Genomic DNA, 115343 nt, shown 5'->3' on the forward strand with positions numbered 1-115343 from the left:
CCCCCTGGTTCCTTCGGGAGCCGGGTGAGGGTGAACGCCTGGCCTGATCTGGTAGTAGGTAAGCGATGGGGTGACGCAGGAGGGTAGCCCATCCCAGGCGATGGTTGTTCCTGGGGTAAGCATGTAGGGAGGAGCGTAGGCAAATCCGCGCTCTATTATCCTGAGATGTGATGCCGAGCCGATTGTGGTGAAGTGGGTGATCCCATGCTGCCGAGAAAAGCCTCTAGTGAGTGTGCCGGCGGCCCGTACCCTAAACCGACTCAGGTGGTCAGGTAGAGAATACCGAGGCGATCGGGTGAACTGTGGTTAAGGAACTCGGCAAATTGCCCCCGTAACTTCGGGAGAAGGGGGGCCTTCGCTGGTGATGGACCGTGCGTCCGGAGCTGGTGGGGGTCGCAGTGGCCAGGGGGAAGCGACTGTTTACTAAAAACACAGGTCCGTGCGAAGTCGTAAGACGATGTATACGGACTGACGCCTGCCCGGTGCCGGAACGTTAAGGGGACCGCTTAGCTTGTGGTAACGCAGGCGAAGGTGAGAACTTAAGCGCCGGTAAACGGCGGTGGTAACTATAACCATCCTAAGGTAGCGAAATTCCTTGTCGGGTAAGTTCCGACCTGCACGAATGGCGTAACGACTTCCCCGCTGTCTCAACCGCAGACCCGGCGAAATTGCACTACGAGTAAAGATGCTCGTTACGCGCAGCAGGACGGAAAGACCCCGGGACCTTCACTACAGCTTGACATTGGTGTTTGGGACGGCTTGTGTAGGATAGGTGGGAGACGGTGAAGCTCGGACGCTAGTTCGGGTGGAGTCATTGGTGAAATACCACTCTGGTCGTTTTGGATGTCTAACCCGCGCCCGTGGATCCGGGTGGGGGACAGTGTCTGGTGGGTAGTTTAACTGGGGCGGTTGCCTCCTAAAGGGTAACGGAGGCGCCCAAAGGTTCCCTCAGCCTGGTTGGCAATCAGGTGGCGAGTGTAAGTGCACAAGGGAGCTTGACTGTGAGACCGACGGGTCGAGCAGGAGCGAAAGCTGGGACTAGTGATCCGGCGGTGGCTTGTGGAAGCGCCGTCGCTCAACGGCTAAAAGGTACCCCGGGGATAACAGGCTGATCTTCCCCAAGAGTCCATATCGACGGGATGGTTTGGCACCTCGATGTCGGCTCGTCGCATCCTGGGGCTGGAGTAGGTCCCAAGGGTTGGGCTGTTCGCCCATTAAAGCGGTACGCGAGCTGGGTTTAGAACGTCGCGAGACAGTTCGGTCCCTATCCGCTGCGCGCGCAGGAGACTTGAAGGGGGCTGTCCCTAGTACGAGAGGACCGGGACGGACGAACCTCTGGTGTGCCAGTTGTTCTGCCAAGGGCATGGCTGGTTGGCTACGTTCGGGAGGGATAACCGCTGAAGGCATCTAAGCGGGAAGCCTGCCTTGAGATGAGGTCTCCCACCCCTGTGAGGGGGGTAAGGCTCCCAGGTGACGACTGGGTTGATAGGCCGGGTGTGGAAGCATCGTAAGGTGTGGAGCTGACCGGTACTAATAGGCCGAGGACTTGACCACAAAGCAACAACACCCGCTGCGCGGGTGGTGCTCGCGTCCACTGTGTGATCTCAGAGACATCAAACCTGAGACCCACACCGATACCAATGTCCTATCGCGAGGTGGGTGTGTTGGTGGGTGGTGTGCTCGGTTGGTTGTTTCACGGGGTTACGGCGGTTTTAGCGGAAGGGAAACACCCGGTTACATTCCGAACCCGGAAGTTAAGCTTTCCAGCGCCGATGGTACTGCACCGGGGACGGTGTGGGAGAGTAGGACACCGCCGGACAATTTTTCGAATAGCAGGAAGGGCCATCCAGGAGCCGCAGGGCTTCCAGGGTGGCCCTTCCTGCATTTCCAGGACTTATTTCTCCCCGGTTCCCACTGTCTGTCGCGTCCCGGTGGGTGGCATTAGGGCCGGCGCAGGGCAACAGACGGGCCCCGCAAGTGACCGCTAGGACGTGCGAAGCCGTGCCGGCACGCCGGGATGGCGGCAGGGCCGTATGGCGGCAGGGCCGTGTCGAGATAGTGCCTGGCCTCACTCAGAAAGAGCGACCACGGGACTGCGCCGGGATACGGGCCTCGCCTCCGGCTCGGGCTGTGTTTTCCAGGCGCTGACGCGCGTCTTCTCGCACCGCGTACTGCAAGAGGTCCGGCTGGCCGCCGTTGCAGGCGCCGAGCTCCGCCGACCTGCGTCTCGCCGACGCGGCGCCGTATTGAAGGACACGCGGGAGGGCGGCGGGAGCACAGGGTCTCTACTGCGGGAGCACAGGGCCTCTACTTGCGACGGTGAGGAGGCCGACAGGGGGTCTGCTTGCGACGGTGAGCAGGTTGGGCCGGGGGTCTTCTTGCGATGGCGGGGAGGCCGATCTGGGCGAGGGGGGCGGCGTTGTGTTGGCGTCTGGGCTTGTGGGGGTTAGGGCGGTGGGGGTGGGGCTTGCGGTGATGGGGCGGGAGGTTGGGGGGGAGGGGTGAAGAGGGTTTCGGTGGGGGCGTTGATGGTGTCCAGGACTTTGCCTGTGAAGTAGACCGTGCCGATGGCTAGGACATGTGGGCCGAGTTCGGTGAGGAGTCTGCGGGTGAGTTGAGACTCGTCGATGGCGGTCCAGGTCGCGGGGAGGGGGGCGGTGAAGCGCAGGTGTGGGAGCGCCAGGCGTACGAACGTGACCGGGAGGCCGGCGAGTTCGGTGACGGCTCCTTCGATGTCCTTGTGGTCGGGGAGGCACAGGAGGACATGGTCCACGCGGGGCCAGTGCCGTAGGGCCATCGTGAGGGCCGTGGCGACGCCGGCTCGGTTGATGGCCGAGTCGACGCACAGCTTGGTTCCGCTCTCGGGAAGGGTGTGGAACGACAGGCGGCCGGGGAGCCGTACGGACGCGAGCACGTCCGTCAGCGTCTTCGGGGGCGGGAGGGGCAGGTTCAGCAGGGAAAGCATGCGCGCGGCGGCGGCGCAGCCCAGTACGGCGTTGCGTCGGCCGTAGGAGGGGGGAAGGAGATCAGGGGGCAGCGTGCCGCCCTCGGCACTGACCGTCTCCAGATCCACCGTCTCCAGATCCACCGTCTCCAGATCCACCGTCTCCAGATCCACCGTCTCCAGATCCACCGTCTCCAGATCCACCCTCCCTGCTTCCACCTCAGCCGCCTTCGCTGCTTCCGCCTCGGGTACCTCCATGGGTTCGGTCTTTGAGGGGGAGCTCGCTTCGGTGTCCGTGGAGTCGTTGGTCGGCTCGGTGTCGCGTCGGAGTGCTGTGCCGGTGCTGAGGCGTGTGGTCTTTCCAGGTCGTGTGGTGCGGTCGCGGAGCACGGTGGTGATCGCTTGGTGGACGGCCGGCTGTTGGGGGAGGGAGAGGACGGCCTGGGTGCGGGCGGATGTCACCGCGGCCTTTTCGCGGGCTATCTCGGCGGGGGTGTCGCCGAGGACGCCGACGTGCTCGGCGAAGATCTCGGTGATGGCCACGGTGTGCGGGGGGAACAGGGAGACCTCGTCGGAGGCTCCGCCCATGCCGGCTTCGAGCACGATGACGTCGGCCTCGATGTCTCGCGCGTGCAGGATGCCCGCGATCGTGAAAAGGCCGACAGGGGAGAGGTATCCGGGAGATTCGCGGCGGTCCGGCATGGACCCCAGGGCCTTGGAGATCCGGGCGGCCAGAGCGCTCAGCGACGCATCCGAGATGGCGGTGCCGTTCACTCTGACGCGTTCACGGTTGGCGCGCAGCGCCGGGCTGGTGACGGAGACGACCCTCAGGCCCGCGGCGGCGAGGTAGGCGGACGCGTAGGTGGCGGTCGTGCCCTTGCCCTTGGAGCCGACGACGGTGAGGACGGGGGCGCTCGCCGTGGGGGCGCCGAGCAGGTCCAGGAGCCGGCGGGCTCGGGCGAGGCTGCGGCGCTCTCCCTGGCCGCGGGCGCGCCATTCGGCGAAGAAGACGTCGTCCGGGCTCACCGCACAAGTCTATTGCCGGGCGCGGTTCCCGGTTTCCACAGGCCGCGGGACGGTCGGCCGGGCGGTGATGCAGGCCGATAAGCTGACGGAGTGATGGCAGGGCAGGAAATTCGAGTCGTCGAGGCCGCGATCCGCGAGCGTGGAGTCGAGTGGGACATCGATCCCACGCTCGACCGCATCGCCGGGCTGGCGGACATCCTCGGGCATCCGGAGCGCATGTACCCGGTCATCCACATCGCCGGCACCAACGGCAAGTCCAGCACGGCCCGCATGGTCGACGCGCTGCTGCGCGCCCGGAACCTGCGGACCGGCCGGTACACCAGCCCGGAGTTCTCCGAGATGCGCGAGCGCATCTGCGTGGACGGCGTCCCCCTCCCCGAGGATCGCTTCATCGAGGTCTACCGCGAGATCGAGCCTTACCTGGAGATCATCGACGGGAAGCTCGGCCGGGTGAGCTTCTTCGAGGTGCTCACCGCGATGGCGTTCGCGGCGTTCGCGGACGCTCCGGTCGACTTCGCGGTCGTCGAGACCGGCATGGGCGGCACCTGGGACGCGACGAACATCGCGGACGGCACGGTCGCCGTGATCACGCCGATCTCCCTCGACCACACCGAGTATCTGGGGCCGGACGTCGAGACGATCGCCGGGGAGAAGGCGGGCATCATCAAGCCGGGCGCGACGGCGGTCCTGGCGCAGCAGCCGCTGGCCGCCGCCGAGGTGCTGGTCAGGCATGCGGCGGAGGTCGGGGCCACCGTGGCGCGCGAGGGGCTGGAGTTCGGCGTGCTGCACCGCGAGCTGGCCATGGGCGGCCAGATGCTCCGGCTGCAGGGCCTCAAGGGCGTCTACCAGGACATCTTTCTTCCGCTGTACGGCGCGCACCAGGCGGGCAACGCGGCCTTGGCTCTCGCGGCCGTGGAGGCTCTCACCGCAGGCGATGATCCGCTCGACGAGGAGCTGGTGCGGCAGGCGTTCGCGGAGGTCTCCAGCCCCGGGCGGCTGGAGGTCATACGGCGCGGGCCGACGGTACTGGTGGACGCCGCGCACAACCCGGGCGGCATGGAGGCGAGCGTCGAGGCGGTCAGCGAGTCGTTCGGGTTCACCCGTCTCATCGCCGTCGTCGCGGTCATGGGGGACAAGGACGTGGACACGATCCTGGAGCTTCTGGAGCCGATCGTCGAAGAGATCGTGGTGACGCGCAACTCGTCCCCGCGCTCCATGGACGTGGCCGAGCTGGCCGAGCGCGCCGAGGGCATGTTCGGCCCCGAGCGGGTGCACCGCGCCGACCGGCTCGACGGGGCCATCGACACGGCCATGGGGCTCGCCGACCAGGGCGACGAGTTCGGCTCCGGCGTACTCATCACCGGCTCCGTCGTGACCGCGGGCGACGCCCGCATCCTCCTGAAGGCGACCCGATGACCTCCCCAGAGCCGGACGCCCCCGAGCGCGCGCGGGTGACCTCCTCACAAGCCCCGGGCGATCTCGCCCCTGGCCCTGCACCCTCCCGAAAGCCGCGACCCGCTGAACGCGGACGGACGGTCGCGGAGGAGCGCTATTCCGCTGGGGGTGAGCCGGGAAGTTCGAGTGGACCGGCTCCCGCCGGGGTGGTTCGGCGGCGACCCGGAAGCCGTCATCTGGTGACGGCGCGGCGGCTTCGGAGGGGCTGCGGCGTGCTGAGGGCGGGCGGACGGCCGCGGAAGGTGAGTCGGTGATGGCGGGGGAGTCCAGCATGTCAGGGGAGAAGACGGTTGCCGGTGGGGGCGGGCGGTTCAAGGTCACGCCTGGGATGCGGCGGCTCGGGGCGAGCGTGTTGGGGATGGAGGCGATCGTCCTCGGGCTGGTGACGCCGGTGGCGATCGTGATCAACAAGGTGTCGCCAGGGGTGGCCGTGACGGTCGGGCTGGGGCTCGCGGTGGCGTGCGTCGTGGTGGCGGGCATGCTGAAGCGGCCCTTCGCCTACATCGCGGGCAGCGTGGTGCAGGTCCTGGCCATCGCGACCGGGTTCCTCGTCCCGATCATGTTCTTCCTCGGCGTGGTGTTCGCCGCGCTGTGGATCACGGCGATATTCGTCGCTCGGCGTGTCGAGGGCGTGACTTAACGCTAAAGTCGGCCGGTATGGCCGTCCCCCCAATCCAGGCCACGGGCCTCACGGCTCTCGGCCGGGTCAATCGCATACCGCTCGTGCTCGACGTGATCGTCGGGCTGCTGACCGCCGTCGCCCTTCCGCTGGCGATGGTGGCCGTCCCGAACACCATCTCGGTGGTCTCCGCCCTGCTGCCTCCGGACATCGCCGGGGTCGGCGTCCTGCGCGCCCACGGGCTCGCCCTGCCGGTGATGCTCTGCGTGGTGCCGCTCACCGCCGCGGCGCTCGGGCGGTTCTCACCCGCCCCCGTCCTGCTCGCGGGACTGGTGCTGCTGGGCGTGGCCGACGTGGCCGGAGGCTACGCCGGCTCGGCCGTGGCGGTCGGGGTCCTCAGGGCCCTGCACGGCGCGGCCGCGGGCATGCTCGTCCCCGCCACTCTCGCCGCCTGCCGGGGACGGTCCGCCTCCTCGCGCGGGGTGCTGGTCTCCGTCTGGGCGGCGGCCCTGGCGGGGGCCCTACTGACCGCTCAGGCGCTGGCGCTGTGGCCGCTGGACCAGGTGACGTCGTGGCGGGTCACGCTGCAGCCGTACCCGATGCTGACGGGGGTGGCGCTCGCGCTGGCCGCGGCCTACTTCGCGATCAGCCGTCTCACCGGAGAGGACGCCCGGACCGCGGAGGACGGTCGGTCGGTGCGGGTGCTGTTCACGCTGGGCCCTTCCGCCGGCGTCGCGCTGCTCGCTCTCGGCACCACGTTCGGGTGGCCGCCGTGGTCGATCGTCGTGGCCGCCGCGGTGGCGGTGGCGGTGCTGCTGACGCCGGCGTGCGCGGGGCGGGCCGGAGGGCCGGCAGGGCGGGCGCTCGCGTTCGTGATGGTCGCCGTCGGCCTGGTGGTGCTGCCGACGGCCGCGCAGGTCACCTACGTGGAGCTGGGCGGCCTCGGCGGGCCGGGGCTGTCGGGCCTGTGGGCGCCGTTCGGGCTGGCCGTGCTGCTCGTGCTGGCCACCTGCTTCGTCCCGCGGGTCGCGGGCCGGTTCGGTGAGGTTCCGGCGTCCAAGCTCGCCGCCGGAGGGCTGGTGGCCATGGTGGCCGGGCTGTGCGCGATCCGGCTGCTGGTGCCGGCGCCTTCGGGCATGCCGCTGCTCGTGCCGTTCGTGCTGCTCGCGGGCGGCGCGGCGGTGGCGGTCGCGTCGGCCGTCCGCGCGGTGCCCTTGTCCACGGCGTTGTCCGCCCTGTCCCTCTGCCTGCCGGCCGTTCTCAGCGGCTTCCTGCTCGGAACGGGTATCCAAGTGGAACGATTGCATGCGCTCAGCACGTCGGGTGAGGTCACCTCGCAGGCGATGGCCGACGGGTTCGTCGAGGCGCTGCACGTCTGGGCGCTGGTCGCCGGGTTCGCCGTGGTCGTCATCCTGGTACTGGGGGCGGTGCTGGCGACCCGCTCGGCCGATCGGGCCCTGGGGGACGTCCCGGCCGACGCCGTGACCGACGTCCCGCCGCGGGGAATGGAGGACGGCGCGGACGAGGGCGGTCACGACCGGGCGGCGGCCGGCGCGGCGACCGACGCGGCGACCGGCGCGGCCGGCGGGTCCGCGGGCCCGGAGGAGGCGGGCCGGGCGGCGGGCGAGGAGGACGCCGGCGGCGGCCCGGAGACGTCGATGATCCCGGTGGTGCCCGCGCCCACCCGGTCCCCCGAGGCGGGCGGCGGCGAGGACGGCCGGGAAGGGGACGGCGAGGGGTCCGCGGGCCGGTAAGCTGCGCACACGCTTCCCCTCTCGCCGGCCGTCTCGCGTGGCGCCTGGCGTTGACAATGAAGGAGATTCCCGTGTCCGAGCGCACGCTTGTCCTGATCAAGCCCGACGGTGTCCGCCGCGGCCTCATCGGTGACGTGATCGCCCGCGTGGAGCGCAAGGGCCTCAAGGTCGTGGCCTTGGAACTTCGCACGCTCGACGTGGAGACGGCCAAGGCGCACTACGCCGAGCACGCGGAGAAGCCCTTCTTCGGCGAGCTCGTCGAGTTCATCACCTCCGGGCCGCTGGTGGCCCTGGTGCTGGAGGGGCCGCGCGCGATCGAGGCGTTCCGCTCGCTGGCCGGCGCCACCGACCCGGTGAAGTCGGCGCCGGGCACGATCCGCGGCGACCACGCGCTGGAGATCGGCGAGAACGTCGTGCACGGCTCCGACTCGCCGGAGTCGGCCGCCCGCGAGGTCAAGCTCTTCTTCCCCGACCGTTTCTGAGCGATGGACGTTCCCGGCTCCCGCGAGGGCCGGGTGGGACGGGCCCCGGCGCGCACGGCGCGCCGGGGCCCGTTCGTTGGAGGGTGTTTCCGCAGGTCCCCGCCGTGTGATCAGGTGAGTGCGACAAGATTTTCCCCGGCGGGGCGGCTCGTTGCCCGCGCGAGTGGGTACGTTCCGTTACGATTCGAATGCGAATCGTAATCTCTCGCGAACGACCTGTAGGAAGGTTTCCTTCCCCATGGGCAGCAAGCTGGCATTCCTCGGCCGTGACATGGCCGTCGACCTCGGCACCGCCAACACGTTGGTGTACGTGCGGGGGCGCGGCATCGTGCTCAACGAGCCGTCGGTGGTGGCGATCAACACGACCACCGGCAAGATCGTGGCAGTGGGCATCGAGGCCAAGAGGATGATTGGCCGGACGCCCGGGAACATCGTGGCGATACGCCCGCTGAAGGACGGCGTGATCGCCGACTTCGACGTCACGGAGCGCATGCTCCGCTATTTCATCCAGCGCGTGCACAAACGGCGGCACTTCGCCAAGCCGCGCATCATCGTCGCCGTCCCGAGCGGGATCACCGGCGTCGAGCAGCGGGCCGTCAAGGAGGCCGGCTACCAGGCCGGGGCGCGCCGGGTGTACATCATCGAGGAGCCGATGGCCGCCGCGATCGGCGCGCGGCTGCCCGTCCACGAGCCGACCGGCAACATGGTGGTCGACATCGGCGGCGGCACCACCGAGGTCGCGATCATCTCCATGGGCGGCATCGTGACCAGCCAGTCGATCCGCGTGGGCGGCGACGAGCTGGACCAGGCCATCATCGCGTTCGCCAAGAAGGAGTACTCCCTGATGCTCGGGGAGCGCACCGCCGAGGAGATCAAGATCGCGATCGGCTCCGCCTGCCCGATGGGGGACGACTGTCACGCCGAGATCCGCGGCCGTGACCTGGTCACCGGCCTGCCGAAGACGATCGTGGTGTCGGCGGACGAGATCCGCAAGGCGACCGAGGAGCCGCTGAAGTCCATCATCGACGCGGTGAAGTCGACGCTGGACAAGTGCCCGCCCGAGCTGTCCGGCGACCTGATGGACCGGGGTGTGGCCCTCACCGGCGGCGGGGCGCTGCTGAAGGGCATGGACGACCGTCTGCGCGACGAGACCGGCATGCCGATCCATCTCGTGGAGAACGCCCTGGACTCGGTGGCGCTCGGCTCGGGCAAGTGCGTCGAGGAGTTCGAGGTCCTGCAACAGGTCCTGGTGCCCGAACCGAGACACTGACCACATCGATGGAGCCGAGAGACCGATGAGGGATACGCGCCGTGCGCGGTTGATCCTTGGCCTGCTGCTGGCCGCGGCGCTCGTCCTGATCACCGTCGACCACCGCCAGCGCGACGACTCCCTGTTCGAGCCGGTGCGCTCGCTGGCGTCATCGCTGTTCGGCGTGGCCGAGCGTGCCGGGACGAACGTGGTGGGGCCGATGGGCGACCTCGTCGACACCTACGCCTCCGCCGGCGAGTACAAGCGGCAGATCGCGGCGGTGCGCGCGGAGAACTCCCGCCTGCGGCGCGAGCTGACCGCGCGCACGCTCGACCGGCAGCGGTCCGAGCAGCTCACGCGCATGCTCGGGCTGTCGGGCCTCGGCGGGTACCGCGTGGTCGCGGCCCAGGTGATCGCGAGGCGCGGCGTCCCGGGGTTCGAGGAGGCGGTCGAGATCGACGCGGGGTCGGGCGACGGCGTGCGGCCGGACATGACCGTGCTGAACGGGGACGGCCTGGTGGGGCGGATCGCCCACACCGGGCCCGGCACCTCCACGGTGGTCCTGCTGACCGATCCGGCCTCGACGGCGGGGGCGCGCATGGAGGGCGGCAACCAGGTGGGCGTGGTGACGGGCCTCGGCCCGGCCGCGGAGAGCCGTCTGATCCGCTTCCGGTTGCTGGACTCGGCGGCGTCGCTGTCGGCGGGGCGCCGCATCGTGAGCTTCGGGTCGGAGAACGGCGTGCCGTACGCGCCGGGCCTGCCGGTGGGGGTGATCGAACGCGTGGAGCCGACGCCGGGCGAGCTGACCCGGGTGGCCTACGCCAGGCCGTTCGTCGACTTCGCGGCGCTGGACGTGGTCGGGGTGGTCGTGAAGGCGCCGCGCCGCGATCCACGGGACGCCATGCTCCCGCCCGCGCCTCCGCCGCCCAAGAAGCAGGCCCGCGCGCCCGCTCCTCCCGCCGCGCCGCCCCCCTCGGCGCCGGCCCCCGCGCCCTCGCCGTCCGCGACGACGCGCGAGGACCGCCGGGAGGAGCGCCGGGGTGAGCCCCGGGACGAACGACGGGACGGGCGGCAGGAGGAGCGCCGCGAGGAGAGGCGGGAAGAGCGGCGCGGCGAGCGGCGGGAGGACCCCGGCGAGCGACCACGGCGCGAGGAGGACGGCGAGGCGAGGCGGCGCGGCGCGCACGCCCGGCACGCCCCGCCGGCCCGCCGGGCGCCACGGGCCCACCGGCCCGCGCGCGAGAAGCGTGACGGACATGACGGCCGTGCGGGGCACGGGCGGGACCGAGCGGGCGGGAGGACGTGACACAGTGCTCCGAGCGATCACGGCGGTGCTGCTCGCCGGCCTCATCATGATCGTGCAGGTGAGCATCGTGAACCGCCTCCCCCTTCCCGGGGGTGGAGCCCCTGACCTGGTGCTCCTCGGCGTGGTGATGTTCGCCCTGGCACGCGGGCCGGTGCCCGGGGCCGCCGCGGGCTTCGCCATGGGCCTGGCCGCCGACGTGCTGCCGCCCTCGGCGCACGTCATGGGCCAGTACGCGCTGGTGTTCTGCCTGGTGGGCTACGCGGTGGGGCGTGCCGCCGAGCGGGCGCCGGGGGCGTCGGCGGTCACGGTGATCGTCGCGGTCATGGTCGCGCCGCTCCTGGCGGCCGGGGTCGGCGGGCTGCTCGGCGACCCGCGGGCCGACTGGCACACGCTGCCGCGCGTGTGGCCGGTCCTGGTCATGTACAACCTGGCGGTCGCGGCGGCGGTGTTCTGGGGGGTCTCGCGGTTCTCCGCGCGCCGCCACCGGCGCGAGGCCGTCCCCACGGGGGCCTACCCGGTTCGGAGGCACGTGTGACCCGTGTCCGCGCCCGGCTGGTCGTGCTGCAGTTCCTGGTCCTGACGCTGCTGGCGGTGCTGACCGTGCGGCTGTGGCAGGTGCAGGTCGTGCACGGGTCGCAGTTCGTGGTCGCGGCGACCGAGACCCGCACCCGCGACGTCATCGTCCCGGCCGTGCGCGGGCAGATCCTGGACGCCTCGGGGCGTCCCTTGGTGCGCAACCGCGCCTCGCTGGTGGTCTCGGTGGACCGCGCCGAGTTCGAGCGCATGCGAGACGGCGGCGCCGCGGTGCTGAAACGCCTCGGGGCGGTGCTGGGCCGTCCGCTGAAGGAGCTGCGCCAGCGCATCCGCCCGTGCGGGCCGAAGGTGCACCGTCCGTGCTGGCCCGGCTCCCTCTACTCGCAGATCCCCATCGACGACGACGTCTCCACCCGGCAGGCCCTGCAGATCCTGGAGCGCCAGGAGGACTTCCCAGGGGTCGTCGCCGAGGTGCAGGCCGTCCGCGACTATCCCCTCGGGACGGGCGCGTCCCAGACGCTCGGCTACCTGCAGCCGGTCACCGAGGAGGAGCTGAAGAAGCGCTCCAAGCTCAAGGCGAACTTCTCCGGCGTCGACCTGGTCGGCAGGGACGGCCTGGAGTACGTCTACGACGAGGCGTTGCGCGGCCAGTCCGGCCTGCGCCGGGTCCAGGTCGACCGCATGGGCAAGGTGCTCGGCGTCGAGCGGCAGACCTCGCCCGTGCCCGGCGACGTGCTGATCACGAACATGGACGTCAACGTGCAGAAGGCCGTGGACGCGGCGCTGGCCAAGGCCATGAAGAGCGCGCCGAGCGCGGACGGCGCCGCCGCGGTGGTGCTGGACGTGCGGACCGGCGGGGTGGTCGCGATCGGCAGCATGCCGACCTACGATCCCTCGGTCTGGGCGGGCGGCATCTCCGAGAAGGACTACCAGCACCTGCTGTCGGAGAAGGCGGGCCTGCCGCTGATCTCCCGCGCGACCCACGGCCAGTACGCGCCCGGCTCGACGTTCAAGGTCTCCTCGGTGTCGGCGATGGTCAGGGACGGCTACCCCTTGCACGGCAAGTACGACTGCCCGGGGGTGTTCGACGTCGCGGGCACGGCGTTCCACAACTTCCACGGCATCCCCCTCGGCGTGCTCGATCTTCACACGGCCCTGGTGAAGTCCTGCGACACGATCTTCTACAAGGCGGCCTACGAGATGTGGCAGCGGGACGGCGGCCTCACCCCCGTCCGCCGCCCCAAGGAGCCGATGACCAACACCGCCAAGGCGTTCGGGTTCGGCAGGAGGACCGGCATCGACCTTCCCGGCGAGGTGCCCGGGCGCATCCCGGGCCGGGCCTGGAAGAAGCAGATGTGGGACGCCACCCACCACCTGAGCTGCCAGCGCGCCAAGACCGGCTATCCCGAGGTGGAGAAGAAGAACCCCGGCCGGGCGGCCTACCTCAAGAGGCTCGCCCACGAGAACTGCGTGGAGGGCATGCAGTGGAAGGCCGCCGAGGCCGCCAACCTCTCCATCGGGCAGGGGGACGTACTGGTGACGCCGCTGCAGCTGGCCGCCGCCTACGCCGCCCTGGTCGGGGACGGCAAGCTGCGCAGCCCGCGCATCGCCAAGGCGATCGTGCGGCCGGACGGCAGCCACGTCGAGGAGATCAAGGCCCCGGTGACGGGACGGCTTCCGGTCGACAAGGGCACCCGTGACTACATCCGCAAAGCGCTGAGCGAGGTGACCTCGGACGGCACGGCGGCGGGCGCGTTCGGCGGCTTCCCGATGGACGTGGTGAAGATCGGCGGCAAGACCGGCACGGCGGAGGTGTACGGCAAGGAGGACACCTCCTGGTTCGCCTCCTTCGCGCCCGCCGCCGATCCGCGCCTGGTGGTCGTCGTCACGGTGTCGCAGGGCGGCCAGGGCGCCATGGCCGCGGCCCCGGCGGCGCGCGAGATCTGGGAGGCCATCTACGGCATCAAGGGCCCGCCGGCCCTGCCCGGCGGCAAGCCGGTCGCGCGCCTGCCGAAGATCAGGAGCGACGGGACGGTGGCGGAGTGAACCAGGCCCTGGTCCCGCGGAACCGCTCCCTGATGCGCAGGGCCGTCGGCGCGCAGTCGGCGGTGTGGCGGGCCGACGGCGTGCTGCTGGTCGCGGCGATGGCGCTGTCGGTCATCGGCACGCTGCTGGTGTGGTCCTCCACCCGTACCTGGGCGGCGGGCGCGCCGACGGGCATGGTCATGAAGCACGTGCTCAACCTGGTCATCGGCTGGGTGCTGTGCGGCATCGCGGCCCTGGCCGACCAGCGGACGCTGCGCATCTACGCCCCGGCGGTGTACGGGGTGGCGCTGCTCGGGCTGCTCGCGGTGATCACCCCGCTGGGGTCCACGATCAACGGGTCGCACTCGTGGATCCTGCTCGGCGGCGGGTTCGCCGTCCAGCCGTCGGAGCTGGCCAAGCCCGCGCTGATCCTCATGCTGTGCGCGCTGCTGGCCGAGCCCGCGCCCGGCACCGACCGGCCGCGCCCGCTGGACCTGCTGCTCGCCATGGCCGCCGCCGCGATCGCCATGGGGCTGGTCATGCTCCAGCCCGACTTCGGCACCACGATGGTGCTCGCCGTGATCACCGCCGCGTCCCTGATCTTCGCGGGCCTGCGCAAGCGCTACATCGTGGCGCTGGCCGCGGTGGCGGGGGCGGGCGCCGCGGCCGTGTGGCTGTTCGGCCTGCTCAAGCCGTATCAGATCGCCCGGTTCACCGCGTTCATCGACCCCGCCAACGACCCGCGCGGCGCCGGGTACAACAGCACCCAGTCGCTGATCGCCATCGGCTCGGGCGAGCTGTTCGGCAAGGGCCTGTTCCACGGCGGGCAGACCACCGGCAGGTTCGTCCCCGAGCAGCACACCGATTTCATCTTCACCGTCGTGGGGGAGGAGTTCGGGTTCCTCGGCTCGGTCGCCGTCGTCGCGCTGCTGGGCGTGATCCTCCTGCGGGGGCTGCGCATCGCCCGGCAGTGCGAGGACCGCTTCGGGGCGCTGGTCGTGGGCGGGATCGTCTGCTGGTTCGCCTTCCAGACCTTCGTCAACGTGGGCATGACGATCGGCATCATGCCGATCACCGGCGTCCCGCTGCCGTTCGTGTCCTACGGCGGGACGGCGACGTTCGCCAACATGATCGCCCTGGGCCTGCTGCAGGCCGTCCACATCCGCGAGCGGGCGTTCTGACCACCCTGGGACGCGCTGGCGCGAGGCGTGGCGCACAGGAACTACCCTTGGTGTCATGTCTGTCGAGTCGCTGTTTCCCCGTCTGGAACCGCTTCTGCCCAGGGTGCAGAAGCCGATCCAGTACGTAGGGGGTGAGCTGAATTCGACCGTCAAGGACTGGGACGAGGCGAGCGTCCGCTGGGCGCTCATGTACCCCGACGCCTACGAGGTGGGCCTGCCCAACCAGGGCGTCCAGATCCTCTACGAGATCCTCAACGAGCTCCCCGGCACCCTCGCCGAGCGCACCTACGCCGTCTGGCCCGATCTCGAGGCCCTCATGCGCGAGCACGGGGTGCCGCAGTTCACGGTCGACGGCCACCGGCCGGTGCGCGCCTTCGACGTGCTCGGCGTGTCCTTCTCCACCGAGCTCGGCTACACCAACCTGCTGACCGCGCTCGACCTGGCCGGCATCCCGCTGGTCGCCGCCGACCGCGGTGAGGACGATCCGGTCGTCCTGGCGGGCGGGCACGCCGCGTTCAACCCCGAGCCCATCGCCGACTTCCTGGACGCCGCCGTGCTCGGCGACGGCGAGCAGATCTGCATCGCCATCTCCGAGGTCGTCCGCGAGTGGAAGGACGAGGGCCGCCCCGGCGGGCGCGACGAGCTGCTCCTGCGCCTCGCCTCCACCGGCGGCGTCTACGTGCCGAAGTTCTACGACGTCGAGTACCACGCGGACGGCCGCATCAAGCGCGTCGCGCCGAACCGCTCGGGCGTGCCGTGGCGGGTGCAGAAGCACACGGTGATGGATCTCGACGAGTGGCCCTACCCCAAGAAGCCGCTGGTCCCGCTGGCCGAGACGGTCCACGAGCGCTTCAGCGTCGAGATCTTCCGCGGGTGCACGCGCGGCTGCCGGTTCTGCCAGGCCGGCATGATCACCCGCCCGGTGCGCGAGCGGTCGATCACGACGATCGGCGACATGGTCGAGGTCGGGCTGAAGGAGTCCGGCTTCAACGAGGTCGGCCTGCTGTCGCTGTCCAGCGCCGACCACTCCGAGATCGCCGACGTCGCCAAGGGCCTGGCCGACCGCTACGAGGGGAGCGACGTCGGCCTCTCGCTGCCGTCCACCCGCGTCGACGCCTTCAACATCGACCTGGCCAACGAGTTCTCGCGCAACGGCCGCAGGTCCGGCCTGACCTTCGCGCCCGAGGGCGGGTCCGAGCGCATGCGCAAGGTGATCAACAAGATGGTCACCGAGGAAGACCTGATCCGCACCGTCACCGCCGCCTACGGCCAGGGCTGGCGTCAGGTCAAGCTGTACTTCATGTGCGGCCTGCCCACCGAGACCGACGAGGACGTCCTCGGCATCGCCGACCTGGCCAAGAAGGTCATCAAGGCCGGTCGCGAGGCCACCGGCACGCGCGACATCCGCTGCACGGTCTCCATCGGCGGGTTCGTGCCGAAGCCGCACACCCCGTTCCAATGGGCCGCCCAGTGCGACCACGAGACCGTCGACGCCCGGCTGCGCAAGCTCAGGGACGCCCTGCGCTCCGACAAGGAGTACGGCAGGGCCATCGGCTTCCGCTACCACGACGGCCAGCCCTCGATCGTCGAGGGCCTGCTGTCGCGGGGCGACCGGCGGGTCGGCGCGGTCGTGCGGGCCGTCTGGGAGGACGGCGGCCGGTTCGACGGCTGGAGCGAGCACTTCTCCTACGACCGGTGGATGTCCTGCGCCGAGCGGGCGTTCGCCGGGCAGCCCGTGGACGTCGGCTGGTACACCACCCGCGAGCGCGAGGAGGTCGAGGTCCTCCCGTGGGACCACCTGGACGCCGGCCTCGACCGCGAGTGGCTCTGGCAGGACTGGCAGGAGGCCGTCGGCGGCGCCGAGGTCGAGGACTGCCGGTGGACTCCCTGCTACGACTGCGGGGTCTGTCCCACCATGGGCACCGAGATCCAGATCGGCCCGACGGGGAGAAAGCTGCTCCCGCTGACGGTCGTCTGACCCGCCGAACGGAAGCAAACACCGCCCGTAACCGTTGCACCCTGTAGGCCGTCGCGCCACCCCGGCCCCCGGGCCGGGACAGGGAGGGCCACCAGGCTCATATCCTGGGACGACGGCCACGGCAGCGACACAGGAAAGGATCACTTAGCTGAAGAACCCCGTTCCTGATGGGCCCCCGCCCGCGCCGGTGGTGCAACGCCTTCGGGTGCGTTACGCCAAGCGTGGCCGCCTGCGGTTCACCAGCCACCGAGACGTCACGCGCGCCATCGAGCGCGCGGTGCGCAGGGCCGGCATCCCCGTCGGCTTCAGCGCGGGATTCACCCCCCATCCGAAGATCTCATACGCCGGCGCAGCCCCCACCGGGGTGGCCAGCGAAGCCGAATATCTGGAGATCGGCGTCGTCACGACCTGCGCGCCGGACCGGTTGCGCGGCGAGCTCGACGCCTCACTGCCGCCCGGCCTTGACGTGCTGGACGTCGTGGAGTCGGCCGGCGGAAGCCTGGCCGAGCGGCTGCAGGGTTCGATCTGGGAGGCCCGCCTTCCCGGGACCGAGGCGGCCGAGGCCGCCGAGGCCGCCGCGCGGTTCATGGCGGCGGACCGCGTCGAGGTCGAACGCCTGACCAAGAAGGGCCCGCGCCGTTTCGACGCGCGCGAGGCGGTCGTCTCGCTGACGGCCGAGGACGCCGCGGCTCAGGCGGCTCGCCAGGGAACGGGTGAAACGGCGGACCGGGAGCCCGGCCCGCCATGTGCGATACTTCGTATGGTTGTTCGGCACGTTACGCCCGCCGTTCGACCCGACGACGTGCTCACGGGGCTGCGTCTCGTGGCCGCCTTCGCGCCGCCGTCACCACCACTGGTGACCAGGCTGGCGCAGGGTCCGCTGGAGGCGCGCACCGGTGCAATGGCCGACCCGCTCGACCCGGACCGCGACGCTCGCGGCGGCGAGCCGGGACCGGCCGTGCGGCATGTCGAAGACCACCGATAGGACTTGGCGCCGGGCCCCGCGGCCTGGCGCACAGCGAGAGACGAGAGCTCCCGCGCGGCGCGGAGACGCGCCCGGGAGCTGACGGGAGAACGCCCGCATGCTCGACAACGAGCCCATCGTCGGGGCCCTCGGCCCCGACGGGGATACAACATCACACCAAGAGACCAAGCCGGTCCGGCGCCGCCGCGCGGCGAGCCGTCCGGCCGGCCCGCCGCCGGAGGAGTCCGAGATCGGCGCCGGTCCGACGGACCGGTCCGCGGCGGAGACGCCCGCCGCGGAGACCGCGCAGGCCCCGGCGGAGGTGACCGCACAGGATCCGGGGCAGCCCGCCGGGGACGCCCCCGCGGAGGCGGCGCCGGTCAAGCGCACCCGGGCCCGCACCACCAGGAAGGCCGCCGAGGCCGCCGAGGGCGAGGCTCCCGCCGCCAAGCCCGCGAGGACGTCCCGGGCCAAGGCCGCCAAGGACGCCGCCGAGGGCGAGGACGAGGCCGCGCCCGTCAAGCGCACCCGCACACGTACCACGAGGAAGGCCGCGGAGGCCGCCTCCGCCGAGCCGCAGGCCGTCGCCGAGACGCCCGCCGCCGTGGCCGAGCCCGCCGCGACCACCGGGGGCGAGGAGCCCGCCGAGGCCACGCCGGCCCGCCGCAGGCGCACCCGCAAGACCGCCGAGACGGCGGCCCCGGACGTCCTCCAGGCCCCCGAGCCCGGTGCGGCGCCGGCGGAACGATCCAGCGTCCAGGCCGCGGCCAGGGCGGAGGTCGCCGCCGCGATCGCCGAGTCGATGCCGGTGAACGAGCCTCTGGACGACGAGCCGGTCGGCGAGGACGTCGACGACATCGCGGACGCCGAAGGGGCCGGGACCGGCGAGGACCAGGGCCAGCGGCCGCTGTTCACCGACCCGTTCGGGCTCGGCGCGCTCGCCGAGGCCCGCGCCGCCGCGCCCGCCGTCACCTTCCAGGCCCCCGCGGCGGTCTTCCAGCCGGTCTTCCAGGCGCCCGAGCCGCGCGCGGCCGTGCCGCCCGTCGTGCTCCCGCCGCAGCAGCGCGCCGAGCCCGCCGACGAGCAGGCCGAGGAGCCGGAGGACTCCGCCGAGAGCACCCAGGACGAGGACGACCAGGACGACGAGCAGGGCGGCCGTCGCCGTCGCCGTCGCCGTGGCGGCCGCGGCCGGGGCAGGACCCGCGAGCACGACGAGGGCGAGGACGGCGAGGACTTCGACGAGGACGCCCGGCCCGCCGCGGCCGAGGCCGCCGAGGGGTCCGCCGACGCCGACGCCCAGCGCCGCGACAAGGACGACCAGGAGGACGACGACGACGCCGGCTCCTCCTCGCGCCGTCGCCGCCGCCGTCGCCGCAGGGGTGGGGACGAGGCCGAGGCGGCCTCCGACGATCCGCCGAACACCGTCACCCGCATCCGCGCCCCGCGCGCCGGCCGCCCCACCTCGGTGGACGAGGTGCAGGGCTTCCGCGGCTCCACCCGCCTTGAGGCCAAGAAGCAGCGCCGCCGCGAGGGCCGCGAGCAGGGCCGCCGCCGCCCGCCGGTGATCACCGAGTCGGAGTTCCTGGCCCGCCGCGAGTCGGTCGAGCGCGTCATGGTCGTGCGCCGCCAGGGCGGGCGCACCCAGATCGCGGTGCTGGAGGACGGCGTGCTCGTCGAGCACTACGTCGACCGCGAGGCGTCGCAGTCCTACGTCGGCAACGTCTACCTGGGCAAGGTCCAGAACGTCCTGCCGTCCATGGAGGCGGCGTTCATCGACATCGGCAAGGGCCGCAACGCCGTGCTGTACGCCGGTGAGGTCAACTTCGACACCGCCGGGCTGGAGGGCCAGCCCAAGCGCATCGAGGCGGCGCTGAAGTCGGGCCAGTCGGTGCTCGTCCAGGTCACCAAGGACCCGATGGGGCACAAGGGCGCCCGCCTGACCAGCCAGATCAGCCTGCCGGGCCGCTACCTCGTGTACGTGCCCGACGGTTCGATGACCGGCATCAGCCGCAAGCTCCCCGACAAGGAGCGCACGCGTCTGAAGACGATCCTGAAGAAGGTCATGCCGGAGAACGCCGGGGTGATCGTCAGGACCGCCGCGGAGGGCGCCTCCGAGGACGAGCTCGACCGGGACGTGGCCCGCCTGTCGGCGCAGTGGGAGAACATCCAGCGCAAGGCCAAGTCGGCCAGCCCGCCCGAGCTGCTGTACTCCGAGCCGGACCTGACGATCCGCGTGGTCCGCGACGTCTTCAACGAGGACTTCTCCTCGCTGGTGGTGTCCGGCGACGAGGCGTGGGGCACGGTGGACGAGTACGTCCACTACGTCGCGCCGCACCTGGCCGACCGGCTCACCAAGTGGGAGGACGGCGACGTGTTCGCCGCCTACCGCATCGACGAGCAGATCGCCAAGGCCATGGAGCGCAAGGTGTGGCTGCCGAGCGGCGGCTCGCTGGTGATCGACCGCACCGAGGCCATGACGGTCGTGGACGTCAACACCGGCAAGTTCACCGGCCAGGGCGGCAACCTGGAGGAGACGGTCACCAAGAACAACCTGGAGGCGGCCGAGGAGATCGTCCGCCAGCTCAGGTTGCGCGACATCGGCGGCATCATCGTCGTCGACTTCATCGACATGGTGCTGGAGAGCAACCGCGACCTGGTGCTCCGGCGCATGCTGGAGTGCCTGGCCCGCGACCGCACCAAGCACCAGGTGGCCGAGGTCACCTCGCTGGGCCTGGTGCAGATGACGCGCAAGCGGGTCGGCCAGGGCCTGCTGGAGGCCTTCTCCACGCCGTGCGAGTGCTGCAACGGGCGCGGGCTGATCGTCTCGACCGAGCCGGTCGACGGCAAGCCCGAGCCACGGGGCACGCAGGGCAAGATGGCGATCGAGAAGGCGGTGGCCGAGAAGCTGGAGAAGGCCAAGTCCGACGCCGACAAGATCCTCAAGGAGGGGGCGGCCGGTGTGGCGGTCGCGGCCAACGGCGAGGGCGGCCGGGACAGCGTGACCGGCGCGCTCGGCGGCTCAGAGGACGGCGCCGTCCAGGCGTCCGCCCGGGGGCGCCGCCGCTCGCGGAAGGTCACCAGGCCTGCCGGGCCGGCCGAATAGGCCGGCCCTCCGGCGTAACCGTCCGGTTCGACCAAGAGACCCGCGATCCGGTATCCTGGTCAATCGGTGCGTCCGGTGGCGCGCTCAGCTACGCGCGCCTGCTCGGTTCGCCGGTCGTGTTATATCGACGGGAGCTGGACGCAAGAGGCGCAGCGTTCAGCAGCAATCAGCCAGGAGAAGGGTTCCGCGGTGTACGCGATCGTTCGTTGCGGCGGCAGGCAGCAGAAGGTCTCCGTCGGTGACGTCCTCGAGGTGGACAAGGTCGCCGGTGAGGTCGGCTCCACGGTGTCGCTGTCGCCGGTGCTCGTCGTCAACGACGGCGATGTCACCACAGACGCAGCCACGCTTGGCAAGTACGAGGTGACCGCCGAGATCCTCGGCGAGACCAAGGGTCCCAAGATCCACATCCTCAAGTACAAGAACAAGACCGGTTACAAGAAGCGCCAGGGTCACCGCCAGCGGTACACCCAGGTGAAGGTGACCGCCATCAACCCCGGGAAGTAGTGGTAGCGAACCATGGCACACAAGAAGGGCGCCTCGTCCACCCGGAACGGCCGTGACTCCAACGCCCAGCGGCTCGGCGTCAAGCGTTTCGGCGGGCAGCTCGTCAACGCCGGAGAGATCATCATCCGGCAGCGCGGCACCCACTTCCACCCGGGTGACAACGTCGGCCGTGGCGGCGACGACACGCTGTTCGCGCTCGTGGCGGGCCACGTGCAGTTCGGCAACAAGCGCGGTCGCCGCGCTGTGAGCATCGTCCCGGCCGCGGAGTAGTTTCCGCCGGACCGGTAATCAGCCCCCGCCGCGGGCGGGGGCCGGCAGTCGCGTTGATGAGGCGGATCGGCTTTCTCGATCCGCCTCATCGTCGTGATGGCGCAGGTCGTACGGCGTCGCAAGAGGTCGTGAGGAGGCGCCCGCGAGCGTGCGGACAGACCGCGGCGTGCCCCGTGAGGGGACGCCGGCGAAGAGGGAGTGACGGTGGCGGAGTTCGTCGACCAAGTGGTCCTGCACATCAAGGCCGGTGACGGGGGCAACGGCTGCGCGTCCGTCCACCGGGAGAAGTTCAAGCCGCTCGGCGGCCCCGACGGGGGCAACGGCGGGCGCGGGGGCGATGTGACCCTCGAGGTGGACCCGAACACCTCCACGCTGCTCGACTACCATCACCGTCCGCACCGCAAGGCCGGCAACGGCAAGCAGGGCATGGGCTCCAACCGCGACGGCGCCACGGGCGAGGACGTCGTGCTCAAGGTCCCGAACGGCACGGTCGTCAAGAACGCCACGACGGGCGAGGTGCTGATCGACCTGGTCGGCGCGGGCACCCGCTACGTCGTCGCCCAGGGCGGCTTCGGCGGCCTCGGCAACGCCGCGCTGGCGTCCACCAAGCGCAAGGCGCCGGGGTTCGCGCTGCTCGGCGAGCCCGGCGACGAGCTGGACGTGGTGCTGGAGCTGAAGACCGTCGCCGACGTGGCGCTGGTCGGGTACCCGAACGCCGGGAAGTCCTCGCTGATCGCGGCGCTGAGCGCCGCCCGGCCCAAGATCGCCGACTATCCGTTCACGACGCTGGTGCCGAACCTCGGCGTCGTCACGGCGGGCGAGACCGTGTTCACCGTCGCCGACGTGCCGGGGCTGATCCCGGGCGCCTCGCAGGGCCGCGGCCTCGGGCACGAGTTCCTGCGCCACGTCGAGCGGTGCTCGACGATCGTCCACGTCCTGGACTGCGCCACCCTGGAGCCCGGCCGGGACCCGCTGAGCGACTTCGAGGTCATCGAGGGCGAGCTGGCCGCCTACGGCGAGCTGCACGACCGCCCGCGCCTGGCCGTGCTGAACAAGGCGGACGTGCCCGAGGCCCGCGAGCTGGCCGAGATGGTGCGCCCCATGCTGGAGGAGCGCGGGCTGCGCGTCTTCACGATCTCCGCGGCCACCCACGAGGGCCTGCGCGAGCTGTCGTTCGCCATGGCCGAGATGGTGGCGGCGGCGCGGGCGGCCAAGCCGATCGAGGAGCCCACGCGGCTGGTCATCCGGCCCCGGCAGTACGGCGACGTCCAGTTCGAGATCCGGCGGATCGACGAGCACACCTTCCAGGTCACCGGCGAGAAGCCCGAGCGGTGGATCCGCCAGACCGACTTCTCCAACGACGAGGCGGTCGGCTATCTGGCCGACCGGCTGGAGCGGCTCGGCATCGAGAAGGCGCTCGGCGAGGCCGGGGCCACCGACGGCGCGGAGGTCGTGATCGGCCCGATGGAGGGCGGCTACGTCTTCGACTGGCATCCCACCCTCGACGCGGCGGCCGTCCCCGGGCCACGGGGCACCGACAACCGCATCGGCTGAGCCCGGCGGGAACGGGGACGACGGACGGGATCGGGGAGCGGTCCCGAGGCGAGTGAAAGGTACGAAGGTGGATAACACCGGCCGGGAGCGGGTCGCGGCGGGGGCACGTCTGGTCGTCAAGGTCGGGTCGTCGTCGCTGACGACGCCGCAGGGCATGATCGACGTGGACCGCGTGGACGCCCTCGTCGACGTCCTCGCCGTCCGGGCCCGCACCGGCACGCAGATCATCCTGGTGTCCTCCGGCGCGATCGCGGCCGGGCTCGGCCCGCTCGGCCTGAGCGCCCGCCCGCGCGACCTGGCGACCCAGCAGGCCGCCGCGTCGGTCGGGCAGGGGGTGCTGGTCGCCCGCTACACCTCCTCCTTCGCCCGCTACGGCCTGCGCGTGGGCCAGGTGCTGCTCACCGCCGACGACATGATGCGCCGCTCCCACCACCGCAACGCCCAGCGCACGCTGGCGCGGCTGCTGGAGCTCGGCATCGTCCCGGTGGTCAACGAGAACGACACCGTCGCCACCGACGAGATCCGCTTCGGCGACAACGACCGCCTGGCCGCGCTCGTCGCCCACCTGCTGCACGCCGACGCGCTCGTGCTGCTGTCGGACGTGGACGCCCTGTACGACGGCGACCCGCGCCAGCCGGGGTCGCGTCGTATCCCCCTGGTCCGCGGGCCCGAGGACCTCGAAGGCGTGGAGCTCGGCAGGTCGGGCCGCGTCGGCACCGGCGGCATGATCACCAAGGTGGAGGCGGCCCGCATCGCCACCGGCGCGGGCGTCCCGGTCGTGCTCACGGCCGCCGCCCACGCCGCCCAGGCCCTGGCCGGGGCGGACGTCGGCACCTGCTTCCAGCCGGACGGCCGCCACCCCGGCACCCGCCTGCTCTGGCTCGCCCACGCCACCACCGGCCGGGGCCGCCTGCACCTGGACGCCGGGGCCGTGGCGGCCGTGGTGGGCCGGCGCATGTCCCTGCTGCCCGCCGGGGTGACGCTCGTGGAGGGCGACTTCGCCGCCGGCGACCCCGTCGACCTGTACAGCCCGCACGGCACGCCGGTGGCCAGGGGGCTGGTCAACTTCGACGCCGCGGAGATCCCCGACCTGCTCGGCCGCTCGACCCGCGAGCTGGCCGCGAGCCTGGGCCCGGAGTACGAGCGCGAGCTGATCCACCGCGACGACATCGTCATACTGGACCCCGTCACCGAGAGCAGGAGCGCGAGGCATGTCTGAGGCCGAGGACTTCGTGAAGGTCGCCCACGCCGCGAGGGAGGCCGCCGCCGCGCTCGCGCCGCTGCCCCGCGCTCCGAAGGACGCCGCGCTGTACGCCGTCGCCGACGCCCTGGTGGCCCGGGCCAAGGAGATCGTCGAGGCCAACGCGCTCGACATCGAGGCCGCGCGGCAGGGCGGCACCGCCGAGGCCATGATCGACCGGCTGCGCCTGGACGAGCGGCGCGTCGAGGCCATCGCCGCCGCCGTCCGCGAGGTCGCCGACCTGCCCGACCCGGTCGGTGAGGTCGTGCGGGGGAGCACGCTGCCGAACGGTCTCGAGCTGCGGCAGGTCCGCGTGCCGCTCGGCGTGGTCGGCATCATCTACGAGGGCCGGCCCAACGTCACCGTCGACGCCGCCGCGCTGTGCCTCAAGAGCGGCAACGCGGTGCTGCTGCGCGGCTCCTCCAGCGCCTACCGCTCCAACTCGGTGCTGGTCACCGTCATGCAGGAGGCCCTCGCCGGCACCGAGGTGCCCGCCGACGCCGTCCAGCTCGTGCCCGGCACCACCCGCGAGTCGGTCAAGCACCTCATGCGCGCCCGCGGCCTGGTCGACGTGCTCATCCCGCGCGGCGGCGCCTCCCTGATCAACACGGTGGTGGAGGAGTCCACGGTGCCGGTCATCGAGACCGGCGTGGGCAACTGCCACGTCTACGTCGACGCCGACGCCGACCTCGGCCTGGCCATGGAGATCCTGGTCAACGCCAAGACCCAGCGTCCGTCGGTGTGCAACGCGGCCGAGACGGTGCTCGTGCACGCGGACGTCGCCGACGCCTTCGTCCCGGCGGCCCTGGCCCGGCTCGCCGCCGAGGGCGTGACCGTCCACGGCGACGAGCGCGTCGCGTCCTACGGCGCCTCCTCGGGGATCGACGTGCGGCCCGCCACCGACGAGGACTTCCAGAAGGAGTACCTCTCGCTGGACATCGCCGCCGCCGTCGTCGACTCGCTGGAGGGCGCCGTCGCGCACATCCGGCGGTACGGCTCGGCGCACACCGACGCCATCGTCACCCGCTCCCAGCGGGCCGCCCGCCGGTTCGTGGCGCGGGTGGACTCGGCGGCGGTGGCGGTCAACGCCTCCACCCGGTTCACCGACGGCGGCGAGTTCGGGTTCGGCGCCGAGATCGGCATCTCCACGCAGAAGCTGCACGCCCGCGGCCCCATGGGCCTGCCCGAGCTCACCTCGACCAAGTGGGTCTACACGGGCGAGGGCCACCTGCGCACCTCCGCCGGCACGGTCATCGCCGTCGAACGCGGCGAGTGACCGGTGTGTCGCTGACGGTGATCGGCGTGCCCCGGTGCTTGACTGGTCCGTCATGGGACTCGTCTTCGCCTTCGGGTACGCCATCGCCGTCGTGGTGGCCGCCGACCGGCTGATGCTGTGGCTGGAGCGCCGCGGACACGTGAACTGGCGGCGCAGGGGGCGCAAGTCCCTGGCGGCGAGCCCCAGCGTCCGTCTGGACAGCCTCTTCGAGGACCGTCCCGGCGGCCGCTAGCCGTCCGGACCCGCGAGCGTGGGCGGGATGCGGCACCTGTCCGGGCATGTCCGGAAGAACCCGCGGCAAGACATCCGGCGCGCCGCCGCAGATTACGGGCGGATCGGCGCTATGGTGGCGTCTCCTATGGGTGGACGGCGAGTGGGCGGCCTTGGAAGGGTCGGCCCGTACTCCATGGTCGAGCGCCTCGGTCGCGGTGGCATGGGCGAGGTCTATCTCGCCGTCGGCAAGCGCGGGGAGAAGGTCGCCGTCAAGATCCTTCGCGACCCGATCGGAGACGATCCCGAGGCGCGATTACGGCTGGACCGCGAGGTGCGGGCGCTGCGGCGGGTGGAGAGCCCGTACGTGGCCAGGGTCCTGGACTGCGACCTGTCCGGCCACCGTCCCTACCTCGTCATGGAACACATCGAGGGGGAGACCCTCCTCGATGCCGTACGGCGTGGCGGGCCGCTGCCGGGCGCCCAGCTGATCGACCTCGCCCGGGGCCTGGCCGCCGCGATCGCCATCATCCACGCGTGCGGGGTGATCCACCGCGACGTCAAACCGGCCAACGTGGTGCTCGGCCCGGACGGCCCCGTGCTGATCGACTTCGGCATCGCGCAGGTGTCGGACGCGACCCGGCTCACGATGACCGGCATGTTCCTCGGCACGCCGGGCTACTCAGCGCCGGAGGTCTTCGCCGAGGAGGAGGTCGGCGAGCCGTCGGACGTCCATTCGTGGGCGGCGACGGTCGCGTTCGCCGCCACCGGGCGCCCGACGTTCGGCGGCGGCACGGTCGAGGCGCAGATGTACGCGGTGCTCGACGGGCGTGCGGACCTGGCCGGCGTCCCCGGCTCGCTGCTGCCGTTGGTGCGGGCCGCGCTGAACCGCCAGCCCGCCAAGCGGCCCACCGCCGCGCTGCTCGCCGACCGGCTGTCCCGCCTGGCCCGCGCCACGGCCTCCTCCCGGCCGCGCGCCGGCACGCGCGACGGCGACACCCTGCGCACCGGCACGCGTGGGGCCGACACGCCGCGCCCTGGCACGCGTGGGGCCGACACGCCGCGCCCTGGGACGCGTGGGGCCGACGCGCCGCGCGCCGACACACCGCGCCCCGGTGCGCGTGCCCGGGGCGAGGAGGCGGCCGTGCGCGCGGAGGAGCCGCCCGCGCGGGAGGACGGGACGGCCGACACGCCGTCCGGCGCGCGCAGGAAGCCTCCGCAGCCGCGCCGCCAGGGCCGCCCGCCGGCGTCCGCGGAGCGCGCCCGGCGCACGCCCGCCGAGGCGGCCGGGGCCACGGCCGCGGAACGCGTCCGCCGCGCGCCCGCCGACCAGGCGGCCGGAGCGACCGGCTCCCGGGAGCGGGCGCGGCGGACGGCCGCGAACGTCAAGGAGCGGGCCAAGGCAGGGGTCCGTCAGTCGGTGCTCGGCGCCGGGGCGGCCCCGGCGACCTCGGCGCCCCCCGGCGGCGCGGTGCTGATCATGCTGGCGATGGTGGCCGTGCCGTGCGTCGTGGCCTCGGTGATCTGGCCGCTGGCGACGTTCGCGATCACCGGGGCGTTCTGCGTGCTGGCCCGCGCCTGGTGGGGCGGGCACTGGCTCGTCCGGCGCCGCCGGTCGGCACGGGTGCGCGGCACGCTGCGGGTGGTGTCGTTCCCCGTGACGCTGCTGGGGGCGGCGCTGACCGCCGCCGTATGGCCCGGGGTGCCCGCCGCCGCCATCGCCGCGTCGGCGTTCTGGGTGGCGGCCGGCGGGCACATGGACGACGAATGGTGGACCTGGGCCGGCCCCATGACGGTGGCGGGGGTGGTCTTCGGCGTCGTGTGCGGCGGGATCGTCGGCCGTGAGGTGGAGCGTGTGGGCGGCCACCTGCCGGACCTGCGCCGGGAGGGACTGCGCGCGCTGTCGGTGCTCGGCGGCTTCGTCGCGCTGTGCGCCGCCGCCGTCCGCGCGCTGGCCTGGGTGCTTCCGCACGCGTTCTGAGAAGGCCGGCCTTTCAGGGCCGGCGGCGTCGCCGGGCGGCGCGCCGCCGGACCCGGCCGGGGGCGGCGCGCCCGGTCAGTTGCTGCCGTCCCGGCGGGCGAACCTGTTGAAGATGCGCTCCCCGGCGTTGACGGCGCCCTCCGCGACGTCGCGCAGCACGCCGATGAACGGGTCCTGGGACTGCGCCCACGACTCGCGGTAGGAGCGCGCGGCGGCCTTGACCTCTTCGGAGATGCTGGCGTTGGCGTCGTCCTCGCGGCGCGGGTAGTTGCCGGAGAGGATCGCCTCGTACTCGCCGCCGCGCCGCCAGCGGTCCAGCTCGGCCACGCGGATCACCGCGAACGGGTGGGTGGTGCCGAGCAGGTTGAGCACCTTGAGCAGGCCGTCGCGCACGTCACCGGCGGTGTCGTACTCGCGGGCCTGGTCGAGGAACGCCTCGATGTTCATCTCGTGCAGGCGCGAGCCGCCGGCCAGCTTCATCAGGGCGCGCATGCCCGCCTCGGGGTCCTGGCCGCAGAGCAGACCGCCACGGTCGGCGGAGAGCTCGGCCTTGCGGTGCCATTCCTCCAGGGCGGTGACGATGATGCGCAGCCCGATGTAGCCGAGCGGGATCCACGCCACGCGGGTGGCGAGCCGCGTGAGGATCGCCAGCATCGTGCCGTAGACGGCGTGCCCGGACAGGATGTGCGAGGTCTCGTGCCCGACGACGAAGCGCAGCTCCTCTTCGTCCATGAGGTCGAGCAGGCCCGTGTTGATCACGATGAACGGGTCGTCGAAGCCGATCGCCATCGCGTTCGGCTTGGGGTCCTGCTGGACGTAGATCTCCGGGATCCGGTGCAGGTCCAGGAGGTAGGCGCTGTCGCGTCCCATGTCGTACAGGGCGCGGAACTGGGTCTCGCTGGCGCGCACGGAGGAGGCGAGGAACATCAGCCGCAGGCGACGCTCGCTGAACAGGCCGGACATGCGCTTGAGCACGGAGTCGAAGCCGGACAGGGAGCGCATCGCGACCAGGGCCGAACGGTCGGCCGGATGTTCGTATGCCCGCGAACTGATGCCGGGCAGTTGTACGCGGTTGCGATCCGGGGTGGTGGTGGTCATGGTCGGCATGCTACGTCCGGCCGCCTGCCCGCGCGCGGCGTTGACGAACGCCTTTCGCCCGCGCGGATCGGCGGATCGCGACGCGGGCGTCAGGGCCGGGGGCGGCCTCATGGGCCCGCCGGCGCGCGCGTTAGGGTCCCTCGCATGAGAAACGGGGCTCCCATCAGGCGGCTCGGCGTCATGGGCGGGACGTTCGACCCGATCCATCACGGCCACCTGGTCGCGGCCAGCGAGGTCGCCCACCACTTCGACCTCGACGAGGTGGTGTTCGTGCCCACCGGGCAGCCGTGGCAGAAGGCGGACAAGACCGTCTCCGCCGTGGAGGACCGCTACCTGATGACGGTGATCGCCACCGCCTCCAACCCGAGGTTCTCGGTCAGCCGGGTGGACGTCGACCGCCCGGGACCGACCTACACGATCGACACCCTGCGCGAGATCGCCGCCATCTACGGGCCGGACGTCGAGCTGTACTTCATCACCGGCGCGGACGCCCTGGCGCAGATCCTGAGCTGGCGCGACGTCGACGAGCTCTTCACCATGGCCCATTTCGTCGGCTGCACCCGCCCGGGACACGTCCTGCACGACCCCGGCCTCCCCAAGGGAAAGGTCAGCCTCATCGAGATCCCCGCGCTTGCGATCTCCTCCTCGGAGTGCCGTCAGCGCGTCGCCGCCGGCGAGCCCATCTGGTACCTCGTCCCCGACGGAATCGTCCAGTACATCAACAAACGCGGCCTCTACCGCGACCCGGAGCACTGACCCTTGATGGGGAAACGCAGCGATAAGTCTCCTCAGTACAGGTTCGGGGGATTGCCCTTGGTCTCGATGACCCGCCGGGTCTGGCCCTCCCACTTCGAGATGAGATCGCGCCATTCGGGGGAGTGTAAATAGTCGTCCACCGGCGTGGACGCGTCGAACTCCGGCATATAGGTACCGATCACGCCCTTGTCCAGCACGCCGTCGACGATCACGCCCGACTCCCGCAGGATCAGGATGGGCAGGCCGAGCTGGAAGGCCATCGCCGGCTCGATGTGGGACCACGGGCTCGTGAGCCATTGGCCGGTGATGGGGCGGGGCGGACGGTCCGGCAGGTCCGTCAGGTGGTTCACGACGGCCCGCTCGATGTAGGTGCGGCGGAACGCTACGGTGATCATGCCGTTCGACTCCAGCATCAAACGGCGGATCGCTTTCAGGGGAGCGTCCATGTCGTAATCGGTCACGCCCAAAGTGCGCGGCGCGAAACCCCGGTCGTCGAGATACGCGCGGAGCGCCTCGATGAACTCTTCCTGCCGGGAGTTGCAAGGGTTCGGATGGCTCAGAAAGACGGAGATCTTGAACCTGGGCCGGGAGGCTGACCACCTGCTGGGCACGGGGGCAGGCTACCGCGATCCGCCGCGATAAACCTGCTGACATGACGATGCCATTCTCCTATCGTCGCCCCATGACGACGGTCTTAAGCGTGCCGCAATGGCAGGGATCCGGGGCCGAGGGGGCGCCGCGGCTGGCAGAGGGCGCGCGGCGCGCCGCGGAGCTGCTTCCGGACGGGGCGCGGGTGACGGTGCCGGTGCTGGAGGCGGCCGGGGAGCACCGGGACGGGGTGCGGGCGCTCGACGTGCTCGTGGAGAACCTGCGGCTGACCCGGAAGGCCCTGGACGGGATCGACGACGTGGTGGTCACCGTCGGCGGCGACTGCGGCGTGGACCTGGCGCCGATCGCCGCCGCGCGCGCCCGGTACGGCGACGAGCTCACGGTGCTGTGGATCGACGCCCACCCCGATCTCTACCTGCCGCACACCGTCCCGACCGGCGCCTTCCACGGGATGATCCTGCGCACCCTGCTCGGGGAGGGGCCCGCCGAACTGGTCCCCGCGCGCCCGCTGGCGCCCGAGCAGGTGATCATCGCGGGCCTGCGGGCGGGAGACCCCGTCGAGCGCGAGTACCTCGGCAGAGCGCCCGTCCGGACCTACGGCGTGGCCGAGCTGGACAAGGCGGTCGACGGACTCAGCGGGCCGGTGTACGTGCACATCGACCTGGACGTGCTGGACCCGCAGTCGTTCCGCTCCGTCTGCTACCCCGAACCGGACGGGATCGTCCCCGAGGCGCTGGCCGAGGCGGTGGCGCGGCTCGATCACGTCGTCGGGGCCGCCATCACCGAGCACGCGCCGCCCGACGGGCCGGCCGACCCCGGCGAGGCCGAGGTGATCCGCCGGATCGCGGCGGCGCTGCCGGTGTGGAACGGCGGCCGGTGAACGTCGAAGTGGTAAATGCCAGCGGGCCGTTGGGCCAAGCCACGCGGGAATCGCTAGATTGGATTGTACCGTCGAGGCCAGAATCCGCACCGGAGGAACAACCCACATCGTGACAGCATCTGAGAGATCGCTCCAGCTCGTGGCCCTCGCGGCCGAGGCCGCGGCCGAGAAGCTGGCCGACGACATCATCGCCTACGACGTGAGCGAGCAGCTGGTCATCACCGACGCCTTCCTGCTCTGCTCCGCCTCCAACGACCGGCAGGTCCGCGCCATCGTCGACGAGATCGAGGAAAGGCTGCGAATCGAGGCCCACGCCAAGCCGGTGCGGCGCGAGGGGGAGCGGGAGGGACGCTGGGTGCTGCTGGACTTCCTCGACATCGTGGTCCACGTCCAGCACGAGGAAGACCGCACCTTCTACGCCCTGGAGCGCCTCTGGAAGGATTGCCCCGCCATCGCCCTCCCGGACAGCGTCACGCGGGTGGCTGCCCAGCGGTCACGCGGGACGGCAGGTGAGTGACCGGCGGGGCGCAGGCCGCCGCGTCGTCTTCTGGCGTCATGGGCAGACGCTCTGGAACGTCGAGCACCGGTTCCAGGGCCACACCGACATCCCCCTGGACGAGACCGGCCTGGCGCAGGCCGGCCGGGCCGCCGCGCTGCTCGCCGCCCTGCGCCCCTCGCTGATCGTCTCCTCCCACCTGCGGCGCGCCCAGGACACCGCGTCCGCGCTCGGCACCCTCGCCGGGCTGGACGTCAAGGTCGACAAGGATCTGCGCGAGCGCGGCGGCGGCGAATGGGAGGGCCTGACCCGCACCGAGATCGCCGCCGGGTGGCCCGCCGAGTACGCCGCCTGGGAGGCCCCGGGCGGCGAGGCGGTGAGCGAGGTCGCCGACCGGGTCGTGGGCGCCACCCGCCGCTGGCTCGCGCACCTGGAGGACGGCGGCCTCATGGTCGTCGCCTCGCACGGCGCCGCGATCCGCCTCGGCCTCGCCCGCCTGCTCGGCCTGCCCGAGGGGCTCTGGTCGATCCTCGGCGGCCTCGGCAACTGCGCCTGGTCGGTCGTCCACGAGGGCAACAGCGGCTGGCGCCTCCTCGAGCACAACGCCGGAACGCTTCCGGAGCCGGTCAACAGCGACGACCGCCCCGAATCCGCCCCCATCGCGACCTGACCCCCGCACGTCGACAGGCCCGGCGCGGACTCCGCGCCGGGCCTTCGTCATGCGCCCGCCGGGGTTCGCACCGGCCCCGGGTCGGCGACCGGCCGTGACGGACGGGGGCATGGCGCGGATTACGATGACAATGTGTGGCCGGCCACATGTTCCATCGGGCCGGCAGGCACCCAGGGGGTGCGAAATGACCATCTTCTATGTGATCCTCGTGGTCCTGATTCTGGGCACGGCGTTGCTGGCGACGGGCGTGCGCGTGGTCCGGCAGTTCGAACGGGGCATCGTCTTCCGCTTCGGTCGCGTGCGACCGGCGATCCGCGGACCCGGGCTCGCGCTGCTCGTGCCGGTCGCCGACCGCCTGGAGAAGGTCAACCTGCAGATCATCACGCTGCCGGTGCCCGGCCAGGACGGCATCACGCGCGACAACGTGACGGTTCGCGTGGACGCCGTCGTCTACTTCAACGTCGTCGACCCGATGCGGGTGACCATCGACGTGCAGGACTACATGTCCGCCATCGGCCAGGTCGCGCAGACCTCGCTGCGGTCGATCATCGGCAAGAGCGACCTGGACGACCTCCTGTCCAACCGGGAGCAGCTCAACCAGGGCCTGGAACTGATGATCGACAGTCCGGCGCTGGGCTGGGGGGTGCACATCGACCGCGTGGAGATCAAGGACGTGGCGCTGCCGGAGTCGATGAAACGGTCGATCGCCCGCCAGGCCGAGGCCGAGCGGGAGCGGCGGGCCCGCGTCATCACCGCCGACGGCGAACTGCAGGCCTCCACCAAGCTGAGCCAGGCCGCGGAGGCGATGACACGGCACCCGGCCGCGCTGGAGCTTCGCCTGCTCCAGACCGTGGTCGAGGTCGCCGCGGAGAAGAACTCGACGCTCGTGCTGCCCTTCCCGGTGGAGTTGCTCAGGTTCCTGGAGAGAGCCGCGCCCGCTGACGAGGCCGGCCGGTCCGCCGGAGCCCGGCCCTCCGACACCGCGCCCGCCCCGGACGACGGGCCCTCGATCTCGATCACGCCGAGCATCCCGGACGCCCGCCGATCCGAGGAGTCCACGCCCGTCACCGGACACCCCGCCGCTAGGTCACCAGGCCCGTGTTCGTGAACCGGCCCCAGAACCACTGCGTGCCGCCGCGGCGCACTAGCAGTCCTCGGCACTTGGGATACGGCCGCCGTCCTGGAATCGGGCCTCGCTGCGCTCGGGCTGTGTTCATGAGAGGCTGCCGCGCCGGGGTTCCTCGTGCTCCCGTCGCACTTCCCGAGCACGCGGGGCCAAGCGTTGAGACTGGAGGTCGTGTAGGGGGTGGTGCCGAGGGGATGGTCACCTCCAGCGGGTGCTGTGCTTGTGGTTTGGATGTGTCCCCCGTCTGGATGTGTGCCCCGTCTCGGGGGGCGCGCTGTTGATGGGTGGGATCGCGGCGCTCGGCCACGACGGGGCGGCACGGGCGGGGTCCACACACCTGAGCCGACACGACCTTGTCCATGAGAGCGCTCGCGGTCTGGGGGTGAGCCGTGAGTTACGGCGCCCGTGGTGAAGGGCCTCGCTGCGCTCGGGCTGTGTTCATGAGAGGCCGCCGGGCTTCACTCTCGCTTGCGGGTCCTGAGCTGATCGGGGGAGGGGGATCACGGGCAACGCCCACCGCGCCCACACGACCTTGCCAGGCCGATCGGCGAGGAAGACGACCCCGGACTCCGTCGCCAGAGCGGCCACGATGGAGAGTCCACGGCCGTGGACCGCTCGCGGTCCTGGGGTGAGACGGCGAGGCCGGCCGTCCCCGTGATCGGTGACACGGACCCAGAGCTCATCGGCCGTTCGCCACAGCGCGAGCTGTACCGGGGGCGCGCCATGGGAGATCGCGTCGGCGAGCGTCTCCGCCACCACCAGCACGACGTCGTCAGCTATGTCCGCGAGACTCCAGGAGGTGAGGGTCGCCCGCACCTGGTGCCGTGTTTCGCCTATCTCCGCAGGGTCGTACGGCACCTCCCACGTGGCCACTTCCACCCTGCCAGGGATGGTGATCACGGCACCTCCTCCGAGGCCGCCGCGCTCTTCGCGGCCGTTCACGCCACTCTCCGCTGCCGGGGGGCCTCCGGGGGCATGATCTTCGCCTCCACCGCCCGCATCCGCTCGCGCAGTTCTTCGACTCTCCGGGCTTCCTCGATCCACGGCTCCGCGTGCGAGACCGCGATGGCGTAGAACCGGCGGCTCCAGCCCGTACATCACGTGCCATGCGGGCTCCATCTGGTCGAGCAGGTCGGCCGCCGCCTTCTTGTCCTGGTCCCAGAGCCGGAGGCGGACCTCGGTGACGAGAGCACCTGGTGCGTGCCCAGGTTGCTTCTGCACCTCATCCGTGCCGCGGACCTCGTACGGCACCGCGAGATCGACGAGGGGATAGGTCACGCCTTGAAGACGCTCCAGCGGATGCCCGTGACCACTCCGAGGGGACGGCGCATGGCGGGTGAAGTGTTCGCCGCTCTGCCGGACAAGGCCAGGGGTCTGCCAGCCGCCCGGGAGTTGCGCAAGCTCACGGCATAGGCGCTCCGAACCGAGCCGAGACTTGTCTACGCCGTCGGCCGCCTCCCCGGGTCTACCAGCGCACCTGGGCGGCAGGCGTCCGCCGAGTGGGGGTGAACTCCCTAATGAACACAGCCCGAGCGAAGCGAGGACCGTTTCCCGGGCGGCGGTGGCGGGGCGCTGTCAAAGGTCGTGGGGGTTGACCAAGACGGACCCCTATGTAAAAGTTTTACGTATGCCTCCGCAGATGACAGTGGCCGTGGTGACGTTGCTCAGGGTGTTTCTCGAGGACCCGGGTGAGGAGCGTTACGGCTATGACCTCATGAAAGAGACCGGGTTTCCGAGTGGGAAGATCTATCCGCTGCTGGCCAGGTTGCGCGGGGCCGGGTGGCTGGTGGTGGTCGAAGAGGACATCGATCCGGCCGTGGCGGGGCGGCCGGCGCGGCGCGGGTATCGGCTGACCGACGAGGGGATCCAGGTCGCGCGGCTGGAGCTCGCGAAGCTCAGCGAGCGGCTGCGGCCGTCCTCGTCCCTCGGTGCCCTGCGACCGGAGCAGGGGCTGCGGTGAGCGGCTTCCTGTCCGGACTGGGCGCCGTGATGGCGTTCGCCGGGCTGCTCGGGGTCGCCGTCGTCGTCAACCTGGTCAGCGAGGAGGTACGGATGCGCCTCGAAAGACTGCCCTTCGTGATCTTACGTCTGGCCGCGCGCCGGATCCCTCCGGAGTTACGTGACGAGATCTACGGGAGCACGTTGCTGCCGGAGCTGCACTTCCTGCTCAGCGAAGAGACCGGATCCGGGCCGATAACCCGGCTGGTCGCCGCGAACCGGTGGGCCTTGTCCATGTTCGTGCGCCAGGGCGGCTCGCGCACGGCGAAGGGCCTGAACGCGTGCGCCCCTCCGGTCATGGACGGGTTCGAGGACATCCGCCAGCTTCCCCGGAGCCGGCGCAAGCGCTTCGACGCGCTGACCACGCGGCTGGGCGAGCTGTGCGACCGCCCCGCGGAGAACTTCGAGGACGACGCCCTGGCCCGCCTCGTGTCGGGCGTCGCCGTCGCCTGCGAGGCCCTCGTCAACGACCGGGCCGAGCGGCGGGCCCTGGCCCTGGCCATGCCGCTCATCGCCGGCTCGCACCCGCTGACCCGGCGTCTGGGCCTCCATCACCCCGCCGTCCTCAACCTGCGCCGCGCCCACGCGCACGCGCGGCTCCAACTCGGCCACGCGGACGCCGAACGGCTGCTGCGCGAGCTGTGCCAGGACGAGACCCGTGCGTACGGCCACGACGACCCGCGAAGCTTCCGCACGTTGCACCTCCTCATGTGGGCGGTGGCGAACGCGGGCCGCCTCGAGGAGGCCGAGGCGGGGCTGCTCCTCCTGGAAGCGCGCATGGGACGTCAGACGGACCTCGATCTTCCCTTGCTCCTGCACGTCCGATGCAAGCGGAGCTGGATCCAGAGCGAACTCGGCAAGCGGGACGCGGCGGTGCTGGGCTACAGCGGCGTCATCGCGGGCCGGTCGGGCGAACTGGGCGCCACGCACGGCGACACCCTCGACGCCATGCACAGCCTCGGCAAGCTGCGCGTCCGGGCGGGTGAGGGCGCGTGGGCCGTGGCCACCCTGACCCAGGCGTACGCCGAGCGCAGGCGCCGGCAGGGGCGTCGCCATCCCGACACCCTGGAGACAGAGAAGTACCTGGCCCTGGCCCGCTTCCAGTCCGCCGGAGACGAGGGCGCGCTCGCGCGCCGCCGGCTGCTGTGGCGCCTGCGCCGGATCCGCGGGGCGCAGATCCGCTCGCGCGACGCCGCCCACCCCGACACGCTCGACACCCAGCGCTGGATCACTTCGCTCACCAAGCCCTTGGAGACGAGATGAAGCTCGGCCTGCTCACCGCGTGCCTGGGCGCGCAGTCACTGGAAGAGGTGGCCGCGTGGGCCTCCCAGGCCGGCTACGAGGCCCTGGAGATCGCGACCTGGCCGAAGGGCACCGGGCACGTCCACCAGGCCGCCCACCTCGACGTGGCGCACTTCTCCGCGGCCGACGCCGAGCGGGTCCGCGAGCTGCTGGACCGGTACTCGCTCACCGTCCCCGCGCTGACGTACTGCGACAACAACCTGCACCCCGACGACCGGCGGCGCGAGGCGATCCACCGGCACCTGCGGTCGGTCGTCGACGCCGCGGCGGCGCTGCGGGTGCCGTACGTGTGCACGTTCGTCGGCAGGGACGTCACCCTGCCGGTGGCCGACAACCTCAAGCTCGCCGAACGGCACCTGCGCCCGCTCGCGGAGTACGCGGCCGGACGCGGCGTGGGCCTGCTCGCCGAGAACTGCCCGATGGAGGGCTGGCACCCCGACGGCTACCCCGGCAACCTCGCCTACTCGCCCGAGCTGTGGGACTGGATGTCCGGCCTCGGCTTCCGCCTCACCTACGACCCCTCCCACCTGCCCTGGCTCGGCATCGACCCGATCGACGCCCTGCGGTACGCCCTGCGGCGCGGCATGGTCGCCCACGTCCAGGCCAAGGACGTCGAGATCGACGAGCGCGCCCGCACCCGCCACGGCGTCTTCGGCAAGACCGCGGAACGCTCCTCGCCGACCGACGTCGGCTGGTGGCGCTACCGCGTCCCCGGCCGCGGCGTCATCGACTGGAACCGCGTCATCGACACCCTCTACGACCACGGCTACGACGGCACCGTCGCCGTCGAGCACGAAGACCCCGTCTGGGGCGGCCCCCTGCCCCGAATCCACCAGGGCCTGCGGATCGCCGCCGCCACCCTGCGCCCGTTCATCACCCCCGAGACCGGCGACGCCTCCTCGCCGTGACGCGGCGGCCCCGAGGGGCCGCCGGGGCGGATGGTGTCAATTAGGTGAACGACGGGCTGTGGCTATATGCTCTCCGAGCACCGTGACGAGAGTGCTCGTAACGGTGACAAGGGGCTATAGCGCAGTTGGTAGCGCGCCTCCATGGCATGGAGGAGGTCTGGGGTTCGAATCCCCATAGCTCCACTTCCGATGAAAGCCCAGGCTGGGAATCGTCTCCTCGCCTGGGCTCGCTCGTTTCCCAGGCTTTCGCCATCGTCCGGAGGGGCGGTGGGTCGGCCGTCTCACGCCTCTGTTGGGCGTGCTCGCGTGGCAGATGCGCCCTTGACCGTGCCGAGCGCCCGTGTTCTGCTGATGTAACTAGTTTCTGCAACTAGTTACATCGAGAGGTGCGGCATGGTCGAGCACGTGGTCGTGATCGGTGCCGGCGTCTACGGCGCGGCGGTGGCCGCCGCGCTGACGCGGCGGGGTGCCCGGGTCACCGTCGTGGACGCCGGTGCGCTGGCGGGCGGAACCTCCGGGGCGACGTTCTCATGGGTCAACTCCTGCGGTAAGCGGCCGCGGTCGTACCACGATCTCAACGTCGCGGGCATGGCGGCCCACCGGAGGCTGGCGGCCGACGTGCCGCACGGCGACTGGTACCACGAGGGCGGCAACCTCGAATGGGCCGCCGACGACGCCGGGCGCGCGGAACTGCGCGGCAAGGTCGCCGGCGTCCTCGACTACGGATACGACGCGCGGTGGCTGAGCCGGGCCGAGGCGCTGCGCCTGGAACCGGACATGGATCCGGCCGGGCTCCCGGACGACGAGATCGCCTACTTCCCCCGCGAAGGCTGGATCGATCCGGTTCGGCTGATCGGCCACCTACTGTCCAGCGCGGTGGCCGGGGGTGCGGAATCGGTGGCGCACGACGGCGTCACCGGGCTGGAGGTGACCGCGGGCATGGTGCGCGCCGTGGGGCTCGCCTCCGGACGACGGCTCCTCGCGGACGCGGTCGTGAACTGCGCGGGACCACAGGCCGCCGCGATCGCCGAGCTCGCCGGGCTCGTGCTGCCCATGCGCAACACCCGCGGCGTGCTCGTCTCCACCTCACCGGCCGCGGTCTCGCCGTCGCGCGTGATCCATTCCCCGCACGTCCACCTACGCCCGGACGGCGGCGGGCGCGTCCTGCTGCACACCCATGAGATCGACGGCGCGGCGCGCGTGTCCGGCACCGGGGAGATCAGCGTCGATCCGTCGGCCGTCGGCAAGGTCGTCGAGGCCGGTCGTGCGCTGTACCCGGGACTCCGCGCGGCGACCGTGGAGGGAGTCCGGGTCGGTGAACGGCCCATCCCCGGCGATGGCCTGCCGGTGCTCGGCCGGGTCGTCGCGCTGCCCAACTTCCACTTCGCGGTCTCGCACAGCGGCGCGACGCTGAGCGTGCACGCCGGTGACCTGGTCGCAGGCGAAGTGCTCGGCGAGGACCACGACGAGGCGCTGGCGGCGTTCCGGTTCGAGCGGCCCGCGCTGGCGGCCCGGTGAGGAGGAATCGTGCGGACGATCGTCCTGCATGACGGTGACCTGGTCGACGGCACCGGCACGGACCCGCGGCACGCGGTCGACATCGTCGTCGCGGGGGACACCGTCCGCGAGATCGTTCCCTCGCGACCGGCCGACGCCTACGGCACGGTGGACGAGATCGTCGACGTGGCCGGGATGCTGGTGATCCCCGGACTGGTCAACAACCACACGCACGGCACCGCGTACGGGCCGCTGTTCCCCAGCGGCCACGAGGCCCTGCCGCACGAGCGGGTGCTCGCCAACCTCGACCGGCACCTGCTGGAGGGGACGACCACGGTGCTCTGCGTGGACGGCTTCGTCACCGCCGAGGCGCTCGCGCGCACCGACGAGGCGCACCCGGTCAACGTCAGGCTCGCCTCGTGCAACACCCCGGCCTGCCTGGCGGCGGCGACCACCGCCGACGGCGGCGGTCTCACCGCGGCGAACCGCGCGTTCACCGCGCGGGACGCGGTGCGCGCCGGGGCGGTCGCGCTCGGCGAGATCGGAGCGGGGCACACCCTCGGCGGGGGCGGGGCGAGTTACATGTACATCCCTGACGAGGTCGAGAGACGTACCGGCGTCCGGATCACGCCTCGGCAGGCGAACGGGCTGAAGACCGCGGTGCTGGGGCGGCACATCTCGGCGAGCGCCTTCGACCGGGACGCCGTGGAGGAGGCGCTGGCGGGCGCGGGCCTGACCGGCTCGCTCTCGGCCGAGGACGTCCGCGAGATCGTCTCCGGCATCGTGCTGCCGGCCTTCGACATCGCCCTGCGCGGGCTCGCCGAGGCGGCCGGGCAGGCCCGCGAGGCGGGCGTCCCGGTGCTGGTGCACAACGCGGCGGCGTCGATGACCCAGGTCGCCGCGATCGCGCGGACGGACGTGACCCTGATCGCCGGGCACTCCAACCACTCCAGCTTCGAGCTCCGCGAGGCCGTCGAGCACGCCGGACGGCTGAAGGAGATGGGCGCGATCGTGGACGTGTCCACTCTGGACACCTTCGGGGCGCGACGGCTGACGACGGGGCCAGAATTGCTCTATGCGATGTTCTCCGCGGGAGTGGTGGACACGATCTCCACCGACTACGCGGGCGGTCATCACGACCCGATCCTGCTGGCGATCGACCGATCCGTCAGGGCCGGAGTGGTGAGCCTGCCGGCCGCGGTGGCGATGGCGACCGCCAACGTCGCGGACGCCGTTCCCGGCGTGGCGCCGCGGCGTGGCCGTGTCGCGCCGGGCATGATCGCCGACCTCGTGGTGACGGACCCCGCGCGACTCCACCACGTGGCGACCGTCATGGTGGGCGGCGAGATCGTCGTGCGAGCCGGGCGGCGCGTCAAGGCGTGACCGGCACAGGAACCGTCCGACCGAGGGGATCATGGTGAAGCGAGCGACCATCGGCGACGTCGCCGCGGACGCCGGCGTGTCCACGGCCACGGTCTCCCGCGTCCTCAACGGCGGCGCCGTCACCGAGGCGACCGCCAGCCGGGTGTGGGAGGCGGTGGCTCGCCTGGAGTACACCCCCAACGCGCTCACCAAGGGCGTCTTCGCCGGGCGCTCCAGCACGATCGGAGTCGTCATACGCGACCTGAGCAGCCCGTTCTACCTCGACCTGATCCGCGGTGCCGACGAGGTGGCGGCCGCCAACGACAGCCTGGTCATGCTCGCCAACACGTTCCGCCGCGTCGACCGCGAGGTCGCCCAGGTGCGGACCATGGACGAGCAGAGGGTGCGCGGGCTGATCGTGACCACCGGTGAGGCGACCGACGGCCGGACACGCCGGATGGCCGGGAACGGCACCCCGTGCGTGATCGTCGCGCGGTCCGTGCGGGACGCGCCGCCCGGCCTGCACTCGATCACCTTGGACGATGCCGAGGCCGGGCGGCTGATGGCCGCCCATCTGGCCGAGTGCGGGCGGTCCTCCATCGGCGTCGTCTCCTCGGGACGCCGCCCCTCCCAGATCAGGCGCACGGCGGGACTGCGGCGGGCTCTGGCGGACCTGGGGTCGCCCTTGCCCGAGGACGCGGTGACGGTCGCGGAGAGCGAAGAGGAGGTGAGCGGCGCCGTCGGCGCGCTGCTCGCCCGGGGCCATGATCGCGGCGCGCCTTTGGACGCGATCGTCTGCACCACCGGCCGGCTGACCGTCGCGGTCCACTCGGCCCTCACCACGCGCGGCATCGCGATCCCCGGCGACATCGCGTTCGTGACGATGGACGACTTCCCGTGGGCCGCCGCGCTCGGGATCACCGTGGTCGCCCAGCCTTCCTACCAGATGGGCCTGAAGGCGGCCGAACTCATCGTGGACCGCCCCGGCGGGCCGGTCGCGCTCGTCTTCGCGCCGACGTTGGTCGCCCGTGCCTCGTGCGGCGAGCGCCGGACGGCGTGACCCCGCGCGATCACGTGCGGCCGCGTAGCGCGCTGAGCAGGTCGAGGACGCGGGCGCGGTGGGCGTGGTCGCCGAAGGGGCTGACGAGGAGTTCGGTGGCGCCGGCGTCGGCGTAGGAGCGCAGGGCGCGTTCGACGGTGGTCTCGTCGCCGGCGACGACGGTCTCGTGGACGCCGGTCAGGCCCTGGCGGTCGAGCAGGGCGCGGTAGCTGGGGAGGTTCCCGGCCATGCCGTAGACGTCGGCGACCCGGCGGACGGCGGCCTCGGGGTCGGTGGTGAGGGCCACGATGACCGTGGTGACGACGCGCGGGGCGGGGCGGCCGGCCCGGGAGGCGGCGCGGGTGACGGCGGGGACGATGTACTCGCCGGTCGTGCGGGGCGTCGTCCAGGTGGTGACGACGCCGTCGGTCAGCTCGCCCGCGATGCCGAGCATGACGGGGCCGAGCGCCGACAGCAGGACGGGCGGGGGCGTGGCGCCGGGCACCTCGACCCGGCCCGCGGCCGTGAGGGTCTCGCCGCGGTAGTCCACCTGCTCGCCGCGCAGCAGCGGGCCGAGCGCCGTCAGGTACTCGCGGACGTGCCGGGCGGGGCGGGCGTAGGAGTAGCCGAACCAGCCTTCGATGATCGGCTGGTGGCTCGGCCCGACGCCGAGGACGAACCGGCCGCGGCCCGCGGCCTGGGCGGTGAGCGCCTGTCCGGCGAGCGCCAGCGGATGCCGGGGGTAGGTCTGGGTCACCGCCGTCCCCACGTCGATGCCGGGGACCTCACGGGCGGCGAGCGCGGCGAGCGTGACCGCGTCCCACGAGGTGAGCTGGTTGGCGTACACGCTGTCCAGCCCGGCCTCGGCCGCCGTGCGCACCTGCCCGATCAGCCCGTCGAGGCTCAGCCCTTCTTCTCCGACGTGGACGCCGAACTTCATGATCACTCCAAGGTGAATCGGACGTTCATCTTCCGGTATCAGCGTACAGTAACCTGAATCCCGGATTCCGATCGCAGAGCGAGCCGAGGAGGACCCGGACGTGCGAGCCGACGCGCGCCGCAACCGCGACCTGATCGTCGCGACCGCGGTCGAGCTGTTCACCGGGCGCGGCCCCGGCGTCTCCATGGAGGAGATCGCGCGGGCGGCCGGCCTCGGCGTCGGCACGCTCTACCGGCACTTCCCCGACCGGCAGGCCCTGCTGGAGGAGATCGCCGTCGACAGCCTGCGCCGGCTCCTGACCACGGGCCGCGAGCTCGCCGCCCAGGGGCTGCCCGGCTGGCAGGTGCTGCGGCTGATGACGGAGCACTGTGTCGAGCTGCCGCTCTCTCTCACCAAGTCGCTCAGCGGCGCGCCCACCGCCCACCCCGAGCTGCCCGGCCTGGTCGGCGACGTGGACGCCCTGCTGACGCGGATCGCCGAGCAGGCCCAGCGGGAAGGGGCCATGCGCCCCGACATCCCGCCGCGCGAGGTCGTCGGCCTGCTCAACGTGGCCGTCTGCCGCCCCGGCGCCCGCGCCGACGACGCCCTCACCACCGTCATCCTCGACGGCCTCCGGGCGTCCCCGGCCTGAGCGTGCCGGGCCTAGGCCCCCATGTGGACGTGGGAGGCCCACAGGGTCGGCCTGTCCGGATGGCGGTCGCGCAGGGCGCGCGTCGCCCGGTGCAGGCAGCGCGCCGCATGCGCCGGGTCGGAGCCCGCCGCGACCAGGCCCTCGTACACGGTGCCGGCGAACTGCGCGGCGACGGCGTCGCCGATCTCCCACAGCGTGCCGACGACGTGCGAGAACCCGGCGAGCTGGAAGGCCGTGACGACGTGGACGCACTCGTCGGCCAGCTCCGGCGCGGTGACGGCGGTGTTGCAGGCCGACAGGTAGGCGAGCTCGGCGTCCCGTAGCCGGAGCCGGGACACCTCGACCACGTCGAGCGGCCGGCCGGCGTGGTCGTGCACCAGCAGGTGGCTGCCGGACGGGTCGGCGGGGTCGGCGGCGGCGTGGCAGGCGAAGTGCGCCCAGGCGCTGCCGGGAAGCCGGGACAGGACGGCGTCGCGGGTGGCGTCCCGGCCGACCAGCCCGTCCAGGCCGGGGAAGAGCCGGGACAGCCGGGAGTACTCGACCCGGGCCCCCGGCAGGGGAGTCGCGCCGGGCGTCTCCGGCATGGCGACCACGAGCACACGCGGGCGGCGGGCACCGGGCCGCTCCGCCTGCCGCGCCCGGGCATGGGCCAGCGCCCGGACGGTGGTGGTGTAGGAGGACGTGACCCGGTCCATCACCGTACGGCGGCCGGGGCCCGGCGGGTCCTGGTGGTGCCCGGCCGCGTGCAGGGGGAAGTACGCCATGGGGCCGCACGGCACCCACCACAGGCGCCGGTCACCGTCGGGCGCGCCCGTCAGCCCGAGACGGTCGAGGACCGGGCCCGCGACGGCGTCCCAGAGCCAGGCCAGCGTGGCGTGCATCGCCCGTTCGGCCCGCTCGCGTTCCGGCTCCGACCTGCTGCTCCTGCAAGCCAGCGCGTCGCGCATCACGGCGAGCCGTTCGTGGACGGCCCGCGTGCTCAGGGCGGGCAGCTCCTGCACCTGGACGCCGGAGGCGGTGAGGATCAGCGCGTCACACCGGTGGTCGCTGACGTTGACCATGACGACCGGGCCGCCGCGCGCCTCGGCGCGCAGACGCGTCAGGTCCGGGGGCAGCAGGAACCGGTCGAGGCCGGGCAGCGACCGGATGCGCTCGGTCAACTCCGCCAGCTCGCCGGCCAGTTCCCGGCGCAGGTCGGGGGAGTCGGACGGGCCGCCGGTCTCGTCGGCGTCGAGCCGCGTGGCCAGGTAGGCGAACCGGTCGGCGAGCGCCGCGTCCCGCTCGCGCAGCTCGGTCAGGTCGGTACGCGAGTCAAGGGCCTGGGCCAGCAGCACGCCGCGCCCCATCTCCAGCAGCTCGACCGCCCGCTCGGGCCGTCCGGTCGCCACGGCCAGCGCCGCGGCGTCCCCGGCCAGCCGCGCGTACTCGGCGAGCCAGCGCGTGGCGTCGGACCGGGACAGGCCGCGGGCCGCCAGGCGAGGCAGCAACTCCACGGCGGCGGCCAGCCCCCGCGCCGCCCCTTCCGTCTCACCGCGGCGCACCGCCAGCCTGCCCCAGCCGCGGGCGGCGTCAATCCGGACCGCGGTCCTGGCCTGCTCCTGTCCCGCGACCTCCTCCAGCAGGCCGACGGCCTCCTGCGCCGCGTGGTCCTCGCCGGTCGCCCCGGCCAGCTCGTGCAGCGCGTGGGACAGGTTGACCGCGCAGATCGCCCGGGCGGGGTCGTCGGCGGAGAGCGCGGCAAGGGCGGTCCTGCCCTGCCCGATCGCCTCGCGCAGGGCGGCCGTGTCGCCGGTGAGCTCGTAGGACGCGAGCAGGGCGTTGGCCAGTACGGTGGCGGCTCCGGCCCGGAAACGGCCGTGGGCGTTCCTCGCGGACCGCCGGTGGAGCGCGATCGCCTCGCCCAGCAGGCCGGCGTCGCCGATGTGGTCGGCCTTGGCCTTCAGCGCGACGGCGAGGTTGGTCGCCGACTGCGTCCAAAGGGGATGCTCCTCGGAGACGGCCTCCAACGCCGTACGGCCGAGCGCGATCGCCTCGTCCAGCGTCGCCGGGTCGCCGGTGCGCTGGAAGCGGTCCACCAGCCACGCCGTGAGCGCCGACCGGTACAGCGGCGCGTCAGGGTGGAGCGGGCCCGTGACGTCGACGACCGCGCGCGCGAGGGTGATGGCCTCGTCCAGCGCCGGCAGGTCCCCGGTGTGCTCGAACTGCTCGCGCAGCAGGCCGGCGAGGTTGTACCGGCACGCCACCTGGACCGGGGTGCGGGGTAGGGCCCGCCCGGCCGCCCGGCGGGCGACGGCGATCGCCTCGCCCAGCACCTTCTGGCGGCCTGTGCGCTCGAACAGCGCCCGCAGCGCGCTGCTGTGGTTGGTGAGCATCTCGGCGGGCGGCGGAGAGTCGGCGGAGAAAGCCTCGATCGCCGCCGCCCCGAGCGCGCACGACTCGTCGAGCAGCGCAGGGTCGTCGGTGCGGTGGTACAGGGTGCGCAGGGCCAGGCTCAGCTCCATGAGAACCACGAACCGCCGGGGGTGGTCGTCCGGGATGATGCGCAGCACCCACCGGCTGGTCTCGGCGGACCGGTGCAGCGCGGACACGTCGCCGGTGTGCTCGTAACGGACCCGCAGGCTGGTGGCGAGGCCGGCGAGGAAGGCGGCGCGGTCCTCGTCCGTCCATGCCTCCGCCGCGCCCCGCTGCCCGATCTCGGTGGCCTCGTCCAGGCTCGCCAGGTCGCCGGAGTGCTCGAACAGGCACCGCAGGGCGTTGGCGAGGAAGATCAGGTGGACGCTCCGCGCGGGATGCCCGGCGGGAGTGGACCGCGCGGCGTTGCGCCCGACGTGCACGGCGAGCCGCAGCCGGTACGGATCGGCTCCGTTCGACAGCCACGTTTCGAGCACTTCCAGGAAGCGCATCCAGGTGAGGTCACCCGGAGGGTCCGCGAGGTCCTCGGCCAGCGAGGAGGCGATCGGCTCCGGCAGCGGCAGCGGCGAACCCGACCGGTGGACCATCATGAACAGCAGGACGGCGACGTCCACCTCGTGCGCGGCGCGTTCGTCCGCCAGGGACCGGGCACGACGCCAGTGCAGCGTCCCGGCCGCGTGACAGGTCTCGGGCAGGTCGTGGACGCGCGTCGTGGCGGCGAAGAGCGCCTCGGCCTCGGCGAGCGCGGACGGATCGAGCACGGCGTAGCCGCCCGTCCTCGACCGGAGGGCAGCCAGCAATTTCTCCCGGTTTTCCGCCATGTCAGGATCATGGCAGCGGTGACTCGGCGATACTGAGCGAATGCCAGATATCGCGGAACACTTACTCGATATCCTGCCGAGAGTCGCCGAAGAGACGATTGGCCAGCTCGGCTATGGACCTCCCACGCAGGTCCATATTTTGACGGAAGATATGGACCAACCATATGTCGGATATATCTCTTCCCGGGGCTTCACGCCGGGCGCCGACGGGGTCGCGGCGATATCGGACCTCGGCGTGCTGCCGTCCGTCCTGAAGGCGACGCGCCTGCTGGTCCTGTGGGAAGAGCGCTACCTGCGCGTCGGGTTCGGAATGCCCGTGGAGGCGTTCGAGAGCGGCGTCGTGGTCCTGGACGCGAGGTTCCGCGGCCACACCCTTCACTGGCGGCCGTTCACGGCCACCCCCGCCACCGCGCCGGGCCGGGCCCTGCATCTCCAGTGGGGCACGCCCGCCCGGTACGAGAACGTGGAACTGCCCGGACCGGTCGCCACGCTCCTCGGCGTCTGGCGGGAGTTCCGGGACGACGACCTCACCCACACGGTGATCCGGTTGCAGGAGGCCGGATACGAGGTGAACTGGGCGGGCCGTCCGGACTGAGCGCCGCGCCGCCCTCAGCGGCCGGATGTCGCCGGGGTCCGCCGGGGCCTGCGGCGCTCGGCCTCCGGCCGCGCCGGCTCCTCCTGGGCGAGCCGGCGCAGGTACAGCTCGCGGGTGTGATCGGTGTGACGCCTCATGACCTCGGCGGCCCCCTCTGCGTCCCCGCGGTCGAGGTTGTCGATGAGCTCGGCGTGCTCCTTCCAGGCCAGGTCGCCGCGCTGGAGCGCCACCGGGGACTGGAACCACCGCACGCGGCGGGAGACCTGCGCGGCCAGGTCGGTGAGCACCGCGTTGCCGGCGAGTTCCATGACGATCCCGTGCAACTCGGCGTTGAGCGCCACCACCGCGTCGTTGTCGCCGGCCTCGATGGCGGCCATGCCCCGCATGCACCGCTCGCGCAGCCGCCCGATCGCCTCGTCGGTGCGGTGCCGGGCCGCCAGCCGCGCGGCCTCGGTCTCCAGCAGGCACCGCACGGCGAGCAACTGGTCGGCTTCCGCGAAGGTGGGGACGTGCACGAACGCGCCGTGCCCGGGATGCAGGTCCACCCAGCCCTCCCGGCTGAGGTGCTGCAGCGCTTCCCTGACCGGCTGCCGGGAGACGCCGAGCATCTCGGCGAGCTCGCTCTCGGCCAGGTGTTCGCCCGGCCGGACGGCCCGCCTGATGATGAGCTCCAGGAGCGCCTCGTGGACGCTCTCGCGCAACGGGACGGGACGGGCGATCTTGTGTGCGGCGGCCCTGCCTGCGAGGTCCTGCGCGGACATCGCGACTCCAATGATCACCACGGCGCCGCGGCTCGCGCGGCCGCCGGGACTCCTTCCTCAACCGCCTACAGAATACAGTTCGCCTTTCCCTTCTTCACGGCCGGGCGGCCCGGGAGACGGCTCTGACCTGGGATTTCTCTCACGTCGCGGGCCGCCGGGGCACCAGGGCCGCGGGGACGACGGCCGCCAGGGCGATGACCAGCGCCCACCAGAACCCGCCGGAGAAGGCGTGGACCGGGGCCTGCGGCGCGGCGCGCAGGCGGCTCTGCAGCACGATGACCAGCACGGCGACGCCCAGCGAGGTCGCCGTCCTGATGGCGATGTTGCTCGTCGCGGTGGCCGCCGGGATCACCGCGCCGGGCAGCCCCTGGTAGGAGGCCGCCGCGAGCGACGGCGCCAGGGCTCCGTGTCCGAGGCCCACGACGAACAGCGCCCCCATCAGGATCCACGCGGGAGTGGCGGCGTCGGTGCGCGTGTAGGCGAACATGCCGGCCAGGGCGAGGGCGAGGCCGCACAGCGCGACGCCCCGGGCCCCGAGACGGTCGGTCAGCCGCCCGGCCGGCGGCATCGTGATGATCGCGCCCACGCCCAGCGGGGCGATGAGCAGGCCGGCGTCCAGGGCGTCCGCCCCTCGGGTCATCTGCGCGTACAGCGGCACCAGGATCGTCAATCCCGCCGAGGCGGCCGAGTAGAAGAACAGGGCCGTGACGGCTGCGCCGAAGGGACGGTTGCGGAAGACGCGCAGGTCGAGCAGGGCCCGCTCGCCGTCGCGCAGGGACCACGCCGTGAAGGCCGCCATCAGCGCGACCCCGCCGGCGAGCCCGGCCACGGCGCCGGGGCCGGCGAGGCCGTCCTCGCCGCCGGCCTGCGAGCATCCGTACACGAGCGCGGCCAGGCCGGGGGAGAGCAGCGCGAGGCCGACGACGTCCAGCCGTCCCGCCGCGCCGCGGTCGCCGCCGGACGGCATGAGCCACGCCGCGAGCGCGAGGGCGAGGCCGCACAGCGGCAGGTTGACGAAGAACATCCAGCGCCAGGCCAGGTGGTCGATGATCACCCCGCCCAGCACGGGACCGAGCACGGGCGCGAGCATCGCGGGGACGGCGACCACGGCCATGGCCCGGCCCATGCGCCCGGGGCCCGCCGCCCTGGCGATCATGGTCTGGCCGACCGGCATGAGCAGCCCGCCGCCGACGCCCTGCAGGACGCGGAAGGCGATGAGCGACGGGGCCGACCAGGCGAGCCCGCACAGCAGCGAGCCCGCGGCGAACAGGGCGAGCGCGGTCAGCCACATCGTCTTGGCGCCGAAGCGCTCGACCACCCAGCCGGTGATCGGGATCGTCATGGACAGCGCGAGCGTGTAGCCGGTCACCACCCACTGGATCGTGGACAGCGAGGCGCCGAAGCTCCTGCCCAGCGTGTCGACCGCGACGTTGACGATCGTGGTGTCGAGGATGGCCGCGATCGCGCCGAGCGCCACGAGCGCGGCCAGCCGCCGCAGCGCGGGGTCGAATCCCGTCGGCGGGGTGCCGGTGGTCGTCGTCATGCAGAGCCCTCCCGTACGCCGTATCGGTTCTCGTACACTGTAGCGGCAAGACCGTACACTGTAGCGCTTAGCGCTACGCCGTACACTTGGGCTGTGGAGACGACCGACGAGGGGGCGCGCGTCCCGGTGTGGGCGCGGGAGACGCCGCGGCGCAGGCCCGCGCTCACCCGTGAGGCCATCGTGGACGCCGCCATCGCCCTGGCCGACGCCGAGGGCCTGGCCGCCGTGTCCATCCGCAAGGTCGCGGCCGAGCTGGGCGCGCGGGCGATGAGCCTCTACTCCCACATCGAGCGCAAAGAGGACCTGTTCGACCTCATGTACGACCAGGTCGTGGCCGAGTCGCACATCGAGGAGCCCCAGCCGGGCTGGCGCGAGGGCGTGCTCGCCGTCGCCCGCGCCACCCGGGCGACGATGCTGCGCCATCCCTGGATGATCGACCTCGCCTCCCAGCGGCCCAGGGTCGGGCCGAACGGCCTGCGCCACGGCGAGCAGTCCCTGGCCGTCCTGGCCGGCGTCCCGCTCGACGTGGCGGGCAAGTGGCGCGTCATGACCGCGGTGGACGACTACGTCCTCGGGCACGTGATCCGCGACGCCCTGGAGGGCCGGTCCGGGCATGGCCGCATGACGCGGGAGGAGCGCGACGAGGTCTTCCTGCCCTACGTCATGGACATGGTGCGCGGCGGCGGCTATCCCAACCTCGCGCCGCTGCTGGAGCGCGGCGTTCCCGTGGCGGACGACAACTTCGAGCGCGGCCTGAAATGGCTGCTCGACGGCCTGGCCGCGGATCTGTCGCTGCCCTGAGCCCGCCGGGGTGTCCGCATCCGGACACTACGAATGGTGAGCGATCAATCGCGATATGACATCCAATCGGGATATCAGCGGCCATAGTCAGAGGGTTCGGTATTTCTCCGAGACCGAAAGGCTCCAATGAGATCCCTCCGGCATCCTCTCGCCGTCGTCGCGACGGCCGTCATGCTGGCCGTCACCGTCGTCGCTTCCTCCCTCTTCGCCGCCCCCGCGCTCGCCGACCCGCCCGAGGTGGCGCTGTCCTTATCGTCCGCGCAGGTCCAGGCGGGCGACCCGGTGACGGTCACCGTCACGGTCACCAACGTCCACTCCTTCACGGTCCTGAACGCGGCGGCACGCGTGTTCACCGCCCCCGCGGCCCTGCCGTCCTACGCCACGCTCACCGGATGCGCGGGCGCGGCGGGTCCCTGCACCACGGTCACGGACGGCGGCGGAACCCCCGTCGGCTTCCAGGCGCCGGTCGGCGCGCTCTCCGGGGGAGCCTCGGCCACCGTCACCTTCACGCTGTCCGTCGCGCCGGACGCCGCGCCGGGGGAGCGGACGTTCCAGGGCGAGCTGCGCGGCTCGAACTACGCCTCCGAGCTCGTCACCGGACCGGTGCTGACCGTGCTCGCCGAGGCCGACGCCGCCGTGGCCCTCACCGCCACGCCCCGGCTCGGCCTGCTCGTCCCGAGAATCGAGTTCAAGGTGCGGGTCACCGGCAACGGGCCGGGCGCGGTGCGCGACGCGACCGTCACGACGACGCTGCCCGCCGGGCTCACCGCCTCGCCCGGCGACTGCGCCGCCGGCCAGGGCGCCGTCACCTGCGCGACGGGGACCGTGCCCGCCGGGTCCTCGGTGACCAGGACGTTCTCCGTGCCGCTCGGGCTGCTCACCATCGGCGTCCCCTACACCTTCACCGCCACCCGCACGGCCTCCGACCCCGTGGACCCGGTGAGCGCCAACGACTCCGACCGGGTGCGGTGCACGGTGGTGTCGGTCGTGCTGGTGACCTGCGACTGACATACGACCCGCCGGGGACCCTCTCCGGTGGCGCGCCGCGGAGGGGTCTCCTCGGGGGCGGGACCGAGGCGGGCGGCCGATACCCTACCTGCCATGTTCCCGAAGACCCCGGTGTCCCGGCCCGTGCCGAGCCGCGAGGACGCCCGATGATCGGCGGCCTGGCCACCGCGCTGATCATCGGCGCGTTGCTGCTCGCCGCGGTGTGCGTGATCGTCGCGATCAGGAACAGGGCCATGGGGGTCGTGCTGCTCGTCGGCCTCGGGGTGCTGGAGCTCGGGCTGCTCGTGCAGGCGGGCATCGGCGTGGCCAAGGTCGTCGGCGGCCAGAGCCCGCACGAGACGGCCACGTTCATCGGCTACCTGGCCGGCACCGTGGTCATCCCGCCGGTCGCCGCGCTCTGGGCGCTCGCCGAGCGCACCCGCTGGGGGCCCGCGGTCGCCGCGGTGGCCTGCTTCGCGATCCCGGTCATGGTCGGGCGCCTGCTGCAGATCTGGCAGGGGACGCCGTGACCGCCGCGCCGGTCGGCACCGGACCGGGGCGCCTGCTGGTGGCGGTGTACGGCATCTTCGCGCTCGCCGCCGGCGCCCGCGCGGGCGTGCAGATCGCCACCCGGTTCGACGAGGCGCCGCTGGCCTACGCCCTGTCGGCGTTCGCCGCCGCCGTCTACGTCGTGCTCACCGTCGCCCTGGCCAGGGGCGCCCGCCGGACGGCGCTGGCGGCGTGCGCGATCGAGCTGGCCGGAGTGCTGATCGTCGGGACGCTCAGCCTGGCCGACCCGGCGGCGTTCCCGCACGCGACCGTCTGGTCCGGGTACGGCAGCGGGTACGTGTTCATCCCGCTGGTTCTGCCGCTGGTCGGCCTTTTTTGGCTTTTGCGGACCCGGCGGCCTGATTAGAGGGGACGACGGCGGGCAGGGCGATTTCCCGAGGCCACACGAAGGTCACACCAGAGGGAGGGAGCCCTGATGAGCACGATCGAGCACTCCGTCGACGTCGCCGTGCCCGTGCGCACCGCGTACAACCAGTGGACCCAGTTCGAGAGCTTCCCCGAGTTCATGGAAGGGGTCGAGTCGGTCAAGCAGATCGACGACACCCGTCTCGCCTGGACCGTCCAGGTCGCGGGCGTCCACCGCGAGTTCGAGGCCGAGGTCACCGAGCAGCGTCCGGACGAGCGCGTCGCGTGGCGCTCGCTGGAGGAGCCGCGCCAGGCCGGCGTGGTGACCTTCCACAGGATCACCGACGACACGACCCGGGTCATGCTCCAGATGGAGTTCGAGCCCGAGGGGCTCGTCGAGCAGGTCGGCGACAAGCTCCAGCTCGTCCGCATGCGCGTCCACGGCGACCTCGAACGCTTCAAGAAGTTCGTCGAGTCCAAGGGGCACGAGACGGGCGGCTGGCGCGGGGAGGTCCCGGCGCCCCTCGACGGCGACCACAGCGCCGCCGCGCGCACGGCGCCCCACGGTGACGTGCTGCACGGCACCGGCGCGACCGCGCCCGACCCCGCCTACGACCGGGCCGGCGCCGCCTACGGCGAGCCGGTGCCGCCGCAGCCGGTCCAGCGCGACTACCCGCCGGAGACGACGCTCCCGGCGCCCGGCAGCGGCCCGGTCTCGCCGACGGGCGACCCGCGCTGGGACGACGAGCCGCCGCTCAAGCCCGAGCGTCTGGCCTGACGACGCGGGCGCCCGGCACCACGGGCGCCTGAGGGGGGCGCGAAGGAGTGGGGGGCGGGGCGACCCGCCCCCTTCGCCGTTTCCGGGGTCGGTCAGCGAATGGCACAGCAGGAGTAAAGCGGACTTATCGGCGTCTGATACAGTAGCGGACATCCAATCATCCTATGAATCGTCCAGCCGCTGAACAGGAGGACCGATCCCGCCATGAGCGTGCTCACCCCCTTCGCGCCCACGACGCGCGGGCCGGGAAGAACGGGATCGCTTCCCTGGCTCATCGTGCTCGGCATCGTGCTCGCCGCGCTCAACCTGCGCACGGCCGTCACCAGCGTCGGCCCCGTCCTCGACCAGGTCAGCCGCTCCCTCGGCATGTCCGGCGTCGTGACGGGACTGCTCACCTCGCTGCCGGTGCTGTGCTTCGCGGTGTTCGGCGTCGTCACCCCCGCGCTGGCCCGCCGCGCCGGCGAGCACCGCCTCCTGCTGGTCGCGCTCGTCGCCCTCGGCGCCGGCCTCCTGGTGCGCGTCGCGGTCGACTCCTCCTGGGTGTTCCTGGCGGCCAGCGTGCTCGCCCTCTCCGGCGGCGCGGTCGGCAACGTGCTGATCCCGACGCTGGTCAAGCGCCACTTCCCGGGACGCGCCGGCGCGATGATGACCGTCTACACCACCGCCCTGGCCGTCGGCACCATGCTCGCCGCCGCCGCCACGATCCCGATCGAGCGCGCCGCGGGCGGCGACTGGCACGTCGCGCTCGGCGTCTGGGCGGCGCTGGCGGCGGTCGCCGCCGTTCCCTGGCTCGCTCTCCTGCGCCGCGAGCCCGCGCGCGCCCCCGGGCGCCGCGACGCCGGGCCGCGCGCCCTGGTCCGCAGCCGACTCGCCTGGGCCGTCGCCGGGTACTTCGGCACGCAGTCCCTCCTCGCCTACGTGATGTTCGGCTGGCTCGCCCAGATGCTCCAGGACCGCGGCTTCAGCAGCGCCGGGGCCGGGACGTGCCTCGCCGTCTTCTCCGCGCTCGGGATCCCGGTCGCGCTCGCCGTCCCCGCCGTCGCGGCGCGGCTCGCGAACCAGCGGCCCATGATCGCCGGGTTCGCCGTCCTCTACGTGATCGGGTTCGCCGGGCTGCTGGCGGGGCCGTCCGCGCTGCTCTGGCCGTCGGTGATCCTCGTCGGCGTCGGCATGGGATCCTTCCCGTTCGCGCTGACCCTGCTGACCCTGCGCACCCGCACCGCCGAGGCCACCGCCGCGCTGTCGGCCTTCGGGCAGAGCGTCGGATACCTCATCTCCGGGGCGGGCCCGATCGTGGTCGGCGTGCTCTACTCCGCCACCGGGGGCTGGACGCTGCCGTTCGTCCTGCTGTTCGCCGTGGTCGCGGCGCAGGTGCTCACCGGGTGGTACGCGGCGGGGAACCGCATGCTCGAAGACGAGGCCCGGTAGGGCCCGCCGCCGTGCGACCGCGGGCCCACGCAGTGGTCAGGTTCCGATAGACTGGGCCCGCATTCGCAAGGGGCTATAGCGCAGCTGGTAGCGCGCCTCCATGGCATGGAGGAGGTCTGGGGTTCGAATCCCCATAGCTCCACTCTCGCGAACCACTCGATACCGCCCCCCCCGAGGGCGGTATCGCCGTTTCAGGGGAAGGGCCGGAAGCGTGGACCGAACCAGGGTGCTGGTGCGGCGCGCCCTTCCCACCGACCCCGCCGTCCGCGCCTCCGCCTCCCTGTTCGTCACCGAGGCCGAGCGCCAGGGCCTGCGCGCCGATCGCCGCATGCTGTACGTGGGCACCGAACCCGCGAAGGCCCGCGTCGCCGCCGCGCTGCGCGTCGCGCCGGGCGAGGAGGTGCTGGCGCGCCGAAAGCTGCTGCTCGCCGGCGGCGTCCCGGTGCGCGTGGCCACCAGCTACTTCCGGATCGACCTCTTCGGCGGCACGCCCCTGAGCGACCCCGGGTTCGTCCGCCCCAGCCTGCAGGCCGGCATCGAGGCGCTCGGCCACCGCTTCGGCCACGCCGAGGAGGAGCTGATCGCCCGCCCGCCCGAGGACCACGAGGCGGCCACGCTGGAGCTCGCGCCGGGGGAGTGGGTCGTCCAGATCGTGCGCACCGGCCACGACACCTCCGGCACGCCGATCCACACCCTGGAGACGATCTGCGCCGCCTCCCGGCACGTCTTCACGATCACCCAGGTCGCCGGCGCCGACGAGTTCTAGCCGGCGGGGAAAACCCGTTCGCCGTGCCGGGGCGCGCCTTGAAACACTGTCCGGCATGTCCTGGACCTTCACCTCGCGCCTGGAGGAGTTCCCCGAAGCCGCCGCGGCGTGGCTGCGGGCCGATCCCACGCGCAACACCGTGCCGCTGACCGTGCTGAGCCGTCTGCGCCACGGCCTGTGGGCCGACGACCCCACCCTCGGCTGGCTGACCGACGGCGGCGATGTCCGCGGCGCCGTCATCCACACCCCGCCCTATCCCGTGCTGCTCGGCGACATCCCGCTCGGCTCGGTGGCGGCGCTGGCCGAGACGCTGCGCGGCCGGCCGATCTCCGGCGTGAGCGGCTTCAAGGAGCAGGCCGAGGCGTTCGCCGCCGCCGTCGGCCTCGCCGAGTCGAGCCGCATGGTCCAGCGTCTCTACCGGCTCGGCGACCTGCGGCCGCCGTCGTCCACCGGCACGTCGCGCCCGGCCGACGAGGCCGACGCGGGGTGGGTGGCCTCCTGGATGCGCGACTTCATGGCCGAGGCCGAGCCCGAGAACGCGGGCCGCGACTTCCTGCCGGAGATGCGGCACCGGATCGCCCAGGGCGAGATGGTGCTGTGGGTGGACGCCGGGCGGCCGGTCGCGATGGCCGCCTTCTCCCGCCCGATCAGCGGCATGTCCCGGATCGGGCCCGTCTACACGCCGCCGGGGTCGCGCGGGCGCGGGTACGGCTCGGCGGTGACGCACGCGGCCACCCGCGCGGCCCAGCGGGCGGGGGCCGATCTGCTGCTGCTGTTCACCGACCTCGCCAACCCGACGTCCAACTCCATCTACCAGAACCTCGGGTACCGCCCCGTCAGCGACTACGCCTCCATCGCGTTCGCGCCCCCGGCGTAGCGGCGCACGGCGGCGGCGTAGCGCCCGCTGAAGAAGCTCTGCGCCAGGACGGCCACCGGCCACCCCAGGCGGCTGTACCAGCGGCCCGGCCGGGTGAAGGCGGCGACGGTGAAGACCAGTTCCCCGCCGGGGCCGGCCTCCAGCAGGAAGGACTCCTCGCCGCACTCCGGATGGCCCGGGAGCGTGCCGTAGGCGAACCCGGCGCGGTTCTCCTCCTCGACGGTCCAGATGACCCGGCAGGGGGCCGTCAGGGCGAGCGGGCCGATCCCCAGGCGGTTCACGACCACCGCGCCCGGCGTCGCCCGGGGCGCGGTGGCCCGGGGCCGCAGGCCGAGCGCGGAGTGCACCCGCCAGGTCAGCAGGGCGTCGGCCGCGCGGCCGAGCGCGGACGCCTCGCCCACGGTGTACCGGCGCCGCAGGTGGTGGTAGCCCGGCGGGAGGTCTCGGGCGCGGGTGGCCCCCACATCGGCGTAGGTCGGTCGCGCGGTCAGGTAGCGCTTCGGGTCCATGACGCTCTCCATCTCCCAAGGTCTCCAGGGGTTTCACAGGGGCCGCAGCCTGCGCCAGGCGGCCACCCCGCACAGCGCGAACCCCGCGGCGTTGCACACGCCGTGGGTGGCGGCCATCCACGCGATCGACGGGTGGGGGAGGCCGGTGGCCTCGCCCAGGGCCCAGCTCAGCGCGAGCAGCATCGTGGCGGACAGGACCGCGGCCGAGACGGCGAGCAGAGCGCCCGTCAGGCGGTCCCCGGCGAGGCGCCGCACCTGCGTCCAGGTCAGCAGGCCCACCAGCCACATGCCCGCAGTCAGGACGATCGCACCCGCCAGTTCCGCCCAGTCGCCGACGAAGTAGCCGGCCAGCACCAAAGCCGTCCCGCAGGGCACCGTCAGCGCGGCGGCCCTGGAGGCCCTCCGCTCCCCGGTGGCGCGGCACACCAGGCCCGCGACCAGCGCGGCGGCGAACCCGGCGTAGTGGAAGTGCGCCACGGTCAGGGCCAGGATCGGCGGCTTGAACCCCATCAGCGGATGGCCCGCGCGTTCCCAGAGCAGTGACACGCCCGCGACCGACGGGGCGGCGAGCGCGGTCAGCACGGCGACCTCGCGTGGCGACGGCAACCGCCGGCGCAGGCGCGTGGCCGCGTGCGCGGCGAGCACGGCGGTGGCGAGCGCGTAGGGGACGGCGAGCGCGACGGCGCCAGGACCGCGGGGAAGCCAGAGCGAGAACGCGCCCGGCACGGCCCCGGCGATCCAGGTGATGCGGACCGCGCGCGGGACGTCGACCAGCCGCAGCCCGAGAGGGACCACGATGAGCATGCCGGCCATGATGATCACATTGACCAGGGGGACCATGCCGCCTCCGGTTGAACGTGTTCAAGACACTTCTGACGGCACGGTATCAGGGCGCGGCGCGCGGGATATTCCGGGGTCGCATTATGGGCGGCGATGCCGCCCGGGAAGGGCGGGTGATACGGACATTTACGACATAAGACGCGCGACTCATGTTTCTTCGTCTATACTGTTAACTCCACATCATGACTCCACTTGACTTTGTGAGTGGTATCACCCTATTTAATGGAGAGGCAGATACTCCTCCGGCGTTGGGTGGACGGAATGGCTGTGGGACGCTCGCGCCCGGTGCATCGGGCGGCGCAGGCCGAGGCGTTCGACAAGATCGGCGACAGGTACGACGAGGCCTTTCCTTACAAGGGCGGTCAGATCGCCTCCACGGAATGGATCCTGCGCAAGCTCCGCCCCGGCGCCCGCGTGCTGGACGTCGGCTGCGGCACGGGCGCGCCCACGGCGCGGCAGTTCATCGAGGCCGGCTGCGAGGTCACGGGCATCGACATCTCGCCCGTCATGCTCTCCATCGCCGCCCAGAACGCGCCCGAGGCCGACCTGCACCTGCTGGACGTCGTCGAACTGGACGACACGCTCGGCCGCTTCGACGCGGTCGCGGCGTACTTCTCGCTGTCCATGCTGCGGCGCGAAGAGATCATGGCGTCCCTGCTCCGCCTGCACGAGGTCCTGGTCCCCGGCGGCTGGCTCGGCCTCGGCATGGTCGAGATGGACATGGACGACGCGCCGGTCCGCGTCCTCGGCACGCCCATGCGCATGACCGGCTACGGCCGGGCGGCGCTGCGGGCGGTCGTGCAGGAGGCCGGTTTCTCGGTGCGCGAGCAGATGGACCTGGCGTACGTGCCGGCCAGCGAGAACGACCCCTTCGAGATGCAGCTCTTCCTCAACTGCCGGAGGAACACCTTCTGACCGCGGCGCGCCGTGCCCGGCCGCGCGGCCGGTCATGTCAGGGCCGGTCCTGTCAGAGCCGGTCATGTCAGGGCGGCGAACACGCCGGCCCCGATGAGGGCGACCGCCCAGGCCAGGTCGAGGTTGAACCACGCCCGGCGCAGCACGGACACGCCGAGCCGCTCGTACACGACGACCGCGAGCGTGGCCGTCACGGCCAGCATCGCGGCGGTGTGCACCCCGGCGGCCGTGAGGGTCTCGCGGCTGAGCGCGAGCGCCGCCCGCTCATGGCCCGCCAGCGTGACCGGCAGCAGCATCAGCCCCGCGCCGTGCGCGGTCGCCATGAGGAACGACCACCCGGCGAGCTGCCACCCCGTGACGCGCATGCCGACCCAGCGAGGGTGGCGCCGCCGCAGCAGCTTCCACAGGCCGAACCCGCACACCAGCGCCGCCACGCCGTACGACACCGCCCGCGGCGGGGTGGCCATCCGGACGGCGGCCACGAGCGCCAGCGTGACCAGCACCGACCCGGCGTGCCCGAGCACGATCGGCGGCAGCGCGCCGAGCACGGCGCGCCGCGACCGTTCCTGCAGGCCGAGCGCCACCGCGAACAGCCAGCCCATGGCCGGGTTCAGGCCGTGGAAGGCGCCGAACCCGGCCAGGACGAGCAGTTGGGTCAGCTCCATGCGCCGCTCAGGGGTAGCAGTAGGAGTCGGAGGAGGAGTCGCCGCCCTGCAGCCTCACCTGGTGCGGCCGGCGCCCGTCGGCGGCGAAGTCCACCAGGAAGGCGGGGTCGAGGGCGATCGAGCCGTCCTCGGCGATGTCGGCCTTGACCAGCCACCCGTCGATGCCGTCGGGGTAGAACACCTCGTCCCAGGACCGGTAGAGGGAGTTGGTGAAGTACGCCCGCCTGCCGTCCCTGCTGACCTCGACCATCTGCGGGCCGCCGTTGCGCGGCGTGCCGGGGGAGCCCGGGTGGGCGGCGCGCCCGGTGATGCCGCCGACGCGCACCGAGCCGGTCTGCCGCGGGTTCAGCGGGTCGGACACGTCGAAGGCGAGCAGCTCGCCGGTGCCCCACGCCGAGACGAGCAGGATGCGGTCGTCCAGGGTGAGGGAGATGTCGCTGACCAGCGGCGGGACCGCGCCGAACTGCTTGAGCGGCTCGGGCAGCAGGGCCGGGTCGGCGGGTTCGGCCGGGATCGTGATCGTCTTCTTGGCCTTCCAGACGCCGTCCTCCAGGTACCAGGTGAAGATGTTGGCCGACAGGTCCTCCACGCTGATCACGGTGTTGACGAACCCGTAGGTCTTGGTGGGGTCGTGGGCCGGGCGCAGCTCGAGCGCCATCTGGTGCTGGTCGCCGAGGTCGATCTCCTGCTGGTGGGTGCGCTTGCGCAGGTCCCAGACGTGCAGCTTGTGGCCGTACCGGCGGCCGACGAGCAGATCGAGGTCGGGGCCGGCCTCGATCATGTTGGGCGTGCCCCACTCGCTGGTGATCATCGTGTCGTGGCCGAGGTGCCACCAGAAGTCGTAGTGCAGCCGCTGCGGCCCCCGGTCGGCCTCCCAGGGGCCGAGGGGCTCGAAGGTGTCGTGGTCGAGCATGAACACGCCGCCGGGCGCGTCGCCGTCCACGTTGCCGAGCGCGCTGACGTAGATGGCGTCCGTGCCGCAGTGGACGGTGTGGGGACGGCTGTAGCCGGTGCGCTCGAAGATCACCTCGGGTTCGATGGTCTTGACCAGCTTCGGCCGCGCCGGGTCGTCCTTGACGTCGAACACGTAGATGCGCGAGGAGCGCAGCCCCGGGACGACGAGGTAGCGCCGCTCGACGTGCGGGTGCGGGGCGTAGGGGCACAGCGCGGCGCTGCACACGTTCCACCCGAAGTGGTGCAGCTCGTCGCCGGGCACGGTCATGTCGTGCACGCCGACGACCGTGCCGTAGGCGGGGGAGTCGGGGTCGAGGTCGACGGTGGCGAGTCCGTCGGGCCTGCCCTCCCCCTGGGTGTCGAGCAGGGCGACGTACGCCAGCTTCTCGCGCGGCGCTCTCATGGCCTCGCGGGCGGAGGGATAGAACGTGGGATCGGGTTGGATGAGCACATGACCCCCTTCGGACCGGTTCGATAACCTATCAATCTTGTAGGGAAACGTGGACTTGTCCAGAGTGACCAGGGCTTTACTCCTGGTACGTCCGGAAAGTCCTGTGCCGGTGGGGAGATCGGGGGGTCACGGCCGGATCGCGGTTCGCCGTCGCTTGCGTGACGGCCCCGGCGATGTCCTTCGGACCGGTCGTCCTAAGGGGTGACGCCAAGGAGGCTCCCATGAAGACGCGATACCTCACCGGTGCCGTTGTGGCCCTCACCTTCTTCCTGTCGGCGTGCGCGGCCGGGGAGCCGGTGAGCACGCAGTCGGACGGCGGCGCGCACGCCCCCGCCCCCACCGCGCCCGTACCGCCAGAGGAACGGCGCCCCTCCTCCTCCAGCTCGCCCGCCGAACGTTCCCCCGCCGAACTGTCCACGTTCGCCCTCGACGTCGACACCGCCTCCTACGGGTACGCCAAGACCGCGCTGAAGGACGGCCGCCTCCCCGCCCCCGGCCAGGTGCGGCCCGAGGAGTTCGTCAACGCCTTCCGCCAGGGGTACGCCGAGCCGCCGGGCGACGGCTTCTCCGTGCAGGTGGACGGGGCGCGGCGGGACGGCGGCGCGCTGCTGCGGGTCGGCCTGCAGACCAGGACCACCGACACGGCCGCCAGGAGACCGGCCAACCTGACCTTCGTGGTCGACGTGTCCGGCTCCATGGGCGACCCGGGCCGGCTCGACCTGGTCCGCGAATCCCTGCACACCCTCGTCGACCAGCTCGGCCCCGGCGACGCGGTGGCCATCGTCTCCTTCAGCGACCAGGCGCGGCTGCGCCTGCCCATGACCGGCGCCGACCGGCGCGAGGACCTGCACGCGGCGATCGACACGCTGGCCGTGGAGGGCTCGACCAACCTGGAGGCCGGGCTGGTCACCGGCTACCAGGAGGCCTCCCGCGCCTTCCGGCCGGTGGCCACCAACCGCGTCGTCGTCCTGTCCGACGGCCTCGCCAACACCGGCGACACCACCTGGCAGGGCATCCTCAAGCGGGTCGAGGAGCACGCCGCGCGCGGCGTCACCCTGCTGTGCGTGGGCGTCGGCCGCGACTACGGCGACGCCCTGATGGAGCGGCTGGCCGACAACGGCGACGGCGCGGCGATCTACGTCAGCTCGCGGGAGGACGCCCGCCAGGTCTTCGTCGAGCGGCTGCCCGCCGCCCTGGACCTGCGGGCCCGCGACGCCAAGGCGCAGGTGGCGTTCAACCCGGCCACCGTCGAGTCCTACCGGCTGGTGGGCTACGAGAACCGGGCGCTGGCGCAGGAGGACTTCCGCGACGACACCAAGGACGGCGGCGAGGTCGGCCCCGGGCACGCGGTCACCGCGCTGTACGAGGTGCGGCTGAAGCCGGGCGCCTCCGGGCAGCTCGCGGTGGCGACCGTCCGCTGGCTGGACCCCGACAGCCGCGCGCCCGGCGAGGCCAGCCGCGCCCTGGAGGTCGCCGGGCTGTCCGGCTCCCTGTGGGAGGGCGCCCCCACGGCGCTGCAGGTGGACGCGGTGGTCGCGGGCTTCGCCCAGCGGCTCAGGGGCGCCGGGGACGGCCTGCTGACGGAGAACCTCGGCGACCTGTCCGACCAGGCGACGCGGCTCGCGGCCCTGACCCAGGACCCCATGGTGGCCGAGCTGGCCGAGCTGATCCGCACGGCGGCGTCGCTGCGGTGACGGCGTAACCGGTTCGGCGCGCCCGGCGATGTCCGATACACTGGCGTCGCGCCAGGCGGAGTCTCGCCTGGGGCGACTGAGGGGCTATGGCGCAGCTGGTAGCGCGCCTCCATGGCATGGAGGAGGTCTGGGGTTCGAATCCCCATAGCTCCACCTCGGTTCATCCCGCCGTCCGGCCGACGATCACGATTCCGGCCGGGCGGCGAACGTGTGGCGGTAGGTCAGCGGCGCGACGCCGACGGTGGCGTGCAGGTGCTGGCGCAGGGAGGTCGCCGTGCCGAAGCCCGCCCGCGTGGCCACCTGGTCCACCGGCAGCGCCGTCGACTCCAGCAGATGCCGGGCGTGCTCGACCCGCTGGAGGGTCAGCCACCTGGCCGGGCTCAGCCCCGTCTCCTCGCGGAACCTGCGCGTGTAGGTGCGCACGCTCATGCGGGCGTGCCGGGCCTGCGCGGCCAGGTCCAGGGGGTCGGCGAGCCGCTCCAGCATCCACGCCCGCGTCGGGGCCGTCGTCGCGCCGCCGGGCTCGGGGAGGGGCCGCTCGATGAACTGCGCCTGACCGCCCTCGCGCCACGGCGGCGTCACGCACCTCCTGGCCACCCGGTTGGCGATCTCGCTGCCGTGGTCGCGGCGGAGCACGTGCAGGCACAGGTCGATGCCGGCCGCGACGCCCGCCGAGGTCAGCAGGTCGCCGTCGTCGATGAACAGCACATCAGGGTCCAGGCGCACCCGCGGGAACAGCGCGCGGAAGCGGGGGGCCTCCCTCCAGTGCGTCGTGGCCCGGCGACCGTCCAGCAGCCCGGCCGCGGCGAGCACGAACGCGCCCGTGCAGATCGACATCATGCGCGACCGGGTCGCCGCGTCGCGCAGGGCGTCGCGCAATTCCGGATCGATCGTGCCGTCGTTCACCGGCCCGCCGCCGTGGATGCCGGGGACCAGGACGGTGTCGGCCGTGGCCAGCACCGACAGGTCATGGTCGGGGAGCACGCGGTAGCCCGCGGGGCCGCGGACCGGGCGCCCGCCGGGCGAGCAGGTGACCACCTCGTACAACCGCCGGTCGTCCCGCCGGGCGATGTGGAAGACCTGCCCGGGGATGCCGAGGTCGAGGGTGGCGAAGTCGTCGAGCGCGACGACCACGACGCGATGGGTCATGGCCGGATTCTTGCACATATTGGCTATCAAGCCACTCGTCCCGAACGAGATCAAATCCGATGATGGTCGGCATGACCTCGACGACTGACGTGGTACGGAGATGGCGTGTCCACCGGGCCTGGGTGGTGGCCGGCGTCGCCTTCGTCGCCATTCTGGGGGCCGCCGGGTTCCGGGCGACGCCCGGCGTGCTCATCACCCCCCTGGAGGACGAGTTCGGCTGGACGCGCGGCACCATTTCGCTGGCCATCTCGGTGAACCTCACCCTGTTCGGCCTCGTCGCGCCCTTCGCCGCCGCTCTGATGGACCGCCTCGGCATGCGCCGCGTGGTGACCTTCGCGCTGCTGCTCGTCGCCCTCGGCAGCGGCCTGACCGTGCTCATGACCGCGAGCTGGCAGCTCGTCGCGCTGTGGGGCGTGCTGGTCGGCCTCGGCACCGGCTCCATGGCGCTGGTCTTCGTGGCCACCGTCACCGACCGGTGGTTCGTCCGGCACAGGGGCGTGGTGACCGGCCTGCTCACGGCCGCGGGCGCCACCGGCCAGCTCATCTTCCTCCCTCTGCTCGCCTGGCTGGCCGAAGGACCCGGCTGGCGCGTCGCCGCCCTCGCCGTGGCCGGGTCCGCGCTCGCCGTCGTCCCACTGGTGTGGTTCCTGATGCGCGACCGCCCCGAGGACGTCGGCCTGACCGCGCTCGGCGCCGCGCCGGACGCCGTCCCCGTGCCCCCGTCCCATGGAGGCGCGGCGGCGCGCGCGGTGCGCGTGCTCCGGTCGGCGGCGCGCACCCGCGCGTTCTGGTTCCTGGCCGGCGGGTTCGCGATCTGCGGGGCCAGCACCAACGGGCTGGTCGGCACCCACTTCATCCCCGCCGCGCACGACCACGGCATGCCCGAGACCATGGCGGCCGGGCTGCTCGCGCTGATCGGCGTCTTCGACATCGCCGGCACCGTGCTGTCGGGGTGGCTCAGCGACCGGGTGGACCCCCGCGTCCTGCTCGGCGTCTACTACGCGCTGCGCGGCGCGTCCCTGCTGATCCTGCCCACCCTGTTCTCGGCCACCACCGAGCCCAGCATGCTCGTCTTCATCATCTTCTACGGGCTGGACTGGGTGGCCACCGTGCCGCCGACCGTCGCGCTGTGCCGCCGCTTCTACGGTCCCGACGGCGCGGTCGTGTTCGGCTGGGTCTTCGCCGCCCACCAGGTCGGCGCCGCCATCGCCGCCGTGCTCGCCGGGCTGGCCCGCGACCACCTCGGCCAGTACGACGCCGCCTGGTACGGCGCGGGCGCCCTGTGCGCGCTCGCCGCCCTCGTGTCGCTGCGCATCGGGCGCGGGCCCCTCCCCCCGGCCACGCCCGCGCCGCCCGTGCAGGAGGCCGCCCCGGCGGAGGCGGGCAGGGCGTGAGCCCGGCGGGTCCGCCGCCTGAGATCCTTGGTGCCGTGAACCCGCCAGACCAGAGAGTGCTCCCGCTCGTCGTCAGGATCGAGCGGGCCGCCCCGCCGCAGCGCACCGACGCCCTGGAGGCCGCTGCGCTGGCCGTGCTCAGCCTGCTCAACGACGAGCGGGCCCTGAGCGGCGAGTGGGCCGAGCCCGTGACCGTCTGGGAGACCATCGGCATCAGGAAGGTCGTCCGCCGGGCGCGGGGCGGCGAGTGGCGGCGCGTGCTGGACCTGCCCGGCATCACCGTCGCCGTGCGCTCCGCCGAGGTGCGCGTCCACCCGCCCGTCCCGCTCGACGCCTGGCCCAAGGACCTGTCGCGGCTCCAGGTCTCCGGCACCGACCTCGCCGACACCGCGCCCCCCGGCGAGCCCGCGCCCGGCGCGGCGATCCTGTGGCTGAACCCCTCCCTGGAGATGTCGGCGGGCAAGGCCATGGCCCAGGCCGGGCACGCGGCGCAGCTCGCCTGGTGGGGCACCGACGAGCCCGCCCGCGAGGCGTGGCGGGCGGACGGCCTGCCCGTCGCGGTGCGCGTCGCCGGGCCGCGCCGCTGGTCCGCCCTGGTGGACAGCGGGCTGCCCGTCGTGCGGGACGCGGGGTTCACCGAGATCGAGCCCGGGTCGCGCACGGTCGTCGCCGACGCCCCGTGGCTACGGGCCGGCGGCCACCGCCCGGCCGGCTGGGGGCCGCTGCGCAACCCGTCGCCGTGACCCGTTGACCGGACGGGAAAGCTCAGGTCAGAGGCCAGGAAAACCCCGCGCGCGGCGGGTACTCGTTCCCGAAGTGTGATCGGGGCGTCGGACGGCCGGGCGGAATATGCCGTACGCTCCCAACGTGCCAAATGGGGTGGGTGGGAACTACGGCAAAGCCGTCCCGACGTACGTGGCGGCAGACGCGGAGACCGCGCCACTTCCCAAGGTCACGGCGGAGGCGCCGCCGTCGGCCGAGGACCCGGAGCCGCGCCCCAGGCGTTCGCTGATCGCGCGCCTCGGCGACCTTCCGATGCGCGTCATCTACCGCCTGCTGGTCGCGGCCGTCACCGTGCTCGCCGTCGCCGTGGCCGGGCTCGTGCTGTTCGTCACCCGCTCCCCGGCCACGGGGACGCCGGCCGCCGCGCACCCGGCGCCCGCCGTCACGGCCGCCGCGCCGGTCGTCTCCCCGGCGGCCTCGGCCTCCGTTTCGACCTCCCCGGCGGCCTCCGTCTCGGCGTCGCCGGTCGCCTCGCCCGCGGCGTCCCCGGCCTCCTCGGCGTCCGGGTTCTCGCCCGGCGTCTCCTCCGGCCCGTCGCCCGCGTCCGCCGCGTCGGCGTCCGCCGGCGTCGTCGTGCCGCCCGCCTCGCCGGCCGTCTCCGCGTCCACCGGTGCCGTCGTGCCGTCCGCCGGGGTCACGTCGTCCGCCGGAGCCTCCCCGAGTTCGCCGGCCACCCCGTCGCCGTCCGCGAGCACGGGCAAGACGCCGCTCGCGGCGGCCCAGGCCGACCCTCGCATGCCCAAGCTGCCCCGCGACCGCAAGCTCACCAACTACCCCGGGCGCGGCGGGCCGACGAAGGGCCGGGTGACCGACAAGCGGTCCGGCATCTCCTTCGCCCGCTTCGCCAAACAGTGGAAGCTCGCCAAGTCGGCGCCCTTCGGCACCCGGCGCACGCTCCCGGCGGTGAAGGGAACCGGATACCGGGGCCTGCTGGCCTCCTGCCCGGTGCCCATCGCCGTGCAGGACGACCTCAAGGACACCGCCTTCCTGGCCGCGCGCTGGACTCTCAACCACCACCCGCACGGCGCCAAGATCGCCTGGACGGCCTCGCAGCCGATCAAGGTGGGCAAGCGCAAGGGCTGGCTGCTCGGGTACCGCGTCCTGTACAAGCTGGGCGGCAAGAAGCGCGCCGCCACCGCCGCCGTCGCGCTCGTCGACGTCCCCGACGGCAAGCCCGCCCTGCTGTTCGTCTCGATCCCCGACGCGCAGAAGAAGCGCAGGGCCGACATCAACACCGTCGTCGCCAGCCTGCGCGCCCTGTGATCGTTCCCGCCGCCGTACCGGCGGCGCGGGGCGGTGCCCTAGGCTCGTAAGACATGACCGAGATCGTCCTCGCCTCCGCCTCTCCCGCGCGGCTCGCGCTCCTGCGCAGCGCCGGGCTCGACCCCAAGGTGATCGTCAGCAACGTCGACGAGGAGGCCGCGTCGGCCCGCTACGCCGACGCCCCCGCCGAGCTGTGCCTGGTCCTGGCCCGCGCCAAGGCGTCCGCCGTCGCGGCCGGCCTCCCCGAGGGGCTCGTCATCGGCTGCGACTCGGTCCTGGAACTGGACGGCCGCGCCCACGGCAAGCCCGAAACGCCGGAGGTGGCCGTCGAGCGGTGGCGCGCCATGCGCGGCCGCACGGGGACGCTGTACACCGGGCACTGCGTCATCGACGCCGCCACCGGCGCGCAGGCGTCCGCGGCGGGCGCGACCGTCGTGCGCTTCGGCACGCCCGGCGACGACGAGATCGCCGCCTACGTCGCCACCGGCGAGCCGCTGCGCGTGGCGGGGGCGTTCACGCTGGACGGTCACGGCGGCTGGTTCGTCGAGGGCATCGACGGCGACCACGGGAACGTGCTCGGCATCTCGCTGCCGCTGGTCCGGCGCCTGCTCGCCGAACTCGGCGTCCAGGTGACGTCGCTCTGGAAACAGGGATCTCTCCACTGATCGTGCGACGAACCGGGCGGAAGGCGCTAGCCTGCCGGGCATGAACAGCATGGGCCGGCCCGTCCGCCGCGGCGTCGGCGGCTTCGCCGACGGCGTCAGATATGTCCTTCGTGGTCTCGGCTGGGTCGCCCGCAATCCCCGCCAGTGGCTCTTCGGGCTCATCCCCGCACTGCTCGCGCTGGTCCTCTACATCGTCGCCCTGGTGCTGCTCGGCACCTACGCGGGCGACCTGGCCGCCTGGGCGACCCCCTTCGCCGACGGCTGGAACTCCGGCCTCCGCCAGACCGTGCGCGTGCTGCTCGGCGTGGTGATCTTCGCGCTCGGGCTCGTGCTGTCGGTCCTCACGTTCACGGCCGCGACGCTCGCGATCGGGGAGCCGTTCTACGAGAAGCTCTCCGAGCGGGTCGAGCAGGACCTCGGCGGGCTGGAGGCCGTGCCCGAGGTCCCGCTGTGGCGGTCCATCCCGAGGTCGCTGCGCGACAGCGTGATCACCCTCGGGTACGCGCTGATGTTCACGATCCCGCTGTTCGTCCTCGGGTTCGTGCCCGTCGTCGGGCAGACCGTCGTGCCCGTGCTGGCCGCCGCCGTGTCCGGCTTCTTCCTGACGGTCGAGCTGACCGCGCTGGCCATGGAACGCCGCGGGCTGGCCCGCAAACAGCGCTTCGCCGTGCTGCGCGGTGACAAGGCCCCGGCGCTCGGCTTCGGCGTGCTGCTGTTCCTGATGTTCCTGGTGCCGTTCGGCGCGGTGGTCGCGATGCCCGCGGCCGTGGCCGGCGCCACGATCATGGTCAGGGAGCGCCTGGCCCCCGGGCCCGCCGCCCAGGGACACGCCCCGAGACCGGTACACCCCTGAACCGGATTTCCGGCTCGGTGGACCAGGTGACGAGGGGCGGGCGGACGGCCGCGCAGAGGGGCAGCCCCTTGGCGTCGGTGAGGCACAGCCGGGCGTGCAGCGATCCGGAGGCCAGTGCGGCCCTGGCCACGGCCGGGGGGACGGCGTCGAACATGAGCTTGGCGCGCTGGAACATCGTGAACGCCCCGGCGTCGTCCACGGTGCCCCAGGAGAGGTAGACGAACCGGGCCCCGGGGCGTCCGTGGACGTACGGCCCCCGGATGTCGACCGCATCCATAGGCGCCTCGACGGCCTGGCACTCGATCGTCCACAGGGCCGCCGGGGCGTCGCCGGGGACGATGCCCATGATCTCCCTGGTCCGGTCGCGCCGCTGCACGCCGACATGCACGTTGCCGTACCCCGGGGATGTGCCGTCACCAGCGCGAACACGCCCCGGCAGCCCGGTCCCGTGTATGTGGATCAGCATGGGCCCATCTTCGCGCACGCGGGCACGGGCACGCACGCGCCCTCGTTCCGAACGCGCCTCGGTTCGTTGTCCACAGAACGCGCTTCGGCGCCGGTGGTGCCGCCACGGATCCGCGAACGTGTGCGCCATGACACCGACACCGATCCTCCTCACCTCACCCGACGACATCCTCGGGGCCGTTCCCTACCTGCTCGGGTTCCACCCCGCCGACAGCCTCGTCGTGATCGCCTTCACGGGCCGGGGCGCGCAGGGCAGGCTCCGCTTGACCACCCGGTGGGACCTTCCGCAGCCCGCCGGCGCTTTCGACCGGCTCGTCCCCCTGCTCCGCCGCGAGAACGTCACGCACGTCATCCTGGCCGGGTTCGGCCCCGGCCCGCTCGTCACTCCCGCCGTGGACGAGGCCCTGCGGCTGTTCGGCGGCGCCGGCGTCGAGGTCATCGAGGCGCTGCGCGCCCACGAAGGGCGCTACTGGTCCTATGTGTGCGGCCGGGTGGAATGCTGCCCGCCCGAGGGACGCGCCTACGACACGGTGGCCGGCCCCGTCGCGGCCCGCGCCACCGTCGGCGGGCTCGTCGCCCTGCCCGACCGCGAGACCCTGCGACGCTCGGTCGCGCCCCTGCACGGGGCGGCGCGGGCCGCGATGTCCGAGGCCACCCGCCGCGTCGCGGCCGAGATCCGCGCCGGCCTCCTCTCCGTTCCCGACCCCGCGCACGTGCCGCAGGCATACGTCGGCGAGGCGCTCGACCGCGTGCGCCGCTGCCTCGCCGCGTTCCCCGGCCACGGTCCTCCGCCCGACCCGGAGGCCGCGCGGCTCGGCTTCGACCTGGCCGTCGTCCGCGTCCGCGACGAGGCGTGGACGTTGATGGACGACGCGACGCAGGACGTCCACGTGGCGCTCTGGGCCGATCTCACCCGGCGGCTCGAAACGCCCTTCGTGCCCCCCGTCGCCTCCTTACTGGCCGCCGCGGCCTGGCGACGCGGCGACTGCGCGCTGGCGGGCATCGCGGTCGAGCGCGCCCTGGCCGCCGACCCGTCCTATTCGATGGCCGGCCTGCTCGCCGAGGGCCTCCGCCGCCTCATCGGCCCCGACATCCTGCGCGACCGCATGCCCACGTCCGAAGACCTCGACGCCGCCATGGGGCCGCCCCGCATGGACTGGCTTCACCCGCTGCTCCCGCTCCTCGACACCCACTCCGTCTCCGACCCCGACCGGAGGTGACGGCCTTTCCCCGAGCTTCTGGAGGTCCGCGTGGACCTATTTGAAAAACCCCCCGCGGAGGATGGGCAGGGGGAGGGGAAAGGGGGGAGTTCGGCGGCGCTGGGGTTTGAGGGAGAGGGGTGCTCGGGAGGGAGCAGGAGGTTATTGCTCGGAGTTGTTTCGGCGGCGGTCGTTGTAGGCGCGCATTCTGCCGGGATAACCCGTGAGCTGTACGTCGTACACAGGGAGGGCGAGTCCTCGTGCCACCTTGATGATGACGGCGGGGGAGCCGACCCTGCGGCGGGTCCATTCACCGTCGTGAGCCACGGCGACGGCGGTGGTGTCGGTGGCGAACGTCTCCGGCTCGACGTAGAACTCGACGCCCTGCCGGGATTTCGCGAAGGCTATGAGCGCCTCGATGTCGGCGTCATTGGCCTCACGGTCGAACTTCGCGATCTTGCGGCCACGGAGCCGACGAATTCCATAGCGATCACGCCATCTCATATCCCCTTGTATACCTGGACTCGGCCCCACATGTGCGGCTCCGGGCCACATCGGGGATGGCTCGGGGATGTTCCGGATGGACCCGGGCCGCCGCGGTCCCGAAGATGGGGTGGACGGCTGTTCCGATGGGAAGGCACGGGGCTCTAATGGCAGGGGCAGTGAGACAACCCGCGACATCCACGACCGGAGGCTGGGGGCCCGCGCCTCACCTTCGCGGCGCTCAGCACCCCCAGCTCCGGGTGACCAACGACGACCGTGACGGGGTGGTCGAGCTGGTCACCTCCGCTTACGCGGAGGGTCGCCTCAGCAAGGACGAATTCGACGAGCGGCTTCACCGGGCGATGACGGCGCGCGTGCACGGGGATCTGGCGCCGATCGTCGCGGACCTGAACGCCGTGCCGTCCGTGCCGCCGCCGCCCATGCCGCCCGCGTGGCCGGGGCAGCCGCGCTCCTGGCCGGGGCACGGCTACGCCGCGCCGCCGACCGGCAACGAGCGGCTGGGCGCCGCGGCGGCTCATCTCCTCCCGCTCTGCGGGCTGTTCTTCGTCGGCCCGCTGATCATGCTGCTCACCGGAGGGCGGCGCTCGGCGTACATCAGGCGGCACGCGATCGAGGCGCTCAACTTCCACCTGACGGTGCTCGGCGCGACGTTGCTGTTGCCGTTCACGGTGATCGGCATCGTGCTGATCCCCTTCATCTGGATCCTGGCGTTCGTGCTCAGCATCGTCGGGGGAGCGGCCGCGCTCGGTGACGGCCGGTTCACCTACCCGCTCACGGTCCGCCTCATCAAGTGACCCGCGAACGGGACCGTACGGCGGCGAGCGCAGGGGGAGGCGTTCAGCGGGCGAGCACCTGGTACTTCACGGTCATCGTGCCGGCGCTGAGGCTGCCGATGGCGTCGAAGGCGGCACGTGACAGGTCCAGGCACCGGCCGCCGATGTAGGGGCCGCGGTCGTTGATGCGGACGGTCACGGAGGCGCCGCTGCCGGGGTTGGTCACCCGTACCTTGCTGCCCATGGGGAGGGTCTTGTGGGCCGCGGTCATCGCGTTGGGGTTGAACCGCTCGCCGCTGGCCGTCATCTGGCCCTCGTCGTAGTAGGAGGCGCCGCACCTGCCGGAGGCGATCACCTTGCGGGCGGGCTTCTTGGCCTTCTTCGTCTTCTTGGTGCCGGCGCCGGTCGAGGCCTTCTGCGGTCCGGCGCTCTTCTGGGTCGGGGCGCTGGACGCTTCGCTCGAATTCTTCGACTTGGAGATCCTGCCGACCGGTTCGGCGGCCTTCGTGCGATCAGGGGACGGGGACGCCTCACCCGCCGACGATGGGCCGGCCGGGGTGTCGCCGGGCGGTGTGGGCACGGGGGTCGGGGCCAGGACCCCTTCTCCGGGGGACGTGTGCGGGGAGGCCGCGTCGAGCGGCCACGTGACGGCGAGCGTGCCGTCCGTCGCGCTCGGACCGGTGACGGAGGCGATGGTGGTCTGCCGGGCGGTGACGGCGCCCGCGGCCGGGCCGGCCGAGTCGTCGCCGAGGGCGACCCACGCGCCCGCGGACGCGGTGGCGACCACGGCGGTGGCGGCGATCACGGTGCCCCAGCGCCGCCTGGCGCCGCCGTCGGGTTCGGAGGGCGTGTCGAAGTCGTGCCGGCGTGCCGGAGCGCTGTGCTGACCCAAGGGAAACCACTGTCCTAGGTAGGGAACAAGGACGCGGGACGACCGGCGCGGGGGAGCGCCGGAGGCGGCGGACGGACGACACGCCGCGGTCCCGGACACCGAATGGGCTGAAATGGCCCACTGGGTAATGCCCAGCACCATACGTGATAAATGCCGGGCAAAGTGAAGTCATGACAACGTAAAGTGACTCACTTCACACGAAAAGTGATCATGCGTGGGCGGGGTGTTCCCTGCTCTGAGCAGCGATCTCGCAGGGGTTCACGGCCGCCGGGGCCGTGGCTTCACCCGGCGTGGACGTCCAGGCCGCCGAGCCAGCAGAAGGGCGAGCGCCGAGCGGCGTGCCGGCCGGCTCGGCGGCAGCGGTGTGAGGGCCACGGACGGGCCTTTGGGAGGGCGTCTGGGGCGGATTGAGACCGCCGCCGTGAGGTGATCAGAGAAGGAGCTGGCGGACCGAGTCGACGGTGTCGGCGTCCTCGGGGCTCTTGTCCGGGCGGTAGCGCAGGACGCGGGCGAACCGCAGCGCCATGCCGCCCGGGTAGCGCGGCGAGCGTTGGACGCCGTCGAAGGCGATCTCGACCACCATCTCGGGACGCAGCCGCACCATCCACTCGTCGCTCGGCCCGTCGGCGATCGCCAGGAACCGCTCGGTCTGCCAGGCGAGGAGCTCGTCGGTGAGGCCCTTGAACGTCTTGCCCAGCATGACGAACTCGCCCGACTCTGGATCGCGGGCGCCGAGGTGCAGGTTGGACAGCTTGCCCTGCCGCCGCCCGTGCCCCCACTCGGCGGCCAGGACGACGAGATCGAGCGTGTGCCGGGGCTTCACCTTGACCCACCCGGCGCCGCGACGCCCGGCCGCGTAGGGGGTGGCGGGCGACTTGGCCACCAGGCCCTCGTGCCCCTGCCGCAGCACCTCGGTGAAGAACGCCATGCCCTCTTCGGGATCGGAGGTGACCAGGCGCGGCGTGATCAGCCCGGCGGGCACGGCCCGCTCCAGCGCCGCGTGACGTTCGCCGTCGGGCAGGTCCAGCAGGTCCTCGCCGTTCACGCGCAGCGCGTCGAAGAAGAACACGCTCAACGGCGTGGTGCCGCGCAGCCGCTCTGTCTCGATCTTGCTGGCCACCCGGCTCGCGGTCACCTGGAACGGCTCGGGACGGCCGTCGGGACGCAGGGCGATCACCTCGCCGTCCAGCACGAGGTCCTCCGCGGAGAGGCCCAGCACCGCCTCGACCAGCTCGGGGACCTGCGCGGTGATCTCGTCGAGCGTGCGGGTGAAGACCTTCACCTCGTCCCCCGAGCGGTGGGCCTGGACGCGGACGCCGTCGAGCTTCCACTCCAGCGCGACCGGGCCGCCCCCGAGCTTCTCGAACGCCGCGGCGACGTTCGGCGCGCTCTGCGCCAGCATGGGGGCGACGGGGCGGCCCACCTCCAGGCGGAAGGACCGCAGCGCCTCCACGCCGCCGGTGAGCGCCGCCGCGCCGACCGCGGGGAGCCAGCCCCGCAGCGTCAGGGCGCGCCGCACTTCGGCGGCGGGTGTCGCGGCGGCCTTGGCGACCGCCTCGATCATGACGCCGTTCAGCGCCCCCTGGCGCATCTCGCCGCCGAGCAGGCGGAGCAGGAATGCCTGTTCCTGGGCCGTGACCGAGCGGAACAGGCGCTCCAGCAGATCCTTTCTGGCCGCTTGGGAGCCGGGGCCGGACTGCGCCTTGATGCTGCTGAGCAGGGCGTCCACCTCGGTGAGCGACGCGGTCGCGATCTGGCGCGGCTCCGGCAGGTCCTGCAGGCTGCGCCATCCGACGCCGATCTGGCGCTGCGGAAGCTCGCCCGACAGGTAGGCGACGGCGATCTCGGCCTCGTCCGGCTCGACCCTGCTCAGCAACTCGGCGAGGTGCCGGATCTTGGCGAGGCGCGCCGGATCCGCGGCGACGGCGGACGAGGTGCGGGCGAGGTCGATGAGCAGCACAGTCCTCATCGTGCCAGTTCAGGGCGGCGGATGCTGCCGCAGGTCGCCATAAGGGTCATATGCCGCATCCTGTCCGCCAGGGAAGGATGGCGGTGCCGTCCCGGGGAGCGTGATATGTCCTGTTACCAGGTGCGATGGAGCCCACGAGAGGCCGACGGAAATCGGGTGGAGTGTGCCGTCGTGGGCGGCCACCATGGGCGGGTGGAGACCTTCCTGGTGACCGAGCGGCTCCGGCTGCGCCCCTTCACCGAGGCGGACGCCGGCCACGTCCACGCGCTCGACGACGACCCCGCGGTCATGCGCTTCATCAACGGCGGGCGGCCGTGCTCGTGGGACACGGTCCGCCGGGAAACCCTGCCCCGCCTGATGCGTCCCTACGCCTGGCCGCCGGGCCGTGCCTACTGGGCCGCCGAGGAACGGGACGCCGGACGCTTCGCGGGCTGGTTCGAACTGCGGCCCCTCGACACCGGGCCGGACGTGGCCGAGCTGGGATACCGTCTGCCCACCCGCGTGTGGGGCCAGGGGTACGCCACCGAGGGCGCCCGCGCCCTGATACGCGAGGCGTTCACCGAGCTGGGCCTCCGGCGCGTGATGGCCCAGACGATGGCCGTCAACACCGGTTCCCGGCGCGTCATGGAGAAGTCCGGCCTGACCTACGTCCGTACCTTCTTCCAGAACTGGCCCGAATCCATCGACGGCTCAGAACACGGCGAAGTCGAATACGCCCTGACCCGCGACGAATGGCTACCTCGAGCCCTCTGAATGAGGGGAGGCCTAAGAACGCGAGAAGCCCTGCCGGTACCGAAAGAAACCTCGGCCACTGGTGAACCGCGCGTCCTGGCTGAGAGGTGATGGCCCCTGCCGCGCCGCTGTGTGGGTCCGGAGGGCCGGGGGCCGTAGTGCCGTGGTGGGTGGGCTTGACCGGGTGGGCGGCGAGCCGGGTCACCACGGCACTTGGGCGGCTGGAGGGGTCAGTTCACTCCGAGCAGGTCCACCACGAAGATCAGGGTCTCGCCGGGCTTGATGGCGTTGCCCGCGCCGTGGTCGCCGTAGCCGAGGTGCGGCGGGATGGTGAGGCGGCGGCGGCCGCCCACGCGCATCCCGGCCACGCCCTGGTCCCATCCGGCGATGACACGGCCGCCGCCGAGCGGGAACTGGAAGGCGTCGCCGCGGTTCCAGGACGCGTCGAACTCCTCGCCGGTGGAGAACGCCACGCCGACGTAGTGCACCTTCACCGTGTGGCCGGGCTTGGCCTCCTCGCCATCGCCCACGGTGATGTCGACGATCTCGAGGTCGGCCGGCGCTTCGCCCTCGGGGAAGTCGATCTCGGGCTTCTTGAGAGCCACGTGTTCTCCTTGTTTCACAGTTCGTTGACGGTGCGCGTCCATGGGATCGGCCGCGCTGGGACCGGACCGTCGACCGGGGTCCCCGGCCGACCGCACGACTCTACGGGGTCGCGCCGCCGGGCGGGCGCCGAGGGCGTGTTACGCGATTCACGCCGCAGGGCGCCCGCACAGTGGCGTCCAGGGGCGGTGTCCTGCCCGGGGACTCGTCGGTCAGGGCTTCGGCCGGGCGTTGAGGCCCTCGCCCGATCGTGCGGGGTCGGAGGAGGCGGTCGGCGCCGGCTCCGGCGCGGTGGAGGCGGCCTGCGGATGCTTGACGGCGGCATCCGGGTGCTCGGCGGCGGCATCCGGGGGTTCGGCGGCGGAGAAGCCGGAGTCGGTGGGCGCCGTGGGTCTCGGGGGTGTGGGCTCGCGGCCGGGACCAGGATCGGGGGCGGCCGGAGCGTCGGGCTCCGCGGGGGGCGTGGTGGTGGGACCGGAGTCCGAGGAGGTCGTCGCCGCGCGGACCGTCGACAAGGGGAGGGCGATCGTGGCCTCTTCCATGGCCTCGGCCTTGTCGGTGGGCGGCGGGAGGATGGGCTCGCCGGACGTCGCGGGCCGATCCGACGACGCGGCGCCAGGACCGGACACTCTGATCGCGGACGCTTCGCCGCCCGAGGAGCCGGACGGGGTGCCGGTCGGGAGAGGAGGCGTGGGGGTCGACGGGGCCGCACTGGACGGCTTCGGTGCGACGGGGGGCGGGGACAGGTCCGCGGGGGGAGAAGGCGGAGCGGATTGAGGAGCGGTGGGGGCGGTGGGGGCGCCGGCGGCGTATGGGCCGCTGGACGGGGGACGGGCGACGACGACCGTGTCGGCGGGGCGCAGGCCGCCCTCCAGCACCGTGATGGCCTCCTGCAGCGCGGCGGAGGGGACCAGGACGTCGTAGCGGCCCGCCACGATCATGCTTCGTGAGCTGAAGTCCCGCGTGCCGCGCTTGAAGGCGTGTCCGGCGAAGCCGAAGCCGGCGCCCATCACGGCTCCCCACAGCGCCGCCCATATGGCCAGGGCGAAGAACGACGCGGTGGTGGAGGTGAACAGTCCGAGGAACATGCCGACGACGAGGCCGAACACGGCGCCGCTGATCGCGCCGGACAGGGCGGCGCGCGGGTTGGTGAGCCGTCCGGTGACGGTCTCCTCGAGGCGCAGGTCGCTGCCGACGATGGCCACGTTCTGCACGGGATATCCGGCGTCGGAGAGGGTGTCCACGGCGCGCTGGGCGGCCCGGTAGTTGTCGTAGCTGACCAGCAGCCGCCGGTCGACGGCGACGGACGAGGTCGGCGCGGGTGATGTCTGGATCATGGCGATGTCTCGCCTCCGCGGCTAGGGGGTCACTATGACGCTCCCCGCTACCCGGTGGAGGCGGGATATCACCGCGCGCGTGTCACGGCTTGACCGCTCACCCAGTCTCACGGCGTCAAGCCCTGTGGAGATCGTTCTCCGGCGGATGACCTTCCGCGCGCGTTCCTCCGCCCACGAGCGTTACCCAGAGCCGCCCGCCGTAATCCGGCCCCGGCCTCGCCGCCCCGCGTCTCGCCTTGGAGGCATGTGCGGGGCAGCGCTCAGGTGTCGGACCGAACGGCGAGCAGGGAAAGGTGGAGGGGGCGGGTCACCAGCTCTGGTGGAGGGGCATGCCTTCGGAGTAGCCGGAGGCGCTCTGGATGCCTATCAGGGCGCGGGCGTGGAATTCCTCCAGCGTGGTGGCGCCCGCGTAGGTCAGGGAGGAGCGCAGGCCGGCGACGATCGCGTCGATCTGGTCCTCGACGCCGGGGCGCAGCGGGTCCAGGTACATGCGCGAGGTGGAGATGCCCTCCTCGAACAGGGCTTTGCGGGCCCGGTCGAACGGGGTGTCGTCGGCGGTGCGGAGCCGGACGGCGCGGGCGGAGGCCATGCCGAAGTTCTCCTTGTAACGGCGGCCGTTGGCGTCGGTGTGGGCGTCGCCCGGGGACTCGTAGGTGCCGGCGAACCAGGAGCCGATCATGACGTTGGAGGCGCCGGCGGCGAGGGCGAGGGCGACGTCGCGCGGGTGGCGCACGCCGCCGTCGGCCCACACGTGCCTGCCGAGCGCGCGGGCCGCGGCGGCGCATTCGAGGACGGCGGAGAACTGGGGCCTGCCGACGCCGGTCATCATGCGGGTGGTGCACATGGCGCCGGGCCCGACCCCGACCTTGATGATGTCGGCGCCCGCGTCGGCGAGGTCGCGCACCCCGGCGGCGGTGACGACGTTGCCGGCGGCGACGGGCACGCCGGGGTCGAGGGCGCGGACGGCGGCCAGCGCCGCGATCATCTTCTCCTGGTGGCCGTGCGCGGTGTCGACGACCAGGCAGTCCACTCCGGCGTCCAGCAGTTCCTTGGCCTTGAAGGCGACGTCGCCGTTGACGCCGACGGCGGCGGCGATGCGCAGGCGTCCCTCGGCGTCCAGGGCGGGCTCGTACAGCGTGGCGCGCAGGGCTCCGGTGCGGGTCAGCACGCCGACGAGGCGGCCCTCGCCGTCCACCACGGGGGCGAGCCTGTGCCGGCCCTCGTGCAGGGCCTCGAAGGCCGCGCGCGGGTCGATGCCCGCGGGGATGGTGAGCGGCGGGCCCGACATCACCTGGGAGAGCTGGGTGAACATGTCGACGCCGTGGCAGTCGGCCTCGGTGACCACGCCGATGGGCCGGTTCTCCCAGTCCACGATGACGACCGCGCCGTGCGCGCGCTTGGGCAGCAGGTTGAGCGCCTCGCCGACGGTCTCGTGCGCGGTGAGCGTGATGGGCGTGTCGTGCACCAGGTCGCGCTTCTTGACCCAGTCGATCACTTCGGCGACGACGTCGATCGGGATGTCCTGCGGGAGGACGACGATGCCGCCGCGCCGCGCGACGGTCTCGGCCATGCGGCGGCCGGCCACGGCGGTCATGTTGGCGACCACGATCGGGATGGTGGTGCCGGTTCCGTCGCCGGTGGAGAGGTCGACGGCGAGCCGCGAGCCGATCGCCGACCGTGAGGGGACCATGAACACGTCGCTGTAGGTCAGGTCGTAGATCGGAGCCTGATCGTTGAGGAATCGCACGTTGGTCCAGCCTATGCGATTCATGGTAAACAATGGGATTTCCCAGCTCACTTATGCGATATGTCCTTAGGTGACCGTCGCGGGCTGCGCTCCCGATACCTCTGTAGGCGATGATCGAGACGACCATCGGCCGGTACGGATACATTGACCGCGCGAACGGGTCAAGTGGGGTGGCCCTGGAATGTGGAGGCGCTATGTACATCGTCGAACGGCCTGAGATTCTCGTCGCCGGTTACGCCGTGCGCACCACCAACGCGGCGGAGGCCGACCCGTCCCGGGCGCTCCTGCCGGGGCTGTGGTCGCGCGCGGGCGTGCCGGGGGCCTTCGCCCACGTGCCGGGCCGGGTCGACGACAACCTGTACGCCGTGCTGACCGACTACGAGAGCGACCATCAGGGGGCCTTCACCCAGGTGGTGGGGGTGGCGATCCGGACGGCGGCGGGGCTGCCCGAGGGCATGGTGGCGGTGCGGGTGCCGGGCGTGCACTGCCTGAAGCTGGAGGCGCACGGGCCGATGCCGCAGACGCTGATCGAGGCGTGGCAGCGCATCTGGAGCTACACCCAGGGCGGCGGCATCCCGGCGCGGGCGTTCTCCACCGACCTGGAGGTCCACCACGCCGACGGGGTGGACCTCTACCTGGCCGTCCTCCCCGCCCCCGCGGGCCAGGGCAGGGACCGCGTCCAGGCCTGAGCGACGGCCGGGGGCAGGTGTCAGGCCAGCACGCCGGCCGCGCGCAGCGCCTCGGCCTCGTCGCCGGGCAGCCCCCAGGACGACAGGTCGCGCAGGCGGGTGGCCTGGGCGGGCGCGCCGCGGGCGCCGTCGAGCAGCCGGGGGGCGGGCGCGGGCTGCACGATCCCTCCGACCTCGACGAAGGTGCCGCGCGCGGCGTTGTGCGGGTGCGCGGCGGCCTCCTCCAGGGACAGCACCGGCGCGACGCACGCGTCGGAGCCCGCGAAGACCTGCTCCCACTCGGCCCGCGTCCGCGTGGCGAACGCGGCCGCGAGGCGCTCGCGGATCAGCGGCCAGTTGGCGCGGTCGTCGCGGGCGGGCAGGCCGGTGAGCCCGAGCCCGGCGACCAGGTCGTCCCAGAACCGGGGTTCCAGCGCGCCGACCGCGACGTGCTCGCCGTCCGCGGTCGCGTAGGTGTCGTACATGGGCGCGCCGGTGTCGAGGAGGTTGGTGCCGCGCGGCCCCCAGGCGCCCGTCCCGGCGAACTGGGCGAACATGGCGAACAGCAGCGCCGCGCCGTCCACCATCGCCGCGTCGATCACCCGGCCGCGTCCGGTGCGCTCGCGCTCCAGCAGGGCGAGCAGGACGCCGTAGGCGAGCATCAGGCCGCCGCCCGCGAAGTCCCCGAGGACGTTGATCGGCGGGGTCGGCTTCTCGCCGTCCCGGCCGAGCATGGACAGCACGCCCGCGACGGCGATGTAGTCGATGTCGTGCCCGGCGGCGGCGGCCAGCGGCCCGTCCTGCCCCCAGCCGGTCAGGCGGCCGTAGACGAGCCGCTCGTTGACGGCGTGCAGGTCGGCGGGCCCGATGCCGAGCCGTTCCGCGACCCCCGGGCGGAACACCTCGATCACGACGTCGGCGCGGGCGGCGAGCCGTTTGAACGCCGCGACGCCCTCGGGCCGCTTCAGGTCGAGGCCGATGGTGCGCTTGCCCCGGTCCATGACGTCGGGGCGTGGCCGGTCTCCGCTCGCCGCGACGGGGGCCACCCGGTCGATCCGCAGGACCTCGGCGCCGTGGTCGGCGAGCATCATGCCCGCGAAGGGGCCGGGGGCGAGGCCGGCGAGTTCGAGGACGCGGACCCCGGCCAGCGGGCCCGCGGACGTGCCGGACCCGCCCTGATCTGCGGTGGTGCTCATGGATCCTCTCCTCGGGACGCGGCGTCGCGCGGGACGCTCTCACGATAACGAGCAAACGCTTGGTACGCGGTCTTTGAGATGCGGCCGTGCACACCCGGACACGCGGCGTCAACCCCTGTGCCACCGCGCTTCGCGGGGGGTCCCTGAGTTTGCGCGCGTTTAACGTGTCTACTCTGGTCGGTGATTATCTGAGGAGATAGCGTGCTACCGACGATCTCCGACGCTACGTTTCCAGGGGGTGGTGGCATGCCAGATCACACGGTAAAGACGACCGCCCGTATGACGGCCCATCGCAGGGCCGTCGACCAGATCAGGGAGTCGATCAGCACTCTTCCCGAGGGCGCCTCCCCGAGGCTCGCCAAGCCGACCACCAACCTCTTCCGCTTCCGGGACTCGGGCAGGGCCGCGGCGAAGCTGTCCGCCCGCGACCTGGACAAGGTGATCCAGGTGGACCCCGAGACCAGGACCGCCGAGGTCCAGGGTATGACGACCTACGAGCGCCTCGTGGACGCCACGCTGCCGTCCGGCCTCATGCCCTACGTCGTCCCCCAGCTCAAGACCATCACCCTCGGCGGCGCGGTCACCGGTCTCGGCATCGAGTCCTCCAGCTTCCGCCACGGCCTGCCGCACGAGTCGGTCGAGGAGATGGAGATTCTCACCGGCGACGGCCGGGTCGTGGTGGCCAGGGCCGACAACGAGCACGCCGACCTGTTCCGGGCGTTCCCCAACTCCTACGGCACCCTCGGCTACGCGCTGCGGCTGCGCATCAAGCTGCTGCCCGTCCAGCCGTACGTGCGGCTGACGCACGTCCCGTTCTCGGACGCCGACAAGTGCATGCTCGCGATGCAGGAGATCTGCGACAGCGGGCGGTACGACGGCGAGCCGGTCGACTTCGTGGACGGCACCTACTTCCATCCGGGCGAGATGTACCTCACGGTCGGGCAGTTCGCCGACCGCGCGCCGTACGCCTCGGACTACACCGGGATGCGCGTCTACTACCAGTCGATCCGCACCCGCACGCGTGACTGGCTGACCGTCCGCGACTACCTGTGGCGCTGGGACACCGACTGGTTCTGGTGCTCGCGCGCCTTCGGGGTCCAGCAGCCGCTGGTCCGCTCCCTGATCCCCCGCCGCTGGCTGCGCTCGGACGTCTACCGCCGGCTCGTCGGCCTGAACCAGAAGTACGGCGTGACGGCCAGGATCGACCGGTGGCGGGACAACCCCGTGCACGAGTCGGTCATCCAGGACGTCGAGGTGCCGGTCGAGCGGGGTGCCGACTTCCTGGACTTCTTCCAGGACAAGGTCGGCATGACGCCCGTGTGGATGTGCCCGCTCAAGGCCACCGGCGAGTGGCCGCTGTACCCCCTGGAGCCGGGCAAGCTCTATGTGAACTTCGGATTCTGGGGCATGGTCGCCTTGCCGCGCGGGCAGTTCGACGGGTATCACAACAGGCTCATCGAGAGGAACGTGCACGACCTCGGCGGCCACAAATCCCTGTATTCCACATCGTTCTACCCCCGTGACGAGTTCTGGCGTCTCTACAACGGCGACGCGTACTGGCCGGTCAAGCAGGCCTACGACCCGCAGGGACGGCTGCTCGACCTCTACGAAAAGTGCGTGCGGGGGCGTTGAGGAGGTTGGTTGGATGACACTCGCCCAGATCTTCGAGAAGATCGTGGGGCCGGAGGCGAACGTGGCGTTCGCCGCCTACGACGGCAGCAAGGCCGGCCGGTCGGACGCCGACGTCCGCATCGAGGTCAAGACCCCGATAGCGCTCGCCTACCTCGCGCAGTCCCCCGGTGAGATGGGCCTCGCCCGCGCGTACATCGCCGGGCACATCGACGTGCAGGGCGACATGTACACCTTGCTGTCGGAGATGGCGCAGCTCACGCTGAACGACATCCCCCTCAAGGAGAAGGTGTCGATCGCGCGCTCGCTCGGCCTCAAGCCGCTGCTGATGCGGGTCCCCCCGCCGCCGCAGGAGGTCCGCCGCAGCGCCATGGCGCGGCTCGGCAGCCGTCACGCCAAGCAGCGGGACGCCGAGGCGATCCATCACCACTACGACGTCTCCAACCGGTTCTACGAGTGGGTGCTCGGCCCGTCCATGGCCTACACCTGCGCGGTGTTCCCCGAGGCGGACAGCTCGCTGGAGGAGGCGCAGTTCGCCAAGTTCGACCTGGTGGCCAGGAAGCTCGGCCTCAAGCCGGGCATGCGGCTGCTGGACGTCGGCTGCGGCTGGGGCGGCATGGTCATGCACGCGGCCAAGCACTACGGGGTCAAGGCCCTCGGCGTCACGCTCTCGCGCCAGCAGGCCGAGTGGGCGCAGAAGGCCATCGCCGAGGCGGGGCTGTCGGAGCTGGCCGAGGTCCGCCACAGCGACTACCGCGACGTGACCGAGACCGGCTTCGACGCGGTCAGCTCCATCGGCCTCACCGAGCACATCGGCAAGGACCAGCTCCCGGGCTACTTCGGCTTCCTGTACGGCAAGCTGAAGCCCGGCGGCAGGCTGCTCAACCACTGCATCACCCGCCCGACCGGCACCGAGCGCACCATCAACAAGGGCGGCTTCATCAACCGGTACGTGTTCCCCGACGGCGAGCTGGAGTCCGTCGGCTACCTGATCCGGCAGATGGAGGACCTGGGCTTCGAGATCCGCCACGAGGAGAACCTGCGCGAGCACTACGCCAAGACCCTCATGAAGTGGTGCGCCAACCTCGACGACCACTGGGACGAGGCGCTCGCCGAGGTCGGCCGCGGCACGGCCCGCGTGTGGCGGCTCTACATGGCCGGCTGCGTCGTCGGCTTCGAGCGCAACAAGGTGCAGCTCCACCAGGTGCTGGGCGTCAAGCTGCGCGAGAAGGGCGAGGCGGACGTCCCGCTGCGCCCCTCCCGGGACTGGCCCTGACCGGCCGCCGGCCGCCCGTGAGAGCCTCTCACGGCGCGGCCGGCCGCCGGGCCGGCGCGGTCAGCGCAGCTCGCGCTTGAGGATCTTCCCGCTGGCGGTCATCGGGAAGGACTCGCGGAACTCCACCAGCCGGGGGTACTTGTAGGCCGCCATGGTCGCCTTGCACCACTCGACCAGTTCCTCTTCGGTGACCGCGGCGCCCGGCTTGAGGATCACGTGCGCCTTGACCTCCTCGCCGAGGGACTCGTGCGGCACGCCGACGACCGCCGCGAGCGAGACCGCCTCGTGGGTCATCAGCACCTCTTCCAGCTCGCGCGGATAGACGTTGAACCCGCCCCGGATGATCATGTCCTTGGCGCGGTCGACGATGAAGTAGAAGCCGTCGGCGTCCCGGGTCGCGATGTCGCCGGTGCGGAACCAGCCGTCCTTCGTCACCTCGGCGGTGGCCTCCGGCCGGCCGTAGTACCCCTTCATCACGTTGTGGCCGCGGACGGCGATCTCGCCGGGCCCCTCGCCCTCGACGGTGTCCCAGCCCGCGTCGATGAGCCGCATCTCGACGCCCCAGACGGGCGTGCCCACCGAGCCGGGCTTGGTCGGCCGGTCCCGCTGGTTGAAGCTCGCCACCGGGGAGGTCTCCGAGAGCCCGTACCCCTCCAGCACCGGCACGCCGAACGTCTTCTCGAAGTCCTTGAGCACCTCGACCGGCAGCGACGACCCGCCCGCCACCGCCGTCCGCAGCGTCGCCGGCGCCGCGCCGCCCCCGGCGCGCACGGCGGTCAGCATGGCCCAGTACATCGTCGGGACCCCGGCGAAGAACGTCACCCGCTCCTCGCGCATGAGCGCCAGCGCGCCCGCCGGGTCGAAGCGCGGCATCAGCACCAGGCTCGCCCGCCGCCGGAACCCCACGTTCATGATCACGGTCTGCCCGAACGAGTGGAACAGCGGCAGCGTGGCGAGCAGGACGTCCTCGCCGGTCCGCTCGAACATCTCGTCGGAGACGATCGCGTTCATGAGCATGTTCTGGTGGCTGAGCTCGGCGCCCTTCGGCTGCCCGGTCGTGCCGCTCGTGTAGAGGATCACCGCCGTGTCGTCCGGCGCGGTGGCCGTGGTCTCGAACGTCTCGGACCGGCCCCGCAGCGCGGCCCACAACGTCTGGACGCCGTCGATGCCCGACTCGACGGCGAGCGGCGTGGCGGGCAGCAGGAAGAAGCCGTCGGCGTGCGGCCCGTCCGGGACGGCCTCGCGGTAGGCGGCCAGCCCGCGCTCCCCGAGCGGCAGGTCCGGGGTGCCCTCGAAGCAGAACAGCGCCTTGGCCCCCGAGTCGCGCAGGTGGTAGGCGATCTCGCGCGGCTGGAGCAGCACGTTGAGCGGGACGACCGCGGCGCCGGCCTTCAGCACGCCGTAGTAGACGACGGGGAAGTACGGCAGGTTGGGGCAGGCCAGGGCCACCGTGTCGCCCGGTCCGACGCCCCGCGAGGCGAGGAGGTTCGCGACCTGGTTCGCCAGCGTGTTCACCAGCGCGTACGACATCCGGGCGTCGCCGGACACGATCGCCGTGCGGTCGGGGTGTTCGCGGGCGCTGTCCTCCAGGATGACGGACAGGTTGAGCATGGGCGGTCTCCTCCTTTGGTGCGAGGGCCTCGCGAGGGCCGGACGGGGGCGGTCACGCGGTCGCGAGGCTGGCGTCATCCTGGCAGCCCGGCGGCAGTAACGCTACTAATCGGTAACGAGCGTGGACGGAGGGCGATGACCGGGCGTAAGTACGTGAGCAGTTGCGTACGACCCGGAGGCGGCAATGCAGTACGACTACGTCATCGTCGGCGCCGGCGCGGCGGGCTGCGTGCTCGCCAACCGGCTCTCGGCCGATCCCGCCGTGCGGGTGCTCCTGCTGGAGGCGGGCGGCGCCGACCGGCGCATGGAGATCCGGGTCCCCGCCGCCTTCTCCAAGCTCTTCAAGACCCGCTACGACTGGAACGTCACCACCGCCAAGCAGGTGGAGATGTCCGGGCGCGAACTGTACTGGCCGCTCGGCAGGACGCTCGGCGGGTCGACGTCGATCAACGCCCAGATGTGGGTGCGCGGCCACCGGGCGGACTACGACGGCTGGAACCTGCCCGGCTGGTCCTATGAGGAGGTCCTGCCGTACTTCCGGCGCAGCGAGCGGCGGATCGGCTCCAACCGGGGCGGGGTGTACGGCACCGGCGGGCCCATGTTCGTCTCGGAGTTACGCGCTCCCAACGAGGTCACCCTGGCGTTCCTGCGCGCCTGTGAGGAGGCGGGGATGACCCGGCTGGAGGAGCTGAACGGCCCCTCCAACGAGGGGTTCTCCCAGACGCCGGTCACCCAGGAGCGCGGCAGGCGGTGGAGCGCCGCCGACGGCTACCTCAGGCCCGCGATGAGCCGTCCCAACCTGACCGTGCTCACCGCGGCCCCGGCCCGCCGCGTGCTGCTGGACGGCTCGGGCCGGGCCACGGGGGTCGAGTACGGCGAGGGCAGGCGGGTGACGGCCGCCCGCGAGGTGATCGTCTCGGCCGGGGCCGTCGGGTCGCCGCGGCTGCTCATGCTCTCCGGCATCGGCGACCCCGCCGAGCTGCGGGCCGCCGGGGTCGAGCCCCGGCACGAACTGCCCGGGGTGGGCCGCAACCTCATGGACCACCTGGCGGCCGGGATCGTCGTGGCGTGCCCGGCGCCGGTGACGCTGGCCTCGGCCGAGTCGCTCGGCAACCTGGCCCGCTACCTGTTCGGGCGCGGCGGGCCGCTGACCTCCAACGTGGCCGAGGCCGTCGCCTTCCTCAGGACCACTCCGCAGGAGCCCGCCCCCGACATCGAGCTGATCTTCGCGCCCGCGCCGTTCGTGGACCACGGCCTGAGCAGGCCGCCCGGGCACGGCGTCACCGTCGGCGCGATCCTGCTCCAGCCGGAGAGCCGCGGCCGGGTCACGCTGGACGGCGAGGGCGGCGTCGTGGTGGACCCCTGCTATCTGACCGCCGAGGCCGACGTGCGGCGCCTGGCCGCCGGGCTGGCGCGGGCGCGCGAGATCACCGAGACCGAGGCGCTGCGGCCGTACGCGGGGGGGCCGATGCGGCCGTACGGCGGGGAGCGCACCCAGCCCGAGCTGGCCCGCTACGCGCGCGAGACCGCCGAGACCCTCTACCATCCCGCGGGCACGTGCAAGATGGGCATCGACGACGACGCCGTGGTGGACCCTTCGCTGCGCGTGATCGGGGTGCCGGGGCTGCGGGTGGCGGACGCCTCGGTGATGCCGACGCTGAACCGCGGCCACACCCAGGCCCCGACCATCATGATCGCCGAAAAGGCCGCCGATATGATCCGCGCCTCTTGACGGCCGAAGAGATCTTGCCAACGATGGACGCGGAGGTGTGGGGGCGATGACGCTTGCTGTCACGGACATCGACCTGTCCGACATCCCCTTCTGGGGGTTGCCGCAGCACGAGCGCAACGACGCCTTCCGGCGGCTGCGCGAGCTCGACCGGCCGGCCTTCATGGCCGAGCAGCGCATCCCGTTCATCGGCGGCGGCAAGGGCTACTACGCGCTGGTCCGGCACGCCGACGTGACCGAGGCCAGCCGCAACGCGGGGGTCTTCAGCAGCGAGCCGACCTCCAACAGCATCCCGGACCTGCCGAGGTGGCTCGCGGTCTACTTCGGCTCCATGATCAATATGGACGATCCCCGGCACGCCCGCCTGCGCCGGATCGTCTCGCGCGCGTTCACCCCGCGCATCCTCCAGAAGATGGAGGAGGACGTCGCCAGGGCGGCGCGCGAGATCCTCGACGAGGCGATGGCCGAGGGGGCGGGGGACTTCGTCCCGCAGATCGCCGCCCGGCTCCCCGTCCAGGTCATCTGCGACATGATGGGCATCCCGCCGAGATATCACGACATGGTGTTACGGCACACCAACGTCGTCCTCGGCAACGCCGACGTCGAGTACACCGGCATCCGGCCCGACATGAGCCGCCTGAACGTCGCCCGCGGCATCGCCCGGCTGCTGCGCTCGGGCCACGCGCTCAACTCCCTGGCCCGCGGCCTCGGCCGCGAGCGGCGCGCCCGCCCGACCGGCGACCTGACCAGCCTGCTCGTCAACGGCGACGAACACCTGACCGCCCAGGAGCTCGGCTCGTTCTTCATCCTGCTCGTCGTGGCCGGCAGCGAGACCACCCGCAACGCCATCGCCCACGGGCTCAAGCTGTTCACCGACAACCCCGGCCAGCGCGACCTGCTGCTCGAGGACCTGGACGGCCGCCTGCCCGGCGCCGTCGAGGAGATCATCCGCTGTGCCACCCCGGTGATCCAGTTCCGGCGCACGGTCACCCGTGACCACGAGATGAACGGCCAGCGGTACGTCAAGGGCGACAAGGTGCTGCTCTACTACAACTCGGCCAACCGCGACGAGGCCGTGTTCGACGACCCCGACGTCTTCGACATCACCCGCAGCCCGAACCCGCACCTCGGGTTCGGCGGCCCGGGCCCGCACTACTGCCTCGGCGCCCACCTGGCGCGGCGCGAGATCACGGTCGTGTTCCGCGAGCTGTTCTCCCGCGCGCCCGGGGTCCACGCCGTCGGCGAGCCCGACTACCTGCTCTCCAACTTCATCAACGGCATCAAGCACATGGGCTACCGCTTCGCCTGAGCCGGCCCGCCGTCAGGAGGCCGCCACCGGGCGGATCGAGGAGAACACCGTGTTGACGTCCGGCAGCAGCTCCTTCTTGCTCGCCGGCACCGACATGTAGACGACCGCGGGCAGGTCCGCGCCCGTGCTCACCGCCGCGACCACCATCGTGGTCTTGGTCCCGCCCGCCAGCACCTGGTAGGCGACCAGGCGCGCGGGCATGCCCCCGGCCGACACTCGCTGCTCGGCCGTCTTCACGACCTTGTTGCCCGCGGGGAAGAACTTGTTGCGGGCCGCGAACGCCACCGCGCTGATCACCGGGGTCAGCTCGGCGGGATCGGAGGCGGAGTACTTGCCCGCCAGGCTCTTGGCCAGCGGGCCGGTCAAGATCTGCGCGAACACCGGCGCGCCCGAGCCGTCGGTGCCGGCGGGCACGTACTGCCGCGTCGCGAACCCGTAGGTCGCGCGCACGTGCTCGGCGCGCGTGTCCAGCTGCCACGGCCCGCCGAGCCGGGGGACGACCACGGCCGCCGCCTGGTCGGTGAGCGCGCCGGTGCGCGGGGACGCCTCGCCGGAGTACTTCGGGAGCCTGCCGATGGACTGCGGCTTGGTGCTCGCCTGCGTGCCGGACGGCGAGGCCTTGGGCTTGCCCGTGCCCGCCTTGGCGGTCGGCTCCGCCGCGGCGGAGCCGGAGGCGGCGGAGGAGCTGAGCGGGCCGGCCAGGAACGCCCACAGCAGGGCCAGCACGAGCGCGACGGCCACGGAGGCCACGAGCGCGATCAGCCACACCTTCCTGCCGTCGCCGTCCGCCTCCTCGCCGATCGCCTCGTAGTTCTCGCCGAAGACGGTGTTCCACAGCTCCTGCTGGCGCTCGGGCGGCGGCGTCTTCGGGCCGCTGATCTGGCCGGCGGTGACGAACGGCTTGTCGGGGTCCTCGGGAGTGAACGCCGGCCCCTGGTGGCGCGGCGGCTGGTGTCCCGGCTGGTGCCCGCCCCCCGGGCCGCCGGGCCGGGGGCCGCCGGGAGGCGTCGCCGGACCGGGGACGCGCATGGTGGTCTCGGTGCCCGGCGGCACGTAGGGGGGCGCCTGGGGACCGGTGTGCTGGGAGCCCATCTGCCGGGGGTCCATGTGCCGCGGGTCCATGTGCTGCGGCCCGGTGTGCTGCGGGCCGGTCTGGTGGGGGCCCGTGGGCTGCGGACCCGTGGGCTGCGGCGCGTACGAGTCCGGCGGGCGGGGCGGCTGCTGCGGGCGCGGCCCCGTCGCGGGGGCGCCGTAGGAGCGCTGGTCGCGGGCGGGCGAGGCGGGCGGCGGCGGGGGCGGGGGAGGAGGCATTTCCGGCCACGCCGGGGGGCGCGTGGACTGGCTGCTCTGCTCAGGTGCCATCGCTGGCGATCCTCCCGACGTCATGCCCGGATTGGGGGTGCTGCGCATGATCTCATGGGGTGCGGGGGTGTCCGCAGGAGAATGCGAGAATGCCCCAGGCAGCCGCAGCCCTGTCGGATCGGTCGGCGGATCCTGCATCGGCAGGCCCTCTTGCGTGAATTGCGGGCCGCGTTCCCGGCCGAACGAGTTCGCCACGGCGAAAAGAGTAAACTAAAGGGACATATGAGGTCACAACGGATCTATCACCATTAGGTAGCTGTGTGAGAATCCGGAACCTTCCTCTGGGGTGCCCCTGACCCCCGCGGGCGCGGCCCGAACGGGAGGAAGGCGCATTGCCCGCTGCGCTACCCTTGAGCTATGCGTGGCAGGACCCTGCTTCTTGGCGGGCCGCGGCGACCGAGCTGAAGACCGGTCGGCGCGGCTGCCCCTCGTGGACACGGGGGGTTTCTTTATTGGTCCGGCCATCCACGCCGAGTCAACCGAGGGACATGGGCCGTGAGTGACGAGCAGTACGATCCGCAGGCGCTGCAGGAGAAGTGGCAGGCGCGCTGGGAAGAGCTGGACCCGTACCGGGCGGGCGAGGACGCCGCCGACGAGCGTCCCCGCAAATACCTGCTCGACATGTTCCCCTACCCCTCCGGCGACCTGCACATGGGGCACGGCGAGGTCTTCGCCATCGCCGACGTGCTGGCCCGCTACTGGTTCCAGCGCGGCTACAACGTCCTGCACCCCATCGGCTGGGACTCCTTCGGCCTGCCCGCCGAGAACGCCGCGATCAAGCGGAACGCCCACCCCGCCGAGTGGACGTACGCCAACATCGACACCCAGGCCACCTCGTTCAAGAGGTACGGCGTGTCCTTCGACTGGTCGCGCCGCCTGCACACCAGCGACCCCGAGTACTACCGCTGGAACCAGTGGCTGTTCAACCGGTTCTTCGAGCGCGGCCTGGCCTACCGCAAGGGCGGCCTGGTCAACTGGTGCCCCAAGGACCAGACGGTGCTGGCCAACGAGCAGGTCGTCGCCGGCCGCTGCGAGCGCTGCGGCACCGAGGTCGTCCGGCGCGAGCTGACCCAGTGGTACTTCCGCATCACCGACTACGCCGACCGCCTGCTGGACGACATGGCCCAGCTGGAGGGCGGCTGGCCCGAGCGCGTGCTGACCATGCAGCGCAACTGGATCGGCCGCTCCGAGGGCGCCGACGTCCGCTTCGAGATCGAAGGCCGCGACGAGCCGGTCACCGTCTACACCACCCGCCCCGACACCCTGTACGGCGCCACGTTCTTCGTCGTCGCCGCCGACGCGGCGCTGGCCGAGCAGATCTGCGCGCCCGAGCAGCTGCCCGCGCTGCGGGCCTACCAGGCCGAGGTCGCCAAGCTGAGCGACATCGAGCGCCTGGCCACCGACAAGGAGAAGACCGGCGTCTTCCTGGGGCGGCACGCCGTCAACCCCGTCAACGGCGAGCGCATCCCGGTCTGGGCCGCCGACTACGTCCTGTCCGACTACGGCCACGGCGCGATCATGGCCGTGCCCGCCCACGACCAGCGCGACCTGGACTTCGCCCGGAAGTTCGGCCTGCCCGTGCGGGTCGTCGTCGAGACCGGCCTGCCCGACCCCGCCGAGACCGGCGCCGCCACCCCGGGCGAGGGCAGCCTGGTCAACTCCGGTCCCCTGGACGGCCTGTCCAAGGCCGAGGCCATCGCCCGCATCGTCCAGATCCTCCAGGAGCGCGGCACGGGCGCCGCCGCCGTCAACTACCGGCTGCGCGACTGGCTGCTGTCGCGCCAGCGCTTCTGGGGCACGCCCATCCCGATCATCCACTGCCCCGACTGCGGCGAGGTCCCCGTCCCCGACGACCAGTTGCCGGTCACGCTGCCCGACCTGCGCGGCGAGGCCCTGGCGCCGAAGGGCGTCTCGCCGCTGGCCGGGGCCACCGACTGGGTCGAGGTGGACTGCCCCAAGTGCGGCGGGCCCGCCCGGCGCGACACCGACACGATGGACACCTTCGTCGACTCCTCGTGGTACTTCCTGCGGTACTGCTCGCCCGGCTACGAGGACGGCCCCTTCGACGTGGAGCGCGTCCGGCGCTGGGGCCCGGTGGACCAGTACGTCGGCGGCGTGGAGCACGCCGTGCTCCACCTGCTGTACGCGCGGTTCTTCACCAAGGTCCTGCACGACATGGGCATGGTCGACTTCCCCGAGCCGTTCCTGCGCCTGCTCAACCAGGGGCAGGTCATCAACCAGGGCAAGGCGATGTCCAAGTCCCTGGGCAACGGCGTCGACCTCGGCGAGCAGATCGACGCCTTCGGCGTGGACGCCGTCCGGCTGACCATGGTCTTCGCCGGCCCGCCCGAGGACGACATCGACTGGGCCGACCTCTCCCCGGCCGCGTCGCAGAAGTTCCTGGCCCGGGCGTTCCGCGTCATGGCCGAGGCGGGCGCGGCCTCCCCGGCCGGCGCCGACCCCGCCTCCGGCGACCTGGAACTGCGCAAGGTCACCCACCGGACGGTCGACGAGGTCACCCGCCTGGTCGAGTCCTCCCGCTTCAACGTGGCCGTGGCCCGCATGATGGAGCTGACCTCCGCGGCGCGCAAGGCCATCGACGCCGGCCCCGGCGCCGCCGACCCCGCCGTGCGGGAGGCCGCGGAGGCGCTGGCCGTCATGCTGTCGCTGGTCGCCCCGTACGCCGCCGAGGAGGGCTGGGAGCGTCTCGGCCACGGCCCGACGATCGCGCGGGCGGGCTGGCCCGCCGCCGACCCGGCGCTGCTGGTCCAGGAGTCGGTCACCTGCGTCGTGCAGGTGGCGGGCAAGGTGCGGGACCGCCTGGAGGTCTCGCCGTCCATCTCGGAGTCCGCGCTGGAGGAGCTGGCTCTGGCCTCCGAGAAGGTGCGGCCGTACCTGTCCGGGACGCCGCGCAAGGTGATCGTGCGGGTGCCCAAGCTGGTCAACATCGTCCCCTGAGCCCCGCCGGGCGGCATGCGAAACCGCCTGAGCGTTCCCCGCGGGGACGCTCAGGCGGTGTCATGGGCTTCGTCGCGCCCGGGCGGTGGGCGCGGGGGAGCGGCCGGTGCGGCGCCGCTCGCCCGGCTCGGTCAGAGCTTGCGCAGGACCGCGGTCACCTTGCCGAGGACGGTGGCCTCGTCGCCGGGGATCGGGTCGTAGTTGGCGTTGTGCGGCACCAGCCAGACGTGGCCGTCCTTGCGCTTGAAGGTCTTCACGGTGGCCTCGCCGTCGATCATGGCCGCGACGATGTCACCGTTGTCGGCCACCGGCTGCTGGCGCACGACCACCCAGTCGCCGTCGGCGATCGCGGCGTCGATCATGGAGTCGCCTGAGACCTGGAGCAGGAACAGCGTGCCCTCGCCGACGAGCTGCTTGGGCAGCGCGAAGACGTCCTCGACGCGCTCCTCGGCCAGGATGGGGCCGCCGGCGGCGATGCGGCCCACCAGCGGCACGAACGCGGCCGTGGGGCGGGTCACCAAAGGCTCCTCCTCGCCCGGGCCGACCGGGTCGACCCAGAGCGCGGGCTCGCCGGGCAGGCGGACCTCCAGCGCGCGCGGACGGTGCGGGTCACGGCGGAGGTAGCCCTTGCGCTGCAACGCCGTGAGCTGGTGGGACACACTGGAGGTGCTGGTCAGCTGGACCGCCTCGCCGATCTCGCGCATCGACGGCGGATAGCCGCGCTGCTGCACCGAATCGCGGATCACCTCAAGGATCTTGCGCTGCCTCGGGGTGAGGCCCAAGGAGTCACGCCTGCGCACCGCGAGGTCGGTGACGACCGCGCCGCTCTCGTCTTGCTCGTTCATAGTCAACTCCTCCTCGCCGGGCGTCCCCGGACGCGCCGCCACATCAACGCCATGCCCGCCCGGCCGGCCGCCCGTCCGTGTTCCCGATGTCGCACACAGCGACAATAACGCCGTTCAAGATCGTCATCAAACAACTGTTCGAGATAATCCGAACGTGGTCGCCGGTCGGCGCATGACATCGTACGGGAGTTCGATCGATATCGTGTTCGACTTTCGCGATCTTACGCGGGTGAGGCGGGAAAGTCGATCACTTGAGCGATCTCGGTCTGATGCGTCCCCCTCTCCGGTGCTCCGGGCCCGGAGGGGGAGTCGGCGGCGCCGCGCGGCTGCGACACGCCGGTGCGGGGGTCGTTCCCCCTGATCGGCGGGGGGTTCGCGATCCGGGGTGCCGCCGACTTGCGTTCATGGTGCGGCACTCCTACGGTTGGACCACAACATCTAGTACTTACACCGTTGTCGGTAACCCATAGGTTGTGTTTCCGTCGGCGCACTGTGGGCACCCACAGTGCGCGCGCATGCCTATTTCGGTTAATCCGGAATGGGCCCGCGAGCGTGGGGCGAATACGGAAACATGGGGCGGACTTTCCTCGGGGTCGACCCGGGGAGGCCGCATTCACGAGGGTCCGGCCGGGGTGGCCGGTGGGAATCGCGAGAAAACGGAGGCGACACGTGCATTGCCCATTCTGTCGTCATCCAGACACCAGGGTGATCGACAGCCGGTCGACCGAGGACGGCGCGGCGATCAGGCGGCGCCGCACGTGTTCACAATGCGGGCGCCGGTTCACCACCCAGGAGACGGTGTTGCTGATGGTGAGCAAACGCAGCGGCGTGACCGAGGCGTTCTCCCGGGACAAGGTCATCGCCGGCGTGCGCCGCGCCTGCCAGGGCCGTCCCGTCGGCGAGGACTCCCTGGCGCAGCTCGGGCAGCGCGTCGAGGAGAGCATCCGCGCGACGGGCTCGGCCGAGATCGCCTCCCACCAGGTCGGGCTGGCGATCCTCGGGCCGCTCCGCGAGCTCGACGAGGTGGCCTACCTGCGGTTCGCCTCCGTCTACCGCGGCTTCGAGACCCTCGCCGACTTCGAGGAAGAGATCGAGCAACTGCGCGCCTCCCGGGGCGCGGACCAAGACTGAACACTTCAGACACGACCAACACGCCCGGGGAGTCCGGAGGCCGTCGGACGCCGAGGATCTCGCCGGGCGCCGGCGCCGGGGGATGTGCGCGGCGCGCGGATGTGTTCCGACATTAGGGCTCCACGGGGTCCCGGAAGGGGAAAGATCATGACGGAGACGGTGAGCGGCTCAGTGGGGCGCGGGGGCAAGCGGGCCTCCAAGGGCCTGAAGATCAGGCGCATCCACACCACGCCCGGCGTGCACCCGTACGACCAGGTGCGCTGGGAGCGCCGCGACGTCGTCATGACCAACTGGCGGGACGGCTCGATCAACTTCGAGCAGCGGGACGTCGAGTTCCCCGACTTCTGGTCGGTCAACGCCGCCAACATCGTCACCACGAAGTACTTCCGCGGGGCCGTGGGCACCCCGCAGCGCGAGACCGGCCTGCGCCAGCTCGTCGACCGGGTCGTGGGCGTCTACACCCGCACCGGCCGCGAGAACGGCTACTTCGCCTCCGAAGAGGACGCCGAGATCTTCGACCACGAGCTGAAGCACGCGCTGATCCACCAGATCTTCAGCTTCAACTCGCCGGTCTGGTTCAACGTCGGCACCGCCTCCCCCCAGCAGGTCTCGGCGTGCTTCATCCTCGCCGTGGACGACCAGATGGAGTCCATCCTCGAGTGGTACAAGGAGGAGGGCATCATCTTCAAGGGCGGGTCCGGGTCGGGGGTCAACCTCTCGCGCATCCGCTCCAGCAAAGAGCTCCTGTCCAGCGGAGGCACCGCCAGCGGCCCGGTGTCGTTCATGCGCGGCGCCGACGCCTCCGCGGGCACCATCAAGTCGGGCGGCGCCACCCGCCGGGCGGCCAAGATGGTCGTCCTCGACGTCGACCACCCCGACATCGAGGAGTTCATCGAGACCAAGGCCCGCGAAGAGGACAAGATCCGCGCCCTGCGCGACGCCGGCTTCGACATGGACCTCGGCGGCAAGGACATCGTGTCCGTCCAGTACCAGAACGCCAACAACTCCGTGCGCGTCTCCGACGAGTTCATGCGCGCCGTGGAGGCGGGCGAGGGCTTCGGGCTGCGCGCCCGGCTGAGCGGCGAGGTCATCGAGCGGGTCGACGCCAAGGCGCTGTTCCGCAAGATGGCCCAGGCGGCGTGGGAGTGCGCCGACCCCGGCGTGCAGTACGACGACACCATCAACGACTGGCACACCTGCCCGGAGACGGGGCGCATCACCGCCTCCAACCCGTGCTCGGAGTACGTCCACCTGGACAACTCCTCCTGCAACCTGGCGAGCATCAACCTGCTCAAGTTCCTGCGCGAGGACGACACCTTCGACGTCGAGAACTTCGTCAAGACGACCGAGCTGATCATCACCGCGATGGACATCTCGATCACCTTCGCCGACTTCCCCACCGACAAGATCGCCGAGACCACGCGCGCCTACCGCCAGCTCGGCATCGGCTACGCCAACCTCGGCGCGCTGCTGATGGCCACCGGCCACGCCTACGACTCCGAGGGCGGTCGCGCCGCCGCCGCGGCGATCACGAGCCTGATGACGGGCGTCTCCTACCGCCGCAGCGCCGAGCTCGCCGCGATCGTCGGCCCCTACGACGGCTACAAGCGCAACGCCGATGCCCACAAGCGCGTCATGCGCAAGCACGCCGCCGCCAACGACGGCCTGCGCGGCATGGACTCCCTCGACAAGCCCGTCCTGGCCGAGGCGACCCGCCAATGGCAGGACTGCCTGCGCCTCGGCGAGAAGAACGGCTACCGCAACGCCCAGGCGTCGCTGCTCGCGCCCACCGGCACCATCGGCCTCATGATGGACTGCGACACCACCGGCATCGAGCCCGACCTCGCCCTGGTCAAGTTCAAGAAGCTCGTCGGCGGCGGGTCGATGCAGATCGTCAACCAGACCATCCCTCGCGCGCTGCGCAAGCTCGGCTACCAGCCCGAGCAGGTCGAGGCCATCGTCGAGTACATCGCCGAGCACGGCCACGTGATGGACGCCCCCGGCCTGCGCGCCGAGCACTACGAGGTGTTCGACTGCGCCATGGGCGAGCGCGCCATCGCGCCGATGGGCCACGTCCGCATGATGGCCGCCACCCAGCCGTTCCTGTCGGGCGCGATCTCCAAGACCGTGAACCTGCCCGAGTCGGCCACCGTCGAGGACATCGAGCAGGTCTACCTCGAAGGCTGGCGGCTCGGCCTGAAGGCCCTCGCGGTCTACCGCGACAACTGCAAGGTCGGCCAGCCGCTCTCGGTCGCCAAGAAGACCGACGACGCCAAGGACGTGTCCGAGGCGAAGGCCGCCGAGCCCGTCGTGCAGGTCATCGAGGTGCCGCGGCCGCAGCGCCGCCGCCTGCCGAACCAGCGTCCGAGCACCACGACCCGCTTCACGGTCGGCGGCGCCAAGGGGTACATGACCGCCTCGTCCTACCCCGACGACGGCCTCGGCGAGGTCTTCCTGAAGATGTCCAAGCAGGGGTCCACCCTCGCGGGTGTCATGGACGCCTTCTCGGTGGCGATCTCGGTGGGCCTGCAGCACGGCGTCCCGCTGGACACCTTCGTCAGCAAGTTCATCAACATGCGGTTCGAGCCGGCCGGCATGACCGACGACCCGGACGTCCGCATGGCCGCCTCGGTGGTCGACTACATCTTCCGCCGCCTGGCCCTCGACCACCTCCCGTACGCCGAGCGGGCGGCCCTCGGGGTCTTCTCGGCGGCCGAGCGCGCCGCCCAGCAGCGCGGGGAGGACCCGGGCGCGGTCCAGGAGGTCATCATCGACACCGCGGAGCTGGCGCAGTCGGCCCCCATCGAGGAGAAGCCGGTCGCGCCGGCCCCGGCCGCCGGGCCGGGCGCCCGCGAGAACGGCGCGGCCCCGGCCCTGGAGAGCCACCAGGGCCGTACGGCGGACGCCCCGCTGTGCCTGACCTGCGGCACCAAGATGCGTCCCGCGGGAAGCTGCTACGTCTGCGAGGGCTGCGGCAGCACCAGCGGCTGTAGCTGACGGCGGCGTCCCGGCTCCGGCCGGGACCGGGCGGGGGCGGCGGGCCGAGGGTCCGCCGCCCCCGCGCGCGACGCGCCCGGTGAAAGGCGTTTTCCTGGGTAGTCCAGGCGTCATGTCACCTACGGTCGCGGTCATCGCTCACAAGAAGAAGACGCTCGGCGCCGGGCTGGACCGTCTGCGCGTGCTGATCAGCGAGCAGGACGTCGGCGAGTTGCTCTGGTATGAGGTGCCCAAGTCCAAGAAGGCGCCCAAGCGGGTGCGGAAGGCGCTGAAGAAGGGCGCCGACCTGGTGTTCGTCTGGGGCGGCGACGGCATGGTGCAGCGCTGTTCCGACGTGATGGCCGGCTCGGGGGTCCCGATGGCGATCCTCCCGGCCGGCACGGCGAACCTCTTCGCACGGGACCTCGGCATCCCCATCGACCTGGAGGAGGCCGTGCGCCTGGGCTTCCAGGGCCGGCGCAGGAAGCTGGACCTGGGCGAGCTCAACGGCGAGCACTTCGCCGTCATGGCCGGCGCCGGCTTCGAGGCCGAGATGATCGCCGACGCCGACGGCGGCAGCAAGGGCCGGCTCGGGCGCCTGGCGTACGTGAGCGCCGCGGTGCGGCACGTCGGCGGGCCGCTGGTGCCGATGACGGTCAAGGTGGACGGTGTCACCTGGTTCGAGGGCAAGGGGAGCTGCCTGCTGCTCGGCAACATCGGCACGATCACCGGCGGCATCCGCGCCTTCGACGACGCCCGCCCCGACGACGGCTGGCTGGAGGTCGGCGTCTCCACGGCGCAGGGCCCCATCCAGTGGGCGCGCGTGCTGGGCCGCATGACCGCGGGACGCAGCGATGAGTCGCCGTTCGTCCGGATCACCCGGGCGAGAGAGGTGACGGCCGAGTTCGGCGCGCCGCTCATGTACGAGCTGGACGGCGGCGACCGCGAGCCGGTCGACCGGCTGAAGGCGCGCGTCGTGCCCGGCGCGCTGACGGTCTGCGTCCCGGAGGACACACCGTAGGCGTGCGGGTGCCCGGGTGGTGTGCTGCGGCCGGCGGACGTCCCCGGCCGCAGGCCCCCGCGACGTCACTCGTGCAGAGGGAGCCGCCTGGTCAGCGCGGTGACACGGCCGCGCGGGCCGAAGACCCCGACGGCGACGAACTCGACCTCCTCGCCCGGCGTGGCGGCCAGGTCGGCGAGATAGACCTCGTAGTCCCTGGCGCGCCGGGCCACCTCGTTGAACCCGACGGTGATCAGGTCCTCGTCGGCCCCGGCCTTGGCGTGCAGGTCCGCGAGCTCGGCGGGCGTGGCCGTCAGGACGGGCACGGGGTGGGGGTTCAGCCCGGCGTGCCGGACGCCCGAGGCGTCCTCGCCGTCCCTCGCCGGCGGGTGCGGCAGCCGCGCCCCCAGGCTCAGCCCCACCACGGCGGCGGCGTTCACCGCCAGGGCCTGTGGAAGCCCGGCGCGGACGACCAGCACCAGCTTGGTCGGCAAGCTCATCATCAGTCCTTCCGAACGGTTGACCATCACCGCAGAACCTAGTCATGCGAACGCCCGCACCCCCGCCTTATCGAACGAACGGCCGGAGATGCTGCCAGAATGCCGCGCATGGACGAACTTGATTCGGAGATCATCCGTCTTCTCCAGACGGACGCCCGGCAGTCCAACCGCGAGCTGGCCCGGCAGCTCGGTGTCGCCCCCTCGACCTGCCTGGAACGCGTCCGCGCGCTGACCCGGCGCGGGGTGATCCGCGGCTACCACGCCGAGATCGAGCTCGGCGCGCTCAACCGCGGCGTCCAGGCCATGGTGTCGGTCCAGGTCCGCCCGCTCAGCCGTTCGGTGATCACCACGTTCAAGGACTCGGTGAGCAGGCTCCCCGAGGTGCTCAGCGTCTTCGTCCTGGCGGGCGGCGACGACTTCCTGCTGCACGTGACCGCGCAGGACCTGGACCACCTGCACGCCTTCCTGCTCGACCGGCTCAGCCAGCGCAAGGAGATCGTCGGCTTCCGCACCTCGGTGATCTTCCAACGGGTGCACAACACCGTGCTGAGCCGGCTGCCCGACGTCGCGGCCGAGGGCTGAGCGGAGCGCGATCACTACACTGGGCCGTCGGGGAGGTGAGGCGGGTGGGCCGCTGGATCGAGGTCGCCGACCAGGTCTGGGTGCGCCGTCACACCGAGCTGGACCTGTCACTCGGCCTCGTCGTCGGCGAGCGCGCCTGCCTGGTGGTCGACACCGGCGCCGACGAACGGCAGGGCGCCGGGTTCGCGGCGGCCGTCCGCGAGCTGACCGGGCTGCCGTGGTCGGTCGTGCTGACCCACGCGCACTTCGACCACGCCTTCGGCACGGCGGCGTTCGCCGGCGCGGCCGTGTGGGCGCACCCGGGCTGCCGGGCCGAGCTGGCCGGCGGCGCGCGGGAGCAGCGGACGACGTGGGCGGCGTACTACCGCGCGAAGGGCGACCCCGAGGCCGCGGCCCGCATCGAGGCCGCGCGGATCGTGCCGCCGGACCGGCCCGTCGAGGACACCGCCGAGATCGACCTCGGCGGCCGTGTCGTGCGGCTCCTGCACCCCGGCCCCGGCCACACCGGCCACGACCTGGTGGCGCACGTGCCGGACGCGGCCGTGCTCTTCGCCGGGGACCTCGTCGAGCAGGGCGCCCCGCCCTCCTTCGACGACTCCCGCCCGGCGGCCTGGCCCGCCGCGGTGGACCGGCTACTGGACCTCGGGGCCCGCACGGTGGTGCCCGGGCACGGCGAGCCGGTGGACGCCGCGTTCGTGACCCGGCAGCGCCACCAGCTCGCCGAGGTCGCGGCGCTGTGCCGGGCCGTGGCCGCCGGCGAGATGACGGCGGACGACGCGCTCGCGCGCTCGCCCTACCCCGCCGAGTTCACCACCGAGGCGCTGCGCCGGGCCGCCGCGTCCGCGTGACGGCCCCCGGCGGGCCGAAGGCGATCAGGGCCGGGGGCTACTCCTCGTCCGAAGCCTCCGGCCCGGCCGCAGACGGGGAAGCGATGTCCGGGCCGGCGCCCAGTGCCCCGCCGATCGCGGCGATGTCCGGCGCGACCCGCACGCCCGAGCCGTCGCGCCGCCCGATCTCGGACGGCAGCTCCACCGGCCTGCCCGTCGAGGACACGGCCTTGACCGGCGCGGGGCCCGCCCAGGCCATCACCAGGACGTCCTCGCCCTTGAGGAAACGCTGGGCGCGGACGCCGCCGGTGGCCCGGCCCTTGGGCGGGAAGTCGGCGTAGTCCGACACCTTGCCGCCGCCCATGCCCGTGCCGGGCAGCGCCGAGGCCGACCCGGCGATGGTCAAGACGCGGGACTCGCGGGAGGGATCGACCACTCCGTACCAGATGACCTTGGCGCCGTCGCTCAGGCGGATGCCGGCCATGCCCCCGGCGGGCCGTCCCTGCGGGCGTACCGAGGACGCCGGGAAGCGCAGCACCTGGGCGTCGGAGGCGATGAACACCAGGTCATGGTCCTCGGAGGTGAGCTCGACGGCGCCGACCACGGCGTCGCCGGGCTTGAGGCCGATGACCTCGAAGTCGTCGCGGTTCACGGGATACTCGGGCACGACCCGCTTGACCATGCCGTGCGCGGTGCCGAGCGCGAGCCCGAGCCCTTGGGGGTCGAGGGAGCCGAGGCCCACGACCTGCTCGCCGGGGTTGAGCGTGACGTACTCGCTCACCGGATGGCCGCCGGACAGGGACGGGGGAGCGGCCGTGGACGGCAGCGCGGGCAGGTCGAGCACCGAGACGCGGATCGCGCGCCCGGCGGAGGTGATCACGCCGACCTCGCCCCTGACCGTCGAGCGCACGACCGCGACCAGCACATCGTGGGCCGAGCGTTCCTCGCCGGCGCCGAGCGGGACTGCGTCGCCGGTGCGGGCGAGCAGGCCGGTCGAGGACAGCAGCACCAGGCAGGGGTCGTCGGCGACCTCCAGCGGCATGGCGGCCGCGCTGACGGCGCTCGCGCCGTCCTCCAGCAGGACGGTGCGGCGCGGGGCGCCGTAGGTCTTGGCGACGTCGGCGAGCTCGCCGGACACGACCCGGCGCAGCTTGTCCTCGGAGGAGAGGATGGCGGCGAGCTCGGCGATCTCGTCGTTCAGGGTCTGGCGCTCGCGGTCCAGCTCCAGCTTGTCGTAGCGGGTGAGGCGGCGCAGCGGGGTGTCGAGGATGTAGACGGCCTGGGTCTCCGACAGGTCGAAGATCTCCATGAGGCGGGAGCGCGCCTCGGCGGAGTCCTCGGAGGAGCGGATGACCTGGATGACCTCGTCGATGTTGAGCAGCGCGACGATGAGGCCGTCCACCAGGTGCAGGCGCTCCTCGCGCCGGCGCATCCGGTGGGCCGACCTGCGGCGCACGACGTCGATGCGGTGGTCCACGTAGACCTGCAGCAGCTCGCGCAGGCCGAGCGTGCGGGGCTGGCCGTCGACCAGCGCCACGTTGTTGATGCCGAACGTCTCCTCCATGGGAGTCAGGCGGTAGAGCTCGGCGAGCACGGCCTCGGGGTGGAAGCCGTTCTTGATCTCGATGACCAGGCGCAGGCCCTTGTGCCGGTCGGTGAGGTCCTTCAGGTCGGAGATGCCGGACAGCCTCTTGGAGGTCACCAGCTCCTTGATCTTGGTGATGACCCGCTCGGGGCCGACGTTGAAGGGCAGCTCGGTGACGACGATGCCCTTGCGCCGGGGGGTGACCTGCTCGACGGTGGCCTTGGCGCGCATGCGGAACGTGCCGCGGCCGGTCTCGTAGGCGTCGCGCACACCGGACAGGCCGATGATCGTGCCGCCGGTCGGCAGGTCGGGCCCGGGGACGAAGCGCATCAGCTCGTCCAGCGTGGCCCCCGGGTTCCTGATCAGGTGACGGGCGGCGGCGATGACCTCGACGAGGTTGTGCGGCGCCATGTTGGTCGCCATGCCGACCGCGATGCCGGCGGCGCCGTTCACCAGGAGGTTGGGGAAGGCGCTCGGCAGGACCGTCGGCTCGGTCTCCTGGCCGTCGTAGTTCGGCTTGAAGTCGACGGTGTCCTCGTCGATGGACTGCACCATCAGCATGGCCGCGGCGGCCAGGCGCGCCTCGGTGTACCGCATGGCGGCGGGCAGGTCGTCGGGGGAGCCGAAGTTGCCGTGCCCGTCCACCAGCGGCAGCCGCATAGAGAACGGCTGCGCCATGCGCACCAGCGCGTCGTAGATGGCGCTGTCGCCGTGGGGGTGAAGCTTGCCCATCACGTCGCCGACGACGCGCGAGGACTTCACGTGCCCGCGCTCGGGCCGCAGGCCCATCTCGCTCATCGAGTAGAGGATGCGGCGCTGGACCGGCTTGAGGCCGTCACGGGCGTCGGGGAGCGCGCGCTGGTAGATGACCGAGTACGCGTACTCGAGATAGCTCGTGCGCATCTCGGTCGCCACGTCGATGTCGACGATGCGTTCCTCGAAGTCTTCCGGCGGGGGCGTGGTGGTGCGTCGGGCCATATCGAACATTGTGCCGAAGCTTGGAGGTGCTCCGCGACCCGAAGCGCTTTTGCGTCCGTACGACGGCAGGCGCGGCGGCGTCGGCCGTTTGGACGTCTCCGGCATGGATAAGGCTCATGCGTTCGCGCCGGGGTCGCCCCGGCCGCGGTCGTGGAGGTGACCGGCGATCGCTTTTTGGTAGTGTCGCCATCGAACGAAGGAGTGCCCATGAGCGAGATCGCACGGATGTACGGCGTCGTCCTGGACTGCCCGGACCCCCAGGCGCTGGCCGCCTTCTACTCGGCCGTGCTCGGGTGGAAGGTCGTGGACGACCGGCCCGACTGGGTCAGCATCGACGGGGGCGGGGACTACAAGCTGTCCTTCCAGCGCGCCGAGGACTTCAGGGCGCCGGTGTGGCCGTCGTCCGACCACCCCCAGCAGATGCACCTGGACCTGGTCGTGGACGACCGCGAGAAGTCCGGCGCCCAGGTGGTCGCCCTCGGCGCGGTCGAGCACTCCCACCAGCCGGGACGGGACTTCACCGTCTACCTCGACCCGGCGGGCCACCCCTTCTGCCTCTGCGACGACTGAGGGGCCGGCCGGGCCCGGCGCCCGTTCAGGCGGCGGGCGTCGAGCCCCCCGGGCGGGGGAAGCGGATCACGTTGCGGCCCGTGTACGCCTGCAGGTGCACGATCGTGGACTCGACCTGGGACTCGGAGGACGGCTCGCGGTGGTGCGCGGAACGGATGTCGCGCACCTTGTGCCGTGGTACGTAAGCGGGTACCGCCGCCAGCCTCTTCATCGAACCCCCCGCCGTGACGCATTCGTTATCGAGATGTCTACAGATGTGATCGTAAGACCATCGTAAAGATCGCGGCCGGCCGTCAGTAGGGCAGGGGGCGCCCCGACGGGGACCTCAGGTCCAGGGACGCCGCCGTCTCGGTGCGGCGGTTCGTGCGCGGACGGGCGATTCTGATGCGCCTCATCGACGGCTCCTTCCCTCTGCGGGGTGCCGGTGTCCCCGAGCACACTATTTCTCCGCGACGTTGACGTCTTCTCATTAACGGCTTGCAGCCCCCGCGCGGCCCGCGGTCGTCGCCGTTCCCCTTCCCGGGCCCGCGCCGGTGCCGTTACGCTTGGTGTTCCCTTGACCACGGAATGACTTCGGCGTCGGTCCCGCGCCGGTGAGTCAGGTCTGGCCGGGTGTCCGCGAGGGAGCCTCATGACCAGAATGATCGACATCGACCCGTCCGAGTCGCCGCGCGCCCGTTTCGCCTACGAGCTGCGCCGCCACCGTCTCGCGGCGCGGCTCACGCAGAAACAGCTCGCCCGGAGGATCGGCTTCTCCACCAGCGCGGTGGCCATGGTCGAGACCTCCAAGTTCCGTCCCTCCGAGCGCTTCGCCGAGCTGTGCGACGAGGCGTTCGGCCTGGACGGCGTGGTGACCCGCCTGTACGCCGAGGTCTGGCCGCCCCCGCCCCCCGTCCCCGCCCACTTCCGCGCCTGGGCGGTCGAGGAACGGCGCGCCACCGCCCTGCGGTTCTGGGCGCCCATGCTCGTCCCGGGCATGCTGCAGACCGAGAACTACGCGCGGCGCGTGCTCTCCCGCCTGCCCGGGGCCACGGAGCAGGAGGTCGAGCAGCGCCTGTCGGCCCGCATGCTCCGGCAGGCCGTGCTGTCCCGCGACGACGGCCCGGTCATCACGGCGCTGATCGACGAGGGCGTGCTCCACCGCCCCGTCGGCGGGCCCGCGGTCATGCGCGAGCAGCTCACCCACCTGGTGGCGATGATGCGCCACCCCCGGGTCACCGTCCAGATCGTGCCCTACGGCGCCGAGGCCCTGTCGGGACTGAACGGCGCCTACTCCATCGCCGAGATGCGCGGCAACCCGTACATGGTGCGCGTCGAGTCCCAGCCCTGGGGCCGCACGCTCTCGGAGAGGGGCCTGATCGCCGACCTGGTCAAGGGCTTCGACGCCATCCGCGCCGACGCCTACCCCCAGCACCTGTCCATCGTGATGATCGAGGAGACCATGAGGGGTGAATGGACCTGACCCAGGGGATCGGATCGGGGCGTTCGATTTCTCGCCGGGATATCGGCCCGTGCGCCGTTCCGCGGAGGTATCGACGTGGTGGGCCGGCCGGTCCCCTTGACGGTGCGATCGCCTCTTTGAGCGCCTGGTGGACTTTTCTGATGAAGTGAGGTCATGAGCCGTTCAGCCGGTGCTGTCGTACGGGCCGTGAGCTGCCCGGCTCCGGGGCGACGCGGCGCCTGCTCCGGGCGCGGCGGCGGTGGGCGCCGTGCGTTCGGCTCCGCGTGAGCGGGTAAAAAGCCGGTCCCTGGACCGCCAATTATGCGTACACGGCCGTCGGGCCATGAGGGCTTTCGGGAAGTTTCGGGGTAATTCGGGAGAGACGCGTAAGGGGTGAGGATCATGGCAAAGTGCGAAGTATGCGGCAATGACTATGACATGAGCTTCGAGATCCACGCCAAGGGCGGCGTGCACACCTACGACAGCTTCGAGTGCGCCATCCAGGGCATGGCCCCCACCTGCGAGAACTGCGGCGTCCGCATCGTCGGGCACGGCGTGGACGCCGGCGGCCACTGGTACTGCTGCGCCCACTGCGCGCGCCGGCAGGGCGTCTCGGCGATCGTCGACCACGTCGGCGCCGCGACCTACTGACCACCCGTGTCCATGCGGCCGGACCGTCGCCGGGACACGGCCGCGGACCGGGCCTCGCCGCGCGTCCTGGGTGCGTCCAGGTTCCGCTCTGGCTAATTTATGGTCGTGCCGCTTGCCTTATGGGTGGTGTTGCGGACATTGTTAGGGATGCCGGTCCGGCGGGTGAGGTCAGGTCACCCGCCGGGCCGGTTCCGTGATCCATCCAGGGGCGTCGCCATGCCCGCGAGGCCGCCCGGCCGCTCCGGCGTCACGCCGCCCGCCGGGCCGGAACCGGATCCGAAATCCGCGGGTCAGTCCGTGTCGGACGGGGTGCGACCGCCGGCGACCAGACGATCGCGGCCGGCCGGAGGCGGCGCGTCGCGGGGAGACTCGGTGTCCGCGGAGCGGGACTCGGCGGGCTTGGCGGCACGACGGGCGCGGGGCGCCTTACGCGGCGCGGTGACGTCGCCGGTGTCGGAGCCATCCGGGGACCCGGATGACCCGGAGGGTGCGGAGGACCGGGACGAGCCGGACGTCCCGGAGTCGGAGGAGGTCCCGGAGGAGCCGGGAGACCCTGAGGGCGAGGATTTCGCGGAGCCTGAAGGATCCGCGGCGGGGTCCTTCATCTTGGCGAAGGTGACCGGGCCCGTCGGAGGCGGCTTGGGGGTGGCGTCCTCGTCACGAGGGGTGTCCACCCGGGTGACCTCGTGGTCGGAGGCGGGCCCGCTCGGCCGGGCGGCGTCGCGCCAGGAGGAGATGACGTCGTCGGCCTCGGCGTCGGCGGCCATGTCGTCGGCGGCCTCGGCCTCGCGCCGCCGGATCACGACGAGGTGGTCGACCGAGACGCGCCCGGCGCCGACCACGGCGAGCAGCACCGACGCGGACCCGAGCGCGACGATGAGGTTGACGTCCCCGCCGGTGAGCGGCAGGCCGGTGTCCCCGCTGACGAGGACGAACACCGCCAGGGCCTCGGCGAACAGGATGAGCCCGCAGACGGGCACGGCGAGACCCGCGACCAGCAGCGCGCCGCCGAGCAGTTCGATGAGCATGGTGGCGGCGGCCCACACGCCAGGGCCGGGGGCGCCCATCTTCCCGAACTGGTCGCTCGTCGCGGTCAGCCCGAACTCCAGCTTGTGCCAGCCGTTGGCGAAGAAGATCCCGCCGACGCCCAGCCGGGCGGCGAGCGCGGCGAGATCCTGGAAGGCTCGTCTCACGGTAGCCATTCTGTAGGGGTCTGTCCGTGTTGCACAGGCGATTGCCCCGTATCCCTCCTGTCATGCGCGGTGGAGGTGGAACGCGGCGGTGCGGCCTGTCCGCGTGGATCGCCGAGGGGGGCACGCCGTGCATGGAGGGACCGCTGGGGTTGCCGGTCATCGTGAGGCGGTCCCGACCTCTCTAGAGAGCTATAGGTATATGTCCGACATCTAGGCAACGGGTGATCCGCAACAGACCATTACGGCGTGGGGAACGCCGGCGAGGAACCAGATCCCTCTCCGGTGCCATCCCCGCGAGACCGCTCCGATCCCCGGGCCTGGTGTGTGGTCGCCGTCGCACGGCTGGCCCGCGACCAGCCGGAGGGAGCGCTGGAGGCCGCGGGCGAGGCGGTCGAACGCGATCCCGACGGCGAGTGGGGGCATCGGCTGACGAGTCTCGCCCTCGAACGCCTCGGCCGCGACTCCGAGGCGGTCGTCGCGGCTCAGGACGCCGTCCGGCTCGCACCCGGCTCCTGGGCCGCGCGGCTACGTCTGGGCTCGGCCCTGCGCCGGCTCCCCGGCCGCTGGAGGGACGCCTGGGCGCAGGCGCAGCAGGCCGTGCGCTTCGCCCCCGAGCAGCCCGACGCGCACGTCCTCATCGGTGACCTGGCTCTGGCCCGCGGCGACCACGGGCAGGCCGCCACCGCCTACCGGGCGGCCCTGCGCCGCGACGCCGACCACCCCGGCGCCCGCGTCAACCTGGGCCTCACCTTCCTGCGCTGGGACCGCCCCCGCGACCACCACGACCCGACCTGGCAGGTGGACCCGCGCGAGACCGCCCGCGCCCGCCGCGCCCTGGAGGTGTGGGCCAGGCACCTCCGCGCCCTGTTCGCCGCCTCCCTCGCCGTGGTGGCCGTGCTGTCCTTCTGGTACGGACTGCGCGAGGAGGCCACGATCGGCGGCGCCGCCGCGTTCCTGGTGGCCGCGGCGATCACCGTGCGCCAGGCGAGGAAGGTCCCGGTCTGGCGGTTCGTGCCCGGCATGCTGGCCCGCGACCTGTGGCTCGCGGTCGCCGTCTCGGTCGCCCTGCTGGTGACGGCCGCCTACGCGGTCGCGCTGGCCACCATGCCCGCCTGGTCGCTCGCCGACGAGGCGCGCATGGCCGTCCCTCTCGTCTCCGCCGCCTCCCCCCTGGTGCGGTGGGACGACGTCCTCGGCGCCTTCTGGGCGGGGCTGTTCGGGCTCGTGCTGTTCAACGGCGTGGCGGTGCTGCTGTTCCGCGCCCTGGCGGAGGCGTGGCGCGGCAGGCCCGTGCGGGCGCTCGCCGAGTTCACCGCCGTGCCGCCCGAGAGGGTCGGCCTGCGCGACCTCGGCGTCACGCTGTGGATCGTGGCCACGCGCCTGTGGTTCCTCGTCGCCGCCCTCGCCCTGGCGCCGCTGATCGCCGGAGAGCCGCGCGCGGCGCTCGCCGGGCCGCTCGTCCCCGCCGCGATGGTGTACGTGTGGGCCAGGGGCGGCCTGCGGTCACGCCGGCGCGAGATCGCGTCCTCGGACGTGTGGCTGCTGGTGGCCGTGCTGTCCCTTCTGGTCGCCTCGGGGGCCCTGGTCGTGGCCGGCGCCGTGCCGGGGGAGGGCCCGGCGGCGACCCGGGCCTGGTGGACGGTCGCGGCGGCACAGCTGGCGGTGCTGCTCGCCTTCGCCGCGCGGGCGGCCAGGGCCTGGTGGCGCGGCTCGGCGGGGCCGTGGCGGGCGTCGCTGGTCCCGTGCGAGGGCTGCGGGCCGCGCCTGCCGGGGGAGGTCACCCCGTCGGTGGGGCTCAGCGCCGAGGTGCGGCGCGCCTTCACCCACTCCCGGGGCGTCGTGCTGTCCTACACCGACGCCGCGGGGCCGCGCACGCTGGCCGTCGGCGCCGTCACCTCGGTCAGCCCGTCCGGCGACCTGCTCCTGATCGCCGCGGAGGACGCCTGGGCGGCGGCGGAGCGCGACCCGCGCGTGGCCGTGTTCGTCGCCGACCCGGCCGAGCGCCGGTTCTGGGCGGAGGTGCGCGGCATCGCCCTGGCCGACCCGGCGGAGAACGTGCTGCGGGTGACGCCCAAGCACGTGCTCGTCGGCGAGTACCCCGGCCGTCACGAGGCCAGGGCCGTCTCGCGCCGCCCCTGAGCCGTCCCCTCGGCATCTCCGGCCCCAGCCGTCCCGATGGGCGGTTCCCGGCCCGTAACCCGCCCTCGCCGATCCCGTCCGCGCGCATGGACGCGCGGCGCGCGGAAAGGGGACAGGGCCGGGGACGCGCGCCGAACGTCCCGGTGCGGTATAACCGGGAGGCGACCGGGGAGGCAAAATGCGGGACTCCGACAGGGCCCGGCCGGCGGGGCGCGCCGTGGCCCGCGATCACTTCGAGCGTGTCCGGAAAGGCTATTTCAGACTTTCGCGCGGCCAGAGGCGTGCCCTCTTCGCCGGAGGTCTCGCCGCCGGCGCGATCCTCGCCCTGGTCCTCGGCTGGTCGTTCGCGACCTTCGTCACGATCTTCTTACTCCTCTGCTACGCCGACCTCACGCTGAGGTTCCCCCGCGCCGCCGCGACCGTCCTGGTCGTGGTGGCGTGGTGTTCCGTGATGGTCGCGATGGGAGGCTTCGTCCAGCCGAACTCCGCGCTGCCCACCATGTTCATCCTGCTCGGCGTGCTGACCGGCGGCGCCGCGCACCTGATCCAGCACGTCACCCCCTGGGTCACCACCCTGGCCGCCCTCGGCGCCGCCGCCATGGTGACCTTCGCCGTGGCCACCTTCTCGCCGCAGATCGCCGTGTTCGCCGCCTACGGCGTGGCGGTGGCCGTGCTGGTGTACCGGCTGGTCCAGGCCGTCCAGGTGCGCCGCGCCAGGGCGGCGGCGGCCGTGCCCGCCCAGGTCAGGCAGCGGGCGCGCGAGGGAGCCTCCGACCGCGCCGCCGCGGCCGAGCACGAGGTCCCGCCGCCCATCTCCGTCGAGGAGGCCCTCGGCGAGCTGGAGAGCATGATCGGGCTGGACCCGGTCAAGGAGCAGGTGCGCTCCATCGCCGCCTCCATCGAGGCGGCGCGGCTGCGCGCCGAGGCCGGCTACTTCACCGAGCAGCCGATGCGCCACTTCGTCTTCGTCGGGCCGCCCGGCACGGGCAAGACCTCCGTCGCCCGCACCGTCGCCAAGATCTTCTACGCCTTCGGCCTGCTGGAGACGCCCTACGTCGTGGAGGCCCAGCGCGCCGACCTCGTCGGCGAGTACCTCGGCGCCACCGCGATCAAGACCAACGAGCTGATCGACCAGGCGCTCGGCGGCGTGCTGTTCATCGACGAGGCGTACGGCCTGATGAACTCCGGCGACGGCCAGCCCGACCGCTTCGGCGCCGAGGCCGTGCAGACCCTGCTCAAGCGCGCCGAGGACGACCGCGACCGGCTGATCATCATCCTGGCCGGCTACGACAAGGAGATGACGGCCTTCCTGTCGTCCAACCCCGGCCTGTCCTCCCGCTTCGCCACCAGGATCAACTTCCCGTCCTACTCGCCCGCCGAGCTGCTGAGCATCGTGCGGCTCCTCAGCGACCGGCGCAGCGAGCGGCTGTCCGCGGACGCGCCCGCCGCGCTGGTCGGCATGTTCGAGGACGTCCACCGGCGCAACCTGGTGGACGAGCTGGGCAACGCCCGGTTCGCGCGCAGCCTGGTCGAGGCGGCGGCCCAGGCCAGGGACGTGCGCGTCGTGGGCGCGGGCGGCGCGCCGAGCCGCGACGACCTGATCACGACCACCACCGCCGACCTGACCAAGGCGTTCAACGAGATCACCGCCAGGTTCCGCGGCTACATGGCCACCCCGAGCCTGGAGGAGGCCCTGGCCGACCTCGACCGCATGGCCGGGCTCGAACCCGTCAAGCGGCAGGTCCACGCCATCGCGGCCCAGCTCCGCGTCGCCCGCATGCGCCAGGAGCAGGGCCTGCCCGCGCCGCCCCAGATGCGGCACTTCGTCTTCGTCGGGCCGCCGGGCACGGGCAAGACCACCGTGGCGCGCGTGCTCGGCCGCGTCTTCGCCGCGCTCGGCCTGCTGTCGCGGCCGGACGTCGTCGAGGCGTCCCGCGCCGACATGGTCGGCCAGCACCTCGGGGCCACCGCGATCAAGACCAACGAGCTGGTCGACCGCGCGCTCGGCGGCGTGCTGTTCATCGACGAGGCGTACAGCCTGGTCAACAGCGGCTACCAGGGCGGGGACGCCTTCGGCGCCGAGGCGGTGCAGACCCTGCTCAAGCGCGCCGAGGACGACCGCGACCGGCTGGTGATCATCCTCGCCGGGTACGCCGCCGAGATGGAGCGCCTGCTGGCCACCAACCCGGGCCTCGGCAGCAGGTTCAACCAGCGCGTGACGTTCCCGTCCTACACCCCCGCCGAGCTGACCGCGATCGCCGGCCTGCTCGCCGAGGGCGCGGGCGACCGTTTCGACGCCTCGGCCGAGCGGGACCTCGCCGACGTCTTCTCCTACGTCTGCGCCGAGGGACTGATCGACGGGCTCGGCAACGGCCGCTTCGCCCGGTCGCTGTTCGAGCGCGCCGCCCTCGGGCGCGACGTGCGCCTGGCCGGGCGCGGCGGCACCGCCAGCGCCGAGGAGCTGACGACGATCACCAGCGCCGACGTGCGCGCGGCCGTGGACGAGCTCGCCGGGCGCTAGAAACCGCCCGCGAGCCCCGAAATCCGGCCCGCGCCGGGCCGTCTCCGCCGACACCTGACCCGGTCGACCACATTCTTGTCACCACGCCGTTACGCGATGTAGCAGGATGGGCACACACGGTCGCGAGACCGGCCCTGCGACAGGGTAATCGGCGGAAGGGGGGCGATGGCGGGTTTCCTGCTGCGCCGGCTGGTCAACTACGCGGTCCTGATCGCCGTCGCCACGAGCCTGGCGTACATGCTGGCCGCCCTCGCCCTGGATCCCCGGTCCAACTACGAGGGGCGCAACCCGCGGCCCCCTGCCGCGGTCGTCGACGCCCAGCTGTCCCTGTACAACCTCAACGACCGCACCCCGCTCCTCCAGCGCTACCTGCGGTGGGCCGGCGGCGTGCTGCGCGGCGACCTCGGCAGGACGTGGAACGGCGACCGCGTCGACGCCGAGGTGCGGCGGCGCTTCGGCGTGACGCTGCGGCTGATCGTGCTCGGCCTCGTGCTCGGCAGCGTGGCCGGAGTGCTCACCGGCGCGCTGGCCGCCGTGCGGCAGTACGGCTGGTTCGACCGCCTGTCCACCATGGCCGCGTTCGTGGTGCTGGCCGTGCCCACCGTCGTGCTGGCCAACATGCTGATCATCTTGGCGGTCTGGCTCAACGACCGCCTCGGCGTCCAGATCTTCCTGGTCAGCGGCGAGCACACCCCCGGCCTCGACGGCGGGCTCGGCGCGGGCCTCCTCGACCGCGTCAAGCACCTGGCGCTGCCCACCCTCTCGCTCGCGCTCGGCCAGATCGCCGTCTACAGCCGCTACCAGCGCAACATGATGCTCGACGTCCTCGACGCCGACTTCGTGCGCACGGCGATGGCCAAGGGGCTGCGCCGGCGCACCGCCCTGGTCAAGCACGCCCTGCGCACCGCGCTGATCCCCGCGGTCACCTACTTCGCGTTCACCTTCGGCTCGCTGCTGGTGGGCGCGACCATCACCGAGTCGGTGTTCGGCTGGCACGGCATGGGCGAGGAACTGGTCGCCTCGATCCGGTCCAACGACGTCAACATGGTCGCGGCGATCAGCTGCTGCGCCGCCCTGGCCGTGCTGACGGCCTCGCTGGCCGCCGACGTGCTGCACGCCGTCCTCGACCCCAGGGTCCGGGTGTCCTGACATGATGACGCTGCCGGAGGAGGAGTACGCCGAGATCGCGGCGGACGCCGGGAGCGGGCGCGTCCCCTCCCGGGCGCGGGTGGTCGCCGCGCGGTTCTTCGGCACGCGGCAGGGCCGCCTGGGCTTCGCGCTGCTGGCCCTGCTGTTCCTGCTCGCCTTCGCCGGGCCGCTCGTCGCCCCCTGGTCCTACACCGACATGGACTTCTCGGCCTTCATGCGGCCGCCCTCGGCGTCGCACTGGTTCGGCACGCTGCAGACCGGCTCGGACGTCTTCGCCCTCACCCTGCGCGGCGCGCAGAAGTCGCTCACCGTGGGCCTGCTGGTCGCGGTGGTGTCGACGGCGGTCGCGGCGGTCGTCGGCTCGTTCGCCGGCTACTTCCTCGGCTGGACCGACCGCACGCTCATGTGGGTGGCCGACCTGCTGCTCGTGCTGCCGGCGTTCCTGATCCTGGCCATCATGTCGCCGCTGCTCGCGGCGGGCCGGCTGCTGCTGTTCGCGCTGATGCTCGCGCTGTTCCTGTGGATGGTCACCTCCAAGATCGTCCGGGGCATGACCAAGGCGATCAAGGAGCGCGAGTACGTCAAGGCGGCGCGGTTCATGGGCGTGCCGCCCGCGAGGATCATCTACCGGCACGTGCTGCCCAACCTGGCCTCGCTGCTGGTCGTGGACGCCACGCTCAACGTCAGCGCCGCCATCCTCACCGAGACGACGCTGTCGTACTTCGGCTTCGGCATCCAGCCGCCGGACGTGTCGCTCGGGGCGCTGATCGCCGACGGCTCCCGCACGGCCCTGTACGCGCCGTGGACGTTCTGGTTCGCCGCCGGGGGACTGGTCCTCGCCGTCCTGGCCGTCAACCTCGTCGGCGACGCGCTGCGCGACGCCCTCGACCCCGGCGCGGGGGGCGGGACATGACCGGGCGGGCCGGCGACGAGCCCGTGCTCGCGGTCCGCGGCCTGGAGGTCCGCTTCGGCGACGTCCCGGTGGTGCGGGGGATCGACTACTCGGTGGCGGCCGGCGAGATCCTCGGCGTCGTCGGCGAGTCGGGGTCGGGCAAGTCGGTGAGCTGCCTGGCCGTCATGGGCCTGCTCCCGCGGCACGCCAAGGTCGCGGGATCGGTGCTGCTGCACGGCCGGGAGCTGCTCGGCGCGCGCGAGAAGGAGCTGGCCGCGGTCCGCGGCGCGGCGATGTCCATGATCTTCCAGGACCCGCTGTCGGCCCTGACGCCGGTCTACCGGGTCGGCGACCAGATCGCCGAGGCCGTCCGCGTCCACCGGGGGGCGAGCGGGCGGCAGGCCGCCGAGCGCGCGGTCGAGCTGCTCGACCTGGTGGGCATCCCGAACCCGCGGCAACGGGCCCGGGCCTTCCCCCACGAGTTCTCCGGCGGCATGCGCCAGCGCGCGATGATCGCCATGGCCATCGCCAACGACCCCGACGTCATCCTGTGCGACGAGCCGACCACGGCGCTGGACGTCACCATCCAGGCCCAGGTGCTGGAGGTGCTGAAACAGGCACGCCGTGAGACCGGCGCCGCCATCGTCCTGATCACCCATGACCTGGGCGTGGTCGCGGGCCTCGCCGACCGCGTGCTCGTCATGTACGCGGGGCGGTACGTCGAGTCCGGCGCGGTCCACGACGTCTACCACCACCCCCGCATGCCCTACACGATCGGCCTGCTCGGCTCGGTGCCGCGCCTGGACACCGGACGGGAGATCCCCCTGACGCCGATCGAGGGGTCCCCGCCGTCGGCCGCGGCCCTGCCCTCGGGCTGCCCGTTCCGGCCGCGCTGCCCCATGGCCGTCGCCGCCTGCGCGGCGGCCGAGCCTCCGCCGGCCGAGGTCGGGCCGGGACACCGGGCCGCCTGCCTGCGCGCCGGCGAGATCGCCGACCGCCCGGCCGCGCCGGCGCCCGCCCCCGGCGTCCGCGTGCCGCCGCCCCGCCAGGGGTCGGTGGTGCTGGAGGTCGACGGCCTGGTCAAGCACCATCCCCTGACCAGAGGGGCGGTGTTCCGGCGTCGCGTCGGCACCGTGCGGGCCGTGGACGGCGTCTCCTTCGACGTCCGCGAGGGCGAGACGCTGGGCCTGGTGGGGGAGTCCGGCTGCGGGAAGACCACCGCCCTCATGGAGATCCTGGAACTGGCCAGGCCCCAGGAGGGCCGCGTCGTGGTGTTCGGGCGCGACACCGCCGCGCTCACCCCCCGCGACCGGATGGCCGTGCGGCGCGACCTCCAGGTCGTCTTCCAGGACCCCCTGGCCTCGCTCGACCCCCGCATGACCGTCCACGACATCGTCGGCGAGCCGCTGATCACCCACGGGCGCGCCGACACCGGCCCCCGCGTCCGCCGGTTGCTGCGCCTGGTCGGGCTCGACCCCGCACACGCCGCGCGCTACCCGCGCGACCTGTCGGGCGGCCAGCGCCAGCGCGTGGCCGTCGCCCGGGCCCTCGCCCTGGAGCCCCGGCTGGTCATCCTGGACGAGCCGGTGTCCGCGCTGGACGTCTCGGTCCAGGCCGGGGTGGTCAACCTGCTGTCCAAGCTCGCGGACCGGCTCGGGCTGTCGTACCTGTTCGTGGCGCACGATCTGGCCGTCGTGCGGCACATCGCCCACCGCGTGGCCGTGATGTACCTCGGCAGGATCGCCGAGATCGGCGCGGTCGAGCTGGTCTACGGCGCCCCGGCCCACCCGTACACCCAGGCCCTGCTGTCGGCGGTGCCCATCCCCGACCCCGACAAGGAGCGCGAGCGCCGCCGCATCCTGCTCGAGGGCGACCTGCCGAGCCCCGCCGACCCTCCGTCGGGCTGCCGGTTCCGCACCCGCTGCCCGAAGTTCAAGGCCCTGACCGACGCGCGGCGGGTCCGGTGCGTGGAGGAGGAGCCGCAGGTCCGGCCGATGGGCGGCGATCAGGGGGCCGCCTGCCACTACGCGGAGAGGGTCGGCGTCGTCTAGCGGCGCGGACCCGTCCCCGGCCACTCGGGGTCCCGATGAGCCCCGGTGATTCCCATTGACGATCTTGGAGGAGAACGTGACAGTGCCGCCCGCGCCCTCGGCGTACCCACCACCCACGACACCACCGGCGCCGGCGCGCGGGCGGCGGCGGCGCGCGCCGGTCGCGGCGCTGACGGCCGTCCTGGTGACCCTGCTGCCCGTGGCCGGATGCGGGGGAGGGGGCGCCGGCGGCGCCTCGCCCGCCGGGGCGCCCGCGACCACCAAGTCGTACGACATCAACCCGGCGCCGCGCGAGCGGGTCAGGGACGGCGGCACGCTGCGCTGGGGCATCACCGAGTTCCCCACCCAGTGGAACCTCAACCACGTCGACGGCAACCTCGCCGAGGTGAGGAAGGTCATCGAGGCCTTGATGCCGGCGGCGTTCCGCTCCGACGACAAGGCCGCGGCCACGCCCAACACCGACTACGTGCTGGACGCCCGGGTGATCGCCACCAGCCCGCGCCAGGTGGTCTCCTACAAGCTCAACCCCCGGGCCCGCTGGTCGGACGGCAGGCCGATCACCTGGCA

General features: G+C 72.4%; 98 protein-coding genes, 3 tRNA genes and 2 rRNA genes (2 of these 103 only partly in view). 75 read left to right on the plus strand and 28 right to left on the minus strand.

The window, feature by feature from the left end; all coding sequences use genetic code 11:
• Together BJ981_RS28320 and rrf are read left to right on the plus strand one after the other, a co-directional pair.
• Positions 1-1554 (plus strand): 23S ribosomal RNA (locus tag BJ981_RS28320); it begins 1583 nt to the left of the window's first position.
• A gap of 148 nt (positions 1555-1702) precedes the next feature.
• Positions 1703-1819 (plus strand): 5S ribosomal RNA (gene rrf / locus BJ981_RS28325).
• 627 nt (positions 1820-2446) lie between these two features.
• Here the strand turns inward: rrf and BJ981_RS28330 are convergent.
• Positions 2447-3970 carry a folylpolyglutamate synthase/dihydrofolate synthase family protein gene (locus tag BJ981_RS28330; RefSeq protein WP_184616497.1) on the minus strand — a complete coding sequence of 508 codons (1524 nt, stop codon included), beginning with the start codon at positions 3968-3970 and terminating at the stop codon, positions 2447-2449.
• Positions 3971-4063: 93 nt separating this feature from the next.
• Here BJ981_RS28330 and BJ981_RS28335 point away from each other — a divergent pair, with 93 nt between their 5' ends.
• The 19 genes from BJ981_RS28335 (at position 4064) to BJ981_RS28425 (ending at position 27655) form a co-directional block, all read left to right on the plus strand.
• Positions 4064-5386 (plus strand): bifunctional folylpolyglutamate synthase/dihydrofolate synthase, encoded by a 1323-nt coding sequence (locus BJ981_RS28335; RefSeq protein WP_184616498.1) that lies wholly within the window; start codon positions 4064-4066, stop codon positions 5384-5386.
• A 310-nt stretch (positions 5387-5696) separates the two neighbouring features.
• Positions 5697-6065 carry a DUF4233 domain-containing protein gene (locus tag BJ981_RS28340; RefSeq protein ID WP_184616499.1) on the plus strand — a complete coding sequence of 123 codons (369 nt, stop codon included), beginning with the start codon at positions 5697-5699 and terminating at the stop codon, positions 6063-6065.
• A 17-nt stretch (positions 6066-6082) separates the two neighbouring features.
• A complete protein-coding gene (locus tag BJ981_RS28345) occupies positions 6083-7798 on the plus strand; it encodes a hypothetical protein (protein ID WP_184616500.1) in 1716 nt (571 codons plus the stop codon).
• Positions 7799-7854: 56 nt separating this feature from the next.
• Positions 7855-8280 (plus strand): nucleoside-diphosphate kinase, encoded by a 426-nt coding sequence (gene ndk / locus BJ981_RS28350; RefSeq protein WP_184616501.1) that lies wholly within the window; start codon positions 7855-7857, stop codon positions 8278-8280.
• Positions 8281-8518: 238 nt separating this feature from the next.
• On the plus strand, positions 8519-9550 hold the full coding sequence (locus tag BJ981_RS28355; protein WP_184616502.1) for a rod shape-determining protein: 1032 nt from the start codon (positions 8519-8521) through the stop codon (positions 9548-9550).
• Between the two features lie 25 nt (positions 9551-9575).
• Positions 9576-10835, plus strand: coding sequence for a rod shape-determining protein MreC (gene mreC / locus BJ981_RS39455; RefSeq protein WP_184616503.1), 1260 nt, complete (start codon positions 9576-9578; stop codon positions 10833-10835).
• Between the two features lie 4 nt (positions 10836-10839).
• Complete coding sequence (gene mreD, locus BJ981_RS28365) at positions 10840-11370, plus strand: rod shape-determining protein MreD (RefSeq protein ID WP_239139545.1); 531 nt, start codon at positions 10840-10842, stop codon at positions 11368-11370.
• Complete coding sequence (gene mrdA / locus BJ981_RS28370; protein WP_184616505.1) at positions 11367-13415, plus strand: penicillin-binding protein 2; 2049 nt, start codon at positions 11367-11369, stop codon at positions 13413-13415. Before mreD ends, mrdA begins: the two co-directional genes overlap by 4 nt.
• Positions 13416-13447: 32 nt before the next feature.
• Positions 13448-14575 carry a rod shape-determining protein RodA gene (rodA, locus tag BJ981_RS28375; protein ID WP_184617621.1) on the plus strand — a complete coding sequence of 376 codons (1128 nt, stop codon included), beginning with the start codon at positions 13448-13450 and terminating at the stop codon, positions 14573-14575.
• Positions 14576-14630: 55 nt separating this feature from the next.
• Complete coding sequence (locus BJ981_RS28380) at positions 14631-16553, plus strand: TIGR03960 family B12-binding radical SAM protein (protein ID WP_184616506.1); 1923 nt, start codon at positions 14631-14633, stop codon at positions 16551-16553.
• Positions 16554-16758: 205 nt separating this feature from the next.
• Positions 16759-17538, plus strand: coding sequence for a TIGR03936 family radical SAM-associated protein (locus BJ981_RS28385; RefSeq protein ID WP_239139547.1), 780 nt, complete (start codon positions 16759-16761; stop codon positions 17536-17538).
• A gap of 97 nt (positions 17539-17635) precedes the next feature.
• A complete protein-coding gene (locus BJ981_RS28390; protein ID WP_184616507.1) occupies positions 17636-20620 on the plus strand; it encodes an Rne/Rng family ribonuclease in 2985 nt (994 codons plus the stop codon).
• A 189-nt stretch (positions 20621-20809) separates the two neighbouring features.
• On the plus strand, positions 20810-21124 hold the full coding sequence (rplU, locus tag BJ981_RS28395) for a 50S ribosomal protein L21 (protein ID WP_184616508.1): 315 nt from the start codon (positions 20810-20812) through the stop codon (positions 21122-21124).
• 12 nt (positions 21125-21136) lie between these two features.
• Positions 21137-21394, plus strand: a complete 258-nt coding sequence (gene rpmA / locus BJ981_RS28400) for a 50S ribosomal protein L27 (protein ID WP_184616509.1) — start codon at positions 21137-21139, stop codon at positions 21392-21394.
• A gap of 204 nt (positions 21395-21598) precedes the next feature.
• Positions 21599-22948 (plus strand): GTPase ObgE, encoded by a 1350-nt coding sequence (gene obgE / locus BJ981_RS28405; RefSeq protein WP_184616510.1) that lies wholly within the window; start codon positions 21599-21601, stop codon positions 22946-22948.
• Between the two features lie 154 nt (positions 22949-23102).
• A complete protein-coding gene (gene proB, locus BJ981_RS28410) occupies positions 23103-24167 on the plus strand; it encodes a glutamate 5-kinase (protein ID WP_260325351.1) in 1065 nt (354 codons plus the stop codon).
• The gene (locus tag BJ981_RS28415) at positions 24160-25464 is read left to right on the plus strand and encodes a glutamate-5-semialdehyde dehydrogenase (protein WP_184616512.1); all 1305 of its coding nucleotides are present in this window, start codon (positions 24160-24162) and stop codon (positions 25462-25464) included. The genes proB and BJ981_RS28415 overlap by 8 nt, the downstream gene beginning before the upstream one ends.
• A gap of 34 nt (positions 25465-25498) precedes the next feature.
• A complete protein-coding gene (locus BJ981_RS28420) occupies positions 25499-25696 on the plus strand; it encodes a hypothetical protein (RefSeq protein ID WP_239139548.1) in 198 nt (65 codons plus the stop codon).
• 201 nt (positions 25697-25897) lie between these two features.
• Positions 25898-27655 carry a serine/threonine-protein kinase gene (locus BJ981_RS28425; protein WP_239139549.1) on the plus strand — a complete coding sequence of 586 codons (1758 nt, stop codon included), beginning with the start codon at positions 25898-25900 and terminating at the stop codon, positions 27653-27655.
• A gap of 75 nt (positions 27656-27730) precedes the next feature.
• Here BJ981_RS28425 and BJ981_RS28430 read toward each other — a convergent pair whose 3' ends face one another.
• Positions 27731-28753: a M48 family metallopeptidase gene (locus tag BJ981_RS28430; RefSeq protein ID WP_184616514.1), complete on the minus strand. Its 1023-nt coding sequence runs from the start codon at positions 28751-28753 to the stop codon at positions 27731-27733.
• A 144-nt stretch (positions 28754-28897) separates the two neighbouring features.
• Between BJ981_RS28430 and nadD the strand changes: the two genes are divergently transcribed.
• The gene (gene nadD, locus BJ981_RS28435) at positions 28898-29509 is read left to right on the plus strand and encodes a nicotinate-nucleotide adenylyltransferase (RefSeq protein ID WP_184616515.1); all 612 of its coding nucleotides are present in this window, start codon (positions 28898-28900) and stop codon (positions 29507-29509) included.
• Between the two features lie 32 nt (positions 29510-29541).
• On the opposite strand, the gene BJ981_RS28440 is transcribed toward nadD, so the two are convergent.
• Positions 29542-30120: a hypothetical protein gene (locus BJ981_RS28440; RefSeq protein WP_184616516.1), complete on the minus strand. Its 579-nt coding sequence runs from the start codon at positions 30118-30120 to the stop codon at positions 29542-29544.
• Positions 30121-30191: 71 nt separating this feature from the next.
• Here BJ981_RS28440 and BJ981_RS28445 point away from each other — a divergent pair, with 71 nt between their 5' ends.
• The 4 genes from BJ981_RS28445 (at position 30192) to BJ981_RS28460 (ending at position 33272) form a co-directional block, all read left to right on the plus strand.
• Positions 30192-30998 carry an arginase family protein gene (locus tag BJ981_RS28445; protein WP_184616517.1) on the plus strand — a complete coding sequence of 269 codons (807 nt, stop codon included), beginning with the start codon at positions 30192-30194 and terminating at the stop codon, positions 30996-30998.
• Positions 30999-31107: 109 nt separating this feature from the next.
• Positions 31108-31515, plus strand: a complete 408-nt coding sequence (rsfS, locus tag BJ981_RS28450; protein WP_184616518.1) for a ribosome silencing factor — start codon at positions 31108-31110, stop codon at positions 31513-31515.
• Positions 31508-32164, plus strand: coding sequence for a histidine phosphatase family protein (locus tag BJ981_RS28455; protein ID WP_184616519.1), 657 nt, complete (start codon positions 31508-31510; stop codon positions 32162-32164). Before rsfS ends, BJ981_RS28455 begins: the two co-directional genes overlap by 8 nt.
• A 184-nt stretch (positions 32165-32348) precedes the next feature.
• Positions 32349-33272 carry an SPFH domain-containing protein gene (locus BJ981_RS28460; protein ID WP_184616520.1) on the plus strand — a complete coding sequence of 308 codons (924 nt, stop codon included), beginning with the start codon at positions 32349-32351 and terminating at the stop codon, positions 33270-33272.
• Between the two features lie 456 nt (positions 33273-33728).
• Here the strand turns inward: BJ981_RS28460 and BJ981_RS28465 are convergent, their stop codons facing one another.
• A complete protein-coding gene (locus BJ981_RS28465) occupies positions 33729-34568 on the minus strand; it encodes an ATP-binding protein (protein WP_184616521.1) in 840 nt (279 codons plus the stop codon).
• A gap of 361 nt (positions 34569-34929) precedes the next feature.
• On the opposite strand from BJ981_RS28465, the gene BJ981_RS28470 reads away from it, so the two are divergent.
• From BJ981_RS28470 to BJ981_RS28500, 7 genes are all read left to right on the plus strand, one after another.
• Entirely contained in the window at positions 34930-35250 is a 321-nt protein-coding gene (locus BJ981_RS28470; RefSeq protein WP_239139550.1) for a PadR family transcriptional regulator, read from the plus strand.
• Positions 35247-36551, plus strand: a complete 1305-nt coding sequence (locus BJ981_RS28475; protein ID WP_184616522.1) for a tetratricopeptide repeat-containing protein — start codon at positions 35247-35249, stop codon at positions 36549-36551. The genes BJ981_RS28470 and BJ981_RS28475 overlap by 4 nt, the downstream gene beginning before the upstream one ends.
• Positions 36548-37498 (plus strand): sugar phosphate isomerase/epimerase family protein, encoded by a 951-nt coding sequence (locus tag BJ981_RS28480; RefSeq protein ID WP_184616523.1) that lies wholly within the window; start codon positions 36548-36550, stop codon positions 37496-37498. The genes BJ981_RS28475 and BJ981_RS28480 overlap by 4 nt, the downstream gene beginning before the upstream one ends.
• Positions 37499-37608: 110 nt before the next feature.
• Positions 37609-37681, plus strand: a tRNA-Ala gene (locus BJ981_RS28485).
• Between the two features lie 210 nt (positions 37682-37891).
• Entirely contained in the window at positions 37892-39016 is a 1125-nt protein-coding gene (locus BJ981_RS28490) for an NAD(P)/FAD-dependent oxidoreductase (protein ID WP_184616524.1), read from the plus strand.
• 9 nt (positions 39017-39025) lie between these two features.
• Positions 39026-40378: an amidohydrolase family protein gene (locus BJ981_RS28495; protein WP_184616525.1), complete on the plus strand. Its 1353-nt coding sequence runs from the start codon at positions 39026-39028 to the stop codon at positions 40376-40378.
• A 31-nt stretch (positions 40379-40409) separates the two neighbouring features.
• Entirely contained in the window at positions 40410-41417 is a 1008-nt protein-coding gene (locus BJ981_RS28500) for a LacI family DNA-binding transcriptional regulator (RefSeq protein WP_184616526.1), read from the plus strand.
• A gap of 10 nt (positions 41418-41427) precedes the next feature.
• Here the strand turns inward: BJ981_RS28500 and BJ981_RS28505 are convergent, their stop codons facing one another.
• Entirely contained in the window at positions 41428-42336 is a 909-nt protein-coding gene (locus BJ981_RS28505; RefSeq protein WP_184616527.1) for a TIGR03564 family F420-dependent LLM class oxidoreductase, read from the minus strand.
• A 100-nt stretch (positions 42337-42436) separates the two neighbouring features.
• Here BJ981_RS28505 and BJ981_RS28510 point away from each other — a divergent pair, with 100 nt between their 5' ends.
• Complete coding sequence (locus BJ981_RS28510; RefSeq protein WP_184616528.1) at positions 42437-42967, plus strand: TetR/AcrR family transcriptional regulator; 531 nt, start codon at positions 42437-42439, stop codon at positions 42965-42967.
• An 11-nt stretch (positions 42968-42978) separates the two neighbouring features.
• Here the strand turns inward: BJ981_RS28510 and BJ981_RS28515 are convergent, their stop codons facing one another.
• A complete protein-coding gene (locus BJ981_RS28515; RefSeq protein WP_184616529.1) occupies positions 42979-46200 on the minus strand; it encodes a CHAT domain-containing protein in 3222 nt (1073 codons plus the stop codon).
• Between the two features lie 151 nt (positions 46201-46351).
• On the opposite strand from BJ981_RS28515, the gene BJ981_RS28520 reads away from it, so the two are divergent.
• Entirely contained in the window at positions 46352-46795 is a 444-nt protein-coding gene (locus tag BJ981_RS28520) for a hypothetical protein (RefSeq protein ID WP_184616530.1), read from the plus strand.
• A gap of 14 nt (positions 46796-46809) precedes the next feature.
• Here the strand turns inward: BJ981_RS28520 and BJ981_RS28525 are convergent, their stop codons facing one another.
• Together BJ981_RS28525 and BJ981_RS28530 are read right to left on the minus strand one after the other, a co-directional pair.
• Positions 46810-47556 (minus strand): GntR family transcriptional regulator, encoded by a 747-nt coding sequence (locus BJ981_RS28525; RefSeq protein ID WP_184616531.1) that lies wholly within the window; start codon positions 47554-47556, stop codon positions 46810-46812.
• A 139-nt stretch (positions 47557-47695) separates the two neighbouring features.
• Positions 47696-49099 (minus strand): MDR family MFS transporter, encoded by a 1404-nt coding sequence (locus BJ981_RS28530; protein ID WP_184616532.1) that lies wholly within the window; start codon positions 49097-49099, stop codon positions 47696-47698.
• A gap of 93 nt (positions 49100-49192) precedes the next feature.
• Here BJ981_RS28530 and BJ981_RS28535 point away from each other — a divergent pair, with 93 nt between their 5' ends.
• The 9 genes from BJ981_RS28535 to BJ981_RS28575 all read left to right on the plus strand — a co-directional run bounded on the left by BJ981_RS28535 (position 49193) and on the right by BJ981_RS28575 (position 55651).
• Positions 49193-49900: a TetR/AcrR family transcriptional regulator gene (locus tag BJ981_RS28535; protein ID WP_184616533.1), complete on the plus strand. Its 708-nt coding sequence runs from the start codon at positions 49193-49195 to the stop codon at positions 49898-49900.
• Between the two features lie 126 nt (positions 49901-50026).
• Positions 50027-50908 (plus strand): COG1361 family protein, encoded by an 882-nt coding sequence (locus BJ981_RS28540; protein ID WP_184616534.1) that lies wholly within the window; start codon positions 50027-50029, stop codon positions 50906-50908.
• A 146-nt stretch (positions 50909-51054) separates the two neighbouring features.
• Entirely contained in the window at positions 51055-51417 is a 363-nt protein-coding gene (locus tag BJ981_RS28545) for a hypothetical protein (protein WP_184616535.1), read from the plus strand.
• The gene (locus tag BJ981_RS28550) at positions 51414-51803 is read left to right on the plus strand and encodes a hypothetical protein (RefSeq protein ID WP_184616536.1); all 390 of its coding nucleotides are present in this window, start codon (positions 51414-51416) and stop codon (positions 51801-51803) included. The genes BJ981_RS28545 and BJ981_RS28550 overlap by 4 nt, the downstream gene beginning before the upstream one ends.
• A gap of 69 nt (positions 51804-51872) precedes the next feature.
• Positions 51873-52580: an SRPBCC family protein gene (locus tag BJ981_RS28555; protein WP_184616537.1), complete on the plus strand. Its 708-nt coding sequence runs from the start codon at positions 51873-51875 to the stop codon at positions 52578-52580.
• Between the two features lie 204 nt (positions 52581-52784).
• A complete protein-coding gene (locus BJ981_RS28560; protein WP_184616538.1) occupies positions 52785-54008 on the plus strand; it encodes an MFS transporter in 1224 nt (407 codons plus the stop codon).
• Between the two features lie 69 nt (positions 54009-54077).
• Positions 54078-54150: transfer RNA gene (locus tag BJ981_RS28565), tRNA-Ala, on the plus strand.
• A 69-nt stretch (positions 54151-54219) separates the two neighbouring features.
• The gene (locus tag BJ981_RS28570; RefSeq protein WP_239139551.1) at positions 54220-54774 is read left to right on the plus strand and encodes a UTRA domain-containing protein; all 555 of its coding nucleotides are present in this window, start codon (positions 54220-54222) and stop codon (positions 54772-54774) included.
• Between the two features lie 55 nt (positions 54775-54829).
• Positions 54830-55651 (plus strand): GNAT family N-acetyltransferase, encoded by an 822-nt coding sequence (locus BJ981_RS28575; protein WP_184616539.1) that lies wholly within the window; start codon positions 54830-54832, stop codon positions 55649-55651.
• Here BJ981_RS28575 and BJ981_RS28580 read toward each other — a convergent pair.
• The gene (locus tag BJ981_RS28580; RefSeq protein WP_184616540.1) at positions 55618-56160 is read right to left on the minus strand and encodes a DUF1990 domain-containing protein; all 543 of its coding nucleotides are present in this window, start codon (positions 56158-56160) and stop codon (positions 55618-55620) included. The two genes, BJ981_RS28575 and BJ981_RS28580, sit on opposite strands and share 34 nt — an antisense overlap.
• A gap of 33 nt (positions 56161-56193) precedes the next feature.
• The gene (locus BJ981_RS28585; RefSeq protein ID WP_184616541.1) at positions 56194-57000 is read right to left on the minus strand and encodes a YndJ family protein; all 807 of its coding nucleotides are present in this window, start codon (positions 56998-57000) and stop codon (positions 56194-56196) included.
• A 261-nt stretch (positions 57001-57261) separates the two neighbouring features.
• Between BJ981_RS28585 and BJ981_RS28590 the strand changes: the two genes are divergently transcribed.
• Positions 57262-57915: a class I SAM-dependent DNA methyltransferase gene (locus BJ981_RS28590; protein WP_184616542.1), complete on the plus strand. Its 654-nt coding sequence runs from the start codon at positions 57262-57264 to the stop codon at positions 57913-57915.
• Positions 57916-57977: 62 nt separating this feature from the next.
• On the opposite strand, the gene BJ981_RS28595 is transcribed toward BJ981_RS28590, so the two are convergent.
• Together BJ981_RS28595 and BJ981_RS28600 are read right to left on the minus strand one after the other, a co-directional pair.
• Positions 57978-58580 (minus strand): hypothetical protein, encoded by a 603-nt coding sequence (locus BJ981_RS28595; RefSeq protein WP_184616543.1) that lies wholly within the window; start codon positions 58578-58580, stop codon positions 57978-57980.
• 7 nt (positions 58581-58587) lie between these two features.
• Positions 58588-59985: a selenium-binding protein SBP56-related protein gene (locus BJ981_RS28600; RefSeq protein WP_184616544.1), complete on the minus strand. Its 1398-nt coding sequence runs from the start codon at positions 59983-59985 to the stop codon at positions 58588-58590.
• Between the two features lie 221 nt (positions 59986-60206).
• Here BJ981_RS28600 and BJ981_RS28605 point away from each other — a divergent pair, with 221 nt between their 5' ends.
• Entirely contained in the window at positions 60207-61679 is a 1473-nt protein-coding gene (locus BJ981_RS28605) for a vWA domain-containing protein (RefSeq protein ID WP_184616545.1), read from the plus strand.
• 80 nt (positions 61680-61759) lie between these two features.
• Positions 61760-61832 (plus strand) — tRNA-Ala (locus BJ981_RS28610).
• Between the two features lie 30 nt (positions 61833-61862).
• Here the strand turns inward: BJ981_RS28610 and BJ981_RS28615 are convergent.
• Complete coding sequence (locus tag BJ981_RS28615) at positions 61863-62828, minus strand: GlxA family transcriptional regulator (protein ID WP_239139552.1); 966 nt, start codon at positions 62826-62828, stop codon at positions 61863-61865.
• Positions 62829-62899: 71 nt separating this feature from the next.
• On the opposite strand from BJ981_RS28615, the gene BJ981_RS28620 reads away from it, so the two are divergent.
• The 5 genes from BJ981_RS28620 to BJ981_RS28640 all read left to right on the plus strand — a co-directional run bounded on the left by BJ981_RS28620 (position 62900) and on the right by BJ981_RS28640 (position 67786).
• A complete protein-coding gene (locus tag BJ981_RS28620) occupies positions 62900-64222 on the plus strand; it encodes an MFS transporter (RefSeq protein WP_184616547.1) in 1323 nt (440 codons plus the stop codon).
• 35 nt (positions 64223-64257) lie between these two features.
• The gene (locus BJ981_RS39460) at positions 64258-64965 is read left to right on the plus strand and encodes a peptidyl-tRNA hydrolase (RefSeq protein WP_204070544.1); all 708 of its coding nucleotides are present in this window, start codon (positions 64258-64260) and stop codon (positions 64963-64965) included.
• 124 nt (positions 64966-65089) lie between these two features.
• Entirely contained in the window at positions 65090-66268 is a 1179-nt protein-coding gene (locus BJ981_RS28630) for a hypothetical protein (protein WP_184616549.1), read from the plus strand.
• A 53-nt stretch (positions 66269-66321) separates the two neighbouring features.
• The gene (locus tag BJ981_RS28635; protein WP_184616550.1) at positions 66322-66933 is read left to right on the plus strand and encodes a Maf family protein; all 612 of its coding nucleotides are present in this window, start codon (positions 66322-66324) and stop codon (positions 66931-66933) included.
• 40 nt (positions 66934-66973) lie between these two features.
• A complete protein-coding gene (locus BJ981_RS28640; RefSeq protein ID WP_239139553.1) occupies positions 66974-67786 on the plus strand; it encodes an EI24 domain-containing protein in 813 nt (270 codons plus the stop codon).
• Here BJ981_RS28640 and BJ981_RS28645 read toward each other — a convergent pair.
• Positions 67722-68252 carry a DUF5990 family protein gene (locus tag BJ981_RS28645; protein ID WP_204070545.1) on the minus strand — a complete coding sequence of 177 codons (531 nt, stop codon included), beginning with the start codon at positions 68250-68252 and terminating at the stop codon, positions 67722-67724. The genes BJ981_RS28640 and BJ981_RS28645 overlap by 65 nt on opposite strands.
• A 127-nt stretch (positions 68253-68379) precedes the next feature.
• On the opposite strand from BJ981_RS28645, the gene BJ981_RS28650 reads away from it, so the two are divergent.
• Entirely contained in the window at positions 68380-69471 is a 1092-nt protein-coding gene (locus tag BJ981_RS28650) for a DUF4192 domain-containing protein (protein ID WP_184616551.1), read from the plus strand.
• A 141-nt stretch (positions 69472-69612) separates the two neighbouring features.
• Here BJ981_RS28650 and BJ981_RS28655 read toward each other — a convergent pair whose 3' ends face one another.
• Positions 69613-69954, minus strand: coding sequence for a hypothetical protein (locus BJ981_RS28655; RefSeq protein ID WP_184616552.1), 342 nt, complete (start codon positions 69952-69954; stop codon positions 69613-69615).
• A gap of 239 nt (positions 69955-70193) precedes the next feature.
• Here BJ981_RS28655 and BJ981_RS28660 point away from each other — a divergent pair, with 239 nt between their 5' ends.
• The gene (locus BJ981_RS28660; RefSeq protein WP_239139554.1) at positions 70194-70748 is read left to right on the plus strand and encodes a DUF1707 and DUF4870 domain-containing protein; all 555 of its coding nucleotides are present in this window, start codon (positions 70194-70196) and stop codon (positions 70746-70748) included.
• Positions 70749-70791: 43 nt separating this feature from the next.
• Here BJ981_RS28660 and BJ981_RS38675 read toward each other — a convergent pair whose 3' ends face one another.
• Both BJ981_RS38675 and BJ981_RS28670 read right to left on the minus strand, forming a co-directional pair.
• Complete coding sequence (locus tag BJ981_RS38675) at positions 70792-71619, minus strand: septal ring lytic transglycosylase RlpA family protein (protein ID WP_275422325.1); 828 nt, start codon at positions 71617-71619, stop codon at positions 70792-70794.
• Between the two features lie 430 nt (positions 71620-72049).
• Positions 72050-73588 (minus strand): ATP-dependent DNA ligase, encoded by a 1539-nt coding sequence (locus BJ981_RS28670; RefSeq protein ID WP_221315396.1) that lies wholly within the window; start codon positions 73586-73588, stop codon positions 72050-72052.
• A gap of 171 nt (positions 73589-73759) precedes the next feature.
• Here BJ981_RS28670 and BJ981_RS28675 point away from each other — a divergent pair, with 171 nt between their 5' ends.
• Positions 73760-74341, plus strand: coding sequence for a GNAT family N-acetyltransferase (locus tag BJ981_RS28675; RefSeq protein WP_239139555.1), 582 nt, complete (start codon positions 73760-73762; stop codon positions 74339-74341).
• A 209-nt stretch (positions 74342-74550) separates the two neighbouring features.
• On the opposite strand, the gene BJ981_RS28680 is transcribed toward BJ981_RS28675, so the two are convergent.
• From BJ981_RS28680 to BJ981_RS28690, 3 genes are all read right to left on the minus strand, one after another.
• The gene (locus BJ981_RS28680; RefSeq protein ID WP_239139556.1) at positions 74551-74925 is read right to left on the minus strand and encodes an FKBP-type peptidyl-prolyl cis-trans isomerase; all 375 of its coding nucleotides are present in this window, start codon (positions 74923-74925) and stop codon (positions 74551-74553) included.
• 210 nt (positions 74926-75135) lie between these two features.
• Complete coding sequence (locus BJ981_RS28685) at positions 75136-76260, minus strand: YflT domain-containing protein (protein WP_184616555.1); 1125 nt, start codon at positions 76258-76260, stop codon at positions 75136-75138.
• A gap of 307 nt (positions 76261-76567) precedes the next feature.
• Positions 76568-78007, minus strand: a complete 1440-nt coding sequence (locus BJ981_RS28690) for a GuaB1 family IMP dehydrogenase-related protein (protein ID WP_184617630.1) — start codon at positions 78005-78007, stop codon at positions 76568-76570.
• A gap of 194 nt (positions 78008-78201) precedes the next feature.
• On the opposite strand from BJ981_RS28690, the gene BJ981_RS28695 reads away from it, so the two are divergent.
• Positions 78202-78696 carry a GyrI-like domain-containing protein gene (locus tag BJ981_RS28695; RefSeq protein WP_184616556.1) on the plus strand — a complete coding sequence of 165 codons (495 nt, stop codon included), beginning with the start codon at positions 78202-78204 and terminating at the stop codon, positions 78694-78696.
• A 20-nt stretch (positions 78697-78716) separates the two neighbouring features.
• Here BJ981_RS28695 and BJ981_RS28700 read toward each other — a convergent pair whose 3' ends face one another.
• A complete protein-coding gene (locus BJ981_RS28700) occupies positions 78717-79871 on the minus strand; it encodes a CaiB/BaiF CoA transferase family protein (protein WP_184616557.1) in 1155 nt (384 codons plus the stop codon).
• A 279-nt stretch (positions 79872-80150) separates the two neighbouring features.
• On the opposite strand from BJ981_RS28700, the gene BJ981_RS28705 reads away from it, so the two are divergent.
• On the plus strand, positions 80151-81503 hold the full coding sequence (locus tag BJ981_RS28705; protein WP_184616558.1) for an FAD-binding oxidoreductase: 1353 nt from the start codon (positions 80151-80153) through the stop codon (positions 81501-81503).
• Positions 81504-81516: 13 nt separating this feature from the next.
• A complete protein-coding gene (locus BJ981_RS28710) occupies positions 81517-82776 on the plus strand; it encodes an SAM-dependent methyltransferase (RefSeq protein WP_184616559.1) in 1260 nt (419 codons plus the stop codon).
• Positions 82777-82836: 60 nt separating this feature from the next.
• Here BJ981_RS28710 and BJ981_RS28715 read toward each other — a convergent pair whose 3' ends face one another.
• Positions 82837-84387 carry a long-chain-fatty-acid--CoA ligase gene (locus BJ981_RS28715; RefSeq protein ID WP_184616560.1) on the minus strand — a complete coding sequence of 517 codons (1551 nt, stop codon included), beginning with the start codon at positions 84385-84387 and terminating at the stop codon, positions 82837-82839.
• Positions 84388-84571: 184 nt separating this feature from the next.
• Here BJ981_RS28715 and BJ981_RS28720 point away from each other — a divergent pair, with 184 nt between their 5' ends.
• Positions 84572-86119, plus strand: a complete 1548-nt coding sequence (locus tag BJ981_RS28720; RefSeq protein WP_184616561.1) for a GMC family oxidoreductase — start codon at positions 84572-84574, stop codon at positions 86117-86119.
• A 46-nt stretch (positions 86120-86165) separates the two neighbouring features.
• Positions 86166-87425, plus strand: a complete 1260-nt coding sequence (locus BJ981_RS28725) for a cytochrome P450 (RefSeq protein ID WP_184616562.1) — start codon at positions 86166-86168, stop codon at positions 87423-87425.
• Between the two features lie 12 nt (positions 87426-87437).
• On the opposite strand, the gene BJ981_RS28730 is transcribed toward BJ981_RS28725, so the two are convergent.
• Positions 87438-88787: a hypothetical protein gene (locus BJ981_RS28730; RefSeq protein WP_184616563.1), complete on the minus strand. Its 1350-nt coding sequence runs from the start codon at positions 88785-88787 to the stop codon at positions 87438-87440.
• A 495-nt stretch (positions 88788-89282) separates the two neighbouring features.
• Between BJ981_RS28730 and leuS the strand changes: the two genes are divergently transcribed.
• The gene (leuS, locus tag BJ981_RS28735; RefSeq protein WP_184616564.1) at positions 89283-91745 is read left to right on the plus strand and encodes a leucine--tRNA ligase; all 2463 of its coding nucleotides are present in this window, start codon (positions 89283-89285) and stop codon (positions 91743-91745) included.
• A 131-nt stretch (positions 91746-91876) separates the two neighbouring features.
• On the opposite strand, the gene lexA is transcribed toward leuS, so the two are convergent.
• Positions 91877-92590, minus strand: coding sequence for a transcriptional repressor LexA (gene lexA, locus BJ981_RS28740; RefSeq protein WP_184616565.1), 714 nt, complete (start codon positions 92588-92590; stop codon positions 91877-91879).
• A 669-nt stretch (positions 92591-93259) separates the two neighbouring features.
• On the opposite strand from lexA, the gene nrdR reads away from it, so the two are divergent.
• The 3 genes from nrdR to BJ981_RS28755 all read left to right on the plus strand — a co-directional run bounded on the left by nrdR (position 93260) and on the right by BJ981_RS28755 (position 97718).
• On the plus strand, positions 93260-93721 hold the full coding sequence (gene nrdR, locus BJ981_RS28745) for a transcriptional regulator NrdR (protein WP_184616566.1): 462 nt from the start codon (positions 93260-93262) through the stop codon (positions 93719-93721).
• 147 nt (positions 93722-93868) lie between these two features.
• Positions 93869-96718 (plus strand): vitamin B12-dependent ribonucleotide reductase, encoded by a 2850-nt coding sequence (locus tag BJ981_RS28750; RefSeq protein ID WP_184616567.1) that lies wholly within the window; start codon positions 93869-93871, stop codon positions 96716-96718.
• 112 nt (positions 96719-96830) lie between these two features.
• The gene (locus tag BJ981_RS28755) at positions 96831-97718 is read left to right on the plus strand and encodes a diacylglycerol/lipid kinase family protein (protein ID WP_184616568.1); all 888 of its coding nucleotides are present in this window, start codon (positions 96831-96833) and stop codon (positions 97716-97718) included.
• 65 nt (positions 97719-97783) lie between these two features.
• Here BJ981_RS28755 and BJ981_RS28760 read toward each other — a convergent pair whose 3' ends face one another.
• Positions 97784-98197 carry a DUF2000 domain-containing protein gene (locus BJ981_RS28760; protein WP_184616569.1) on the minus strand — a complete coding sequence of 138 codons (414 nt, stop codon included), beginning with the start codon at positions 98195-98197 and terminating at the stop codon, positions 97784-97786.
• 108 nt (positions 98198-98305) lie between these two features.
• On the opposite strand from BJ981_RS28760, the gene BJ981_RS28765 reads away from it, so the two are divergent.
• Together BJ981_RS28765 and BJ981_RS28770 are read left to right on the plus strand one after the other, a co-directional pair.
• A complete protein-coding gene (locus tag BJ981_RS28765) occupies positions 98306-98779 on the plus strand; it encodes an Lrp/AsnC family transcriptional regulator (protein WP_184616570.1) in 474 nt (157 codons plus the stop codon).
• Positions 98780-98823: 44 nt separating this feature from the next.
• Positions 98824-99627 (plus strand): MBL fold metallo-hydrolase, encoded by an 804-nt coding sequence (locus BJ981_RS28770; protein WP_184616571.1) that lies wholly within the window; start codon positions 98824-98826, stop codon positions 99625-99627.
• Between the two features lie 37 nt (positions 99628-99664).
• On the opposite strand, the gene BJ981_RS28775 is transcribed toward BJ981_RS28770, so the two are convergent.
• Positions 99665-102169, minus strand: coding sequence for a DNA gyrase/topoisomerase IV subunit A (locus tag BJ981_RS28775; RefSeq protein ID WP_184616572.1), 2505 nt, complete (start codon positions 102167-102169; stop codon positions 99665-99667).
• A 207-nt stretch (positions 102170-102376) separates the two neighbouring features.
• Here BJ981_RS28775 and BJ981_RS28780 point away from each other — a divergent pair, with 207 nt between their 5' ends.
• Positions 102377-102739, plus strand: coding sequence for a VOC family protein (locus BJ981_RS28780; RefSeq protein ID WP_184616573.1), 363 nt, complete (start codon positions 102377-102379; stop codon positions 102737-102739).
• A 25-nt stretch (positions 102740-102764) separates the two neighbouring features.
• Here the strand turns inward: BJ981_RS28780 and BJ981_RS28785 are convergent, their stop codons facing one another.
• On the minus strand, positions 102765-102905 hold the full coding sequence (locus BJ981_RS28785; RefSeq protein ID WP_239139558.1) for a hypothetical protein: 141 nt from the start codon (positions 102903-102905) through the stop codon (positions 102765-102767).
• Positions 102906-103370: 465 nt separating this feature from the next.
• On the opposite strand from BJ981_RS28785, the gene BJ981_RS28790 reads away from it, so the two are divergent.
• The gene (locus tag BJ981_RS28790) at positions 103371-104201 is read left to right on the plus strand and encodes a helix-turn-helix domain-containing protein (protein WP_184616575.1); all 831 of its coding nucleotides are present in this window, start codon (positions 103371-103373) and stop codon (positions 104199-104201) included.
• Between the two features lie 381 nt (positions 104202-104582).
• A complete protein-coding gene (locus BJ981_RS28795) occupies positions 104583-104831 on the plus strand; it encodes a metallothionein (protein WP_184616576.1) in 249 nt (82 codons plus the stop codon).
• Between the two features lie 290 nt (positions 104832-105121).
• On the opposite strand, the gene BJ981_RS39465 is transcribed toward BJ981_RS28795, so the two are convergent.
• Positions 105122-106024 (minus strand): DoxX family protein, encoded by a 903-nt coding sequence (locus BJ981_RS39465; protein WP_184616577.1) that lies wholly within the window; start codon positions 106022-106024, stop codon positions 105122-105124.
• Between the two features lie 282 nt (positions 106025-106306).
• Here BJ981_RS39465 and BJ981_RS28805 point away from each other — a divergent pair, with 282 nt between their 5' ends.
• The 6 genes from BJ981_RS28805 to BJ981_RS28830 form a co-directional block, all read left to right on the plus strand.
• Positions 106307-108163, plus strand: a complete 1857-nt coding sequence (locus tag BJ981_RS28805) for a CHAT domain-containing protein (protein ID WP_239139559.1) — start codon at positions 106307-106309, stop codon at positions 108161-108163.
• Positions 108164-108341: 178 nt separating this feature from the next.
• Positions 108342-110684, plus strand: coding sequence for an AAA family ATPase (locus BJ981_RS28810; protein ID WP_184616579.1), 2343 nt, complete (start codon positions 108342-108344; stop codon positions 110682-110684).
• Between the two features lie 165 nt (positions 110685-110849).
• Positions 110850-111833 carry an ABC transporter permease gene (locus tag BJ981_RS28815; RefSeq protein WP_184616580.1) on the plus strand — a complete coding sequence of 328 codons (984 nt, stop codon included), beginning with the start codon at positions 110850-110852 and terminating at the stop codon, positions 111831-111833.
• A gap of 4 nt (positions 111834-111837) precedes the next feature.
• Positions 111838-112746: an ABC transporter permease gene (locus tag BJ981_RS28820; protein WP_184617631.1), complete on the plus strand. Its 909-nt coding sequence runs from the start codon at positions 111838-111840 to the stop codon at positions 112744-112746.
• Entirely contained in the window at positions 112743-114776 is a 2034-nt protein-coding gene (locus BJ981_RS28825; RefSeq protein ID WP_184616581.1) for an ABC transporter ATP-binding protein, read from the plus strand. Before BJ981_RS28820 ends, BJ981_RS28825 begins: the two co-directional genes overlap by 4 nt.
• A gap of 76 nt (positions 114777-114852) precedes the next feature.
• Positions 114853-115343, plus strand: the start of a protein-coding gene (locus BJ981_RS28830; protein WP_239139560.1) for an ABC transporter family substrate-binding protein. Its footprint extends 1279 nt past the window's final position; only the first 491 of its 1770 coding nucleotides appear in the window; it begins with the start codon at positions 114853-114855; its stop codon lies off the right edge, out of view.

Source organism: Sphaerisporangium krabiense (assembly GCF_014200435.1).
GTDB classification, from domain to species: Bacteria; Actinomycetota; Actinomycetes; order Streptosporangiales; family Streptosporangiaceae; genus Sphaerisporangium; species Sphaerisporangium krabiense.

Bases quoted from the DNA above. Each gene is read 5' to 3' on its own strand.
- BJ981_RS28335 (WP_184616498.1), top strand. From the start codon at position 4,064: ATGGCAGGGCAGGAAATTCGAGTCGTCGAGGCCGCGATCCGCGAGCGT.
- BJ981_RS28340 (WP_184616499.1), top strand. From the start codon at position 5,697: ATGTCAGGGGAGAAGACGGTTGCCGGTGGGGGCGGGCGGTTCAAGGTC.
- BJ981_RS28345 (WP_184616500.1), top strand. From the start codon at position 6,083: ATGGCCGTCCCCCCAATCCAGGCCACGGGCCTCACGGCTCTCGGCCGG.
- ndk (WP_184616501.1), top strand. From the start codon at position 7,855: ATGAAGGAGATTCCCGTGTCCGAGCGCACGCTTGTCCTGATCAAGCCC.
- BJ981_RS28355 (WP_184616502.1), top strand. From the start codon at position 8,519: ATGGGCAGCAAGCTGGCATTCCTCGGCCGTGACATGGCCGTCGACCTC.
- mreC (WP_184616503.1), top strand. From the start codon at position 9,576: ATGAGGGATACGCGCCGTGCGCGGTTGATCCTTGGCCTGCTGCTGGCC.
- rodA (WP_184617621.1), top strand. From the start codon at position 13,448: ATGCGCAGGGCCGTCGGCGCGCAGTCGGCGGTGTGGCGGGCCGACGGC.
- BJ981_RS28380 (WP_184616506.1), top strand. From the start codon at position 14,631: ATGTCTGTCGAGTCGCTGTTTCCCCGTCTGGAACCGCTTCTGCCCAGG.
- BJ981_RS28390 (WP_184616507.1), top strand. From the start codon at position 17,636: ATGCTCGACAACGAGCCCATCGTCGGGGCCCTCGGCCCCGACGGGGAT.
- rpmA (WP_184616509.1), top strand. From the start codon at position 21,137: ATGGCACACAAGAAGGGCGCCTCGTCCACCCGGAACGGCCGTGACTCC.
- proB (WP_260325351.1), top strand. From the start codon at position 23,103: ATGATCGACGTGGACCGCGTGGACGCCCTCGTCGACGTCCTCGCCGTC.
- BJ981_RS28415 (WP_184616512.1), top strand. From the start codon at position 24,160: ATGTCTGAGGCCGAGGACTTCGTGAAGGTCGCCCACGCCGCGAGGGAG.
- BJ981_RS28425 (WP_239139549.1), top strand. From the start codon at position 25,898: ATGGGCGAGGTCTATCTCGCCGTCGGCAAGCGCGGGGAGAAGGTCGCC.
- BJ981_RS28430 (WP_184616514.1), bottom strand. From the start codon at position 28,753: ATGACCACCACCACCCCGGATCGCAACCGCGTACAACTGCCCGGCATC.
- nadD (WP_184616515.1), top strand. From the start codon at position 28,898: ATGAGAAACGGGGCTCCCATCAGGCGGCTCGGCGTCATGGGCGGGACG.
- BJ981_RS28445 (WP_184616517.1), top strand. From the start codon at position 30,192: ATGACGACGGTCTTAAGCGTGCCGCAATGGCAGGGATCCGGGGCCGAG.
- BJ981_RS28460 (WP_184616520.1), top strand. From the start codon at position 32,349: ATGACCATCTTCTATGTGATCCTCGTGGTCCTGATTCTGGGCACGGCG.
- BJ981_RS28470 (WP_239139550.1), top strand. From the start codon at position 34,930: ATGACAGTGGCCGTGGTGACGTTGCTCAGGGTGTTTCTCGAGGACCCG.
- BJ981_RS28480 (WP_184616523.1), top strand. From the start codon at position 36,548: ATGAAGCTCGGCCTGCTCACCGCGTGCCTGGGCGCGCAGTCACTGGAA.
- BJ981_RS28490 (WP_184616524.1), top strand. From the start codon at position 37,892: ATGGTCGAGCACGTGGTCGTGATCGGTGCCGGCGTCTACGGCGCGGCG.
- BJ981_RS28500 (WP_184616526.1), top strand. From the start codon at position 40,410: ATGGTGAAGCGAGCGACCATCGGCGACGTCGCCGCGGACGCCGGCGTG.
- BJ981_RS28505 (WP_184616527.1), bottom strand. From the start codon at position 42,336: ATGAAGTTCGGCGTCCACGTCGGAGAAGAAGGGCTGAGCCTCGACGGG.
- BJ981_RS28515 (WP_184616529.1), bottom strand. From the start codon at position 46,200: ATGGCGGAAAACCGGGAGAAATTGCTGGCTGCCCTCCGGTCGAGGACG.
- BJ981_RS28520 (WP_184616530.1), top strand. From the start codon at position 46,352: ATGGACCAACCATATGTCGGATATATCTCTTCCCGGGGCTTCACGCCG.
- BJ981_RS28525 (WP_184616531.1), bottom strand. From the start codon at position 47,556: ATGTCCGCGCAGGACCTCGCAGGCAGGGCCGCCGCACACAAGATCGCC.
- BJ981_RS28530 (WP_184616532.1), bottom strand. From the start codon at position 49,099: ATGACGACGACCACCGGCACCCCGCCGACGGGATTCGACCCCGCGCTG.
- BJ981_RS28540 (WP_184616534.1), top strand. From the start codon at position 50,027: ATGAGATCCCTCCGGCATCCTCTCGCCGTCGTCGCGACGGCCGTCATG.
- BJ981_RS28545 (WP_184616535.1), top strand. From the start codon at position 51,055: ATGATCGGCGGCCTGGCCACCGCGCTGATCATCGGCGCGTTGCTGCTC.
- BJ981_RS28555 (WP_184616537.1), top strand. From the start codon at position 51,873: ATGAGCACGATCGAGCACTCCGTCGACGTCGCCGTGCCCGTGCGCACC.
- BJ981_RS28560 (WP_184616538.1), top strand. From the start codon at position 52,785: ATGAGCGTGCTCACCCCCTTCGCGCCCACGACGCGCGGGCCGGGAAGA.
- BJ981_RS28575 (WP_184616539.1), top strand. From the start codon at position 54,830: ATGTCCTGGACCTTCACCTCGCGCCTGGAGGAGTTCCCCGAAGCCGCC.
- BJ981_RS28580 (WP_184616540.1), bottom strand. From the start codon at position 56,160: ATGGACCCGAAGCGCTACCTGACCGCGCGACCGACCTACGCCGATGTG.
- BJ981_RS28585 (WP_184616541.1), bottom strand. From the start codon at position 57,000: ATGGTCCCCCTGGTCAATGTGATCATCATGGCCGGCATGCTCATCGTG.
- BJ981_RS28590 (WP_184616542.1), top strand. From the start codon at position 57,262: ATGGCTGTGGGACGCTCGCGCCCGGTGCATCGGGCGGCGCAGGCCGAG.
- BJ981_RS28595 (WP_184616543.1), bottom strand. From the start codon at position 58,580: ATGGAGCTGACCCAACTGCTCGTCCTGGCCGGGTTCGGCGCCTTCCAC.
- BJ981_RS28605 (WP_184616545.1), top strand. From the start codon at position 60,207: ATGAAGACGCGATACCTCACCGGTGCCGTTGTGGCCCTCACCTTCTTC.
- BJ981_RS28615 (WP_239139552.1), bottom strand. From the start codon at position 62,828: ATGACCCATCGCGTCGTGGTCGTCGCGCTCGACGACTTCGCCACCCTC.
- BJ981_RS28620 (WP_184616547.1), top strand. From the start codon at position 62,900: ATGACCTCGACGACTGACGTGGTACGGAGATGGCGTGTCCACCGGGCC.
- BJ981_RS28635 (WP_184616550.1), top strand. From the start codon at position 66,322: ATGACCGAGATCGTCCTCGCCTCCGCCTCTCCCGCGCGGCTCGCGCTC.
- BJ981_RS28640 (WP_239139553.1), top strand. From the start codon at position 66,974: ATGAACAGCATGGGCCGGCCCGTCCGCCGCGGCGTCGGCGGCTTCGCC.
- BJ981_RS28645 (WP_204070545.1), bottom strand. From the start codon at position 68,252: ATGCTGATCCACATACACGGGACCGGGCTGCCGGGGCGTGTTCGCGCT.
- BJ981_RS28650 (WP_184616551.1), top strand. From the start codon at position 68,380: ATGACACCGACACCGATCCTCCTCACCTCACCCGACGACATCCTCGGG.
- BJ981_RS28655 (WP_184616552.1), bottom strand. From the start codon at position 69,954: ATGAGATGGCGTGATCGCTATGGAATTCGTCGGCTCCGTGGCCGCAAG.
- BJ981_RS28670 (WP_221315396.1), bottom strand. From the start codon at position 73,588: ATGAGGACTGTGCTGCTCATCGACCTCGCCCGCACCTCGTCCGCCGTC.
- BJ981_RS28685 (WP_184616555.1), bottom strand. From the start codon at position 76,260: ATGATCCAGACATCACCCGCGCCGACCTCGTCCGTCGCCGTCGACCGG.
- BJ981_RS28695 (WP_184616556.1), top strand. From the start codon at position 78,202: ATGTACATCGTCGAACGGCCTGAGATTCTCGTCGCCGGTTACGCCGTG.
- BJ981_RS28700 (WP_184616557.1), bottom strand. From the start codon at position 79,871: ATGAGCACCACCGCAGATCAGGGCGGGTCCGGCACGTCCGCGGGCCCG.
- BJ981_RS28705 (WP_184616558.1), top strand. From the start codon at position 80,151: ATGACGGCCCATCGCAGGGCCGTCGACCAGATCAGGGAGTCGATCAGC.
- BJ981_RS28710 (WP_184616559.1), top strand. From the start codon at position 81,517: ATGACACTCGCCCAGATCTTCGAGAAGATCGTGGGGCCGGAGGCGAAC.
- BJ981_RS28715 (WP_184616560.1), bottom strand. From the start codon at position 84,387: ATGCTCAACCTGTCCGTCATCCTGGAGGACAGCGCCCGCGAACACCCC.
- BJ981_RS28720 (WP_184616561.1), top strand. From the start codon at position 84,572: ATGCAGTACGACTACGTCATCGTCGGCGCCGGCGCGGCGGGCTGCGTG.
- BJ981_RS28725 (WP_184616562.1), top strand. From the start codon at position 86,166: ATGACGCTTGCTGTCACGGACATCGACCTGTCCGACATCCCCTTCTGG.
- BJ981_RS28730 (WP_184616563.1), bottom strand. From the start codon at position 88,787: ATGGCACCTGAGCAGAGCAGCCAGTCCACGCGCCCCCCGGCGTGGCCG.
- lexA (WP_184616565.1), bottom strand. From the start codon at position 92,590: ATGAACGAGCAAGACGAGAGCGGCGCGGTCGTCACCGACCTCGCGGTG.
- BJ981_RS28750 (WP_184616567.1), top strand. From the start codon at position 93,869: ATGACGGAGACGGTGAGCGGCTCAGTGGGGCGCGGGGGCAAGCGGGCC.
- BJ981_RS28755 (WP_184616568.1), top strand. From the start codon at position 96,831: ATGTCACCTACGGTCGCGGTCATCGCTCACAAGAAGAAGACGCTCGGC.
- BJ981_RS28760 (WP_184616569.1), bottom strand. From the start codon at position 98,197: ATGAGCTTGCCGACCAAGCTGGTGCTGGTCGTCCGCGCCGGGCTTCCA.
- BJ981_RS28765 (WP_184616570.1), top strand. From the start codon at position 98,306: ATGGACGAACTTGATTCGGAGATCATCCGTCTTCTCCAGACGGACGCC.
- BJ981_RS28775 (WP_184616572.1), bottom strand. From the start codon at position 102,169: ATGGCCCGACGCACCACCACGCCCCCGCCGGAAGACTTCGAGGAACGC.
- BJ981_RS28780 (WP_184616573.1), top strand. From the start codon at position 102,377: ATGAGCGAGATCGCACGGATGTACGGCGTCGTCCTGGACTGCCCGGAC.
- BJ981_RS28790 (WP_184616575.1), top strand. From the start codon at position 103,371: ATGACCAGAATGATCGACATCGACCCGTCCGAGTCGCCGCGCGCCCGT.
- BJ981_RS28795 (WP_184616576.1), top strand. From the start codon at position 104,583: ATGGCAAAGTGCGAAGTATGCGGCAATGACTATGACATGAGCTTCGAG.
- BJ981_RS28810 (WP_184616579.1), top strand. From the start codon at position 108,342: ATGCGGGACTCCGACAGGGCCCGGCCGGCGGGGCGCGCCGTGGCCCGC.
- BJ981_RS28815 (WP_184616580.1), top strand. From the start codon at position 110,850: ATGGCGGGTTTCCTGCTGCGCCGGCTGGTCAACTACGCGGTCCTGATC.
- BJ981_RS28820 (WP_184617631.1), top strand. From the start codon at position 111,838: ATGACGCTGCCGGAGGAGGAGTACGCCGAGATCGCGGCGGACGCCGGG.
- BJ981_RS28825 (WP_184616581.1), top strand. From the start codon at position 112,743: ATGACCGGGCGGGCCGGCGACGAGCCCGTGCTCGCGGTCCGCGGCCTG.